The organism is Sphingomonas sp. 22176, from assembly GCF_052045505.1.
Lineage (GTDB): Bacteria > Pseudomonadota > Alphaproteobacteria > Sphingomonadales > Sphingomonadaceae > Sphingomonas.
Genome location: NZ_JBQEPL010000003.1, coordinates 341,849 through 453,613 on the forward strand (window position 1 = coordinate 341,849; position 111,765 = coordinate 453,613).

Consider the following 111,765-nt stretch of genomic DNA (forward strand, 5'->3'; position numbering starts at 1 on the left):
TGAGCGCGCAGCGGCCCGACAGCCAGCTGGAACCCCGCTCGGTCGAGCTGGTCCGCCAGGCGCGCAGTGCGCAGGCGGCGGGCAACCTTGGCGGGGCCAATGATCTGCTCGAAAGCGCGGTGGCGGTCGATCCGCGCAACCGCGAAGCCTTTGTGCTGCTGGCCGATATCGCCCGCGTGCAGAACCTTCCCGGCAAGGCGATCCGCTTCTATGGCGAGGCGCTCAAGCTCGATCCCAACGACGTGACCGCGCTGCGCGGTCAGGGTGAGGCGATGGTCGGCAAGGGTGCGATGACCCGCGCCAAGGACAATCTCGCCAAGATCAAGACGATCTGCAAGACGGGCTGCGCCGATGCGACCACGCTCGCCGCGACGATCGCCAAGGGCCCGCCGCCGACGCCGACCCCGGTCGCGGCCAATGACAATACGCCCAAGGAAGCGGCCAAGCCCTAAGCGGCTCAGCTGGAGGCGATCGCCGCCTCCAGCGCCCGCGCACGGCTTTCCTGCGCGGCGACGATTGCGGCGGCGCGGTCCATGGCGGCCTGGAGCGCCGGATAGTCCGGCTGGCCACCCTGGGCACGCTCGATTCGCAGCTGGTCCATGTCGGCGAGCGTAACCGCGGTGCGCGAACGGATGCCGTCGAGCACGCTGAGCGCAGTCTGCGCATCGAGCCACGGGCTCGTCCCCGCTGCCTGGCCGCGGGCGCGGGCGACCTTCGCCTCAGCATCCTTCGCCGCCGTCTGAAACTCGCCATCCGCCGAATCGATCTTCGCGGTGAGCGCAGCGATCCGTGCATCCAGCGCCGCATCGGGCGTGGCCTGCGGCACGGGACGCTCCGGCTCGGTGAAGTTCAGCCCTTCATTCGCCCGCGGTAGCAGCGAGGGATAGCGCGTGGCGGACTGGGCGCAGCCGGCGAGCAGTGCGGCGCCAGCGGCGAGAAGGGAGAGCGATCGCATGGGCTCGCCATATGCTTGTGGAAAACTTGGCGCAACGGGGTTGCGCTCTCCGATTTCCGCCGATAAACGCTCGCCTCCACCAAGCGCCCGTAGCTCAGCTGGATAGAGCATCAGACTACGAATCTGAGGGTCGGACGTTCGAATCGTTCCGGGCGCACCATATCCCCCGCCAGAGCAGCTGCTCGGCGGGGGTTTGTGTTTCTGGGGTCAGGCGCGCGCTTCGAGGCTGTCGAGGATCTTGCCGCCGGCCATGAACACCGCGATCGGGCACACCGCGAACAGCAGCTTGCCGCCCACGCCCGGATACAGGCTCATATAATGGAAGCCGCGCTCGACCGCGCCATTGGCGAGCCCGAAGATCACCAGGAACGCTTCGAACTTCGACTTGATCACGAAGAGGCGGCCGATGCGGTAGAGCATGGCCGGCACGCAGCAAGCCGCGTGCCAGTCCCGGAAAAGCGTCGGTTCTCAATCGGCGGTCATGGTAAACTGTCAATTAACCCGACAAGATCGAGCGCCTCCAGCAGCGCCGCGCGCGCGGCTTCGATGCGGGCTATCAGCGCCGGATCGGCGATGGCGTTGGGGTCAATGGCCTCGGGCCAATGCGCCTCGATGACCGTAGCGATGCGGTCGAGCTTGGCAGTATCGACCAGGAAGCGTGGGTCGATGCTCCTCGGATCGGCGACAACGCGCAGGCGGAGGCAGGCGGGGCCGCCGCCATTAGCCATCGATTCGCGCACATCGACCACCTCGACCCGGCGGATCGGTCCGTTGCCGGCGACATGTGCTTCCAGCCAGTTCCACACCGCTGGGGTGTCGCGCGCCTCGCTCGGCACGATCAGCACGGTGTCGCCACCCGGTACGGTGACCAGCTGCGCGTTGAACAGATAGGAGGCGATGGCGTCGGCGAGGCTCACTTGGTCGGCAGGCACTTCGACGATCTCGACCTCGGGCATTGCGGTGCGGAGGCGATCGTAGAAGCGGTCCTTGTCGGCAAAGGCCTGTTCGTGTGCGAACAGCACCCGGCCGTTGGCCACGGCGACGACATCGTTGTGGAAGGCACCGGCGGCGATCGCCTCTTCGGACTGCTGGACGAACAGGGTGCGCTCGGGATCGAGCAGGTGCCGCCGCGCGACCGCAGCGCTGGCATCCGGGTGCTGGCGGGCCGGGAAGGGGCCGCCTGCGATGCCGTAGACGAATATCTCCACGCCCGGCGCATCGTGGCCGGGCGCCAGTCGCATATGATTGGCCGCGCCTTCGTCGCCGAAGGGCGCGGGCACCGGGCCGTGGACCGCGAAGGCGGGATCGGCAAAGGCGAGGCGGAGCTGCGCCAGCGTCTCCGGCCACTCATGGCTGCGATGGGGCATCGTTACCAGGTTGGCGACGCTCAAATGGCAGCGGCCGTCGGCGGTGTCGGGTGCGGGCGAGACGGTGGCGGCGTTGGCAGCCCACATCGGCGAGGCGGAGAGCGCCTGCGCCTGGCTGTGCGGCGGCGCCTGCTCGTAGCGCAGCCCAAGCTGGGCTAGCCATGCATGGTCGGGCCGAATGTGCGGCAGCAGGATGCCCTGGTGCAGCCCGAGCGCGAGATTGGCGCGCATCTTGGCGATGCCTTGCAGTGCAGCAGCGCGGGGGTGCGACGAGGCCCCGCGGTTGCGCGTGGCGGCAAGGTTACCCGGGCTCAGACCCGCATAATTGTGGCTGGGTCCGACGATCCCGTCAAAATTTATCTCCACCAGCATCAGCGCGCCACCCACAGCACGCTGTCGCCCACCGACAGGCCCAGCGCCTCGGCCGAGACCGGGTCGAGGGTGATGCCGCCCTCGGACGGGGTAATCTGGGCGAGCGCCGACTGGAATTCGGACAGAGCGCCCGAGGCGACCAGCGCCGGCTCGCCGCCGCCGGCGATCGCCGCTATGGTCGCGCGCTGGGCCTCACGAACGGTCTTCACCTGATCGGTGCGGGCGGTCATAGTTGGGCCGCCATCGAAGATGTCGATATAACTTTCGAACGCAAAGCCTTCATTTTCCAGCATCCGCATCGCCGCGCGGCCGGAAGGGTGGGGCAGGCCTATGACGCCCCGCGCGCTTTCGGAGAGCATCGCGGTATAGACCGGATGCTTGGGCATCAGGTCGGCGATGAACTGGTTGCCATGGGTGGCGTTGAACTCGTCCGCCTGCTGGAAATTCATGCCGAAGAAGCGCCCGGCGACACCGTCCCAAAAAGGCGAGCCGCCTGCTTCGTCGATCACCCCGCGCAGTTCGGCCAGGATGCGGTCAGCGAAGCGCGCGCGATGCTGGGCGATGAACAGGTAGCGCGCGCGGGCGAGCAGCAGGCCGAGGCCGCCGGCGCGTTCGCCCGGGTGGAGGAACAATCCACCGACCTCGCTGCAGCCTTCGAGATCGTTTACCAGACTTAAGATTTCTGCGCGGAAAGTGCGCTTAAGTTCCTGACTGTGCTTGGTAACCGTGCCGATACGGTAGCTGTAGAAAGGCCATTTGTCGCCGACGCGGGTAAAGATCTGGCAGGTGCCGCGCACGTCGCCGGTCTCGACATTTTCGAGAATCAGCACGAACAGGTCGTCCGCCACCTCCGCATCTTCGCCACGCGCAAAGGCCGCATGGCTGCGATCGAGCTTGGCGCGCAGGGCGGGCTTGTCCGGCGGCAAATTGGTGAAGCCACCGCCGGTTAGCTTCGCCATTTCATACAAATGCTGAAGATCCTCGTCGCGCGCGGCGCGGATGCGGAAGCTGCTCATGGCCGGCCCCGCTCGGCAAGGCGGAGAAGGGTGAGGACCGAGAGCGCGGCGCGCTCGGGCAGGCTTTCGGGGATCAGAAATTCCTCCATGGAATGGATGGCGCCGCCGCGGGCGCCCATGGTGTCGACCACCGGCACCCCGCAGGCGGCAATGTTATTGCCGTCGCACACGCCGCCGGTCGCCTTCCAGGCGATGGATATGCCGAGATCGGCGCCGGCATCGCGGACGAGATCGAACAGGCGGCCGGCGGGCGGGTCGATCGGCTTGGGCGGTCGGTTGAAGCTGCCGTGCAGTTCGATCCGCACCTCGTGCGCGGCGGAGACCTGCGCGGTCGCGGTGTCGAGCGCGGCCTGAGCCCGGGCGGTGGCGGCAGCGTCGCCGGGGCGGAAGTTCACCCGCAAAATGGCGAGATCCGGCACGACATTGTTCGGGCCGCCGCCATCGATTCGCGCGGGGTTCACCGACAGGCCTGGCGCTTTCGCGTCCGCCAGCATCACCGCCAGCGCTGCTGCGGCGACGAGTGCGTTGCGGCCTTCTTCGGGGTTGCGGCCCGCATGGGCGCTGCGGCCGTGGACCACGAGCGAGAAATTGCCCGTACCGCCCCGTGCGCCGGCGAGCGTCCCGTCGGGTAGCGCAGGCTCATAGGTGAGCGCGGCCGCCTTGCCCTGCGCGACGCGGGCGATCAGCCCCCGCGACGAAAGCGACCCCGTCTCCTCGTCCGAGTTGATCAGCACCGTATAGCCCAGGCGCTCGGCCATCGGGCTCGCTTCGGCCGCTTCCAGTGCGGCGAGCATCAGGGACAGGCCGCCCTTCATGTCGGCCGCACCGGGGGCGTTGAGGCGGCCGTCCGCCAGCCACTGCGCCTGCTGAAACGGGTGATCGGCGGCGAACACCGTGTCCATATGCCCCGTCAGCAGCAGCTGTACCGGCGCGTTGGGCCGCACCGTCAGCAGCAGGTGGCGGCCATGGGCAAGCGGCTCGACGACACCGCCCGGCGTCACCGTTTCCACCGGCTCGGGCTCGACGAGTTCCAGCGCGCCGGGCAGGACCGAGAAAGCGTCGGCCAGCGTCGCCGCCATGGCGGACAGCCCCGCTAGGTTGCGGGTGCCGCTGTTGATTGCCGACCACTCCAGGGTCCTCTCCAGCATCGGCGCGGCTTGCGCGCGCTCGATCGCCGTCCGTTCGATCGCGGATAGCATGGTCATAGGCAGGTGGTAGCGCGGAACCAGTGCGGTTGAACACCCCCGGCCAGGCTGCGGGATCAGAAATCGACGACGAGCGCGGCGCGGCTGGTGGTGTCGGTGGTCAGGCGGCCCAGCGGCGGGGCGCTTTCATATTGGACGGTATAGCTGAACTGCGCAGAAAGCGGGCCGATCAGCCTGGCCAGCAGCGCCGACTTGGTCGCAACGGTGCTGTTGTCCCTCTCGACATAGGCCGAGGCCTGCTGGGTGATCGACATGCCGCGCGACAACTTCCAGGCGAAATCGAGCGAGCCGCGCGCCGCGATGTTGTTCTCGGTCGGCGCGCCGATGAAGCGCGTGTAGCGATAGGCAGGCCCGAGTTCGACATCGAGCTTGACCGCCGAACTCTTGATCGCGCTGTAGCCGGCACCGACCGACATCGAGACACGGTCGCCGAAGCCGGAGAAGCGATCGCTTTCATATTGTGCGGCGCCGTACATATAGGCGCGGCTATCGAACTTCCAGTTGGGCTCGTACGCGGCGAGATAGCGTTCGCGCGTGGTGATGCCCAGGCTCTCCTGATAGTCTGCCTGCACGCGAACCTTGTGGCGCCACTCGATGCCTTCGCGCTTTACCTCGGCAGCGGCGGTGACGCCGATATTTTCCGAATTGCCGGTCTGCACATAGCCGCCGAGCTCGATATGACCCTTTACCAGCTGGAGGAAATGGGCCTCGCGCAACGCCTGTTGCGTCACCTCGCGGCGGCTCGACCGCCAATCGCCGGCGATCTTCGCGACCAGCGGGGCGCTCGCCGGATCGGCGGTCTTGGCATATTTGACGATGACCGCGACATCGGCCTCGTTACCCGAACTCATTGCCGCGTCGAGCATCGCCTTGATCGTCGGCGGGATCGGCGGATCCTCGGCGTTGGCGAGCAGAAGCGGAAAGGCAAGGAGGAGGGCACGCATCACATATTCGTCCTAGCCATGATTTCGCGGCGCAAAAAGGGCAGACGGTCCCATCTGTACCACGCATGGGCTTAGCGGCGGCCGCGCGGACAGGTTGCGGGGCGGCGGCGGGGCGCAGACGGTAGTACGCATGGAAAAGCAGGCAGTGGTGTTCGGAGCGTCGGGCGGGATCGGCGGCGCACTCGTGGCGCAGCTCGCCGCCGACCCTTTGATCGCGCGGATCTACGCGGGTAGCCGTCGCCCTGGCGCATCGGCGGACGCCAAGCTGGTGCCGTTCGCCTTCGATCTGACAGACGAGGCGAGCATCGCCGCCGCGGCCGCCGGGTTGGAGGGGTCGGTGGACCTGGTGTTCGTGGCGACGGGCATGTTGCACCGCGCCGGCGGTCCTTCGCCGGAAAAGGCACTGCGGGCGCTGGACGGCGCGGCGATGGCCGAGTTGTTCGCGGTCAACGCGATCGGACCCGCGCTGATCGCCAAGCACTTCGCGCCCATGCTGCCGCGCGATCGCCGCGGGGTGTTTGCGGCATTGTCGGCACGGGTTGGGTCGATCGCCGACAACCGGCTCGGCGGCTGGCACAGTTACCGCGCGTCCAAGGCGGCGCTCAACATGCTGATGGTGAACCTCGCCATCGAGCTGCGGCGAACTCACCCGCAAGCGGTTGTCGCAGCACTGCATCCGGGTACCGTCGATACGGGTCTCTCCGCGCCGTTCCAGCGGGCGGTGGCGCCGAAAAAGCTATTCGATGCAGATAGAAGTGCAGGTTATCTGCTAGGCGTTCTCAACCATTTGAGTCCCAAGGATTCGGGCGGCCTGTTCGCGTGGGACGGCTCCCGCATCCCCTACTGAGGGAGGCGCTTCTCGACGAGCTCACGCAGCCCCACATGTGCCTTCAGCCTGGCGGCGAGCAGCGCCATGCCGCTGATCTTGCGCTGGACGAACAGCGTGTCGGCGGGCGGTACGTGCCATACCGCACGATCCTCGACCATCTGCATGCCTTCGCCGCGCACCGCCTGGAGGAAGCTGCGGTCGCCGAAATCGAAATCGTCGGCACGGTCGGTCTGTTCGAGGATCAGCGCGATCATCCGGTCGATCACCGCCGGATGGCGCTCCAGCGCGGCTGCACTGAAAAAGCCGAGCTCCAATGCGGCATTGCGTACGGCAGCACGATCGCTGTTCAGTCCGGCCTTCAGGAGGTTACGGTATCCATTTGTGATCGCGTCCGAAACGGGCATGGCCGCGCCGAAATCGAGCAGCACTAGCCGCCCCGTTTCGGGCTCGTAGCGATAGTTGGCGAAATTGGGATCGGTCTGGATGAAGGCGAAGGCGAACAGCTCCTGGAGCACCAGATCAATCAGCGCGGTGGTCACGCGGTTGCGCTCGCCCTGATCCGCCGCCTCCAGCGTCTCGATCGGCTTGGCGGCGATATAGTCCATTGCCAGCACGTTGACGGTCGACAGTTCGGGCACCGGGCGCGGCACCAGATAGCGGTCATCGCCGGCGAGGTGATCGGCATAGCGCGTCATCATTGCGGCTTCGCGGACATAATCCGCTTCGTCATGGAGCTGGCGCTTGGCCTCGCCGAGCAGCGGCGCGATGTCGAGGCCCTTGGGCAGCAGCCCGGAGAGGCGGAGCAAGGTCGCGACATTGTCGACATCGGCGTCGATGCTTTCGCGCACACCGGGATATTGCACCTTGATCGCGAGCATCCGTCCGTCGGGCAGCCGGGCGCGGTGGACCTGGCCGATCGAAGCCGCCGCCATCGGATGCGCCTCGAACAAGGCGAAGCGGCGGCGCCAGTCGGCACCCCATTCCTTGGCCAGCACCTGCTGCAGCTGGGCAGGGGGCATGTGATGCGCGCGGTCGCGGAGGCGGGCGAGGATCTGGGTAAGTTCGTCGGGCAGCACGTCGCCGGCGTCGAGCGAGATCATCTGCCCCAGCTTCATCGCCGCGCCGCGCAGCTGGGCCAGCTGCTCGGTGGCGCGGGCGACGTTGCCGGGGGTGAGGACGAGGTCGCGCAGCTGCGGGCGCTCGCCGGCGACCAGTCGCTTGGCGCCCTCCGCCAGCACGTTGCCGGCCACGCCGCCGGCCAGCCGCCCCATCACGCCGAAGCGGGCGAGCCGCCCCTTGGGCACCGCACGCGAGCGGCCGTCATATCCCGTGTCATCCGCCATGCCGTTCCCTTTCGCGCATCCAGCGCTGGAGTCTGGGTCGAACGCGCAGGAAGGCGCGATAGAGCCGTTCGAGTGCCCAGGTGGCCCCGGGCAGCAGCGCCAGCAAGCCCAAGGGCCGCAGCAGCGGGACCGCGCGCCACATCGCCGCAAACGCCGCCGCGCCGCTATAGAAGCGACCCTGCGCGTCGCTGACATGGAAGCGCGCGAGCAGATCGCCGCGGTCGAGCGGACAGCTGCTGGTGTCGTCGCTGACGTCGACGAAGCGGAGCCGCCCGCGGTGATCGAGCCGTCGCATTAGCGCGATCTCGCGGATGCATAGAGGACAGCCGCCATCATACCAGACGGTCAGCGGTTCAGCCATTCCAGCGGCTCCCAGCGGGCACCAGCGCGTCGAGGAAGCGCGCGGCATCGTCGGCAATCTCGGCCTTGCGCTCCTCCGTCATGCGGTCGAGGTTGCGGACGATCGGTCCCATCCGCTGATTGCGCGCGAAGCGGTCGCGGTGGCGGGCGATGAAGTCCCAGTAGAGATAGTTGAACGGGCAGGCGTCCGGCCCGGCCTTCAGCTTTACCTTGTAGCGGCAGCCGGCGCAGTAATCGGACATGCGATCGATATAGGCGCCGCTCGCCGCATAGGGCTTGGAGCCCATGATCCCGCCATCAGCGAACAGCGCCATGCCGATCGTGTTGGGCATCTCCACCCATTCATAGGCATCGGCATAGACCGCCATGTACCAGACATGGACCAGGTATGGGTCGATGCCGGCGAGCAGTGCGAAATTGCCAGTGACCATCAGCCGCTGGATATGATGGGCATAGGCATGCGCGCGGGTCTGCTCCACCGCGTCGCGGATGCAGGCCATGTCCGTCTCGGCGGTCCAGTAGAAGTCGGGGAGCGGACGGTGGGCTTCCAGCGCGTTGGCCTCGGCATAGCGGGGCATATGCAGCCAGTAGATGCCCCGCACATATTCGCGCCAGCCGAGGATCTGACGGATGAAGCCCTCAGCCGAGTTGATCGGCACCCGCCCAGCGCGCCATTCGGCCTCGGCGCGGCGGCAGAGGTCGAGCGGTTCGAGCAGGCCGATGTTCAGATAAAGTGCGAGGTGCGCGTGGAACAGCACGGGCTCGCCGCGGCGCATCGCGTCCTGATAGTCGCCGAAGCGGGGCAGGGCGTGGGCGAGGAAATGGTCGCGGGCCTTCTCGGCGTCGGCGCGGGTGACGGCGAGCGCGAAGGGTTGCAGGTCGCCGAAATTGTTTGGGAAGCGGCGCTCGACCAGGTCGAGCACGTCGCGGGTGATCGCATCGGGCTCAAACGCCGGGAGCGCCGGCGGCTCGGTGCCGGGGGGCGGCGTGCCGCGATTGTCGTGATCGTAGTTCCATTCGCCGCCGGCAGGTTGATCGCCGTCCATCAGCAGCCGGGTGCGGCGGCGCATGTCGCGGTAGAAATACTCCATCCGGAGCTGGCGGCGGCCCTGTGCCCAGGCGCGGAAGCCTGCCGGGTCGATCAGGAAGCGGGCATCGGGCAGCAGGGTGAGGTCGGGCACCGCTGCGAGTGCCTGGCGGAGGCGCCATTCGCCCGGCTCGGTGCAGAGAATTTCCTCGATGTCGAGGTCCTCGCGGGCACGCTCGATCTCGCCCGTCAGGCTGCCGAGGTTCTCCGGATCGTCGAGCCGGGTGTAGCGGACCTGCCAGCCCTCGGTGCGCAGTTCCTCGGCGAAATGGCGCATCGCCGAAAAGACGAAGGCGAGCTTCTTCTTGTGGTGCGGAACGTAGCGCGCCTCTTCCGCGACCTCCGCCATCAGCACCACATCCTCGGCCGGATCGGCTTCGGCGAGCGAGGACAGTCCAGCGGTGAGCTGGTCGCCGAGGATGAGGATCAGCCGGGCCATGACCAGCCATGTGGGGTAGGGGGCGCCCGCGAGCGCGATGTCTTTTCGGACAGGTTGAGCGCTGGCGGCGCGCAGGCGATCCCGATGGAATGGAAAACCACGCCTCGCTCGCCCCTGCCGCGCGGATGCTCGGCTATGCCGGCCTCTTGCCGCTGATCGGCTGCGTCGCCGGTCTGGTGCTGCTGCCGATGCACCGCGCGCTGCTGCTCGACGCCGGGTTCGGCTATGCCGCGCTGATCTTCAGCTTTCTCGGCGGTCTCTGGTGGGGGCAGGGCGTGGCACGCGGCAAGGCGTCCCCTGCGCTGTTCACCGTCGCGGTGGTACCGTCGCTGATCGCCTGGGGGCTGATGCTGCTAAGGCTGCTTGGCTGGACCACACAAGAGGCACTGCTGGGGCTCGGCGCGGCAATCCTGCTCTCGCCGATCGTCGACCTCGCGCTGGAGCGAAAGCAGGCGAGCGTGCAGGGCTGGATCGCGCTGCGCCTCCAGCTTTCCACCGGGCTCGGCGCGCTGACGCTGGCGCTCGCCGTCCTCTGATCAGGCGGCGGCTGCCGCGCTTCCGATCATCGTGCCGAGCCGATGGCCGGAGAGCCAGGCCAGCTCGACCCGCGGCCCCTGCAGCCAGTCCCCGCAGGCGCCCAGCCGCAGCGCACCGTTCCACAGCGCACCCTTGTCGATGCCCGGCGTCATCGCGAAGCGCCAGCGATGCGCGGCGAGGTAGCGGACCGCCGGCACTGCGCCCTCGGCATGCGCGAGCAGCGCGTCGAGCAGCGCCTGCGCCACAGTGTCGGCCGCGTCTTCGAGATGCTGGGTCGACCAGGAACCATGGCCCTGCACCACCCAGGTTTCCCCGTCATGGCGTCCGGGCTTGGCGCCGTCGCGCGCGGCCCAGCCGATGATGCCGTGCTGGCGGATGCTGTCGGTCGCGATCGGCACGCGGTCCTCGAACGCGATCATCGCTGTCCAGCAGGGCTGCGAGCGCGCGGCCATCGCGTCGGCGGCCATCATCAGGTCGTGCGTGCCGAGGATCGCCGCGGCCTGCTCGGCCGGCAGCGCGATGATCGCCGCGTCGAAAGGACCGTGCTGCTGCGCCTGCAGCCGGACGTGCCAGCCCTGCGCGTTGCGGGTAAGACCGACGACATGGTGGCCGAAATGGACCTGGTGCGACGACGCCATGTGGCGCACCGGCGCATTCATCGTCGGCGTGCCGACCCAGGCATCCGGCCCGGCTTCGTCCCACGGGCTGGCCACGCCCTGCGCCTGCCAATCCTGCACCAGGCGCCGGAAGCGATCGTCGCGCGCGGTGAAGTACTGCGCGCCGTGATCGAACTGGAGCGTTTTGCCGTCGACCTCGACCCGCCGGGTCGACATCCGCCCACCGGGGCCGCGGCCCTTGTCGAACAGGGTCACCCGGTGCCCGGCGGCACGCAGCTGATCGGCACAGGCCAGGCCGGCAATGCCGGCGCCGAGGATCACGACGTCCATCTGCGCGGTCCCGCTCAATAGCCCATCAGCGACATCAGCTCGGCCCGGCTGCTGCGATCCTCGAGGAAGCAGCCCAGCATCCGGCTGGTCACCATGCCGACGCCGTGGGTCTTCACCCCGCGCCCGGTCATGCAGCCATGCTGCGCCTCGATCACCACCGCGACGCCGGCGGGCTTGAGATGGGTCCAGATCGCCTGCGCGATCTCGGCGGTCAGCCGCTCCTGGATCTGCAGGCGGCGGGCATAGCCGTGGAGCACGCGGGCGAGCTTGGAGATGCCGACCACCCGGTCCTTCGGCAGATAGGCGATCGACGCCTTGCCGATGATCGGCGCGAGGTGGTGCTCGCAGTGCGATTGAAAGGGAATGTCCTTCAGCAGCACGATCTCGTCATATCCCGCCACCTCCTCGAAGGTGCGGGAAAGGTGCATGCCGGGATCTTCGTCATAGCCGGCGCAATATTCGCGCCATGCCTTGGCGTGGCGGAGGGGCGTGTCGCGCAGCCCTTCGCGCTCCGGATCTTCGCCGACCCAGCGGAGCAGCGTACGGACCGCTTCCTGCACCTCCTCCGGGACCATTTCCTGCGGAGCTTCGTTGTCGGCCCGTTCTATATCGTTGCAGAAGAAGTTCATCGGGCCTACCTTTCGTTTCACCGGCAGCGTTTGCGTGGCACGCCGGCATCGAGTGTCCTCCACATGAGGAACCCGGGTAAAACCGGGAACATGGACAAAAGGGTATGCAGATTTGCGGCCCCAAAAGGATGCGGAAAGCCGACCAATGCCACTAGCCGACATGATCGCCGGAAGCGCCGTTGCCGCGGTGCTCAGCAACCCCCGACTACCCGACAATCCGATCGTCGATTGCAACGACGCCTTCGTGGCGCTGACCGGCTATCGACGCGACGAGATCCTCGGCCGCAATTGCCGGTTCCTCGCCGGCGACAAGACCGAGCCATGGCTGAGCGAAGCGCTGAGCGCCGGGGTACGCGAGAAGCGCCCGGTGATGGTGGAGATCCTCAACTACAAGAAGGACGGCACGCCGTTCCGCAACGCGCTGCTGGTGGCGCCGATCTTCGGCGAGGACGGCGAGCTCGAATATTTCCTCGGCTCGCAGATGGAAGTCGAGGGGCCGAAGGACGGCACTGCGCACCGCGCCACGATCGCGCGCGACAAGATCGGCGCGCTGTCGCCGCGCCAGCGATCGGTGTTGATCGCGATGGCGGCGGGCAAGCTCAACAAGCAGATCGCTTACGACCTCGGGCTGACCGAGCGGACGATCAAGATGCACCGCGCGGCGATGTTCCGCGCCCTTGGCGTGCGCACCGCGGCGGACGCTGTGCGAATGGCGATCGAAGCGGGCTATTGAGTCACGAAAAAGGGGCGCCCCTGGAGGGACGCCCCTGATCGGTTCGGCCGGTACGGCTTATTGCGCGTTGGCGGCCGGCATGTCGGCGCCGTTGTCGGGCGCGGCGTTCCCGATCATCGCCTCGGCTTCGGCATTGGCGCGGTCCTCGGCGTCGTTCTGGTAGATCATCGCATTGGCCTCGGGCGCGACGTTCGCGCCGTCGGACAGATTGCCTTCGCCGCCGCCGCATGCCGCAAGCGGCGTCAGCAGGGCTGCCGCAGCCATCAGGCGAAGCTTGGTCATCCGGTTGCTCCTACGTTCAATTTCGTTGCGCAGCCGAAAGAGGCCGCGCGTCAGCCCGCTGCATGGGCCACGGCGCGCAACGCGTCAAACGCAAATATGTCGCGCCGCCGTGACTTTGCCATGTTTCCGCCCGAATTCGGGACGTGCCCTCACTCCTCCTTGTCGGCAGGGACGGCGGCGATATCCTCGGGTGCATTAGCCGCGATCGCCAGCATCGACGCCCAGGCGGCGACGTTCTGGCGCAGCTGCGCGGGATCGATCTTGTCGAGCGTGTCGTCGGGCGTGTGGTGCAGGTCGAAATAGCGCAGCCCGTCCTGGTTCAGTCCGATCGTGCCGACGCCGAGCGCCAGAATACCTTCGACGTCGGTACCGCCATGCGCGGTGCCGCGGCCGCGCTCGATGCCGAGCGGGTAGAGCGCGGTTTCCAGCCGGTCGCCGATTGCCGTGGCGCCTTGCGGCAGGTTGGTCTCGAACTTCCAGACGCGATCGGCGCCGAAATCGGATTCCATCGCGAGAACATGGCGTTCCTTGGCATGGGCCTTGGCATAGGCAGCCCCGCCGAAGCCGCCGACTTCCTCGGCGCCGAACCAGACGACGCGGATCGTGCGGCGCGGCTGGCCGAGTTTGGCGGCCTGGAGCGCGGCAGCGGTGGTGATCGCCACGCCTGAGGCGTCGTCGATCGCGCCGGTGCCGAGATCCCAGCTGTCGAGATGCCCGCCGACGACGATGATGCCGGCGCTGGGGTCGCTGCCCGGGATGTCGGCGATGACGTTGCCGGACTGGGCCTCGCCCTTGAACTGTGGGGTGACGCTCAGCCGCAGCTTGACCGGGCCGCGCTTGACGAGGCGCACCAGCTGCTCGGCATCGGGCACCGAAAGCGCGGCGGCGGCGATCGGCGAGACGCCCTTGGCCCAGGTGGTGACGCCGGTGTGCGGATTGCGGTGATGGTCGGTGCCGATCGAGCGGATCAGCACCGCGGCCGCACCCTTGGTCGCGGCGATGCTGGGGCCGGTGCGTCGGACGGCGCCGTAATAGCCATATTGCGAGCCGTCCTGCGTCGGCACCATCGCATGGTCGATAAAGGCGATCTTGCCCTTCAAGCTGCCCGCAGGCGCGGCCTGGAGATCGGCGAGCGAGGCGAAATAGACGACCTCGGCTTCGAGCGGCTGCGCGCCGGTCGAGCCCGAATAGCCGAGCGCGGCAATGGTCAGCTTCTGCGCCGATCCGCCGAGCACCTCGGCCGTTTCCACGCCGCGGATCCAGACGGGCATGCGGTAGGTCTCGACATGGACGTTCTGAAAGCCGAGCGCGGTCAGTTTCTTGACGCCCCAGGCGCGGGCGCGAGCCTCGGCCTCGGTGGCGGCAAGGCGCTGGCCGATCTCGGTGGTGAGGCCTTCCACCACGTCCCAGGCGACAGTGTCCTGCAACGCGGCATCGCGGACCTTGGCGACCTGGTCGGCAGTCTGCGCGAGCGCGGGGAAGGGCAGGGCGAGCGCGGCAACGGCCGCGAGCAGGAGGCGCTTGGTCATGCTGCGGATGCTAACCAGCGACGGAACGATTGCAATGGGGGATGAGGCGTTTGGGGATGCACTGAAAGGGTTAGGCGTAAAAGCTGTGCCGACCGGGAGCATTGCCCCGCGTTGCCAATTCGCGCCCGCATCGCTACATGCCACGCGTCTTTCCAGCATCCAGAATTCTCGCAACGGAGATCCGCCACCGTGGCTGCGCAGTACGCCTTCGTCATGAAGGACATGACCAAATCCTTCCCCGGCGCCCCCAAGCCGGTGCTCAACAACATCAACCTGCAATTCTACCAGGGCGCCAAGATCGGCATCGTCGGTCCCAACGGCGCGGGTAAGTCGACGCTCATGAAGATCATGGCCGGCATCGACAAGGATTTCTCCGGCGAGGCATGGCCTGGCGAGAACATCACCGTCGGCTATCTGCCGCAGGAGCCGCAGCTCGACCCGACCAAGAACGTGCTCGAGAACGTCAAGGACGGCGCGCGCGAAGTGGCGGACATGGTCGATCGCTTCAACGCCATTTCGGCCGAGATGGGCGATCCCAAGGACGACACCGATTTCGACGCGCTTATGGAGGAGATGGGCGATCTCCAGGCCAAGATCGACGCGGTCGACGGCTGGAGCCTCGACAACCAGCTCGAGATCGCGATGGAAGCGCTGCGCTGCCCGCCGTCCGACTGGCCGGTCGAGAACCTCTCGGGCGGTGAAAAGCGCCGCATCGCGCTCACCCGCCTGCTGATCCAGAAGCCGTCGATCCTGCTGCTCGACGAGCCGACCAACCACCTCGACGCTGAAAGCGTCAACTGGCTGGAAAACCACCTCAAGGAATATGCCGGCGCGGTGCTGATGATCACCCACGACCGCTACTTCCTGGACAATGTGGTCGAGTGGATCCTCGAAATCGATCGTGGCAAGTATTTCCCGTACGAGGGCAACTACTCGACCTACCTGGAAAAGAAGGGCAAGCGCCTGGAGCAGGAGGACCGCGAGGCTTCCGGTCGCCAGAAGGCGATCCAGGACGAGCTCGCCTGGATCCGGCAGGGCGCCAAGGCCCGCCAGACCAAGTCCAAGGCGCGTATCGCCAAGTTCGAGCAGCTGGTCGCCAGCCAGGAGAACCGCACGCCGGGCAAGGCCCAGATCGTCATCCAGGTGCCCGAGCGCCTGGGCGGCAAGGTGATCGAGGCCAAGAACATCTCCAAGGCGTATGGCGACAAGCTGCTGTTCGAGAACCTCTCGTTCATGCTGCCGCCGGGCGGCATCGTCGGCGTGATCGGGCCGAACGGCGCGGGTAAGTCGACGCTGTTCAAGCTGATCACCGGCCAGGAAACGCCGGACACGGGCGAGATCGACATCGGCTCGACCGTGCGCCTCGGCTATGTCGACCAGAGCCGCGATCACCTCGACGACAGCAAGAACGTCTGGCAGGAAATCTCCGACGGTCTCGATTACATGAAGATCAACGGCCACGACCAGTCGACGCGCGCCTATGTCGGTGCGTTCAACTTCAAGGGCGCGGACCAGCAGAAGATCGTCGGCAAGCTGTCGGGTGGTGAGCGCAACCGCGTCAACATCGCCAAGATGCTGAAGCGCGGCGGCAACGTGCTGCTGCTCGACGAACCGACCAACGACCTCGACGTGGAAACGCTGGGCGCGCTGGAAGAGGCGATCGAGAATTTCGCGGGCTGCGCCGTGGTGATCAGCCACGATCGCTTCTTCCTCGATCGTCTCGCCACGCACATCCTCGCCTTCGAAGGCAACAGCCATGTCGAATGGTTCGAGGGTAACTTCGAAGCCTATGAGGAAGACAAGCGCCGCCGCCTGGGCGATGCCGCCGATCGTCCGACCGCGCTGGCCTACAAGAAGCTGACGCGCTGAGCCTGAACGCGCCGGGTCGAGCCCCACAGGCTCGATCCGGCGCTTGCCTTTCCGTGGTGTATTGTTGCTATAGTACGGCTCTCGACCAGAGGGGAGCCGTAGGATGCTTGCACTGATGCTGATCGTCGCCATGCCGTTGCCGGAGGCGGCGGTGCCCGACGGCGCCAGGCTCCAGGAGGGCGGCGCCTGTTACGCGCTCACCCGCGAGGGCAAGCCGATCGGCCAGACCTGGCAGCGCGTGCGCGCCGCGACAGAAGGCGGCACCCCCGTCTGGGACATCATCGTCCACCAGCGCGTCGGCGACGGAAAATTCGACATGCGCGACCATTTCGTGCTGCGTCGTGGCGACCTGCGGCCGCTGCGCATGGATAGCCGCCGCAACGGGGTGGAGCATGTCCGCGTCCGCTATGATGGCGCGACGATCCAGGTGACGCGGCCGGAACAGGCCGATACGCAGGTCTCGGCCCCCGGCGCGGTGTGGGACGGCAATCTCTGGGGCCTGACCTTCGCCGCATTGCCGCTGGCCGAGGGACAGACCTATGCGCTGCCCTTCTTCCAGTACGACAAGGGGCTGGGACGTTTCACCCTAAAGGTGGTCGGCAGTGCGAAGGTCGATGGCCAGGATGCCTGGCTGGTGGATGCCGATGCGGGCGACGGCCGCATCGTCCGCTACAAGATCGGCAAGAACCCGGCGGCGGAACTGGGCACCGAAACCCCGATGTTCGGCCAGCATCTCGGCGGCGAATGCAGCGCGCTGGCTGAACCCTGATCCGCTCGGATCAGGCGGTGAACCGCTTGGTGAAGCCCTTGTGCACCTTGTCCTCGGGTACCGCTTCGCTGTCGACATGCTCGACCCGCGCCATGGACGGGCCTTCGCGACACGCTTCGACGAACAGGCCGAGCGCCGTGTCTTCTCCGGCGGCGAGGATCTCCACCCGGCCGTCCCGCAGATTGCGGACCCAGCCCGTCAGCCCGCCGCGCTGCGCCGTGCGGACGACCCAGTCGCGATAGCCGACCCCCTGTACCCGTCCCGAAACCAGGATTCGCTGCTGCGCCATATGCTCCCTTTGTACACGCCCATGCTGTCGGGCCGCACAACCCTGTAGCAGTCTGGGACAGATGGGAAGCCGGGCAGGGGAACGGCCCGCCGCAAACCCGGCAGACCCCGGCGCGTCAGGGGTAGGTGATCGCCATCACTTCATATTCGCGCTCGCCTGCGGGCAGCGTCACGCGGCGAAGGTCGCCGATGCGGGCGCCACGCAGCGCGCGGGCGAGCGGGGCGTTCCAGCCGACCAGCCCCTTGGCGGCGTCCGCCTCGTCGTCGCCGACCAGGGTGAGGGTGCGGTGGTTGTCGTCCTCGTCGGCGATGGTCACGCAGGCGCCGAAGAACACGCCGCTGCGATCCTCCTGTCGGCTGGGCTCGACAACCTTGGCCGCCTTCATCCGCCGAGCCAGGAAGCCCAGCCGCCGATCGATCTCCCGCAGCCGCTTGCGGCCATAGATGTAATCGCCGTTTTCCGATCGATCGCCATTGCCCGCCGCCCAGGAGATCGTCTCGACGAGCTTGGGGCGTTCCTGCCCGAATAGCTGGTCATATTCGGCCTTGAGCGCGGCATAGCCGGCGGGGGTGATATAGTTGGGGCGATCGTTCATGATCGGCCGCGCTATCAGCCCGGCCGGCTCTTGCCCAGATACCAGCTGAGGTTGGCCGTCCCCTTGCTGCGCGCATAGGAGGGGTTCATCAGATCATAGACCACGGCATTTTCCAGCACGCGCTGGACATAGTTCTTGGTCTCGAAGATCGGGATCTGCTCGATCCAGCGGACCATGTCGCCGCCGGGCAGGCGCGGGTCGCCATAGGCGTTGAGCCACTTGTTCACGTTGCCGGGGCCGGCATTGTAGGCGGCGACCGCCAGCGGATAGCAGCCGCCATAGTAGTTCAGCATCCGCTGGAAATAGCTCGAGCCCAGCTCGATATTGTAGTCGGTGTCGGCGTTGAGCGCGCTTGGATCATAGCTTCTGCCGATCTTGAGCGAGGTCTCGCGCGCGGTGCCCGGCATCAGCTGCATCAGGCCGCGTGCGCCAGCGCGGCTGACCGCGTCGCGGTTGAACTGACTTTCCTGGCGGGCGATCGCGTGGATGATCGTCCAGTAATCGCGCTGCCCCTCCGGCACCTTCACCGAAGGATAGCCCGCGGCGCTATAATCCGACAGGCCGTTCTGCAGCGCGCTCCGTCCGACCATCACGCCCAGGTCCGGGCGGCCGAGCGTGCGGCTGAGATCGGCGGCAAGGAGATGGTCGTCCTCGGTCGTCGCGTCCTCGGCGATCTTGCGGAGGAACAGGCTCTGGTCGCTGCGGTTGCCCATCTGGCCGAGCAGCTGCGCCGCGCGGACGAGTTCGCTGCGGTAGAAAGCGTCGCGCGCGCCGGGGGACGCCGTCTTGCCGGTGAGGTCGCGCGGGCCCCGGAGTGGCTGGCCGAGACGCTCCACGGCGAGCTGGCCGTAGAACAGGTCCGGAAACCCGCCGGCGCTGGCATAATAGGTGCGCGCGCTGGTTGCATTGCCCGCCGCTTCGGCAGCGCGACCGGCCCAGTACAGCCCCTTGGACTGCGTGCCCGGCGTCTTCGAGCCGTGACCATAGCGCGCGAACATGGCGACCGCGTCGCTGGGGCGCCCCAGATTGTACATTGCCACCGTGCCGGCGAGCCAGGTGAGGCTGGTATAATCGTCGCGCACCCCGAGCGAGAGCTCGCTGACGTCGGTGCCGGACGGGAAAGCGTCATCCACCTGCGAGGCGATGCGATAGGCGAGGTCGTATTGCCCGTCCGCCAGCGCACCGCGCGCGGCCGAGAGCAGCACCTCGTACCATTTCTCCGGATCGCCCGGGAAGCCGGCCATGCGGCGCGGCTGGGCGAGGTACGACCGCATCAGCTGCGTCTGGCCGGTCTGCCCCAGCCAGCGCGCGCGATCGGCAATATAGCCATGGTCAGAGCCGCCGCGCGCCTCGGCGAGGCCGGCCTTGGTCACCGCATCATAGGCGTTGGTGCGATAGGCGATCCGCGCATCGAACACCGGGCGGAGTTCGGGCGAGGTATAGACCAGCTGCCGCGTCGCGATGCTGGTCGCGCCCTGCCAGAGCAGCATGTCCTCGCGGGCGTCGTGATCGGCGGAGCGCAGCGCGGTGCCGAAGGTCGTGAGCAGCTTGCTCTCGTCGACGGTGCGCAGGATGCCCGCGCGCCAGGCGCGGCGTGCCTGGTCCTCCGCCTCGGCGCGGCGGCCGGTGGCGGCCAGCGCCTCGGCATAGCGCAGGCGTCCGGCAGGCGTGATCGGCGGGAAGCGGGTGAAGAAGCGGACGGCGAGGTCCGGCATGGTCGCGCCGCTGTCGAGGATCGTCTCGGCGGCCGCGCGCCGGCTCTTCTCGCCGGGCCAGCCGGGATGGGCGAGCAGGAAATTGGCATAATCGGAAAAAGCGTAATTGTCCGATTGCTGCAGGCGCTTCCATTCGACCAGCGCCGTGCTCACCGGATCATATTGTGCCTGTGCCTGGGGCACGAAGCCGCCTGCCAAGGCCGCCAGCATCGCAGGGGTCACCTGCGAGGAGGCCGCCAGTCCCGAAACACCGGCGAACAACAACGCGCCTTTGAGTACCGTACCGACCATCTGGACATGATAGGAGATCCGCCCGTATCTGCCACCCCGTTTCTACCGAAAAAAGAGGATGATTCCGCGCGATGTTTTCTGGATCGATCCCTGCGCTCGTCACGCCGTTCCGTAGCGGCGCGTTCGCGGAGGAGGATTTCCGCGCGCTCGTCGAATGGCAGATTACCGAAGGCTCCGCCGCGCTGGTTCCCTGCGGCACCACCGGCGAGGCCGCGACCATGCCGAAGGACGAGCATTTCCACATCGTGCGGGTGTGTGCCGATCAGGCGAAAGGCCGGGTGAAGATCCTCGCCGGCGCGGGCTCGAACGACACCAAGGTGGCGATCGACAACGTCCATGCCGCGAAGGATGCGGGCGCGGACGCCGCGCTGATGGTGCCGCCCTATTACAACCGCCCCAGCCAGGAAGGCATCTTCCGCCACTTTGCCGCGGTGGCCGAGGCGACCGACCTGCCGATCGTGCTGTACAACGTCCCCGGCCGTACCGTGACCGATATCCAGCCCGCGACCATGGCGCGGATCGTGAAAGCGTTCCCGGAGACCTTCGTCGGCGTGAAGGATGCGACCGGCAATCTCGGCCGCGTGTCCGAGCAGCGCGCGGGCTGCGGCACCGGCTTCGTCCAGCTCTCGGGCAATGACGAGACGGCGCTCGCGTTCAACGCAATGGGCGGGGTGGGCTGTATCTCGGTGACGGCCAACGTCGCGCCGAAGCTGTGCGCCGACTTCCAGGCCGCCTGGGCGGCGGGGGACACCGCGCGCGCTCTGGAACTTCACGACAAGCTCTATTCGCTCCACATCGCGATGTTCACCGACGCATCGCCGGGCCCCGTGAAGTATGCGATGGGCCGGGTGCGTCCCGGCTTCCCGCAGGAGCTCCGTCTGCCGATGACCGAAGCGGGCGAGGCGAGCCGCAAGGCGGTCGATGCAGCACTCGCCTTCGCCGGGCTGGTCTGAGCTTCCGACCGGAGCGCCAACAAACGGCTGGCGCTCCGGGCATAGCATCCCTACATCCCGCGGTCTTATGGCCCGTCCACGTCCCCAGGAATTCGACAAGGTAAAGACCGTCGCCGAGAACCGGCGCGCGCGTTTCGACTATTTCATCGAGCAGGTCTATGAGGCCGGCCTCGTGCTCACCGGCACGGAAGTAAAGTCGCTGCGCTTTGGCGAGGGCTCGATCGCCGAGGCCTATGCCGAGATCAAGAGCGACGCGGTATGGCTGGTCAACGCCAACATCCCCGAGTTCAGCCACGGCAATCGCTTCAACCACGAGCCCAAGCGCCCGCGTAAACTGCTCCTCAACGAGCGCCAGATAAACAAGCTGCACGGCGCTGTTGCCCGCGAAGGCATGACGCTGGTCCCCCTGTCGGTCTATTTCAACGGCAAGGGGCGTGCGAAGGTCGAGCTGGCGCTGGCGAAGGGCAAGAAGACGCATGACAAGCGCGAGACCATCAAGGAACGCGACTGGAAGCGCGAACAGTCGCGCATCCTCCGCGACCGCGGCTGAGGCGGCTGAGATGGTAGCGCCCGGCCGCCTGCGCCGCCTGGCGGACAAGGCGATCCCCAGCCGGGAGTCGATCGAGACTAATCGCTGGCTGAAGCCGGTCGCGCGCCGGGTGATGCATTCGTCCTCGTGGCGCTTCACCCGCCGCTCGGTGCCGCGCGGGGTGGCGCTGGGAATGCTCACCGGCATCCTCGTGCCCATGGGGCAGATCCCCGCCTCTGCAGTCCTCGCGCTGCCGCTCCGCGCCAACATTCCCGCGGCAGCCGCCACGACCTTCCTCACCAACCCCTTCACGACACCGCCGCTCTGGATCGCCGCCTATGGGCTGGGCAGCTGGATGCTGGGGCTCGAAGTCGGGCGAGACGTGTTCGCGGGCGATGCGTCGGCCTGGGTCGGTTGGCTGCTGCACCATGGCGGCCCGGCGTTGCTAACCGGACTGGTCACGCTGGCGGTGGGGCTTGCCGTGCTTGGCTATTTCGGCAGCGGCCTGTTGTGGCGCTGGTGGATCGTCCGCAAGCGTCGCCTGCGGCTGGAGTTTCGCCGCGCACGCGCTTGATGTAGCGCTGGCGCATCCGAACTGAGGCGATCGGCGCTTGACGCTGAGGCGGGGACGGAACATCGGTGGACCATGGCTAGTCTGCCCGACGCCGAACTGCCCAAGCCGCCGCTGCTGCTGCCGATCGTGGCGGTGGTTTTCACCGGCGTTGCGGCTGCCGGCGTCATCCTCGCGAGCCTGAACGATCGCGCGATCGCGATGGGGTTCTTCGCCGCGGCGCTGCTCGCGGCGGGGGTGATGCTCGCGATGGGGCGGCTGTTCCGATCGCCGACCACCAGCATCGAACGCTATACCGACTGGGCAATCGCCCATGCGCTTGCCTCTGCCAGCGACGATGCGCTGGCGGTGACCGATCGCAGCGGCCGCATGGTCTGTGCCAATCCCCGATATGAGGCCTTGTTCGGAGGCTGGCCGACGCCGCCCAATCTGCCGATAGGCGACGAAGGCGAGCGGGCGCTGGGCGCCTGCGCGCGCGCCGCCTGGCGCGACGGCGAGAGCCGGTGCAACGATGTGCAGGTGTTCGGCGCGCAGGTCGCGGTGCGGGTCGCGCGGGTGGGCGACGAGTCGCTCGTCTGGCGGTTCATCGGTATCCACGCACTGGATCTGGCCGTGCAGGTACAGGGGCTGCTAGCGGGCCCGACCGGCGATCGGCTGGGCGGCGCGGGGGTAATGGTGGTGCTGGTGGCTCCCGATGGCCGCATCCGCTCGGCCAATCGCGTGTTCCGCCATCGCGCGCTCGGCAGTGCCGATGCGATGGCCGACGGGCGCGATTTCGCTGGGCTGCTGATCACCGACTCGATCGGCCAGGTGCGGTTCGAGCGTGAGGGGATGGAAGGCACGCCGCTTCGGGTGTTGCAGATCCCGTTCCTCGAAGGAGACGAGGCGCCGCTCCTGGTCGCGCTGCTGGACGAGGAGCCGGCGGTGATTGCCAATCCCGCCATCGCCGGCAGTGCTTCCGCCCATGTCCATTCGCTGATCGCGCTGTTGCCGACCGGCCTGGCGCTGATCGATCGCGACGGCCGCTTCCTGACGATGAACGACGCGTTCGTTCGCACCGCGCGGGTGAACCCCTCCGCGCCGCCGCTCTATCCGGGCGACTTGGTGGTGCGCGAGGACAAGGCGACGCTGGCCGATGCCGTCCGCCGCTTCGCCGGCGGCGCGCCCCAGTCGCTCGAGATCACCGTCCGGCTGAAGGATGTCTCGGAAGAGCCGGTGGCGATCACCATCGCCGGCGCCCGCGGGCTCGGCGACGCGGCAGTGCTGCTCAGTCTTCGGGACTCAGGCGAGGAGGGCAAACTCAAGCGCCAGATCGCCCAGGCGACCAAGATGCAGGCGGTGGGCCAGCTCGCCGGCGGCGTCGCGCACGACTTCAACAACATCCTCACCGCGATCATCGGGCATTGCGACCTGATGCTGATGCGCCATTCGCCCGGCGACAGCGACTATGACGACATCCAGCAGATCCGTGCCAACTCGAACCGCGCGGCGAGCCTGACGCGCCAGCTGCTCGCCTTCTCGCGCCAGCAGACCCTGCGCCCGCAGGTGCTGCAGCTGCCGGACATCATCTCCGAGGTTTCCAACCTGCTCAAGCGGCTGCTTGGCGAGACGGTGTCGCTCGACGTCAAGCATGGCCGCAATCTGGGGCCGGTGCGCGCCGACCCCGGGCAGCTGGAACAGGTGGTGGTCAACCTCGCGGTCAACGCCCGCGACTCGATGCTCAGCAAGAACCCGAGCGGCGGCGGCTCGCTGACGATCGAGACGCTGGCGGTCTCCTCGGCCGATGTCCGTCGGATGGACGACGACGTGCTGCCGGTCGGCGACTATACCGCGCTGCGCATATCGGACACCGGCACCGGTATCCCGCCCGAGATCCTGCCCAAGATCTGGGAGCCCTTCTTCACCACCAAGGAAGTGGGCAAGGGCACCGGGCTCGGCCTGTCGACCGTCTACGGCATCATCAAGCAGTCGGGCGGCTATATCTTCGCCGAGAACAATCCAGGCGGCGGCGCGGCCTTCACCATCTATCTGCCGGTGCATACCGCGCCCGAGGCCGCTGTGGCCAAGCTGCCGGTGGTCAAGGAAAAGCCAGCCGATCTGTGGGGCACCGGCACCATTCTCGTCGTCGAGGACGAGGACATGGTCCGCGCGATCGCCGAGCGCGCGCTGACCCGGCAGGGCTATTCGGTGGTCACCGCCGAAAATGGCGAGGTCGCGCTAGAAACGATCGAGACGATGGACAAGCCGGACCTGCTCGTCTCCGACGTGGTGATGCCGGTGATGGATGGGCCCAGCATGGCACGCAAGGTCCGCGAGCGTTGGCCCGATCTGCCGATCTTGTTCATGTCCGGCTATGCCGAGGAACAATTGCGCCGTTCGATCGATCTCGATAATGTCGCCTTTCTGCCTAAACCCTTTTCCGTGCAACAACTTGCAGAAGCGGTTCAGGAGATCCTGGTGGCCAAATAAGTGCTTGGCATGAAACAATTTTTCCTGCAAAGGGGGCAGCATGCAGGGTCCGCGTAACATTCTCATCGTCGAAGACGAGCCGTTGATCGCCATGATGCTCGAGGATTTCCTCGATGCGCTGGATCGTGTGCCGGCAGGCACCGCCGATAATGTCGCCGAGGCGCTCGACCGGATCGGGGCGGGCGGCATCGATGCGGCGATCCTCGACGTCAATTTGCGCGGCGGCGAGCAGAGCTGGCCGATCGCCGACAAGCTCGCCGAACTGGGCATTCCCTTCGTGCTCGCGACCGGCGGCGCCGACGACAGCATTGCGCCGCTGCACCGGGACCGGCCGGTCCTGTCCAAACCGTTCACGCTGGATCGCGTCGACAAGGTGCTCAGCACGCTCAGCTGAGGCATGGGCGAAGGGTGCGTTGGCAAGGGTTGTGCGCAGGGCAGGGGCGACGCTAAAGCCCCTGTCATCATGACCGAACTCCCCAAGACCTTCGACCCCGCCGAAATCGAATCCCGCTGGTACGCCCATTGGGAAGACGAAGGCCTGTTCCGCCCCGAGCGCACCGGCGCCGAGCCCTGGACGATCGTCAACCCGCCGCCCAACGTGACGGGCAGCCTGCACATCGGCCACGCGCTCGACAACACGCTGCAGGACATCCTCGTCCGCCACGCGCGGCTGAAGGGCAAGGACGCGCGCTGGGTGGTCGGCACCGACCATGCCGGCATCGCGACGCAGATGGTGGTCGAGCGCCAGCTCAACGAGCGCCAGGACAAGCGCACCAACTATACGCGCGAAGCGTTCGTCGACAAGGTGTGGGAGTGGAAGGCCGAGAGCGGTGGGCAGATCACCCGCCAGCTGCGCCGGCTCGGCTGCTCGATGGACTGGGCGAACGAGCGATTCACCATGGACGAGGGCTTTTCCAAGGCCGTCCTCAAGGTGTTCGTCGAGCTTCACCGCCAAGGCCTGCTCTACCGCGACAAGCGCCTGGTGAACTGGGATCCGGGCCTCGGCACCGCAATCTCCGACCTTGAGGTCGAGACCAAGGAAGTTCGCGGCAATTTCTGGCACCTGCGCTATCCGATTGCGGACGGATCGGGCTTCATCCAGGTCGCGACGACGCGGCCCGAGACGATGCTCGCCGACATGGCCGTCGCCGTGCATCCCGAGGACGAACGCTACCAGGCGCTGATCGGCAAGCAGATCAAGCTGCCGATCACGGGCCGTCTGATCCCGATCGTCGGCGATGAGCATGCCGATCCGGCGCTCGGCTCGGGCGCGGTGAAGATCACACCTGGTCATGATTTCAACGACTTCGAGGTCGGTGTTCGCGCCGGCATCAAGGCCGGCGAGATGCTCAACATGCTCGATGCCAAGGCCGCGATCTGCCAGACGCAGGACGGGCTGGTGCCGGCCGAGCTGATCGGGCTCGATCGCTTCGAGGCGCGCAAGGCAATCGTCGCGCGGCTCAAGGACGAGGGTTTCCTCGTGCCCTTCGTCGACAAGGAAGGCGCCGAACACGACGCCGAGCCGCGCACCATCCAGGCGCCCTATGGCGACCGTTCGGGCCAGGTGATCGAGCCGTGGCTGACCGACCAATGGTATGTCGACGCCGCGACGCTCGCCAAGCCGGCGATCGAGGCGGTCCGCTCGGGCGCAACCAAGATCGTGCCGAAGAGCTGGGAGAAGACCTACTTCAACTGGATGGAGAACATCCAGCCTTGGTGCGTCAGCCGCCAGCTCTGGTGGGGCCACCGCATCCCGGCCTGGTTCGACGCCGACGGCAAGGCCTATGTCGCCGAAACCGAGGAAGAGGCGCAGGCGCAGGCGGGCGAGGGCGTTGCGCTCACCCGCGATCCAGACGTGCTCGACACCTGGTTCTCCTCGGCGCTGTGGCCGTTCGCGACCCTCGGCTGGCCGGAGAATACCGACCCGACGCTCGGCGGGCGCTACTCGAACGACGTGCTGATTTCCGGCTTCGACATCCTGTTCTTCTGGGATGCGCGGATGATGATGCAGGGTTTGCACTTCATGAAGGAAGTGCCGTTCAAGACCTTGTATTTGCACGGTCTTGTTCGCGCGGCGGACGGCCAGAAGATGTCCAAGTCCAAGGGCAACACGGTCGATCCGTTGGGCATGATCGACAAGTACGGGGCCGATGCGCTGCGCTTCTTCATGGCGGCGATGGAGAGCCAGGGTCGCGACATCAAGATGGATGAGAAGCGGCTCGAGGGCTATCGCAACTTCGCGACCAAGCTGTGGAACGCCGCGCGCTTCTGCCAGTCCAACGGCATCGCCGCGAGCAAGAATCTTGAGGCGCCGACTGCAGAGCTGGCGGTAAACCGCTGGATTATCGCAGAAACCATCGCAACGGTGCAGGCGCTGGATCTGGCGCTGGCCGATCTGCGCTTCGACGAAGCGGCGAACAGCATCTACCAGTTCGTCTGGAGCCGCTTCTGCGACTGGTATCTCGAGCTGATCAAGCCGGTGCTGCAGGGCGAAGGCGTTGCTGCCGCCGATGCGGAAGAGACGCGCGCGGTTGCCGGCTGGGCGCTCGACCAGATTCTCGTCATGCTCCACCCGTTCATGCCCTTCATCACCGAAGAGCTGTGGTCGAAAATGGGCCCGCGCGACCATGACCTGATCGTGGCGAAGTGGCCGATGGCCGATGCGCGGGCGCTCGATCCGTCGGCGGCGCAGGAGATCGACTGGCTGATCCGGCTGGTGAGCGAGATCCGCGCGGCGCGGACCGAACTCAATGTGCCGCCGGGTGCACGTCTGGCGCTGCACGTCCGCGATGCGTCGGAAGAGACGGTCGCGCGTCTGACGCGGCAAGAAGCGGCGCTGGCGCGGCTTGGCCGGGTCGATCAGGCGCAGGGGGATGCGCCTTCGGGCGGCGCGCTACAGCTGGTCGTGGACGAAGCGACCTTCGTGATGCCGCTGGGCGACGTGGTCGATCTGGAGGCCGAGCGTGCCCGTCTCACGAAGGCGATCGCCGCGGCCGAGAAGGAGCGCGACGGTCTTGCTGGGCGGCTCGGCAATCCGAGCTTCGTCGAGCGGGCTAAGCCCGAGGCGGTCGAGAAGGCGCGGGCGGATCATGCCGAGAAGGCGGCCGAGGCCGAGCGGCTGGCGGCGGCGCTGGCGCGGCTGGGGTAATTTCTAGCCCGACTTACCCTCACCCTTCCGCCGCTTCGCGGCTCCCTCCCTCTCCCGCAGGCGGGAGAGGGACCTTAAGCCCTCTCCCGCCTGCGGGAGAGGGACGGGCCCATCGCGTAGCGATGGAGGGTGAGGGTGACTGGCTATTCCGACACCGGCACCATCACATCGATCACCGCCGGCGCCACCTTCGCGGTCACTGGCGTCTTGGCCAGCACCTCGCCGTCGATCGAGATCGGCAGCGACGGCTCGGTTGCCACGCGCAGCGATTGCCCGCGAAACGTCACCGTATCCTCCTTGCGCGCCTCGAGCCGCAGCACCGAGGCCGCCCAGTTGCGCACCAGCCGCGACTTGGTCGGGCCCTTCACCACCTGGACGACGATCTCGCCCGAGGCGACGCCGGCCTCGTCGACCAGCTCGGTGCCGCCATGGAAGGGGCCGTTCGAAATCCGCACTTCCACCGCACGCAGCCTTTTGGCGTCCTTGCCCTCGCCGACGATCACGGTGAACGGCTTGAACTTGACGAACTGCAGCGCGGCCCAGCTGAGATAGCCCATCCGCCCGAACCAGCGCTTGGCGTTGTGCGGCACAGTCTCGGCGATCTGTGGCGAAAGGCCGATCGCCGCGGTACTGGCGTAATAATCGTCGTCGATCATGCCGAGGTCGATCCGCTTCGGCTTGCCCTGCAGGATCGCATCGATCGCGCCGTCGACGTCGAGCGGGATGCCGAGCGAGCGTGCGAAGCTGTTCGCAGTGCCGAGCGGCAGCACGCCCAGCGTCACGCCCTTGCCGACGAGCTTGTCGACCAGGCCGCTGATCGTGCCGTCGCCGCCGCCGAGGATCACCAACTCGGGCTTCTTTGCCAGAATCTCGGCCAGCACCGCCTCCAGCCGATCGGGATCGTGCACGGCATGGGCGTCGACGGGCATGTCCTGCTCGCCGAAGCGGGCGCAGGCGCGGTCGAACCAGTCCTGGCCGTGGCGGGACTTGGTGTTGACGACCATCGCCGCCGATGTGAATGCCATGGGACCCCCTGAATTGATGACGGCAGCGTAACGCCCGCACGCGCCGATCGGGTCCATGCCCCCTGTTCCAGCGGACAGGTCGCCTTCGCCCGGACTTGCGCGTTTCTGCGCCTATGCCTGCACCCGTCCTGCTCTGGTTCCGCCGCGACCTCCGCCTTGCCGATCAACCCGCGCTCGTCGCCGCGGTGGAGGAAGGGGCGGTGATCCCGGTCTATGTGCTCGATGACGAGACGGCCAAGCACCGCGCGATGGGCGGCGCCTCGCGCTGGTGGCTGCACCACAGCCTGGCTGCCCTCGACGCGGCGCTGCGCGAGAAGGGATCGCGGCTGATCCTGCGCCGGGGCAAGAGCGACGTGGAACTGGCGCGGCTCGCCGAGGAGACCGGCGCGACCACAGCCCATTGCATCCGCCATTACGAACCCTGGTGGCGCAATGCCGAGCGGGCGGTGGCGCAGCGGCTGACGCTCTGCTGCCACGACGGCAATTACCTGTTGCCGCCGGGGGCGGTCACGACGGGCGCTGGCCAGCCCTACAAGATCTTCACGCCCTTCTGGCGGGCGCTGCGCGAGCGCTTGCCCCCGGCGCCGCCGCTGCGGGTGCCGCAGAGGATCGACGCACCGTTGCAATGGCCGGAGAGCGACAGTCTGGAAGACTGGAATCTGCTCCCGACCGCGCCGGACTGGGCAGGCGGCTTCCGCGAGGAGTGGACGCCAGGCGAGGCCGGGGCGCACAAGCGGCTACAACGCTTCCAGGACCATGCCGCCCGCTATGACGACACCCGCAACCTGCCCTCGATCGAAGGCAGCTCGCGCCTTTCGCCCCACCTCCATTTCGGCGAGGTCTCTCCGGCCCAGGTCTGGCACGCGGTGGAGGATGCGGGCGGGGAGGTGGAGGAATATCTGCGCGAGCTGGGCTGGCGGGACTTCACCCAGAACCTGATCTGCCAGTTTCCCGATTACGCCGCGAAGAACGGCCGTCCCGCCTTCGACAAGATGGAGTGGCGGGGCGGCAGCGACGCCAAGGCCGATCTTCGCGCCTGGCAACGTGGGCAGACCGGCTATCCGATCGTCGATGCGGGCATGCGCCAGCTCTGGGCGACCGGCTGGATGCACAACCGCGTGCGGATGATCGCGGCCAGCTTCCTGATCAAGCATCTGCTGATCGACTGGCGCGAGGGCGAGCGCTGGTTCTGGGACACGCTGGTCGATGCCGATTACGGCAACAACGCGGTGAACTGGCAATGGGTCTCGGGCTCGGGCGTCGACTCGAGCCAGTGGAGCCGGGTAATGGCGCCGCTCAGCCAGTCCGAGAAGTTCGATGCGGCGGGCTATATCCGGCAATGGGTGCCGGAACTCGCCAAGCTGCCGGATAGCGTGATCCACGATCCCGAGGCGGCAGGATGCCGCCCCGCCGCCTATCCACCCAAGCGCATCGACCACCGCGAGGCGCGGGAGCGCGCGCTCGCGGCGGGCAGGGCGGTCCGCTGAGCGGGCTCAGCCGCAGCGGGCGTCGGTGATGGTGCCGGCTGCGTCGACATGGAGGTTCAGCCGCTCGACGCGGAAGTCCATCGTCACCGCCGAGCCCGGCTCGACCCAGCGGATGCGCTTGGCCCCCGAGCGGGCGAGGGCGTCGGCCTCGATCGCGGGCGAGCGCTGCTTGCCCTTGAGGTCCTGCACGCGATTGGCATCGCATTGCACCACCGCCGGCAGCGGCTCGGCCTTTTTCTGCGGCGCGCAACCGGCAGCCGTGCCGGCCAGCGCGAGCAGGGTGAGGGCGCGGATCATGCCGGATCCTCGGTGCGGCTCATCTTGAGCTTGCCGTTGCGCACCGCGAAGCCGAGCTGGCCCTCGACCAGCGCCAGCGCGTCGCGGCCGAACTGCTCGTAGCGCCAACCCTCCAGGATCGGCAGGTCCTTGCGCACCCCGGAAGCCAGCGCTTCGAGATCCTCCGAACGCGCCAGCAAGCGCGGCGCGACGTTGACTTCCTTGGCGCGGATCTTGAGCAGCAGCTTCAGCAGATCGGCAACCAGCGCGCCGTCCTTGCCGAGCGATGGCTTGCGCTCCTCGCGGCCGGGCATCTCGTCGGCCGGCATCGGCTTCGACTCGGCGATCGCCGCCATCATCCGGCCGCCGATGTCGTTGCCCGCCCAGGCGGCGGAGAGACCACGCACCTTGGCGAGGTCGCTCTGCTTGCGCGGCGGGTTGGCGGCGATGTCGGCCAGCGTCTCGTCCTTGACGATGCGGCCGCGCGGCAGATCCTTGCCCTGCGCCTCCAGCTCGCGCCAGCGGGCCAGCGCCTTGAGGCGGCCCAGCACCTCCGGCTTGCGGCTGTTGATGCGGACGCGCTGCCACACCTGATCGGGATCGTTGCGGTAGTTCTCGGGGTTGGAGATCCGCTCCATCTCCTGGTCCAGCCACACGCCGCGGCCGGACTTGCGCAGCTTTTCCAGCATCTTGGGGAAGATGGCGGAGAGGTGCGTCACGTCGGCGATAGCATAGTCGATCTGGCGCTTGTCGAGCGGGCGGCGCGCCCAATCGGTGAAGCGGGCGCCCTTGTCGACGACGATGCCGAGATAGGTGTCGACCAGGTTCGAATAGCCGATCTGCTCGCCCTGGCCGAGGGCCATCGCGGCGACCTGGGTATCGAACATCGGGTGCGGGGTCTTGCCGGTAAGGTTGTAGACGATCTCGATGTCCTGGCCGCCGGCGTGGAAGACCTTGAGCACGTCCTCGTTGTTGACCATCAGTTCGAGCAGGGGGCCCATGTCGAGGTTCGGGGCCATCGGATCGATCGCCGCGGCCTCCTTGTCGTTGGCCACCTGAATGAGGCAGAGCTCGGGCCAGTAGCTGTTTTCGCGCATGAACTCGGTGTCGACCGTGATGAAGTCGGACTTCGCGAGGCGTTTGCAGAGTTCGGCGAGGGTGACGCTGTCTTCGATCAGACCATGAATGTGCATCAGACGCCCATATACCGGTCTTCGGGTTGACAAAAGTGGGGTGTGACCGGAATGCGCGCGGTCATAGTGTTTCAATATCGTCGCGCCGGCCCGGACCGGCACCGCCTACCCTGGCGGGGATGACGACAAGGTGAGAAGAACCGCAACATGCACGCCTATCGCACCCATACCTGCGCCCAGCTCCGCTCCGCGGACGTCGGGCAAACCGTCCGCCTGTCGGGCTGGGTGCACCGCAAGCGCGACCATGGGGGGCTCCTGTTTGTCGATTTGCGCGACCACTACGGCGTCACCCAGCTTGTGGTCGACGACACCGACGCAGTGGTTGAAAAAATCAAAGAGTACCACGATCCCTTCCAAGTTCTCGAGTCTGCTCGCTCCGAGTCGGTCATAACGATTACGGGCGAGGTTGCGGCGCGGGCTGAGGGTACTGTGAACTCGAACTTGCCGACTGGCGAAATCGAGATTCGTGTGCGCGAGGTGACCGTCCAGTCGGCCGCCGCCGACCTGCCGATGCCGGTGTTCGGCGACCAGGAATATCCGGAAGAGATCCGCCTGCGGAACCGCTACCTCGATCTCCGCCGCGAGAAGGTCCACAAGAACATCCTGCTGCGCTCGAACGTCATCGCGTCGCTGCGTAGGCGTATGATCGACCAGGGCTTCACCGAGTTCCAGACCCCGATCCTCACCGCGTCGAGCCCCGAGGGCGCGCGCGACTATCTCGTCCCCAGCCGCGTCCATCCGGGCAAGTTCTACGCACTCCCGCAGGCGCCGCAGATGTTCAAGCAGCTGCTGATGGTCGCCGGCTTCGACCGCTATTTCCAGATCGCCCCCTGCTTCCGCGACGAGGACGCGCGCGCCGATCGTTCGCCGGGGGAGTTCTACCAGCTCGACTTCGAGATGAGCTTCGTCACCCAGGACGACGTGTTCGCCGCAATCGAGCCGGTGCTGCACGGCGTGTTCGAGGAATTCGCCGACTGGGAAGGCATGGGCCGCAGCGTCAGCGCGCTGCCGTTCAAGCGCATCCCCTACCGCGAATCGATGCTGAAGTACGGCAACGACAAGCCGGACCTGCGCAACCCGCTGGTGATCACCGACGTGTCGGACTTCTTCAAGGGCTCGGGCTTCGGCCGCTTCGCCTCGATCGTCGAGGGCGGCGACGTCGTCCGCGCGATCCCGGCGCCGGGCACCCACGAGAAAAGCCGCAAGTTCTTCGACGACATGAACAGCTGGGCGCAGAGCGAAGGCTTCCCGGGCCTCGGCTATGCGACGCAGAAGGACGGCGTGTTCGGCGGCCCGATCGCCAACAACCATGGCCAGGACGGCATGAAGGCGATGGCGGAAGCCATGGGCCTGGGCCCGAACGACGGCATCTTCTTCGCCGCGGGCAAGGAAGCGCAGGCCGCCAAGCTGGCCGGCCTGGCGCGCACCCGCGTCGCCGACCAGCTCGAGCTGATCGACAAGAAGCGCTTCGAGTTCTGCTGGATCGTCGACTTCCCGATGTTCGAGTATGACGAGGATGCCAAGAAGGTCGATTTCAGCCACAACCCCTTCTCGATGCCGCAGGGCGAGCTGGAGGCGCTGGAGACCAAGAACCCGCTCGACATCCTCGCCTATCAGTACGACATCGTCTGCAACGGCATCGAGCTGTCCTCGGGCGCGATCCGGAACCACAAGCCGGAGATCATGTACAAGGCGTTCGAGATCGCCGGCTATACGCAGGCCGATGTCGACACCAACTTCGCGGGCATGATCAACGCCTTCAAGTTCGGCGCGCCGCCGCACGGCGGTTCGGCACCGGGTGTCGACCGCATCGTGATGCTGCTCGCCGACGAACCGAACATCCGCGAAGTGATTGCCTTCCCGATGACGCAGAAGGCCGAGGATCTGATGATGCACGCGCCGTCGGCGGTGAGCGACAAGCAGCTCAAGGAACTGCACATCCGCCTGGCGCCGGGCATCGACGGCCCCAAGGCCGGCTGAGCGGAGGCCGGCGGTCATGCGCGTCGCGGTATTCAATACCAAGGCCTATGACCGCCGCTTCCTTGCCGAGGCGAACGCCCGCTTCGGCCATGACCTGACCTTTCTCGAACCCCGCCTGGATGCGCTGACCGCCCCGCTGGCGGCGGGGCATGCGGCGGTGTGCGTCTTCGTCAACGACGGCGTGGACGCGAGCGTGCTGGAGGCGCTGGCGAAGGTCGGCGTGCGGCTGGTGGCGCTGCGCTGCGCCGGCTTCAACAATGTCGATCTTGCTGCGGCCGAGCGGCTAGGCATCGCGGTGGTTCGAGTGCCCGCCTATTCGCCTCACGCCGTGGCGGAGTTCACCGTCGGGCTGCTGCTGGCGGTCGACCGGCAGATCCCCCGGGCCTGGGCCCGGGTGCGGGAAAACAACTTCGCGCTCGACGGGCTGATCGGCCGCAACCTCTATGGCCGCACCGTCGGCGTGATCGGCACCGGCAAGATCGGTGCCCTGGTCGCTAGGGCGCTGCGAGCCGGCTTCGGCTGCACCGTGCTGGCGAGCGATCTCCACGCCGATCCCGAGCTCGAGGCGATCGGCGTCCGCTACGTGCCGCGGGACGAGTTGCTGCGCACCGCCGAGATCATCACGCTGCATTGTCCGCTCACGCCGGAGACGCATCGGCTGATCGATGCGCAGGTGATCGCCGAGGCGCGGGACGGGCTGGTGATCGTCAACACCAGCCGCGGCGCGCTGATCGACACGGGCGCACTGATCGAGGGCCTCAAGGCGCGGAAGGTCCGCGCCGTCGCGCTCGATGTGTACGAGCAGGAGGCCGATCTGTTCTTCGAGGATCTGTCGAACGAGATCATCGCCGACGACCAGTTCCAGCGGCTGCTCACCTTCCCTAACGTGCTGATCACTGGCCATCAGGCCTTTCTTACCGAAGAAGCGCTGTCGGCGATCGCCGAGACGACGCTGGCCAGCATTGCCGATTTTGAGGCGGGGCGACCGCTTGCGAACCGGGTCGATGCAGCCTTGATCGCGCCTGCACGTTAGGGGCTCCCATGACGATCGATCTTTCCGACTACGAGGCCGGCGACCATTTCGACGGCGACTATGACGCCGAGCTGGCCAAGCTGCAGAAGCGGTTGAGCCACATCCAGACCGCGCACATCATCCATAAGCGCCGCGCGATCATCGCACTGGAAGGCTGGGACGCGGCGGGGAAGGGCGGGGTGATCAAGCGCCTCACCGCCGAATGGGACCCGCGCTATTATGAGGTCTGGCCGATCTCCGCGCCGACCCAGGAAGAGCAATCCCATCACTTCCTGTGGCGTTTCTGGCAGCGGCTGCCCGCCCAGCACAACATCGCGGTGTTCGATCGCACTTGGTACGGCCGGGTGCTGGTCGAGCGGGTCGAGGGCTATGCCAGCGAGAGCGACTGGCGGCGCGGCTATGCCGAGATCAACGATTTCGAGGCGCAGCAGGTCAACAACGGCGCGACGCTGATCAAGCTCTTCCTCCACGTGACGCAGAAGACCCAGGACAAGCGCCTGCGCGACCGGCTGACCCATCCGTGGAAGCGGTGGAAGACCGGCATGGACGATTTCCGCAACCGCGCGCGGCGGGCCGATTATCTCGATGCGATGCACGAGATGTTCCACGAGACCGACACGCCGCATGCGCGCTGGACGGTGATCGACGGCAACAACAAGAAGGCCGCGCGGATCGCGGCACTGACCGCCATCGCCGAGCAGCTGGAAAAGCACGTGCCGATGGTGCCGCCGGAGCTCGACCCGGAAGTGGTGAAGGTGGCGACCGAAGCGCTGGGGAAGTTCTGACCCTGCGGACTTGCGCTCCCCTTCCGCGTGCGGGAGGGGAGCGCAAGTTCAGGAGGCAGGCTTAGGCCGCCGCGAAGGTGCCGTCGTCGCGCATCACGTGCAGAACGCCGTCGGCGATCGCGAAATACGCCCCGTGAATTTTCAACGTGCCCGCCGCCTCGCGGTCGGCGACGAAGGGGAAGCTGCGCAGGTTGCGGATCGAGACGCGGACGGTCTCCTGCTCCATCGCGCGCACCGCCGCCGGACCCTCGCCATGCTCGGCAACGATCCGCTCGCGCGCGCCCTCCAGCATGTCGACCCAGTGCGCAATGAACCCGCCTTCGCCATTTTCGGCATCGGCGAAACGCTGCGTGAGCGCCGCATGCGCGCCGCCGCAGGCGCCGTGGCCCATCACCACGATCTCGGGCACTTCGAGCTGCGTCACCGCGAATTCCAGCGCTGCCGACACGCCGTGACGGCCGCCGCCCATCTCGAACGGCGGGACCAAGTTGGCGACGTTGCGCACCACGAAGATTTCGCCCGGCGAGGTGTCGAAGATCTGGGCCGGATCGACTCGGCTGTCGGAGCAGGCAATCACCATCACCTTAGGGCTCTGGCCCTCGGACAGCTCGGCCCAGCGCGCGCGCTGCTGGCTCCAGCCTTCGGTGCGGAAGCGGTGATAGCCGCCGATGAGTTCTCGAAATCCTGCCATGTGCGTCGCCTAGTCGTCCTCGTTGGGCTTGTCGACGGGGCGAACGCGCGCACGCCGCTTACGCTCCTTGCAACGCCATGCGCAATTTCCGGGACTGGCGAAACGCGTTCGGGCGCTCTATCTGCCCCCCATGAACGAGCAGACTCCGCTGCCGCGCCCCGAGCGCGTCCGCAAGCCCGACTGGATCCGCGTCAAGGCCCCCACCTCGGAAGGGTTCGCCAAGACCCGTGCGTTGATGCGCTCCAAGAACCTCACCACGGTGTGTGAAGAGGCCGCCTGTCCGAATATCGGCGAGTGCTGGACCAAGAAACACGCGACGGTGATGATCCTGGGCGACGTCTGCACGCGCGCCTGCCGCTTCTGCAACGTCAAGACCGGCATGCCGCGCAAGGTCGATCCGCTAGAGCCCCAGCATGTCGCCGAGGCGGCGGTGCAGATGGGCCTGGAGCATATCGTCATCACCTCGGTGGACCGGGACGACCTGCCCGACGGCGGTTCCCAGCAGTTTGTCAAGGTGATCGAGGCGATCCGCAAGGCAAGCCCGACCACCACGATCGAGATCCTGACCCCGGATTTCCGCAACAAGCACGAGGCCGCTATCGAGGCGATCGTCGCCGCGCGGCCGGATGTGTACAATCACAATCTCGAAACCGTCCCCAGGCTCTATCCGATGATCCGCCCGGGCGCGCGCTACTACGCCTCGCTGCGGCTGCTGGAGACGGTGAAGCGGCTCGATCCGTCGATCTTCACCAAGTCGGGTATCATGCTGGGTCTGGGCGAGCAGCGCCTGGAGGTCCACCAGGTGATGGACGACATGCGCTCGGCCGACATCGATTTCCTGACCATGGGGCAGTATCTCCAGCCGACGCCGAAGCATGCGAAGGTCGAGGAGTTCGTGACCCCGCAGAATTTCCAGGCCTATGGCGCGATCGCGCGGGCCAAGGGCTTCCTGCAGGTCGCCTCGACCCCGCTCACGCGCTCCAGCTACCATGCCGGCGAGGATTTCGCCGAGATGCGCGCGGCCCGCGAAGCCAAGCTGGCGAAGGCGAGCGCCAAGGCCTGATGCCCAAGCACAGCGAAACCCGGCATCTCCCCTACACGCCGGAACAGATGTTCGATCTGGTGGCCGATGTCGCGCGCTACCCCGAGTTCCTGCCCTGGGTAAGCGCGATGCGCGTCCGCTCGTCGAGCGACACCCAGGTCGTCGCGGACATGATCGTCGGCTTCAAGGGGCTGCGCGAGACCTTCACCTCGCGCGTCACCAAGGCGCGGCCTGAGACCGTGCATGTCGAATATGTCGATGGACCGCTCAAGCACCTGTCGAACGACTGGAAGTTCCGGCCGGACGGGCAGGGCGGCTGTTACGTCGATTTCTGCGTCGACTTCGCGTTCAAGAACCGGGTGTTCGAGATGCTGGCGGGCCAGGTGTTCGACCGCGCGCTCCGCAAGATGATCGGTGCGTTCGAGGAGCGCGCGGCGAAGCTTTACGCCGCTTCGGGTTCCTCGACCGGCACTTCGGGCGACGGCATCAACAGGTCGAGCGCGCACAACGCCGCCTGAAGGCGGATGCCGCCGCGGCCGTTATTCTCGAAATGGCGCGCGTCGGCGACGACGTGCTTGGGATCGGCGCCGCGGATCGCCTGGGCGAAGACGACGGTGCCGACCGGCTTGTTCTCGGTCGCCCCGCCCGGACCGGCGATGCCGGTGATCGCCACCGCGACGTCGGCCTTGGTGCGCTCCAGCACGCCCTGTGCCATGCTCCAGGCGACCGCGATCGAGACGGCGCCGAAGGTCTCGAGCACATCGAGGCTCACCTTCAGCACGTCCATCTTGGCGTCGTTGGAATAGGTGACGAAGCCGGCGTCGAAGACGTCGGACGAACCCGGCAATTCGGTCAGCGCGGCGGAGACCAGGCCGCCGGTGCAGCTCTCTGCGACGGCGACGCGGCGGCCGGCGGCGCGGTTTGCGTCGATGACCTTACGCGCAGCTTCTACGAGCTCGGTGGGAAGAATCGTGTCCATAACGGCGCCCCCTTGCCATTGGATGAAGGGTGTTACGAGTCAGTTCCTTGCAGGTGCGCGTACGGTTGCGACAGCCTGCGCGGCCATGCCCTCGCCGCGGCCGGTGAAACCCAGGCGCTCGGTGGTGGTGGCCTTCACGCTGACCTGTCCCGGATCGAGACCGAGGATCGCCGCGATCGAGGCGCGGATTGCCTCGCGGTGCGGGCCGATCTTGGGCGCCTCGCAGATCAGCGTCACGTCGATGAAGTCGAGCACGCCGCCCTCGGCCGCTACCAGCGACGCGGCATGTTCGAGGAAGCGGGCTGAGGCCGCGCCGCGCCATTGTGGGTCGCTGGGCGGGAAGTGCATGCCGATATCGCCCGCGCCGATCGTCCCGAGCAGCGCATCGGTTATAGCGTGGAGCGCCACGTCGGCGTCGCTATGGCCCGACAGGCCCTTGCTGTGGGGCACGCGCACGCCGCCGAGCCACAGCGCCTCGCCCTCGGCGAAGCGGTGGACGTCATAGCCGGTGGCGGTGCGAACGCGCATGGAAGAAGCCAGCCGCGTCTCGGCGGCGGCGAAATCGGCGGGATGGGTGATCTTTTCGAGCATCGGGTCTCCGGAGACGAGCGCGACCTGGCCGCCGATCGCGCGCAGCATCTGGGCGTCGTCGGTCGCCTCCTTCTCAGCGGGCCAGCGGCGATGCGCGTCGAGAATGGCATCGAAGGCGAAGGCCTGCGGGGTCTGGACGCGGTAGAGGGTGTCGCGCGGGACGGTGTCGCCGATCAGGTCCCCTTCGCCGCGGACGAGCGTGTCGGCGACGGGGAGCGCGGGGATCGCCCCGCCAGCCGTGCCGAGGCTGGTCAGCAGGTCGTCGACGACCCGCGCCGGAAGAAAGGGCCTGGCCGCGTCGTGGATCAGAACATGGGTGAAGCCGCCGGCAAGCAGCGCCTCCAGCCCGTTCCGCACCGATTCGCGCCGGGTGGCGCCGCCGGTGACGAAGGTCGTGGTGCCGAGCGCCGCTTCGAGCAGCGCTTCCTGGCCTTCGCCGATCACGGTCAGCACCGCATGGATCTTGGGATGGCTGCTTAGCGCCTGATGGGCATAGGCGAGCAGCGGCTTGCCGCCAAGCAGGACATATTGCTTGGGCACACTGCCCCCGGCGCGGGTGCCGCTGCCGGCGGCGACGAGGATGGCGGCGGTCCTGAACGCGGTCATGGCGGAGCGCCTAGCGAAGTTTGCGGGGCAGCGGTAGGCCTGCACCGGCCGGGCAATGCTATGTCACGGCCCGCTCGGATTTCTGCGACCTTGCCCTTCCGGCCCCGGATCGCTACATGCGCTGCCTGATTTTCAGGCAGAATTGATGCGCGAACTCGCCCCCATCCAGATCGGCCCCGTCACGGTCGAAGCCCCGGTGCTGCTTGCGCCGATGACCGGTGTTACCGACCTGCCGTTCCGGCGGGCGGTGCGGCGCTTCGGCTCGGGCCTCAACGTCACCGAGATGATCGCCAGCGCCGCCGCGATCCGTGAGACGCGGCAATCGGTGCAGAAGGCGGCCTGGGACCCGATCGAGGAGCCCGTCTCGATGCAGCTGGTCGGCTGCACCCCGCACGAGATGGCCGAAGCCGCCAAGCTCAACGAGGATCGCGGCGCGTCGATCATCGACATCAACATGGGCTGCCCGGTCCGCAAGGTGACCAATGGCGATGCCGGCTCGGCGCTGATGCGCGACCTCGACCATGCCGGCGCGATCATTCGCGCCTGCGTCGACGCGGTGAAGGCGCCCGTGACCGTCAAGATGCGGATGGGCTGGGATCTCGACAGCCTCAACGCCCCCGAGCTCGCCAAGATCGCCCAGGATCTCGGCGCCAAGCTGGTGACGGTCCATGGTCGCACCCGCAACCAGATGTATCGCGGTTCGGCCGACTGGAGCTTCGTGCGCCGGGTGAAGGATGCCGTGTCGATCCCGGTGATCGTCAATGGCGATATCTGCTCGGTGGCCGATGCCCGCGAGGCCCTGGCCCAGTCGGGCGCGGACGGCGTGATGATCGGCCGCGGCGCCTATGGCAAGCCGTGGATCCTCCGCCAGGTGATGGACGCGCTGACCGGCAAGGGCGACAAGCCCGAACCCTCCATCGAAGAACAATATCGCGTGATCACCGAGCATTATGTCGAGACGCTCGGCCATTATGGCAACGAGGTGGGCGTTAACATGATGCGCAAGCATCTCGGCTGGTACACCAAGGGGCTGCACGGCTCGGCCGAGTTCCGAAACAAGGTCAACCAGGTCGTCGATCCGGTCAAGGTGCTCGACATGCTGGCGGAGTTCTACGAGCCGTGGCTTTCCCGCGCGGCGGCCTGAAGCGGTTCCGCCCGCAAACCGTAGAAGGACCCAGCTTCGCCGAATTGTTCGGCGCGCTGCCGGTAGCGGTGCTCGTGCTCGATCCGGACGGGCGCATCGCCCATGCCAACCCCGCCTGCGAGGTGCTGCTCAACCATAGCGAGACCAGCATGGTGGGCCAGCCATACGATGCGGTGCTGCTGCCTCCCGAGGATTATACCGAGCGCCGGGAAGGGCGCGGCTTCGCGGCGTTCGATGCCGAGATCGAGGCGGTGCGCGGCTCGCGGCTGCGCGTCGACTTCCTAGAAAGCCAGGTGCCCGACCATCCCGGCTGGCGGATCGTGACGCTGCATCACGCCCCGCAGGCGCGCAAGATGAACCATGGCCTCGACCGCACCGCCGGTGCGCGGGCCGCGATCGGTGCGGCGGCGATGCTGGGGCACGAGATCAAGAACCCCCTTTCCGGCATCCGCGGTGCGGCGCAATTGCTCCAGAGCGGCGGCGACCCCGAGACCAACGGCGAGCTCACCCGGCTGATCACCACCGAAGTCGATCGCATCGCCGCGCTGATCGACCGGATGCAGGATTTCACCGACACCCGGCCGCTCGATCTGGCCCCGACCAACATCTACCCGCTGCTCGATCATGGCCGCCGCGTGGCGCTGGCCGGGTTCGCTCGCGGGATCGTCATCGAGGAATGGTTCGATCCCTCGCTGCCGCCGGTGCTGGTCGATCGCGACGCCTTCCTGCAGGTGCTGATCAACCTGCTCAAGAACGCCGCCGAGGCACTGAAAGGCCTCGCCCAGCCGCGGATCATCCTGTCGACCGCCTTCCGCCACGGCATGTCGGTCAATGCAGGTCCCGGCCAGCCGCGGCGGCCGCTGCCGATCGAGATCTGCGTGATGGACAATGGCCCCGGCGCCCCCGCCGACATCGCCGAGCATCTGTTCGAGCCGTTCGTCTCGGGCAAGCCGGAGGGCAAGGGGCTGGGGCTGCCGCTCGTCGAGAAACTGGTGCGGGACATGGGCGGGATCGTCCAATATGCCCGCGAACGCGAACCGGAGGTTACGGTGTTCCGCATCCTGTTGCCGCGAGCCACGGCATGACGCCGGGCTCGGTTCTGGTCGTCGACGACGACGCCGCGATCCGCACCGTGGTCGCCGCCGCACTCAAGCGCGAGGGGCACCGCGTCGCCACCGCCGCGAGCGTCGCCGAGCTGCGCCGTGCGCTGACCACCGGCGTGCCCGATGTGCTGGTCACCGACGTGGTGCTGCCCGATGGCAATGGGCTCGATGTCGTCTCCGGGCTGATGGCCGAGCATCCGGCGCTGCCGGTGATCGTCTTCTCGGCGCAGAACACGCTGGCCACGGCCGTCCGCGCCACCGAAGTCGGCGCGTTCGACTATCTTCCCAAGCCGTTCGATCTCGACGTGCTGACCCATGCGGTGCAGAGCGCGATGGCGCGCGGCCGCCGTCGCCCCACCGACCAGCCCGATGCCGAGCAGGGCGGGGGCCCCTCGCTGATCGGCCGCTCGCCGGCGATGCAAGAGGTCTATCGGGTGATCGCCCGCGTCGTCTCCAACGATCTCACCGTGCTGATCAGCGGTGAGTCGGGGACCGGCAAGGAACTGGTCGCCAAGGCGATCCACGACCTGGGGCCCCGCCGCCGCGCGCCCTTCGTCGCGCTCAACATGGCAGCGATCCCGCGCGAACTGATCGAGGCCGAGCTGTTCGGTCATGAACGCGGCGCCTTCACCGGCGCCCAGGCGCGCGTAGCCGGCAAGTTCGAGCAGGCGGCCGGCGGGACTTTGTTCCTCGACGAGATCGGCGACATGCCGATGGATGCGCAGACGCGGCTGCTGCGCGTGCTCCAGTCGGGCGAGTTCACCACCGTCGGCGGCGCGCGGACGATCCGCGCCGATGTCCGCATCGTCGCGGCGACCAACAAGGATCTCGCCCAGCTGGTGCAGGTCGGCCAGTTCCGCGAGGACCTGTTCTACCGCCTCAACGTGGTGCCGATCAGCCTCCCGGCGCTGCGGGAGCGCCGCCAGGACATCCCGCTGCTCGCCCGTCATTTCCTCGACCGTGCCGCCGAGGACGGGCTGCCGCGCAAGCAGCTCGACAAGGACGCGGTGGCGCTGCTCGAGACGCTCGACTGGCCGGGCAATGTCCGCGAGCTCGAGAACTTGATGCGCCGCATCGCCGCACTGTCGCGCGACGAGTGGATCGACGCGGCCGCGCTCCGCCGTGCGCTGGGCGATGGCGGCGGCGTGATGCCGGTCGCCCGCGACGCCGGTATCGAGGCGGCGATCCGCGCCCGCCTGGAGCGGATCGCGCTGGAGGAGCCGCGCGCGCTCGACGACGGCACGCTCTACGACCGGATCATCAGCGAAGTCGAGCGCCCGCTGATCGAGATGATGCTTGCGCGCCACCAGCAGAACCAGCTGCGCGCCGCGCGGGCACTGGGGATCAATCGGAACACGCTTCGCAAGCGCCTGGATACGCTGGGAATTGCGACGCGAGGGGACGATCCGGCAAGCTAAAGACACGTGATCTGCGGCGGGCCGATGCGTACGGGTGACAAATCCGCAATATTATGTGTTCTTTTGGCCACAATCCCTGTGTACACAGAGTGCAATGGTCGCCGTAGCTCCAACGAGTCTCGATAGCCCTGAAGATTGGTCGCGCCCCGGACGGGCGTTTCGGCTGGTCGAGATGCTGGTGGTCGCGCTGGCCGTCGCTACGCCGATCATCACCTACTGGTTCGTTCGCCAGCATTCCAACCAGCAGCTGTTCAGCCCGGGCGTCGCCGCGGCGCTGCTGCTCGTCAACTTGCTCCCCTATGTCGCGCTGATCGTGCTGATCGGGCGGCGGATCGCGCTCAAGCGAACCGCGCGATCTGCCCTCGCAGGCGGCGGGCGGCTGCATGTGCGGCTGGTCGCGGTGTTCTCGCTGATGGCCAGCGTGCCGATCGTGCTGGCGGTGATCGCCGCCTCGATCATGTTCCAGTCGGGCATCCAGCTCTGGGGATCGGAGCGCGCGCGTGCGGCACTCACGTCGACCCAGGCGCTCGCCAATGAGGGCAAGGGGCTGGTGATCCAGCGCTGGAAGGGCGAGGCGCGGCAGATGGTCAGCGACATGCTCGAAACCTCGCCCAAGGTGCCCGAGCGTTCGGCCGTCTTCGAGGACTGGTTCCTCCGCCAGACCTATTTCCGCCAGTTCTTCCAGTCAGTGCTGTTCCGCGTGATCGACGGCAAGCGCGTCGAGGCGCTCTATGCCTATGAGGCGCCGTCCGGGCCCACCTTCAAGCGTCGCGTCTCGGGCAAGGTGCTCAATGTGCTGCGCAACGAGGACAGCTACATCAATTACGATTCCGAGATGGTGTGGGTGGTGACGCCGGTCGACCGTTCGGCGAACCTGTTCCTCTATGTCGCCACGCCGAACAACGTCGACTTCCTCAACCGCCAGAACCTCGCCTCGGATCGGATCGGGCATGAATATTCGGCGCTGATCGCCCGGTCGCGCTCGCTCCAGCTGCAGTTCAACGCGGTGCTGTTCGGCGTCGCGCTGCTGATCGTCGGCATCGCCACCTGGATCGCGCTTGCCGTGGCGGACCGGCTGGTGCGCCCGGTCGACCAGCTCGTTCAGGCGGCGGGGCAGGTGGCGGACGGCGACCTCAGCGCGCGGGTACCGACGCCGGAGCGGATCGACGAGATCGCCACGCTCGGCATCGCCTTCAACAGCATGACCGAGCGGTTGCAGGACCAGACCAACGCGCTGGTCACCGCCAACGCCCAGCTCGACAGCCGCCGTGCGCTGATCGAAGCGGTCATGTCGGGCGTGTCGGCGGGCGTGATCGCGATCGGTGGCGATCACCGGGTTCGGCTGATCAATGCCTCGGCGATCGCGCTGCTGCGCAACGCGGCCGAGCAACCGGTCGGCCAGCCGCTGGAGGCCCTCGCCCCCGAGCTCGAGACGATGCTGGCCAGCGGCGAGCGCGAGGGAATCGTGCAGATCGCCAGCGGCGGCGAGGCGCGGACGCTGGCGGTGAAGGTCACCACCGACGAGGGCGGCCAGGTGCTGACCTTCGACGACATCACCCAGCAGCTCAACGACCAGCGCCGCGCCGCCTGGGCGGACGTCGCGCGCCGCATCGCGCACGAGATCAAGAACCCGCTCACCCCGATCCAGCTCGCCGCGGAACGGCTCCAGCGCCGCTATGGCAAGCAGGTCGACCAGAGCGACGGCGTGTTCGCGCGGCTGACCGAGACGATCGTCCGCCAGGTCGGCGATCTGCGGCGGATGGTCGATGAATTCTCGTCCTTCGCGCGGATGCCCAAGCCGATGTTCCGGCGCGAGTCGCTGCTCGATATCGCCCGGCAGGCGATGTTCCTGCACGAAGTCGCGCACCCGACGCTGCGCTTCACCCTCGACGCACCCGATCCGGCGCCCTCGCTGGTGTGCGATCGCCGCCAGATCGGCCAGGCGCTGACCAACGTCGTCAAGAATGCCGTCGAGGCGATCGAGGCGCGCAACGAGGCGGCGGGGCAGGGGGCGGACCTGCTGCAGGGCGAGGTGCACCTCACCATCCAGCCCGAAGGCGATGACAAGCTGATGCTCACGCTTGCCGACAACGGCGTCGGCCTGCCGGTCGAGCGGGACCGGATCGTCGAACCCTATATGACGACGCGCAGCCGGGGCACCGGCCTGGGCCTCGCCATCGTCAAGAAGATCGTCGAAGAACATTGCGGCACGATCGGCTTTGCCGACCGCCCCGGCGGCGGTACGCTCGTGACGCTGTGCTTCGATACCGCGATGCTTGCCAGCGTTGCACTCACGGAGACGCCGGACGACGCGAAGGACGCGCGCCCGGCCATGCTCACCCGGATCGGAAGCAGAACATGAGCCTGGACATTCTCGTCGTCGACGACGAGCGCGACATCCGCGAACTGGTAGCCGGCGTGCTGGAGGACGAGGGGTACGCCACCCGCAACGCCGCCGACAGCGACTCGGCGCTGGAGGCCATCGCCGAGCGGCGGCCCAGCCTGGTGCTGCTCGATGTCTGGCTGCAGGGCTCGCGGCTCGACGGGCTCGAACTGCTCGACGAGATCAAGCGGCGCGATCCCTCGATCCCGGTGCTGGTGATCTCGGGCCACGGCAATCTGGATACCGCGGTGGCGGCGATTCGCCGCGGCGCCTCGGACTTTATCGAGAAACCCTTCGAGGCCGAGCGGCTGCTGCTGATGGTCGCGCGTGCGACCGAGACCGAACGCCTCCGCCGCGAAGTCGCCTCGCTGCGCGCGGTGACGGGGCGGGGGAACGACCTGCAGGGCACCTCCACCGCGATCAACACGGTGCGCGCCACCCTCAAGCGCGTCGCCTCGACCGGCAGCCGGGTGCTGATCACCGGCGGCGCCGGCGTCGGCAAGGAAGTCGCGGCGCGGCTGCTCCATGGCTGGAGCCAGCGCGCCGATGCGCCCTTCGTGATCGTCAGCGCGGCGCGGATGACGCCCGACCGGGTCGACGACGAGCTGTTCGGCGTTGAGGAGAGCGGTGACCTCGTCCGCCCCGGCTTGCTCGAACAGGCGCATGGCGGCACGCTGTTCCTCGACGAGATCGCCGACATGCCGGTCGCCACCCAGGCGCGGATCCTCCGCGTGCTGACCGACCAGAGCTTCAGCCGCGTCGGCGGCACCCGCGTGGTGAAGGTGGACGTCCGCGTAGTCTCGGCGACAGCGCGCGACCTGATGGCGGAGATCGCCGGCGGCCGCTTCCGCGAGGATCTCTATTACCGGCTCAACGTGGTGCCGGTGCCGATTCCGGCGCTGACCGATCGCCGCGAAGACATCCCCGCGCTGGTCGAGCATTATGTTGCCCACTATGCCTCCGAACGCCGCGTACCGACGCCCGAGATCGCCGCCGACGCGATGGTGGCGCTGCAGAGCTATGACTGGCCGGGCAATGTCCGCCAGCTGCGCAACGTCGTCGAGCGTACCGTAATCCTGGCGCCGGGCGACCGGATCGGCCGGATCGACGTCGACCTGCTGCCCCCCGAAGTGTTGGGCCGCCAGAACGACAGCGGCACCGGCATGGCCTCGAACGCGATCATGGGCGCCCCGCTCAAGGAAGCGCGCGAGAGCTTCGAGCGCGAATATCTGCGCGTCCAGATCCGCCGCTTCTCGGGCAACATCTCGCGCACCGCGAGCTTCATCGGGATGGAGCGCTCGGCGCTGCACCGCAAGCTCAAGCTGCTCGGCATCACCGACGCACGCGAGGATTGAGCCGCTATGGACGGAAGCGCACGAAGCTCCTAGATTGGATCCCGGCGCCGGGGTGGCGCCGACCCTGACGCCGGGAACGGCGCACCGCGGGACAAATCCCGCCAAGAATAAATGGAGCCACCATATGGCAGAGAAGCAGACTTCGCTTCAGGACCTGTTCCTCAACTCACTGCGCCGGTCGAAGACGCCGGTGACGATGTTCCTCGTCAAGGGCGTCAAGCTCCAGGGGATCGTCACCTGGTTCGATAATTTTTCGGTGCTGCTCCGCCGCGACGGCCAGTCGCAGCTGATCTACAAGCATGCCATTTCCACCATCATGCCCTCGGGCCCGATGGACCTTGCCGCGCTGCTCACGGCGGCGGGCGAATATCAGCACAAGAACCCGGTGCTGCAGGAAATCTTCCTGAATGCGGTCCGCAAGCAGCAGGAAAACGTCACCATGTTCCTCGTGAACGGCGTGATGCTGCAAGGCCAGATCGCGGCATTCGACCTGTTCTGCATGCTGCTCCAGCGCGAGGGCATGGCCCAGCTGGTCTACAAGCATGCGGTCTCCACCGTGCAACCCGCGCACCCGCTGAACCTCGCCGAGGAAACCAACGGCGGCGACGAGGATTGATCCTCGCATGAGCACTGGTTTCGAGCGCGACCCCGACGAATTCGCGCGGGGCGCACGCGCGCTCGTCGTTTATCCGGACATGGGCGGAAGCTCGCGCGACGCCGAGGCGCGGCTGGAGGAAACGGCCGGCCTCGCCGCGGCGATCGGCGTCGACGTGGTCGAGCGGGTCGCCGTTCGGCTGCGCCAGCCCAAGCCTGGCACGCTGATCGGCTCGGGCCAGGTGGAAGCCCTGGCCGAGACGGTCCGCGACGGCGAGCTGCAGCTCGCGGTATTCGATGCGGGCCTGACGCCGGTGCAGCAGCGCAACCTCGAGACGGCGCTGGGCTGCAAGGTGATCGACCGTACCGGCCTGATCCTCGAAATCTTCGGCGAACGCGCGCGTACCGCCGAAGGGCGGTTGCAGGTCGAACTCGCGCACCTTGACTATCAGGCGGGCCGGCTGGTCCGAAGCTGGACCCACCTCGAGCGGCAGCGCGGCGGCTTCGGCTTCCTCGGCGGCCCGGGCGAAACCCAGATCGAAGCCGACCGCCGCTTGATCCGCGACCGCATGGCGCGGCTCCGGCGCGAGCTCGACCAGGTCAGCCGCACCCGCACGCTCCACCGCGACCGGCGGCAGCGTGCGCCCTGGCCGGTGGTGGCGCTGGTCGGCTATACCAATGCCGGCAAGTCGACCTTGTTCAACCGGCTGACCGGTGCCGGGGTGATGGCGGAGAATCTGCTGTTCGCCACGCTCGACCCGACGTTGCGCCAGATTTCGCTGCCGGGCATCGACAAGGCGATCGTGTCGGACACGGTGGGCTTCGTCTCCGAACTGCCGACCCAGCTGGTCGCCGCCTTCAAGGCGACGCTGGAGGAGGTGGTCTCGGCCGACCTGCTGATCCATGTGCGCGACATCGCGCATCCCGATACCGAAGCGCAGCGCGTGGACGTAGAGAAGGTGCTCCAGGAAATCGGCGTGTCCGAGCAGACGCCGCGCTTCGAGGCGTGGAACAAGCTCGACCTGCTCGACGATGAGCAGCGCGAAGATGCGCTGGCGATGGCTGCGCGCCGCACCGACGAGGTGCGGGTGATCTCTGCGCTGACCGGGGAGGGCGTCGACTCGCTGGTGGAAGCTGTCGCCGCGCGGCTCACCGAGGGGCATCGCCGCTATACCCTGCGGCTGGATCCTGCCGACGGCGCGGCTGCGGCGTGGCTGCACCAGCATGGCGACGTGATCGAGCAGCATATCGAGGACGAGCAGGCGGTCTACGAAGTCCGCATGGCGCCGCGCGACTACGAGCGGTTCGTCACGCGGGGGTAAGCGGAGCGCAAGTGCTCTTGACGCCGTTTCTACGCTTACTCCGTCATCCCGGCGAAAGCCGGAATCCATCGGCGCTACGTTGCGGCTCTTGCTGCAAGCGAGAGGCGAATGGATCCCGGCTCGCCGGGATGACGTCTGGAAGATGGCGAAGGGCTTAGCGCCCTCAGCCGCGCTTCACCGCCTGCCAGAGCGCTTCCTTGCCCTCCAGATCCAGCCCCACGAACGACTCGCCGGCGCGATCTTCCATCGCCTTGAAGCGTCGCTCGAACTTGCCGTTCGCCGCGCGCAGCGCCGCCTCGGGCTCGATGCCCAGCTTGCGGGCAAAGTTGACCACCGCGAAGAGCAGGTCGCCCACCTCTTCGGCGCGATGCGCCTCGTTCTCGGCGGTCTCCACCTCTTCGAGTTCCTCCAGGATCTTCTCCCGCGCGCCGCTGGCATCGGGCCAGTCAAAGCCGGTGCGCGCCGCCCGCTTCTGGAGCTTCTCGGCGCGGAGCAGCGCGGGCAGGCCGATCGCCACGCCGTCGAGCGCGCTCGACGCGCCCTTGGCACCACGCTCCTCGGCCTTGATGACTTCCCAGAGATGATGGCCGCCTTCGGCCTTGTCGCCGAAGATATGCGGGTGGCGCCGCTCCATCTTGTCGCTGATCGAGGTGACCACGTCGGCCAGCGCGAACTGGCCGGCTTCCTCGGCGATACGGGCATGGAACACCACCTGGAGCAGCAGGTCGCCCAACTCGTCCTTCAGCTCGCTGATGTCGCCACGCTCGATGGCGTCGGCCACTTCATAGGCTTCCTCGATCGTAAAGGGCGCGATCGTCTCGAAGGTCTGCGCCACATCCCATTCGCAGCCGCGCTCGGGATCGCGCAGGCGCTCCATGATGGCGACCAGGCGATCTATACCGGTGGGGGACGTCATGCAAAAGGCCTCCTGAACGCGGGTGCGGACAGGAGGCCTTTGCAGGTCGCATGCGGCTTAGGCAAGCCGCTCGGGGGTCAGTCGAGCCGGCGCCCGAGTTCCTTGTTGAAGTAGAGTGCGATCAGCGTGCCCGCAGCGCCCGAGAGCAGATACAGGCCCGAAGCGATCACGCCCCAGTTGGCGGCGAGCAGCAGCGCAGCGAGCGGGGCGAAGCCGGCGCCGAACAGCCAGGCCAGGTCCGACGTCAGCGCCGCGCCGGTGTAGCGGGCGCGCTTCGGGAAGTTGCTGGCAACCGCACCCGAGGACTGGCCGAAGGCAAGGCCGAGCAGGATGAAGCCGATCACCATGAACACCGTCTCGCCGGCATTGCCCTTTTCGAGCAACTGCGGCGCGAAGCCCGAATAGGCGGCGATGGCAAGCGCGGTGTAGGCGAGCAGCGAGCGGCGACCGATCCGGTCGGCAAGGATGCCCGAGATCACGATCGCGACCAGACCGCAGGCGGCAGCGCCGACTTCGATCCACAGGAAACGGGTCAGGTTTTCGTTGGTGAACAGTGCGATCCACGACAGCGGGAACACGGTGACCATGTGGAACAGCGCGAAGCTCGCCAGTGGTGCGAAGGCACCGATGATGATGTTGCGCCATTGCGCCTTGATCGTCGCGGTGACGCGCGAGGGCGTCAGTTCGCGGCTCTCGAACAGCTTCACATATTCGGGGGCCACGACCATGCGCAGGCGGGCGAACAGCGCCACCACGTTGAGCGCGAAGGCGACGAAGAACGGATAGCGCCAGCCCCAGCTCATGAAGTCGGCCGAGTCGAGCGCGCTCAGGAAATAGGCGAACAGCCCGCTCGCCACGATCAGGCCGAGCGGCGCGCCGAGCTGCGGCACCATCGCATACCAGCCACGACGCGCTGGCGGCGCATTCAGCGCCAGCAGCGAGGCGAGGCCGTCCCAGGCGCCGCCCAGCGCCAGGCCCTGTAGCAGGCGCAGTGCCGCCAGCAGGATCGCCGACCAGATGCCGACCTGCTCATAGCCGGGCAGGAACGCCATGGTCACCGTCGCCGTGCCGAGCAGGAACAGCGCCAGCGTGAGCTTCGCGCCGCGTCCATGACGGCGATCAATGCGCATGAAGAGCTGGGTGCCGATAGGACGGGCGATGAAAGCAAGCGGGAAGAGGGCGAACGACCAGAGCGTGCCGGTCACGCGATCCATGTAGGGAAACACCAGCGCCGGGAAGACCAGCACCGAAGCGATCGCGTAGACGAAGAAGTCGAAGAACTCGGATGTTCGTCCGATGATCACCCCGATGGCGATATCGCCGGGGCGAAGGTGATCGTCACCGTGCGAGGTGTTGATCAGGCGGGCGTCATGTTCGATCTGCGTCGAACCAAGCTGAGCATTGGCCATGGGGATATGTCTACCGCAAAGCTTTGGGGAAAGCACCTAGGGAAACTCTCGGGTTGCAGCCATGGGACAAATTGTCCTATTTCGCACCCGCACAACCCCTCCTAACTCGCGGCCGCTATGTTTCGATCCATGACCCCGTTCCGTCGTGCCCTCCGGCCGATCGCCCTGATCGCACCCCTTGCTGCACCGCTGCTCCTCGGCGGGTGCGACCTCGTCGTGATGAATCCATCCGGCGATGTTGCACGGCAGCAGGCCGACCTGATCCTCTGGTCGGTATTTTTGATGCTGCTCATCATCGTACCGGTGATGATCCTGACGGTGGTTTTCGCGATCAAGTATCGCGCGAGCAACACCGAGTCGGAATATGCTCCGGACTGGGATCACTCGACCCGGATCGAGCTGGTGATCTGGTCGGCCCCGCTGCTGATCATCATCGCGCTCGGCGCGCTGACCTGGCTCACGACGCACCAGCTGGACCCGTACCGGCCGCTGGACCGCATCGCACCGGGCAAGCCAATTCCGGCCGGCCAGCAGCCGCTGGAGATCCAGGTCGTCTCGCTCGACTGGAAGTGGCTGTTCATCTATCCCGAGCAGGGCGTCGCCACGGTGAACGAGCTGGTGCTGCCGGCCGATCGCCAGGTGCGCTTCCGCCTGACCTCGTCGAGCGTGATGAACACCTTCTACGTGCCGGCGCTGGCGGGCATGATCTACACGATGCCGGGCATGGAAACGAAGCTCCACGCGGTGATGAACCGCGTCGGCACCTTCGAGGGCCAGAGCGCCAATTATAGCGGCGCGGGCTTCTCCTACATGCACTTCCCGACCCAGTCGGTGGATGCGGCTGGCTTCGACGAGTGGGTCGCCAAGACCAAAGCTTCCGCCCAGGCGCTCGACACCACCGAGTATCTGACGCTCGAAAAGCCGAGCGAGAAGGTGCCGGCGATGCACTTCGGCACCGTCGAGGGCGGTTTGTTCGATCGCATCGTCCAGATGTGCGTGAAGCCCGGCACCGCCTGCGGCCACGGCATGATGCACCATAGTGCGGGTGCCCAGGAAGTCGCGCCTGCGGTAAACGACCGTCCGGGCGAAGGCGCCGATGGTGCGCTGATGAAGTCGCCGGACGAGATGAAGACCAGTCCGCACCTGACCCATCCGCACGGCGCTCCCGCCGGCCACACCGAACCCGGCGCGGATTCGAACCGTAACATGACCCGCATGGACGCGTCGGCCTATCCCGGCCGCGCGGCGGCGGGCGAGGCTTGAGCACTGCCATGTCTGACACTTTGAAGATGATCTTTGGCCGGCTCTCCATCGAGAGCCTGCCGATCCACGAGCCGATCGTCGTCGCCACCTTCTGTGGCGTCGCGCTCGGCGGCATCGCGCTCCTTGGCGCGCTGACCTATTTCCGCCTGTGGGGCTATCTCTGGAAGGAGTGGTTCACCACCGTCGATCACAAGCGCATCGGCATCATGTACATGGTGCTGGGCCTGGTGATGCTGCTGCGCGGCTTTGCCGATGCGATCATGATGCGCGGCCAGCAGGCGATGGCATTCGGCGCCAACGAGGGGTACCTCAACGCGCATCATTATGATCAGGTGTTCACCGCCCACGGCGTGATCATGATCTTCTTCGTGGCGATGCCCTTCGTCACCGGCCTGATGAACTTCGTGGTGCCGCTGCAGATCGGCGCGCGCGACGTCAGCTTCCCGTTCCTGAACAATTTCAGCTTCTGGATGACGGCGGCGGGTGCGGCGCTGGTGATGGCCAGCCTGTTCATCGGCGAGTTCGCGCGGACCGGCTGGCTGGCAATGGCTCCGCTGTCGGGGCTCGACTATTCGCCGGACGTGGGCGTCGACTATTATGTCTGGGCGCTGCAGATTGCCGGTGTCGGCACGCTGCTTTCGGGCGTCAACCTGGTCGCCACCATCGTCAAGATGCGTGCACCGGGCATGGGCCTGATGAAGATGCCGGTTTTCACTTGGACCGCGCTTGCCACCAACATCCTGATCGTCGCCGCCTTCCCGGTGCTGACCGCCGTGCTCGCGCTGCTCAGTCTTGACCGCTATGTCGGCACGCACTTCTTCACGAACACCGGCGGCGGCAACCCGATGATGTACGTGAACATGATCTGGATCTGGGGTCACCCGGAGGTGTACATCCTGATCCTGCCGGCCTTCGGCATCTTCTCGGAAGTCACCTCGACCTTCTCGAGCAAGCGCCTGTTCGGCTACACCTCGATGGTCTACGCCATCCTCGTCATCACCATCCTGTCGTACCTCGTCTGGCTCCATCACTTCTTCACGATGGGCTCGGGCGCGAGCGTGAACAGCTTCTTCGGCATCACCACGATGATCATCTCGATCCCGACGGGTGCGAAGATCTTCAACTGGCTGTTCACCATGTACAAGGGCCGCATCCGCTTCGAACTGCCGATGATGTGGACCATCGCGTTCATGCTGACCTTCGTCATCGGCGGCATGACCGGCGTGATGCTGGCGGTGCCCCCGGCCGACTTCGTGCTGCACAACTCGCTGTTCCTGGTCGCGCACTTCCATAACGTGATCATCGGCGGCGTGCTGTTCGGCCTGTTCGCCGGCATCAACTACTGGTGGCCCAAGGCCTTCGGCTTCAAGCTCGACAAGAAGTGGGGCCTGGTCTCCTTCTGGTGCTGGGTGGTGGGCTTCTGGGTGGCGTTCACGCCGCTCTACGTCCTCGGCCTGATGGGCGTAACCCGTCGTCTCCGCCACTTCGACGATCCGAGCCTGCAGATCTGGTTCGTAATCGCCGCGATCGGCGCCGCGATCATCGCCGTCGGCATCGCTGCCTTCCTGCTCCAGATCTTCGTCAGCATCCGCAACCGCGAGGCGCTGCGCGACGACAGCGGCGATCCGTGGCAGGCGCGTACGCTGGAATGGGCGACCTCGTCGCCGCCGCCGGCCTACAACTTCGCGTTCTCGCCGGTCATCCATGACCTGGATGCCTGGTACGACATGAAGTCGCGCGGCGCGGTGCGTCCGGTCTCGGGCTATCTGCCGATCCACATGCCGAAGAACACCGGCACCGGTGTCATCCTGGCGGGCTTCTCGCTGGTCTTCGGCTTCGCCATGATCTGGTACATCTGGTGGCTCGCGGCTGCGGCGTTCCTGGGCCTGATCGTCACCGCGATCGCCCATACCTTCAACTATGATCGCGACTTCTACATCACGGCAGAAGAAGTGACCGAAACCGAGAATGCGCGCACCACGGTGCTCGCGCGCCATGGAGCCTGACGCGATGAGCGCCACGACCGTATCGACGGGCAAGACCCCCGTCTTCTACCAGCTCGAGGAGGAGCATCACGAACCCGGCGGCAGCACGCTGCTCGGCTTCTGGATGTACCTGATGAGCGACTGCCTCATCTTCGCGATGCTGTTCGCGGCATGGGGCGTCTATGGCACCAGCTATGCGGGAGGTCCCACCTCCCACGAGCTGTTCGAGCTGCCGCTGGTGGCGGTGAACACGGCGATGCTGCTGTTCTCGTCGATCACCTACGGCTTCGCGATGATCGCCATGCAGGAACAGCGCAAGGGTGCCGTCCAGGCCTGGCTGCTGCTGACCGCGCTGTTCGGTGCTGCCTTCCTCGGCATCGAGCTCTACGAGTTCTCGAACCTCATCCATGAAGGTGCGGGTCCCTGGCGCTCGGCGTTCCTCTCGTCCTTCTTCACCCTGGTGGGCACCCACGGCCTGCACGTCACCTTCGGCCTGATCTGGCTGTTCACGCTGATGGTGCAGATCGGTCGCAAGGGCCTGATCCCGGCAAACGTCCGTCGCCTGCAGTGCCTGTCGCTGTTCTGGCACTTCCTGGACGTGATCTGGATCGGCGTGTTCACCTTCGTCTATCTGTTTGGAGCCATGCGATGAGCGCGCACCCCCACAGCCACGCCGGCCATGACCATGGTCACGGCCACGATCATGGCCATGACGCGCCGCACTCGACCCGCGGTGGCTACATCACCGGCTTCCTGCTCTCGGTCGTCCTCACCGCGATCCCCTTCGGGATCGTGATGGGCGGCTGGATCGCCGACACCCGCGTGGCGGTGGCGATCTGCGCGGCGCTGGCGATGGTGCAGATCGTCGTTCACATGATCTACTTCCTCCACATGAACAGCAAGTCGGAGCAGGGCTGGACCCTGATGGCGCTGGTGTTCACGATCATTATCATCGTCATCGCGCTCGCGGGCTCGCTGTGGGTGATGTTCAACATGAACCTCAACATGATGCCCGGGATGGCTTCCGGCGCCGGCATGTGAGCCGGCCGGCTTCCCGCAACTGGATGGCGATCGCGCTGCTGCCGCTGATCGCCATCCTCCTCGGCCTCGGCATCTGGCAGGTCGAGCGACGCGCCTGGAAGCTGGCATTGATCGACCGGGTAGAGCGGGGACTGGCCACGGCGCCGGTTCCCGCCCCCGGGCCCGCCGAATGGTCCGGCGTGAATAGCGAAGCGACCTATCGGCGCGTCAGCGTGACCGGCACCTTCCTTCCCTGCCGCACCAAACTGGCCCAAGCCGTTACCGAAATCGGTCCCGGCAAATGGGTGATGACCCCGCTGGTCACCGCGCGCGGCTTCACCGTCTTCGTCAATCGGGGCTTCCTGCCCGAAGGCCAGGCACTGCCCGACTGCATCACCACCAGCGTGAAGCCGGTCAGCATCTCCGGCCTGCTCCGCCTGAGCGAGCCCAAGGGCGGGTTCCTGCGCGCCAACGATCCCGCCGCCAATCGCTGGTACTCGCGCGACGTGGCTGCCATGGGCCAGGGTCTTCCGCAACTCGCGCCCTATTTCATCGATGCCGATCGCAGCGGCGATGGCTGGCCACGTGGCGGCATGACCGTCGTCCGCTTCCCCAACAACCATCTCGTCTATGCGCTCACCTGGTTCGGCCTGGCGCTGCTGACCGCCTGGTTCGCCTGGCGGGCGTGGCGCGGGCGCGGAGACGCATGACCACAGCGACGCCGGAGGACGCCGCCCGCCGCAACCTGTTGCTGCTGGTCCAGCTGCGCTGGCTGGCAGTGCTGGGGCAGCTGACCACGATCCTCGGCGTCCATCTCGTCTTCGACGTGCGGCTGCCGCTGGTGCCGATGCTCGTCACGGTGGGCGTGCTGGTGGCGCTCAACCTGGCGATGTACCCGGCCCGCGCGCTCCGCCCCGCGACTAATGCGCAGGTGATGGCCGGGCTGCTGGTCGACGTGACGTGCCTCACCGTGCTGCTCTATCTGAGCGGCGGCGCGACCAACCCCTTCGTTTCGCTCTATCTGCTGCAGGTAGTGCTGGGTGCCGTGCTGCTCGAGACCGCTTCCAGCTGGGCGCTCGTCTTTCTCACCAGCGCGGCCTTCGCCTTTCTTGCGGTGGTGCATCGGCCTCTGTCCTTGCCGCCGATGCTCGCGACGTCGCTATCGGGCGCCTTCCTGTTCGCTTTGTGGTTCAACTACACGCTGACCGCGACGCTGATCGTCCAGTTCGTCACCCGTATCGCGCGCAACCTGCGCGATCGCGACGGGCGCCTTGCCGAGCTGCGCCAGCGTGCCGCCGAGGAAGAGCATATCGTCCGCATGGGGCTGCTCGCCAGCGGTGCCGCGCATGAGCTCGGCACGCCGCTCGCCTCCATCTCGGTGGCGCTGGGCGACTGGCGCGCGGACCGGAAGATCGCCAAGGACCCGCAACTCAGCGCCGAAGTTGCGGACATGCAGGCCGAGGTCGCGCGCTGCAAGGCGATCGTCGCCGGCATCCTGTTCGCGGCGGGCGAGATCAGCGGCGAGGCGCCCGAACGCACCACGCTGCGGCGCTTCGTCACGGGGCTGGTGGAGGCCTGGCCGCGCAACGACAGCGTGATCCTCGACTATCGCTTGGGCAGCGACCTGCCCATCGTCGCCGATCGCGCGCTCGGCCAGTCGATCGTCAACCTGCTCGACAATGCCGTGGAAGCCGGCGCGACTCGCATCCGCTTGTCGGTCGGCCAGCAGGAGGGGGTGCTGGTGCTGTCGGTCCGCGACGATGGCCGCGGCTTTCCCGAGGAAATCCTGCCGCGGATTGGCGACCCCTATAACAGCAGCAAGGGCCGGCAGGGCGCCGGACTGGGGCTGTTCCTGACGCACAATGTGCTACGGACGCTTGGCGGCACGCTTACCGCGCGCAATTGCGAAGCGGGCGGTGCCGAGGTGCTGCTCCGCGTGCCGCAGGCCGCGCTCGCACTTGAGGATGAAGGCGAATGACCGCGCATAAGTTACTGATTGTCGAGGATGATGCGGTGTTCGCGCGGACGCTGGGGCGTTCCTTCGAGCGGCGCGGCTATACGGTCGAGGTGCGCAACGGTCCCGAGGATCTAGAACCACTCGCACGCGCGTTCGGGCCGGATCGAGCCGTCGTCGACCTGCGCCTCGGCGGCAGTTCCGGACTGGTCTGCGTCAAGCAGCTGCACGAGATCGATCCGACCATGCGGATCGTCGTGCTCACCGGGTTCGCCAGCATCAGCACCGCGGTCGAGGCGGTGAAGCTGGGCGCCACCAACTATCTGATGAAGCCAGCCAATACCGACGATATCGAGGCCGCGTTCGACCGCGTCGACGGCGATGTCGATACCGAGCTCAAGGCGCGGCCGACCTCTATCCGGACGCTGGAATGGGAGCATATCCACCAGACGCTGGCGGATACCAACTACAACCTCTCCGAAGCGGCGCGGCGGCTGGGGCTCCATCGCCGAACGCTGGCCCGCAAGCTGGACAAGAAGCACCTTTAGGGCGTGGGGCGAGCCCCTTAGCCCTCCAGGACGCGATCGTCGAACAGGCCATAGGCTAGGGTGGAGGCATAGAAGGCCACCGCCCGCTCGCGCGGCATCGTGCCAGCCCATTTGCGCATGTCGAATGCGGCATTCTGCAGCGCCATCAGCGCCTGGCTGGCGACCAGCGGGTCGATCGGGCGAATTGTCCCCTCCGCAATCCCGTCGGACAACATGCCCGCGAAGCGCCGGGCGATCCGGTTCGAGCGATCGAGCATCGTATTCCGAACATGCGGCGGCAGGCCGGAAAGGGCGGTGGTGCGCAGCAGCGGCCCGCGCTCGGAGAACTGATAGTCGAGCAAAGTCGCCAGCGTGCTCTCGATCCGCTGCCACTGGCTGCCGGCATGGCCCTCGGCCAGCCGCTGTGCATCGGCGAGGATGTCGAAGCTGCGCTTGTAGCAGGCGATCACCAGATCGTCCTTGGCATCGAGATGGTGGTAGAAGCTCCCCTTGGTGACGTTGAGCTCGGAGGCGATGCGCTGCACCGAGGCGCCGCGATAGCCGAGCTCGTTGATCAGCCGCGTGGCGGCGAGCAGGAACGCTTCGCGGCCCGGCTCGGGCTCGTCATGAACAAGCTCGAACAATTCCGGCGCCCAGCGCTGGCCGGGTGCGGCGATGCCGTGGCGGAACACGTCCATCAGCCGGGCCTCGACGCGCGGATATTCGTCGATCTCGTAGCGCGTGATCCAGGCGTTCAGCCAGAAGCTGTTTTCGAGCAGCACGTGCGCACGGGCGCCGCGCAGGTCGGTCTCGGCGCGGTTGCCGTCGCTGCCCCAAAGGCTGCGCGTCTTGCGGAACACGTTGCGCCAGCCGGTGAGCAGCTTGCCCTTGAGCGGCTCCTCCATCGCGCGCAGGTCGGACAGCATTGCCACGGCCTGTTCCTCGCCGCGCCCGATCCGCGCCAGCCGCTCCATGTTGATGGCGAGGAAGCGGGCGACGCGCGCCTCGGGCGTCGGCTCGGCCAGCGCCTGGTCGAGGATGTCGTGTAGCCACGCGAGCGTCTGCTCGAACGCAGCGGCGGCCAGGTCTTCCTTGCGCTTGAAATAATAGGTGACCGAGGTGGTGTTGAGCCCGACGCGCCGTGCGACGTCGGCGAAGGTCATGCCTTTCGCGCTCTGCTCGTTGATCGCGGCGGCGGCGGCGGCCAGGATGGCGTCGCGCTTGGCCTGGAACCGCTTGGTGTTGGTGGTCTCGGTCTTGGGCGGCGATTGCATCCCCTCAGCTTAGCCGTTTCCGCTGCGCGCCCAAATGGTTTTTTGCTCTCGGTATGCGGTAATTTGATCGGGCAACGCCCTTTACCGAATATCGGGTACGGGCTAGGCTCGGTCCAAAGAACGACAGGAGAGCGATGCCATGGACTTCACGCTGAACGCGCGCGAAACCCATTTCCGCGACCGGGTGAAGGCCTTCATAGACGCCGAGATCCGGCCGCGCGAGGCCGACTATCGCGCCGCCGCCGCCGCGGGCGAGCGCTGGTCGGTCAATCCCGTACTGGAAGACGTCAAGGCGCGCGCCAAGGCGGCGGGGCTGTGGAATTTCTTCATGCCGCCCCAGTCCGGCCGGGCGCATGTCGATGACAGCTTCGTGTTCGAGGGCGAGCAGCTCACCAACCTGGAATATGCACTCTGCGCCGAGGAGATGGGCCGGATTGGCTGGGCGTCGGAGGTGTTCAACTGCTCGGCACCCGATACCGGCAACATGGAAGTGCTCCATCGCTACGGCACGCGGGCGCAGAAGGATGCGTGGCTGGCGCCGTTGATGCGCGGCGAAATCCGCTCGGCCTTCCTGATGACCGAGCCCGCGGTCGCTTCGTCCGATGCGACCAATATCGAGACGCGGATCGAGCGGGACGGCGACCACTATGTGATCAACGGGCGGAAATGGTGGTCCTCGGGCGCGGGTGATCCGCGCTGCAAAATTTCCATTCTCATGGGCAAGACCGATTTCGGCGCCGCCAAGCACGCCCAGCAGAGCATGATCCTGGTGCCGCTAGACACGCCGGGCGTTACCATCGAGCGGATGCTTTCGGTTTTCGGGTATGATCACGCGCCCCACGGCCATGCCGAGATCGTGCTGCGCGACGTGCGCGTGCCCGCGGAGAATCTGCTGCTCGGCGAAGGCCGCGGGTTCGAGATCGCGCAGGGCCGGCTCGGGCCCGGCCGCATCCATCACTGCATGCGCACGATCGGGGTGGCGGAGGAGGCGATCGGCGCGATGGCCAAGCGGCTCGTCAGCCGCGTCGCGTTCGGCAAGCGCATTTCGGACCATTCGATCTGGGAGCAGCGTATCGCCCGCGCGCGGATCGACATCGAAATGACGCGGCTGCTCTGCCTCAAGGCCGCCGACATGATGGATAAGGCCGGCAACAAGGCCGCCCAGCTCGAGATCGCGATGATCAAGGTACAGGCGCCCGCCATGGCGCTGCAGATCCTCGATGACGCGATCCAGGCGCATGGTGGGGCGGGCGTGAGCGACGATTTCGACCTGGCACATAATTGGGGTAGCGTCCGCACGCTGCGGCTCGCCGACGGGCCGGACGAAGTCCATGCCCGCGCGATCGCGCGCGCCGAGTTCGGCAAATATGCCGAGTTCAAGGCGGACCGTGCCTCTTCCGGCGATCTCGGCGTCAGCCGGTAGGAGGGCGGCATGAAGGCAGCCGTGATGTTCGAGGCCAAGACCCCGCTCGCGATCGAGGAGGTGCAGGTCTCCAAGCCCGGCCCGCGCGAAGTGCTGATCCGCACGGCGGCGGTGGGGGTGTGTCGTTCCGACCTGCACTTCGTCGACGGCGCCTTTCCGCATCCGGTGCCGACGGTGCCGGGGCATGAGGCGGCGGGGGTGGTGGAGGCGGTTGGCTCGGATGTCGCCCATCTGCGTCCCGGCGACCATGTCATCACCTTCCTCACTGCCTTTTGCGGGTCGTGCGAGTTCTGCGTGACCGGCCGGCCGTCCCTCTGCGTCGACCCCTCGACGCGGCGGGCTCCCGATGCGGAGCCACGGCTGAAGCTGGGCGATGGCAGGCCGCTCGCGCCGTTTCTCAACCTCTCCGCCTTTGCCGAGATGATGCTGGTGCATGAAAATGCCTGCGTCGCGATTTCCAAGGACATGCCGCTGGATCGCGCCGCGCTGCTCGGCTGCGCGGTGATCACCGGCGCGGGCTCCATCTTCAACGACAGCCGCTTGCGCCCCGGCGAGAGCGTCGCGGTGATCGGGGCGGGCGGGATCGGCCTCGCCGCGATCAACGCCGCCAAGATTGCGGGGGCAGGCCAGATCCTCGCGCTCGATCCGGTGCCCGAGAAGCGGACGCTCGCGGAGAAGATGGGGGCAACCCACACGCTGGATCCCACGAGCGAGGGCGTTGCCAAGCAGGTGCTCGCGCTGACCGGCGGTGGGGTGCACTATGCGGTCGAAGCCGTCGGGCGACCCGCAACGGCGGAACTTGCCTGGCAGATCCTGCGCCGCGGCGGCACCGCGACGATCCTCGGGATGATCGCACCCGGCCAGAGCGTCAGCCTGCCGGGCCATACCTTCCTCACCGGCAAGAAGATCCAGGGCTCGCTGCTCGGCAGCACCCGCTTTCCGATCGATATGCCGCGGCTGGTCCAGCTCTATCTCGACGGCAAGCTGGACCTCGATACGATGGTCGCCGAACGTATCCAGCTGCCGCAGGTCAACGAAGCGCTCGAAAAGCTGCGGCAGGGCACGAGCGTCCGCTCGGTGATCACCTTCGCATGAGCGACCTCGACGAAACCCGCCTCGCGGCCTGGGCCTCGGCGCAGATCCCCGGATTCGCCGGCCCGGTCACCATCACCAAGTTCCCAGGAGGGCAAAGCAACCCGACCTATCGTGTTGAAAGCGCTAGCGGCGCATACGTGCTCCGCCGCAAGCCGTTCGGCACGATCCTGCCGTCCGCGCACGCGGTCGAGCGCGAATATCGGCTGATCGCCGCACTGCATCCCGCAGGCTTCCCAGTCGCGCGGCCCTATGCGCTGTGCGAGGACCGGCAGGTGATCGGCGCGCCCTTCTACCTGATGGAAATGGTCGAGGGGCGGACCTTCTGGGACGGATCGCTGCCCGGCATGGCGCCGGCGCAGCGCACCGCGATCTACGAGGCGATCGTCGACACGCTCGCCGCGCTCCATCGGATCGACCCGGAGACGGTCGGCCTCGGCGACTATGGCAGGCCGGGCAATTACTTCGCCCGCCAGGTCGAGCGCTGGACGCGCCAGTATCGCGCCAGCCAGACGGAGGACTTGCCCGAGGTCGAAGCGCTGATCGACTTCCTGTCGCGCACCGTGCCGCCGCAGACCCAGACCAGCATCGTCCATGGTGACTACCGCATCGACAACATGATCTTCGCCGCGGATCGGCCGGAGGTGCTGGCGGTGCTCGACTGGGAATTGTCGACGCTCGGCGATCCGCTCGCCGATTTCTCCTATTTCCTGATGAACTGGGTGACCGAGCCGGAAGGTCGCTCGGGCGTGAAGGGGTTGGCGGGGCCGGAGACGGGCATCCCGACGATCGAGGCGATGGTGGCGCGCTACTGCGCCGCCACGGGGCGCGACGGCGTGCCCGACCTCGACTGGTATTTCGCCTACAATCTCTTCCGCCTGACCGGCATCGTGCAGGGGATCAAGAAGCGGATGCTCGACGGGAATGCCTCGAGCACCCTGGCCGCCAAGACGGTCGAACGGTTACCCTGGCTGGCGTCGGCGGCATGGCATTTCGCGCAAAGGGCAGGGGCATGAGCGGCGGTTTCGATTTCACCGGCAAGGTCGCGGTGGTGACGGGTGCGGCCTCCGGTATTGGTAGGGCGACGGTGCGGGCATTTGCCGCGCACGGGGCGAAGGTGGTTGCGGCAGACCGGGATGGTGGCGTGCACGACACGATAGCCGGGCTCGAAGGCGCCCTGGCGATCGAGATCGATGCAGGCGACGAGCGTGATGTGCAGCGACTTGTTGAGACTGCATGCGAACAGTTTGGCGGGCTCGACATTTTCTACGCCAATGCCGGTATTTCCGGCGGGACCGCAGGCATTTTCGACGCGGACGTAGCGCTTTGGACGGAAGTGCTACGGATCAATCTCATCGGTCCCGCTCTTGCCATCAAACATGCGGCGCCTCGGATTGTCGCGCGTGGGGGTGGGGCGATCCTGTGCACTGCCAGCGTCGCCGGGCTGCGTTCGGGGGCAGGCGGCACACCCTATTCGGCGTCCAAGGCGGGCGTGATCAACCTGGTGCAGACCGCCGCACAGCAGCTCGCTACCTCGGGCGTGCGCGTCAACGCGATCTGCCCCGGCCTGATCGAGACCGGCATGACCCAGCGCGCCTTCGACTATGCCCGCGAGCAGGGCAAGGAAGAGAAACTGGGTCAGCTCAATCCGCTGCGCCGCGCGGGGCGGCCGGAGGAAATCGCACAGGTTGCGCTGTTCCTTGCCTCGGACGCCGCAAGCTATGTCAACGGACAGGCAATCGCCGTCGATGGCGGCCTCAGCAGCAGCCATCCGGTAACCCGGCAGGTCTTCGGCAAGCCCGCCTTTTGAGGCGTTTCATGGGGTTCGCGGTTTCGCGATCAGCACTTTTTGGGTAGCCCTATCGCAGGGCGGCGTTGAGGAATGCTTAGGCCCGGCGACCTAGGGTGTGCACCGGAGGTCTGGCCAATCCCTTGACATGGTCGCGCGAATTGGTCAGGCCAGCGGCAACAAACAGCCTATAGAGGTAGCTCGATGAAGATCGTCTCGGCCAAGGTTATCGTGACCTGCCCCGGCCGCAATTTCGTGACGCTGAAGATCCACACCGATCAGGGCGTCTACGGCATCGGTGATGGCACGCTCAACGGCCGCGAACTGGCGGTGGTCTCGTATCTCGAGGATCACGTCATTCCCTGCCTGATCGGCATGGACCCGCGCCGGATCGAGGATATCTGGCAGTATCTTTATCGCGGTGCCTATTGGCGCCGTGGCCCGGTGACGATGCGGGCGATCGCCGCGGTCGACATGGCGCTGTGGGACATCAAGGGCAAGATGGCCGGCATGCCGGTCTACCAGCTGCTCGGCGGGCGCAGCCGCGACGGCGTGATGGTCTATGGCCATGCCAATGGCGCCGACATCGAGCAGACCGTCGACGCCGTCGGCAAATATATCGACTTGGGCTACAAGGCGATCCGCGCGCAGACCGGCGTGCCGGGCATCAAGGATGCGTACGGCGTCGGCCGCGGCACCATGTATTACGAGCCGGCCGATGCGGCGCTGCCCTCGGTCACCGGCTGGGATACGCGCAAGGCGCTCAACTATGTGCCCAAGCTGTTCGAGAAGCTGCGCGCGACCTATGGCTTCGACCATCACCTGCTGCATGACGGCCACCACCGCTACACCCCGCAGGAAGCCGCGAACCTCGGCAAGATGCTCGAGCCCTACCAGCTGTTCTGGCTGGAGGACGTGACCCCGGCCGAGAACCAGGAAGCGTTCAAGCTGATCCGCCAGCACACCGTCACCCCGCTGGCGGTGGGCGAGATTTTCAACACGATCTGGGACGCCAAGGACCTGATCCAGAACCAGCTGATCGACTATCTGCGCGCAACCGTGGTCGGCGCCGGCGGCCTGACGCATCTGCGTCGCCTGGCCGATCTCGCCAGCCTCTACCAGGTCCGTACCGGCTGCCATGGCGCGACCGACCTGTCGCCGGTGACGATGGGCTGCGCGCTGCACTTCGACACCTGGGTCCCGAACTTCGGCATCCAGGAATATATGCGCCATTCCGACGAGACCGATGCGGTGTTCCCGCACGACTATCACTTCGAGAAGGGCTATCTGTTCTGCGGCGAGGCGCCGGGCCACGGCGTCGACATCGACGAGGAACTGGCGGCGAAATATCCGTACAAGCCGGCCTATCTGCCAGTCGCCCGCCTCGAAGACGGGACGATGTGGAACTGGTGAGCCGGGTCGGGGCGGCGCTGCCGTCGCCCCGCCGCTTCGATCAAAAAAAGGCGGCCGTGGAACCCCATGGCCGCCTTTTTTGATTGTGTGTGGGAACGCTCAGTCCTTCCAGGCCCACCAGAGCTGGGCGGGCGGGATGTTCCACCATTCCATCTCATGCTCGATATTGTCCCAGTGCGGCGTGAGGAAGTTCCGCACATTGGGGTTGTACTGGTAGACCAGGAACGCGCCGCCCGGCCGCAGGATCTCGCGCGTCGACTTGGCGATCGCATCGCCGATGCCGTCGGGCAGGGTCGAGAAGGGCAGGCCCGAGGCGATATAGTCGGCTTGCTCGAAGCCGTTGTCGCGCACGATCTTCTGCACATCGGCGGCCGAACCGAGTACCGCGATGAAGCGGGGATCGTCGATCGACTGGCGCAGGTAGCGGATGAAATCGGGGTTTGTGTCGATCACGATAAGCTTGCCGTCGGGGCCGAGGCGCTCCAGGATCGGGCGGCTGAAGGTGCCGACGCCCGGGCCATATTCAACGAACAGCTTGGTGTTCGCCCAATCGACCTTGCTCAGCATCCGGCGAATCAGTCGGCCCGACGACTGGGCGACCGCGCCGACCATGACGGGGCGCTTGAGGAACTGCTGCAGGAAGAACATCGTCGGCGAGGGCACACCGGCCGGACGGCTGCGACGGGCGCTCCGGCGTTTTGCGGTGGCGGTCGAAGGGGGCATGGGCTTCCTTACGAAAATATGACGCGTCGGGGACATCGGTTGCGCAAATTCCGGCGGATATGCAAGCGACCGTCGTCGAAAAGGATCCCGATCCTGGTCACGGCAAAAACGCCGGAGAGCGGCTTTGTTGCCCTGGATGTTTCCGGACCACCGGAGTGGCTAGGAAATCTGCGGCGGGGCGGTTACACCTGCGCGCATGACATCGCTCGATAAGCCCCCTTTAGGCACCTCGACGGTGAAGTGGCGTTTTCCCGATATCCACCCCGAGGGCCGCAAATATGTGCTGATCGCCGCTGCGATCGCCGTTGCCAGCCTGTGGGTTTGGGACGTCCTCACCTGGCCGCTTCTGTTCCTGACGCTTGGCGTCGCCGCTTTCTTCCGGGACCCCGTGCGGGTGACGCCGGTGGAGGAGGGCGTCCTCGTCGCGCCTGCCGACGGCCTCGTCACCATGATCCAGCGTGTGCCGCTGCCGCCCGAGCTCGCCGGCCCGCACGCGCTCGGCACCGAGCCGATGGTGCGCGTGTCGATCTTCATGAGCGTGTTCGACGTGCACGTGAACCGCACGCCGATCACCGGCACGATCCGCCACGTCATCTATATCTCGGGCAAGTTTCTCAACGCCGATCTCGACAAGGCGAGCGACGAGAATGAGCGCCAGCACATGGTAGTCGAGGATCGCGACGGATTGCGGATCGGCTTCACCCAGATCGCCGGACTGGTCGCCCGCCGCATCGTTGCCTTCGTCAAGCCTGGTGACATGGTGGTCGCCGGGCAGCGCATTGGCCTCATCCGCTTCGGCAGCCGCGTCGACGTGTTCCTGCCCGAGGAATATGGCGCGCAGGTGATTCTCGGCCAGCGCACCATTGCCGGCGAGACGATCATCGCCCGCCGCAATATCCAGAACGCCACCGGGGTGGCGCAATGAGCAACGAACGCCCGCGCTTCCGGCGCGGGCTCGAGCGGCGCAGGCTGGGACGCAAGCCGGGATTGCCGCGCGGCATCCCGCTTCGCGCGGTACTGCCCAACGCCGTCACCGCGCTCGCGCTGTGTTCCGGTCTTACCGGCATTCGTTTCGCCATCCTCGGCAATTGGGAAGTGGCGGTGCTGATGGTGCTCGCCGCCGCAGTGCTCGACGGCATCGACGGACGCATCGCCCGACTAGTGCGTGCTGAGAGCCGATTCGGCGCGGAGCTCGACAGCCTGTCGGACGCGATCTCGTTCGGCGTCGCGCCGGCGCTGATCCTCTACCTATGGTCGCTGCAGACGCTTGGGCGGTTCGGCTGGCTGGTTGCGCTGCTGCATGCGCTGTTCTGCGCGCTGCGCCTTGCCCGCTTCAACGCGCAGATCGATCTCGCCGAGCAACCGCACAAGTCGGCGGGCTTTCTCACCGGCGTTCCGGCACCCGCCGGCGCGGCGCTCGCGCTGACCCCCGTGTATCTCTGGCTGTGGACGGGGGCGGCAATCACGCGCGAGCCGCTCGTCATCGCCGGCTGGACCGTGCTGATCGCGATCCTGATGGTTTCCAGCGTCGCCACCTTCGGCCCGAAGATCCGGCTGCGCCAGAATGTTCGCTTCGAGGCGATCGCGGTGCTCGTGGCCCTCGCCGCGGCGCTGGTCTCGGCGCCGTGGACGACGCTGGCGATCGTGGCGATCGCCTATCTCGTCAGCATCCCGTTCAGCATTCGTTCCTACCGCAAGATCAGGCGACTGCGCGTTGCGGGCGGGGACGGGGCATCCGCGCCGGAACCGACCGCACCCTGACGCGCGACAGGCGCGGTGATGGGGCGGGAAGCGCTACCGGCTGCGCCATGCCGAACAATTCGGCGAAGCGATGCAGTTGCGGATGAATGCTTGTGTAGAGCGTCCAGACGGCGGCCGTGAAAGCCAGTCCGAACAGAAAAAAGACAGCGAATCCAGTCATTACCCGGCTCCTGATCTTCAACGCCGATCCCCGCGGAACCCACGAACCTCGAACCGCCGAGAGTCCTGTCTGTTCCATCAATCGCGTTCTGATCGCTGTATGTTCTGTTCCTGTTCCGCCGTCAAGCGATGTTCTGATAATGTTCCAGCTTGTGCCGGGCGGCGCAATCGACTAAGCGGCCCGCCTCAACCCCGCATGGGAAGCATCATAACCCGGTGTTCGGAGCGATTCCGAATTCCCGCTTCCCAGAGGACCAACCGGAAGGAGTTATCCCTATGGCGGCACCTGTCGTCACCATGCAGCAGCTGCTCGAATCGGGCGCGCACTTCGGTCACCAGACCCATCGCTGGAACCCGAAGATGAAGCCTTACATCTTCGGTGATCGCAACGGCGTTCACATCATCGACCTGTCGCAGACCGTTCCGCTGTTCGCGCGCGCACTCGAGTTCGTCAGCTCCACCGTTGCCGCCGGCGGCAAGGTGCTGTTCGTCGGCACCAAGCGCCAGGCGCAGGAGCCGATCGCCGAGGCAGCGCGTCGCGCGGGCCAGCACTTCGTCAACCATCGCTGGCTGGGCGGCATGCTCACCAACTGGAAGACCATCAGCAACTCGATCAAGCGCCTCAAGACGCTCGAAGAGCAGCTGTCGGGGGACACGCACGGCCTCACCAAGAAGGAAGTGCTGCAGCTCACCCGTGAGCGCGACAAGCTCGAGCTCTCGCTCGGCGGCATCCGCGACATGGGCGGCATTCCCGACATCATGTTCGTGATCGACGCGAACAAGGAAGAGCTGGCGATCAAGGAAGCCAACACGCTGGGCATCCCCGTCGTCGCCGTGCTCGACTCGAACGTTTCGCCGGACGGCATCGCGTTCCCGGTTCCGGGCAACGACGACGCCAGCCGCGCCATCCGCCTCTATTGCGAAGCCATCGCCATCGCCGCTACCCGTGGCGGCCGCGAAGCGCTGATGCAGCAGGGCTATGACTTCGGTGCTGCCGAGCAGCCGCCGGTCGAGGAAGCCGTCGAAGGCTGATCGCCCGCGTCATCGAACCGTAATCGGGGCGGGGCAGGGCGCACGCACTGCTCCGCCCGACTTTTAACTGAGGAATAGAGACATGGCCGAGATCACTGCAGCCGCCGTCAAGGAACTCCGCGAAAAGAGCGGCGCCGGCATGATGGATTGCAAGAAGGCGCTCTCCGAAACCAACGGCGACATGGAAGCCGCTGCCGATTGGCTGCGCGCCAAGGGCCTCGCCGCTGCCGCCAAGAAGTCGAGCCGCACCGCCGCTGAAGGCCTGGTCGGCCTCGCCGTCGCGGGCACCAAGGGTGTCGCGATCGAGGTGAACTCGCAGACCGACTTCGTCGCCAAGAACGAAATCTTCCAGAACTTCGTCCGTGAAGCCACGTCGATCGCGCTCGAGACCGGTGACGATGTCGCCGCGCTCAAGGGTGCCAAGATGGCGTCGGGCCAGACCGTCGACGAGGCGCTGACCGCCAACATCGCGACGATCGGCGAGAACCAGGTGCTGCGTCGCGCCAAGAAGGTCGAAGTCGCCAAGGGCGCGGTGATCCCGTACGTCCACAATGCGGCCGCTCCGGGCCTCGGCAAGATCGGCGTGCTCGTCGCGCTCGAATCGGAAGCCGGTGTCGACGTGCTCGAGCCGCTCGGCAAGCAGCTGGCGATGCACATTGCCGCCGCCTTCCCGCTGGCGCTGGACGAGAGCGGCCTGGACCAGGACGTGCTCGCCCGTGAGCGTGCGATCGCTGCCGAAAAGGCTTCCGAGAGCGGCAAGCCGGCCGAGATCATCGAGAAGATGGTGGACGGCGCGGTGAAGAAGTTCGCCAAGGAAAACGCGCTGCTCAGCCAGCTGTTCGTGATGGACGGCAAGACCCCGGTTTCGGACGTCATCGCCAAGGCGGCGAAGGACTCGGGCTCTGCGATCGTGCTGAAGGACTATGTCCGCTTCCAGCTCGGCGAAGGCATCGAGAAGGAAGAGAGCGACTTCGCCGCCGAAGTGGCCGCGACTGCCGGTCTCACCAAGTAATCAGGCGCGCCGGGAGGGGCCGTTTCGACGGCTTTTCCCCGGCATCCACGCTTGTTCGCGCGGCGCGGCTCCTCTAGGGTCCGCGCCGCTTCGCTGTCCGCTTCTCAAGATTTCAGGAAACCCATGACCGCACCGACCGTCCGCCGCATCCTTCTCAAGCTGTCGGGGGAGGTCCTGATGGGCCAGGGTCAGTTCGGCATCGATCCCGAGACCTGCGAGCGTGTCGCGCTCGAGGTGAAGGAGGCCAAGGAAAGCGGCCTCGAAATCTGCATGACCGTCGGCGGCGGCAACATCTTCCGCGGCATCGCCGGGGCGGCGCAAGGCTTCGACCGCGCCAGCGCCGATTACATGGGCATGCTCGCCACCGTGATGAACGCGCTCGCGATGCAGAACGCGCTCGAGAAGGTCGGTGTCGAGACCCGCGTCCAGTCCGCCATCCCGATGGCCAGCGTGTGCGAGCCCTATATCCGTCGCCGCGCCGAGCGGCACATGGAGAAGGGCCGCGTCGTGCTGTTCGCCGCGGGCACCGGCCTGCCGTTCTTCACCACCGACACCACCGCCGCGCTGCGCGCCGCCGAGATGAAGTGCGACGCGCTGTTCAAGGGCACCTCGGTCGATGGCGTGTACGACGCCGATCCCAAGAAGGTGCCGACCGCCAAGCGCTACGAGACGCTCAGCTACGACCGCGTCCTTGCCGACAATCTGAAGGTTATGGACGCCTCGGCCGTCGCGCTGTGCCGCGACAACCATATTCCGATCGTGGTGTTCAACATCCGCGGCGAGGGCAATCTCGCCTCGGTGCTCCGGGGCGAGGGGACTTCCACCATCGTCCAGGATGCGGACGCCGCGTAACTCCCTGTACCCAAGCTTCAAGGAACGCCGAACATGGCCGCATATGACAAGGCAGACCTCGAGCGCCGCATGGCCGGCGCCGTGGAATCGCTCAAGCACGATCTGACCGGTCTCCGCACCGGCCGCGCCTCGACCACGCTGCTCGATCCGGTGACCGTCGAGGTCTATGGCTCGCACATGCCGATCACCCAGGTGGCGACCGTCTCGGCGCCCGAACCGCGCATGCTCTCGGTGCAGGTGTGGGACAAGTCGAACGTCGGCCCCGTCGACAAGGCGATCCGCTCGGCCGGCCTCGGCCTCAACCCGATCGTCGACGGCCAGACGCTGCGCCTGCCGATCCCGGATCTGACCGAAGAGCGCCGCAAAGAGCTCGCCAAGCTTGCCAACCAGTACGCCGAAAAGGCCCGCATCGCCGCGCGCAACGTGCGCCGCGACGGCATGGACAGCCTGAAGACCGACGAGAAGAAGGGCGTGTTCGGCGAGGACGAGCGCAAGCGCCACGAGACCGAGGTCCAGAAGATCACCGACGCGACGATCGCCGAGATCGACGCGGCGGCGTCTGCCAAGGAAAAGGAAATCCTGGGCAAGTGATCCGCCCGGGGGGTTCTGGTGCGGCCGAAAGGGCAGGGCGCGGTGGCCGTTAAGCTGGCTTCCGCTTCGGGCGGCGGAAGCCCGCCGCCCCGCCATGTCGCGATCATCATGGACGGCAACGGGCGCTGGGCGAAGAAGCGCCTGCTGCCGCGCGTCGCCGGCCATCGCCAGGGCGTGGAGGCGGTGCGCCGCGTCGCGCGGGCCGCCCGGTCCCTCGGCATCGAGGTGCTGACGCTCTACGCCTTCTCCTCCGAGAACTGGCGCCGCCCGGAAGAGGAAGTCGGCGCGCTGATGGGGCTGCTGCGGCAGTTCCTCGAGCGCGAGCTGGACGAGATCGTCTCCGACGGCGTCAAGCTGCGCGTGATCGGCGGCTGGCGCGAACTCTCGCCCGACCTGGTGGCGATGATCGACGCCGCCATCGCCCGCACCTCGGTCAATACCGGGCCCACGCTCGTGCTGGCGCTCAACTATGGCGCGCAGGCGGAACTGCTCGCGGCCGCGCGGCGGCTGGCCGAGCAGGCGCGCGACGGCACGCTCGATCCGGCCGCGATCGATGAGGCGCGGTTCGAGAGCGAGCTGGAGACGGCAGGCCTGCCGCCGCTCGATCTGATGATCCGCACCTCGGGCGAGCAGCGCCTTTCCAATTTCCTGCTGTGGCAGGCGGCTTATGCCGAACTGCTGTTCGTAGACACGCTGTGGCCCGATTTCGACGAGCGCGCGCTGGCCGATGCGCTGGCGCAGTTCGGGCGGCGCCAGCGGCGCTTCGGGGGCCTGTGAGCAAGAATTCCGATCTTCCGAAACGTGCCGTCGTCGGAGCCGCACTGGTCGGGCTTGCGCTCGCCGCGCTGTGGGCGGGTGGCTGGGGCTTCTGGCTGGTCATCACCGTGGCGGCGGTGCTGATGATCGGCGAATGGGCGCTGCTGGCCCAGGATGAGAGCAAGCGCCGCCTCACCCAATATGTGATGACGGTGCCGCTGGCGATCCTGAGTCCGGCCGCGGCGGGGCCAGGGTTCCTGGCGTTTGGCCTGATCTTCGGCGCTTTCTTCTTCGTCGCGATCGTGACGCGGAACGGCAAGCTGGCGGCGGGGCAGGTCTATGTCGGGCTGCCGGTGCTCGCGCTGCTGCTGCTCCGCGACCATCCGCAGGGGTTCGCTGCAACGCTTTGGGCGATGGCGATCGTCTGGGTGTGCGACAGCGGTGCCTATTTTGCCGGGCGCGCGATTGGCGGGCCCAAGCTTGCGCCCTCGATCAGCCCGAACAAGACCTGGGCCGGGCTGATCGGCGGGCTTATCGCCGCGATCCTGTTCTCCGCCGCCTTCGTCGCAGCGGCACCCGGCGCGGCGATCGGCTGGTGGCTGGTGGCGGTATCGCCGCTCGTCGCCTTCGCCTCGCAGATCGGCGATCTCTACGAGAGCCATCTCAAGCGCGTCGCCGGCGTGAAGGATTCGAGCAATTTGCTGCCGGGCCATGGCGGCATTCTCGATCGGCTCGACGGGCTGGTGTTCGCCGCCCCGGTTGCAGCTTTGTTTTTTGCGATCCATCATCAGGTGGTTGTGGGAGGATACTGGTGGTGAAGCGCGTTACGGTGTTGGGGGCGACCGGTTCGGTCGGCACCTCGACGCTGGATCTGATCGAACGACATCCACACGCCTTCGAAGTCGTGGCGCTGACCGCAAATTGCGATGTCGAGAAGCTCGCCGCGGCAGCGATCCGCACCCGCGCGCGCTGCGCCGTGGTCGCCGACGAGACGTGCCTGCCGGCGCTGCAGGAGCGGTTGGCCGGTAGCGGCGTCGAGGCGATGGGCGGCGCGCATTCGATATGCGACGTGGCGCGGATGGGCGCCGACTGGACGATGGCCGCGATCGTAGGCAGCGCCGGGTTGAAGCCCGTGATGGCCGCGCTGGAAGCCGGCGGCACCGTCGCACTCGCCAACAAGGAATCTCTGGTCTCGGCGGGCGAAGTGATGATGGCGGCGGCCCGTGCGCATGGCGCGACGCTGCTGCCGGTAGATTCTGAGCACAATGCGGTGTTTCAGTGCCTTGATCGCACCGCGCCCAAGGGGGTCCGCCGGATCATCCTCACTGCCAGCGGCGGTCCGTTCCGATCGATGCCCAAGGCGGCGATGCGGGAGATCACTCCAGCACAGGCGGTTGCGCATCCCAACTGGTCGATGGGCGCCAAGATCTCGGTCGATTCGGCAACGATGATGAACAAGGGGCTCGAACTGATCGAGGCCTTCCACCTGTTCCCGGTCGCCGCCGAGCAGCTGGCGGTGCTGGTCCACGCCCAATCGGTCGTCCACTCGATGGTGGAATATGTCGATGGGTCGGTACTGGCCCAGCTCGGCACGCCCGACATGCGCACCCCGATCGCCTATGCGCTGGCCTGGCCGGAGCGGATGGAGACGCCGTGCCCGCCGCTCGACCTCGCTGCCGTCGGCAAGCTCGAGTTCGAAAATCCCGATCTCGATCGCTTCCCGGCGCTCGCGCTGGCGATCGACGTGCTGAAGGCGGGCGGGGCGCGTCCTGCGATCCTCAACGCCGCCAACGAAGTGGCTGTCGCAGCCTTTCTTGCCGGGCGGATCGGATTTCTTGAAATTGCCGCAATCTCTGCCGATACGCTGTCTCGCTATGACCCGGTCGCGCCGGAAACGCTCGACGCCGTGCTGGCGATCGATGCGGAGGCGCGGCTTTATGCGGCTGAGCGAGTGAAGGACTGCGTCGCTTGATCCAATCCCCCGGCATCCTGCTCACCATTCTGGCGTTCGCGCTGGTGATCGGGCCGCTCGTGTTTCTGCACGAGTTGGGACATTATCTGGCAGGCCGCCTCTTCGGGGTGAAGGCCGAGGAATTCTCGATCGGCTTCGGTCGCGAGATTGCCGGCATCACGGATCGTCGTGGCACCCGCTGGAAGTTCAGCCTGTTGCCGCTGGGCGGCTATGTCCGCTTCGCCGGCGACATGAACCCGGCGAGCCAGCCTTCGCCCGAATGGCTGCAGCTGCCGGCGAGCGAGCGCGCCAAGACCTTCCAGGCCAAGCCGCTGTGGCAGCGCGCGATCATCGTCGCCGCCGGGCCGATCATGAACTTCCTGGTCGCGATCGTCATCCTGTCGGCCTTCGCCTTCATGTTCGGCGAGAATCGCACGCCATCGGTGATCGGTACGGTGATCCAGGGCAGCGCCGCCGCAAAGGCAGGCCTGCAGCCCGGCGACCGCATCACCGGCCTGGGCGGCCGCACGGTCGAGACCTATGCCGACATGGTGCAGTTCACCCAGCTCCGGCCGAACGAACCCGTACGCGTTGATTTCGTCCGCGGCGGTGCCGAACGCAGCGTCGACGCCGTGATCGGCACGCGTCTGGAGCGCGATCGCTTCGGCAACGAATTCAAGATCGGCCAGCTCGGCATCGGTGCGGCGGGTTCGACCCAGGTGCCGGTGGGACTGCTCGAAGCGCCGCTGGTCGGCCTGCGGACCACTGCCGACATCGTCCGCATGACGGTGGACGGCCTCGCGCAGATCATCACCGGCCGCCGCTCGGTGGCCGAACTGGGCGGGCCGCTCAAGATTGCCCAGGTTTCGGGCGAACGACTCTCCATGGGACCGATCGAGTTCGCGTTTCTGATCGCGCTCGTTTCCATTAATCTGGGATTCATCAACCTGTTGCCAGTTCCGGTACTGGATGGTGGTCATCTCCTGTTCTACGCCGTCGAGGCGGTCCGCCGGCGCCCGGTGGAGCCGCAGGTGATGGAATGGGCGTTTCGGGGCGGCATGCTCGCGATCCTCGCGCTGATGCTGTTCGTGACGCTCAACGATCTGGGCGCTTTCGGTGTGTGGAGACATCTGGCCGGCTTGATCGGTTGAGGGGGTTCGTGCAGGGCGGCAATGTGCCGCGCGCGTTCCGGCAATATTTGGATTCCGACTGGGGTGGGATGGTGACTGCGATCAAGGCAAGCAATTTGGGCGCGCGGGCGACGGCTACGCTATTGGCAGGGACGATCCTGTCGGGCGTGGTAGCGCCGGCAGCGGCGCAGACCGCGGCAAAGCCCGCGGCGGCCCCGGCCGCCCAAGCCCAGGCGACGCCCGCCCCGGTAGCCCCGGCGGTGGTGCGCACGATCAAGTCGCTGCGGGTGGAAGGCTCGCAGCGCATCGAGCCGGAGACGGTGCTCAGCTACACGCGTCTGCGCGTGGGGGACAGCTATACGGCGGAGACCGTCGACCAGGCGATCAAGGACTTGCTCGCCTCCGAACTGCTCGCAAATGTCGAGATCAGTGGCCTGGACGATGGCAATCTGATCATCCGCATCCGCGAGAACCCGGTGATCAATCGCGTCGTCTTCGAAGGCAACAAGCGGCTGAAGCAGGACAAGATCGACAAGGAGATCAAGCTCAAGCCGCGCCAGATCTTCACGCGCACCGCGGTGCGTGCGGACATCGCCCGCATCGTCGAGCTGTATCGCCGCCAGGGCCGCTTCGCCGCGCGCATCGAGCCGAAGATGGTCAGCCTCGACCAGAACCGCGTCGACGTGATCTTCGAGATCCACGAGGGCGCGAAGTCCAAGGTCCGCCAGATCAACATCATCGGCAACGAGGTGTTTTCGGACAAGAAGCTGCGCGCGCAGATGGCGACCAAGGTCGCCAGCTTCTCGCACTTCCTCAGCTCGAACACGTCGTACGATCAGGATCGCCTGGCCTATGACCAGCAGAAGCTGCGCCAATATTATCTGACCGAAGGCTATGCCGACTTCCGCGTGATCTCGGCGGTGGCCGAGCTGACCCCGGACAAGAAGGACTTCATCATCACCTACGTGGTGGAGGAAGGCCCTCGCTACAAGTTCGGTCCGGTCACGGTCGATAGCGCGATCCGCGACTTCGACGACAAGAAGCTCGCCGCGGCGCTGCCGATCAAGGAAGGCCAATGGTATAACGCCAAGGCCGTCGAGGACACGGTCGAGCAGCTGAGCGAGACCGCCGGCCTGTTCGGCTATGCCTTTGCGGATGTTCGCCCCGACTTCCAGCGCAACAAGGATGCGCTGACGATGTCGATGAACTTCCACATCGGCGAGGCGAACCGCACCTATATCGAGCGCGTCGAGATCACCGGCAACCGCCAGACCCAGGATAAGGTGATCCGCCGCGAAATGCGCGTGGCCGAGGGCGATGCCTTCAACACCTTCCTGGTCAAGCGCTCGCAGGATCGCATCAACAGCCTGGGCTATTTCCAGGACAAGTTCGAGATCGAGCGCAAGGAAGGCTCCGCGCCCGATCGCATCGTGCTCGGCGCGAACGTGGAAGAGAAGCCGAACGGCGAACTGACGCTGTCGGCCGGCTATTCCAGCCTCGAGCGGTTCATCATCCAGGCCTCGATCCGCCAGCGCAACTTCCGCGGCATGGGCCAGACGGCGAGCATCTCGGCCGATTATTCGGCCTATTCGAAGTCGGTGGAACTCGGTTTCACCGAGCCCTATCTGTTCGACAGCAACGTCGCGCTGGGCGCGACGGTCTTCCGTCGCGACTACAACTCGTTCAACTATCTCGGCACTAGCCGCAACACCACCTATCGCCAGGTGTCGACCGGCTTCCAGCTGGTCGCCGGGTTGCCGCTCACCGAATATTGGACGCTGTCCGGCCGCTACTACCTGGCGAAGGACAACGTGACGCTGGACCAGGCGACCTTCTACACCAACGGCCAGTGCGATCCGTTCAAGGCCGGCCGTTATTATTGCGAAGCGGTGGGCAACCGCCTGACCTCGCTGGTCGGCGCATCGTTGATTTATGACAGCCTCAACAGTCGCCTGCGGCCGACGCGCGGCCAGCGCGTCTCGCTGGGCGTCGACGTCGCGGGCCTGGGCGGTGACGTCCATTATGTCCGCGGCAAGATCGATGGCGCGAAATATTGGGGCCTCGGCAGCGGCTTCGTCTTCTCGCTCACCGGCGAAGGCGGCGTGATCAAGAGCCTCGACGGTACCGAGGTGCGCATCACCGATCGCTTCTATCTGGGCGAACCGCAGTTCCGCGGCTTCGACATTCGCGGCGTCGGCCCGCGCGTGCAGCGCTATCAGTATAGCGGCACGCCGACCAACGATCCGACTACGAACACGCAGGCGCTGGTCACCGCCAGCGACCAGGTCGTCGACGACGCGCTGGGCGGCAAGGCCTATTACATGACCAAGGCCGAGCTCGAACTGCCGCTCGGTTCGGGTGCTGCAGAGCTGGGGCTGCGGCCGTCGATCTATGTGATGGCGGGCTCGCTCTTCTCGATCCGCCGGCCGTCGACCAACAGCTATTTCACCCAGGCGACGGATTCGACCGGCAAGCTGCTGTACAACAAGGACGGCTCGCCGACCTACTTCCCGCTCGAGACCCCGCTGTTCGATTCCGGCGGGAACGCGCTCTACACGGTCAACAGCGGTGCCAACCTCGGACTGACCACGACTTGCACCGTCGGCTATGCGGCGGCGGCTGGCAGCCCGTGCGTGGGGACCTCGGTCAACACGCGCACGGTCAACTCCACGGCGCCGTTCTACGAAGTCTATCGCGGCAGCACCGCGTCGCCGCGCATTTCGGTGGGCGTCGGCGTCAACTGGAATTCGCCCTTCGGCCCGCTGCGTATTGACCTTGCCAAGGCGATCGTCAGCCAGCCCGGCGACGACAAGAAACTCATCACTTTCAACGTAGGGACTCAGTTCTAATGACGAAGAACCGTGTATTCGCGGCGGCGCTCGCCGCCTCCGCGGCGATGGCCGTCGCCGCGCCGGCCTCGGCGCAGGTCAACGGCATCGCCACCGTCAACACAGTCGAGGCGATCACCCGCGCCAAGGCGTTCACCACTGCGGAAACCCAGCTGGACACCACCTACAAGCCGGTGCGTGACCAGATTCAGGCCCGCCAGGCCAAGTTCCAGGCCGATGCCCGCACGCTGATCAGCACGATCGACACCAACAAGGACGGTCAGGTTTCGGAAGCCGAAGAGCAGGCCGCGGCCGCGCGCAAGGATCCGAACTACACCCAGCTCATGACCCTGCAGAACCAGGCGAACGAGGAAATCCAGAAGCTGCAGATGCCGTCGATCCTGGCGGAGCTGTTCGCGTTCGAGAAGGTGCTGGCGCTGTACGACGCGGCGCAGATGTCGGTCGTCAACGCCCGCAAGGTCAGCGTGATCCTGCAGCCGGAAGCGATCGTCTACGCACCCGACGCCGCCGACATCACCGACGCCGTCGTCGCCGAGCTGGACAAGACGCCGACGGTCTCGATCACGCCGCCGGCCAACTGGCAGCCGCAGCAGCGCACCGTGCAGTTCCAGCAGCAGGTCAACGAGCTGAAGCGTCGCGCCTATCAGCTCGCCGCTGCCCGCGCACAGCAGCAGCAGCAGCAGGGTGCAGCCGCGGCACCGGGTGCAGCCCGTCCGGCCGCCGCGCCCGCGACCAAGCCGGCCAAGCCCGAACCGCGGTGAGTGGGGAAGAGCAGGGGGGCAGCAACATCGGTCCGCTCGATATCGGGCGGGTGATGGCAGCGCTGCCCCACCGCTTTCCGATGCTGCTGGTCGACCGGGTGGAGGAGTTGATCCTCCACAAGTCGATCGTGGCGGTGAAGGCGGTGACGATCAACGAGTCGTTCTTCCAGGGCCATTTCCCCGGTCGGCCGATCATGCCGGGCGTGCTCACCGTCGAGGCGCTCGCCCAGGCGGCAGGCGTGCTGGCAGTGGAGTCGCTCGAGCTCGCCGGTTCCGGCAAGCTCGTCTACTTCATGGCGATCGACAACGTGAAGTTCCGCAAGCCGGTGGAGCCGGGCGTGCTGCTCAAGCTCCATGTCGAGTTCGTGCAGAAGCGCTCGCGAGTCTGCAAGTTCGCGGGCAAGGCGCTGATCGACGGCGAACTGGCGGCCGAATGCGAATTCACCGCGATGATCGCCGATCCGCCCAGCGCGTGATCGGGACCAGGGCCGGACCATGGACGCACTGACCTGGTTCGGCCTGTTTGCGGTGACGGCGATGCTGGTCACCTATGCGCTGGAGGCGCGCTCGACCTGGTGGGTGCTCGGCTTTGCCGGCGCCTGTCTGCTCGGATCGGCCTATGGCTTCCTGCAGGGAGCCTGGCCGTTCGGGTTGGTCGAGGCGATCTGGTCGCTCGTCGCGCTCCGCCGCTGGTGGGGCATGCGGCAATGAGGTTGCGTTGGCGCCTGGGCTCTGCTAGGCGCGCGCGTCCGCTGCCGGTCGGAAACCGGCGGCTTTTTCCAAGGAATTCGATGTGAAGCAGAACACCCACCCCGATTACCACATGATCAAGGTGCAGATGACCGACGGCACCGTGTACGAGACGCGCTCCACCTGGGGCAAGGAAGGCGATCTCATGCAGCTTGAGATCGATCCGCTCGCGCACCCGGCCTGGACCGGCGGTCGCGGTCAGCTGCTCGACCAGGGTGGCCAGGTCGCGCGCTTCAACAAGCGCTTCGGCGGCCTCACGCTCGGCAAGAAGTAAGGCGCTCGCGCCGGGCGGTGATCGTTCGGTAAGACGCAAAAGGCTCCCACGCACACGGTGCGTCGGGAGCCTTTTTATTTGGTCTCGCCTTGAAGCGCTCCCGCTGCCCTTATTGAATGAGACGAACCATAGGAGGATTGAGGCCGCGGAGGACTGCCGGCATGACGATGGTCAACGCCACGAAAAGGATCAGCAGGAATATCCCGATATATGCCAAGGCAGCAAACAACGGGATCTGCAAGACGCAGATGCCAATACCGGTTGGAACACTAGTTCTGCGGATGTGGCGAAATACGATCCAGGACAACAGTGCGGCGCCAAAAACCATCAATACGATGCCGTTTAGTGGGTCGCCACCTCGTGTATGGGTCGATAGAAGCCACGAATAGCCAATTGACAGCAGAAAATAGCTGCCCACGAAAGCGCTGAATGCAAATAAGGTAAAAGGGCGATACTCGAATCGTTCAACTACCTTATTTTGAACGTACGCAACAAAAAAGAACAGACCCACGACTAACCCGATGATCGCGGCAATGGTCAAAACGAACATAACGTCCCCCGTTTTAGGCGAGGTCCATATGATCTGGGTAAAACCAACGTCGACTGAACGGCTTTGGTTAACGTTCATGGGTTAGGAAGCGCTATCCCTTGAGAACGCTCCCTAGACGAGTCGCCTGTGGGGGGCGGTGTTATCATCGCGCGCTTGGATCGAACGCCGCCGTACGGAAATTGACGCGTGACCTCTTGCGCGGCGCGCTCTCGCACCACGTTCTGCTCTGGCGGAGAGAGTGGGATTCGAACCCACGGTGAGCTTGCACCCACGGCGGTTTTCAAGACCGCTGCCTTAAACCACTCGGCCATCTCTCCGCGCGGCGACAGCGCCTAGTCGTAGTTCGCCCGCGGATCAATCCATCCCGCGCAACCTGGCTTTCGCAAGCCTGTCAAAATCGAGTCGGCCGGGCTCAAGCGATAAAGATCGTAAACAGGAAGGTCGTCTCTGTTCCGCCGCGGGACACGGTCCCCCTTCGGGACCAACGGCTTGTTGAAGCAACCGCGGCGATGGCTAGTTCAGAAGGGGCTTACAGCAATCGTTTCGACACCAGCGGAAACAGAGGGTTCATGATCAACAAGCTTCTCCCGGCACTCGGCGCCATCGCCGCCGTCGTCTCCTTCTCGGGCGCCGCGCAGGCCGCCCCGGTGATCACCACCACCACCCACTACACCGGCGCGAACATGAACATCGCCCCGGCCAGCGACGGCACCTACTCGGCCGACTTCGGCAAGTCGGGCATCAAGGCGGGCAACTTCGAGCACATCTACAGCTTCACCCTGCCGGCCTATCTGACGGGCAGCGCCTCGATCAACACCAGCGCGGTGAAGCTCAAGGCAGCCAACGACCTCGACCTGCTCTCGGTCACGTTCAACGGCGTCGCGCTCACCGGCACCTATGGCGGCCTGAACGAAGCGGTGTTCGCCAACGACGTGCCGATCATCGCCGGCAAGGAAAACACCATCGTGATCAAGGGCCTGTCGCGCGGCAACGGCTCGTACGGCGCCCAGGCGACCTTCGCCCCGGTTCCCGAGCCCGCCAGCTGGGCGATGATGATCGGCGGCTTCGCGTTCGTCGGCGGTGCGCTGCGTCGTCGCAACACCACGCGCGTCGCGTTCGCCTGAACCACGCCTGCCGCACCCCTAGGGTGCGCTGGATCCAAGAGCACCGGTCGCGCCCTGCGCGGCCGGTGTTTTTCTTTTGGTCGCCGCCGGACGCGGTTTTCGTCGTATCGGAAGGGCGCGCGGGCTTTCTGTGCGCGCGCGGCTGTGCAACAGCCGGGCCATGTCGCGTATCCGCTCGTATCTTGCCGGGATTGCCGGTTTCGCCATTGCCCTTGCCATGCCGATCCGCCCAGCGATGGCGCAGGATGAGGCGGGCTTTCAAAGCTACCTTCAGACGCTCGCTGCGCAAGCCGCCGCCGCCGGGGTAAGCCGCCGCGCGATCGATGCGGTGATCCCGACGCTCACCTACAATGCCCGCGTGGTCGAACTCGATCGCCAGCAGCCGGAGAGCAGCCCGAACGCGCCGGTGCCCGCCTTCGCGCCCTATCGCGCCCGCCATGTCGATGCCGATCGCATCACCCGCGGCCGCGCCGCCTATCTGCGCGCCCGCGGCCGGCTCTCCGCGATCGAGCGCGAGACCGGCGTCCCCGAATCGATCATGGTCGCGATCTGGGGGCACGAAACTAATTACGGCCGCGTGATGGGCGGGTTCGATCTGCCGCGCGCGCTGGCCAGCCTTGCCTATGAGGGTCGCCGTCGCGCGCTGTTCGCCGACGAGTTCATCGCCACCCTCAAGATGATCGATCGCGGCGTGCCCCGCGACAAGCTGGTCGGCAGCTGGGCGGGCGCGTTCGGCGGTCCGCAATTCCTGCCCAGCGTCTATCTGCGCCTCGCCCGAGACGGCGATGGCGACGGGGCGGCGGATATCTGGAACAGCGATGCCGACACGCTCGCCTCGATCGGCAATTACTTCGTCAATGCCGGATGGCGCGCGGGCGTGCCCTGGGGCTTCGCCGTCTCGGTGCCGACATCGCTCGATCGCCGCCTGATCGCCAACCGGACCACCAGCCCGCGCTGTCCGCGCGTCCATGGCCGCCAGAGCCAGTGGAAGACGATGTCCGAATGGCGGGCACTGGGCGTGGTCCCGCAGGACCGCGCCTGGCCGGGCGACGATGTGCTGGCGACGCTGCTCGAACCCGACGGGAAGGGCGCTACCGCCTATCTGCTCACCGGCAATTACCGGGTGATCCTGGATTACAATTGCTCGAATTTTTACGCTTTGTCGGTAGGCCTGCTGGCCGATGCAGTGGAACGCTAGACCGATCACGCTTGCCCTTGCGCTGTTTGCAGCGACGAGCGCCCATGCCCAGGATGCAGACCCGACCGTTTCCGCGAACGGGCCGCACGGCACGTCGCAGCTCGCGCCCGACGATCGGCGGTACGACGCGGTCGGCTATGCCGCCGTTCGGCCGCTCGGCGCCGTTGCCCTGGCGGTGAGCCCGGCGCTGCCGGTCGAAAGCTATGCCGAAGTGACGGCGCTCGATAGCGGTCGGACAATCCTCGTCCGCATCACGGAAGCGTCCGAGGTTCCAGGTGCGATCGCAGCGCTCTCCGAAGGTGCGGCCGGCCAGCTCGGCGTTCCCGCCGATCGGCTGGTGGCGGTGCGCATCCGAGCCGTGCGCCCCTCTACCGAGGACCAGGCAGCGCTGCGGAGCGCCGGTGCCGCGCAGCCGCGCATCGATTCGCCGCCCGCGCTGCTGCGTGCTCTGCGACTGCAACTCCCGCCGCAGCCCGATACGAGCGCGCCGCTTCCGCCGCCACCTCCCGCGCAGCCGGACCCGATCGCCGACGTCATCCCGCATCCCGTCGAGAACGTCGCAATCCCGGCGAAACCCCGTCCGGCCCCGAAGGGCGCTGTCCCCAAGCCGGCCCAGGGCCGCTATCTGGTGCAAGTGGCCGCACTTTCTTCGCTCCAGCGCGCGCAGGCGCTTGCCCAAAAGCTACAGGGCTTCGTAAAGGCAGGGGGCGGGCTCTATCGTGTCCAGCTCGGCCCCTTCGCGACGGAGGCGGCGGCGGAGCGGGCGCGGGCAGAGGCCGTTCGGGCCGGGTTCGGAGATGCGCGCCGCACCACGGTCCGATAGGGGTAACCTTTACGCGTTCTGGACCGATCATCATGAAGAAGCTCGCCGCCGCCTCGTTCCTGGCGCTCGCCATCGCCGCTCCGCTGCAGGCCGCCGGCCCGGATTTCCCGACGCCCGCGCCGATCGCGTACATGGAGGACATGTCCTCCGGCGCGATCCTGTTCGCCAAGGATGCCGATCGCCGCATGCCGCCGGCCTCGATGGCGAAGATGATGACGGTCTATGTCGCGTTCGACCTGATCAAGAAGGGCGAGCTCAAGCTCGACCAGAAGATCGAGGTCCGCCCCGAGACCTGGAAGAAGTGGCACTCGCAGGGCTCGACCATGTTCCTCGGCGTCGGCGAGCAGCCGACCGTCGCGGACCTGCTCAAGGGCATCGTGACGCTCTCGGGGAACGACGCCTGCGTCGTGCTGGCGGAAGGCATCGCCGGCACCGAGGAGGGCTTCGTCAACCTGATGAACGATCGGGCCAAGAAGATCGGCCTGACGAACAGCCATTTCGGTACGTCGAACGGCTGGCCCGATGAAGGCCGCACCTATGTGACCGCGCGCGACCTGGCGCATCTCGCCGCTGCGACGATCCGCGACTTCCCCGATCTCTACAAGTCCTTCTACTCGCTGCCGAGCTTCACCTGGGGCAAGACTCTCGGTGCGGGCGCCGCGATCGAGCAGGGCAACCGCGATCCCCTGCTCGGCAAGGTCCCGGGTGCCGACGGCCTCAAGACCGGCCACACCGAAGAGGCGGGCTACGGCTTCACCGGCTCGGCCGAGCAGAATGGCCGCCGTCTCGTGATGGTGCTCGCCGGGGTCAACAGCTACAGCGCCCGCGCCGACGAATCCGTTCGCTTCATGCGCTGGGGCTTCGCCGCCTGGAGCACCAAACCGGTGGTCAAGAAGGACCGCACCGTCGGCACCGTCGACGTGCAGGGCGGCACCGCCAACAAGGTGGCGGTCGTGGCACCCCGCGACCTCAACATCACGCTGCCTTCGGGGCTTAGCCCGAAACTTGCCGGCAAGATCGTCTATCAGGGGCCGGTGAAGGCCGGCTTCAAGAAGGGCGACCATATCGCCGACCTGATCATCGAAGGCGAAGGCATGCCCCAGCAGGTGCTGCCGCTGGTCGCCGCCGAGGATGTCGGCCAGGCCGGGTTCTTCGGCCGCGCCTGGGCGGGGCTGATGTCGCTGCTCCACCTGGCCTGATCGCCTTGGCCGACGCCCTGATCGGCAACAGCCACGCCCGCGACGCGCTCGCCGCCGCCATGGCGAGCGGCGCGTTGCACCATGCCTGGCTGATCGCCGGGCCGGAAGGCGTGGGGAAGGGGGGCTTCGCCCGCATCGCGGCTGCGCGTATGCTGGCCGAGGCCGCCGAGCCCGACCGGCTTATGCCGGGCTGGGACGTGCCGGCGACGACCCGCACCGCCAGCCTGATGGCCGCGGGCAGCCATCCGGACCTCAAGATCCTCGCCCGGCTGCCCAAGGACGCGGACAAGCCCGACGAGGCGCTCGCCCGTTCGATCACGATCGCGCAGGTGCGCAGCCTCCAGCCGCTGTTCGCGACCAAACCCTCGCTCAGCCCGCGCCGGGTGGTGATCATCGACGCGATCGACGATCTCGAGCGCGGCGGCGCCAACGCGCTGCTCAAGAACCTCGAGGAGCCGCCGGCGGGGACGATCTTCCTGCTGGTGAGCCACGCGCCGGGCCGGCTGCTGCCGACGATCCGCTCGCGCTGCCGGCTGCTCCGCTTCGAGCCGCTGTCTGACGCCGAGACGACGACGGTGCTTCGCCGCCAGATCCCCGAGGCGAGCGAGATCGAGATCGCCGCGCTGGTCGAGGCCGTCGAAGGCTCGCCGGGCCGCGCGCTGCGCTTCGCCGGGCTCGACCTGTCGGCACTGGAAGCGGACATGGCGCAGCTCGCCGGCTATGGCGACCCGGACAACGCCCTGCGCACGCGGCTCGGCCGCCAGCTCGGCGCCAAGGCCGCGCAGCCGCGCTATGAAGCCTTTCTGGAGCGCACGCCCAGCTTCATTGCCGCACGCGCCAAGCGGCTGGAGGGCGAGGCGCTGCGCACGGCGCTGGATGCCTATGGTGCCGCCCGCGAGCTTGCCGGCGCGGCACTCGGCCTGTCGCTCGACGCTACCGCCACCGTGTTCGAGATGAGCGGGATCCTGGCCCGGCTCGCCCGGCGCTAAGGGTACAGGTTGCCCGTTGCTGCGCCGCATCCTAAAGCGGCGGGCATGGCTGACCCCTTCTACATCACCACCGCGATCCACTATCCCAACGGCAAGCCGCATATCGGCCATGCCTATGAGATGATCGCCGCCGACGCGATCGCGCGCTTCCAGCGCCAGCAGGGTCGCGACGTGTTCTTTCAGACCGGCACCGACGAGCATGGCCTCAAGATGGTGCAGACGGCCCGCGCGCGCGACATGACTGCGCGCGAGCTCGCCGACGAAATGTCGAACCATTTCCGCGTGATGGCGGAGAAGCTCGATATTTCGTGCGATCGTTTCATCCGCACTTCCGAGGCTGATCACTACCGCGCCAGCCAGGCGATCTGGGAGAAGATGGCGGCCAAGGGCGACCTGTATCTCGATCGCTACGAGGGCTGGTATTCGGTCCGCGACGAGGCTTTCTACGAGGAGAAGGAGCTGGTCGACGGGGAAGGGGGCCAGAAGCTCTCGCCCCAGGGCACCCCGGTGGAATGGACCAAGGAGGAGACCTGGTTCTTCCGCCTTTCCAAGTACCAGCAGCCGCTGCTCGACTTCTATGCCGCCAACCCCGACTTCATCCGCCCGGAATCGCGTCGCAACGAAGTGCTGCGCTTCGTCGAGGGTGGGCTGGTCGACCTCTCGGTCAGCCGCACCAGCTTCGACTGGGGCGTGCCGGTGCCGGGTTCGCCCGGGCACGTCATGTACGTCTGGGTCGACGCACTGACCAACTATCTGACCGGCGCCGGTTTCCCCGAAGATGCCGAGCGGCTGGCGCGCTACTGGCCGGCCGATCTGCACCTGATCGGCAAGGATATCGTCCGCTTCCACACCGTCTATTGGCCGGCCTTCCTGATGTCCGCCGACATTGCGCTGCCCAAGCAGGTGTTCGGCCACGGCTTCCTGCTCAACCGCGGCGAGAAGATGTCGAAGTCGGTCGGCAATGTCGTCGATCCGATGGAACTGGCCGAAACCTACGGCGTCGATGCGCTGCGCTACTTCCTGCTGCGTGACGTCAGCTTCGGCCAGGACGGCACGTTCAGCGACGAGGCGATCGTCACCCGCGCCAACGCCGATCTCTCGAACAGCTTCGGCAATCTGGCGCAGCGCACGCTGAGCTTCATCGCCAAGAATTGCGAGGGCACGGTGCAGGCCGGCCGGGCCGAGGATGTCGATGCGGTGTTGCTCACCGAGGTCGACACCGCCTGCGCCGCCTTCACCCGCGCGTTCCAGGATCTGGCGCTCAGCCAAGGCGTCGAGGCGTGGATGACCGGCGTGTTCGCCTGCAACCAGTATATCGACGCGCAGGCCCCCTGGACGCTCCGCAAGACCGATCCCGAGCGGATGCATGCGGTGCTCGGCACGCTGCTCAAGGCGATCCGTCGCCTCGGCGTGACGATCGAGCCCGTGGTGCCGACCTCGGCGGCCAAGCTGCTCAGCCAGCTCGGGCCCGAGGGTGATGCGGACTTCAAGATCGCGGCCCCGACCCCCATCTTCCCGCGACTTGAACTGCAAAGCTCCGAGGACGCATGAAGCTCGCCGACAGCCATTGCCACTTGATCTACAAGGGTCTCGGCGAGCAGCAGCCGGAGGTGCTGGCCCGCGCCCGCGACGCCGGCGTGGTGGCGATGCTCAACATCTCGACGCGCGAAAATGAATGGGACCAGGTGATCGCCGTCGCCGAGCGCGAGGCGGATGTCTGGGCGAGCGTCGGCATCCACCCGCACGAGGCGGACACGCACCCCCATGTCGACACCGCCAAGTTGGTCGAGCGCGCGCAGCACCCGCGCGTGGTCGGCATCGGCGAGAGCGGGCTGGATTACTTCTACGACCATAGCGACCGCGATCGCCAGCGCGCGAGCTTCCGCGCGCACGTGGCGGCGTCGCGCGAAACCCAGCTGCCGATCATCGTCCATACCCGCGACGCCGAGGAGGACACCGCCGAGATCCTGCGCGAGGAAATGGGGAAGGGGGCCTTCCCCGGCGTGATCCATTGTTTCACCGCCAGCCGCGCCTTTGGCGAGATCGCATTGGAACTCGGCTTCTACATATCGATTTCGGGTATCGTGACGTTCAAGAACGCCAAGGACCTGCAGGAAACCGCCGCCGCGCTGCCGCTGGACCGGCTGCTGATCGAAACCGACGCGCCCTTCCTCGCGCCGGTGCCGCATCGGGGCAAGACCGGCGAACCGGCCTTCGTGGCGGACACGTGCAGGTTCCTGGCGCAGCTTCGCGGCGAAGATCCCGAGATGCTGGCCCAGGCGACCCGCGCCAACTTCCACACGCTCTTCGCCAAGACGCTGGCGTGACCGGGCAGGGGACCTGCCCTTCGTGCTGAGCATCCGCATCCTCGGCTCGGGTACGTCCTCGGGCGTGCCCCGCATCGGTCCCGACTGGGGCGCCTGCGATCCGAACGAGCCGCGCAACCGGCGGACGCGCTCCTCGATGCTGGTCCGTAGCGCGACGACGACGCTGCTGATCGACACCAGCCCGGACATGCGCGAGCAGCTGATTGCGGCGCGGGTCTCAGATGTCGACGCGGTCCTGTGGACCCACGACCACGCCGATCACTGCCACGGCATGGACGATCTGCGCCAGGTGATGCACGCCCGCGGCGGCACGCCAGTGCGCGGGCTGGCGCGGTCGTTCGCCTTCGAACAATTACAAAGCAAGTTCCACTATATATTTGAAGGGCGTGGGAAATTTTACCCGCCGGTCGTCGCTCTGGAGGCGATGCCGGACAGTTTCACGATCGGCGATATCGCGGTCCGTGTCGTCGACCAGCCCCATGGCGGGATCACTTCGGCGGGCATGCGTTTCGAAAGCGGTGGCAAGATCATCGGCCATGCCACGGATTTCCATGAGCTTACCGCGGAGATGCGGGCGCTCTACACCGGCCTTGACGTGTGGGTGGTCGACGCCCTGCGCCGCGCGCCGCACCCGACGCATCCGCATCTGAGCGAAGTGCTCGGCTGGATCGAGGAACTGCGCCCGATGCGTTCAGCGCTGGTCCACATGGACCATAGCATGGATTATGCGACGCTCGCCGCCGAGCTGCCCGCCGGCGTCGAGCCGGGGTATGACGGGCTGGAGTTGCACGCGTGAACGGGTCGGACGGCGTCAACATGGTCTGGCTGATCGGCGCGCTGGTGCTGGTGGTCAGCGCGTTGTCGGCGCGGCGGATCGGTTTTGGGCTGCTGCTGCGGACGCTGCTCGGCTGGGCGGCGATCGTGCTGCTGGTGCTGTTCGCGGTCGGCCATCGCTACGAACTGGCTGCGGCGTGGACATCGCTGAGCGCGAAGCTCGGCCTCGAGGATCAGCGCGTCGAAGGCGATACCGTCCGCATCCGGATGAGCCCCGACGGCCATTTCTGGGCGCGCGTGGCGCTCAACGGCGTCGAGCGGCGCATGCTGATCGACAGTGGCGCCACGGTCACGGCGATTTCCGAGCGGACCGCCAAGGAAGCCCACATCCATACGTCCGAAGGTCTGCCGGCGATCATCGAAACCGCAAACGGCAGCGTGGCGGCGCGTCGGGCACGGATTGCGGCGCTGTCACTCGGACCGCTGAAGATGCGCGACCTCGGCGTGGTGGTCTCGCAGAATTTCGGCGAGCTCGACGTGCTCGGCATGAACTTCCTGTCGCGACTGCACAGCTGGCGCGTGGAGGGCAATGTGCTTGTGCTGGAGCCCAAAGCGCCCAAGGGAACGGAGTAGCGGCAGGCTACGCCGATCCTGCGAACAGCAACGTGAGTTTACATAATATATATTATCGACCTCAACCTAGGCAATCGGCTGTAAGCGCAACGTACAAATGTCACTCTTCCGCCAGATAGAGATGTCACAATCTTTGGTCGGCACCTTCCGAGTGGCATGCCGCCCGAGCAATTTGGGGGCACGCTGATGACGGTGGTCGCGATGAGCCGGAGCGAGTTGTCACGGTACGAAACGCTGCAGCGGGTCGAGCGCGGCGAGATTACCGCAAGCGAGGCCGGCGATCTGCTCAGGCTATGCCGGCGCCAGGTCTATCGGCTGCTCGACCGGTTCCGCGCTGACGGCGCCGCTGGCCTGATATCCCGGAAGCGCGGTCGGCCGAGCAACCGCCGGTTGAGCGAAACCTACCGGGAGCAGATTCTCGGCATCGTCCGCGAGCGCTATGCCGATTTCGGCCCGACGCTGGCGGCCGAGTATCTGGCCGAGCGCCACGGCATCACGATTTCGCATGAGACGCTGCGGCAACTGATGATGGGCGCGGGCCTCTGGAAGGCCAAGGCAGCCAAGCGCTCCAGGCTCCACCAGACCCGCAACCGGCGCGAGCGCCGCGGCGAGCTCGTCCAGGTCGACGGCTCGGACCATGACTGGTTCGAGGGCCGCGGCCCGCGCTGCAGCCTGCTGGTCTACATCGACGACGCCACCAGCGAGCTGATGCATCTCGAGATGGCGGAGTCCGAGACCGCCCTCTCCTACATGCAGGCCACCCGGACGTATCTGGAGCGGCACGGCAAGCCGATCGTCTTCTATTCGGACAAGCACTGTGTGTTCCGCAACAACCGCGCCTCGGCGGACGGCGACGGGATGACGCATCTCGGCCGCGCCCTCGACGTGCTCGATATCGAGATCATCTGCGCCAACTCGCCGCAGGCCAAGGGCCGGGTCGAGCGCGCCAACAGCACGCTGCAGGACAGGCTGGTCAAGGCGATGCGGCTCGAGGGCATCTCCAGCATCGCGGAAGCCAATCGCTTCCTCCCCTCCTACCTCGCCCAGCACAATGCCCGCTTTGCCTGTGTGCCGGCGGATCCGCAGGACGCGCATCGCCCGCTGGCTGCGCACGAGAATGTCGAGGCGGAGCTGGTCTGGCGCGTCGAGCGCTCGGTCACCGGCGCCCTGGCGCTGCACTACAACAAGGCGATGTTCATCCTGGAGCCGACGCCACTCGCGCGGACGCTGGCCCGCAAGCGCGTCCATGTCTGCGAGTTTCCCGACGGCCGCATCGAGGTGCGGCACGGCGAGGTCGTCTTGCCCTACCGGGTTTACGACAAGATGCAGCGGGTCAACCAGGCCGAGATCGTCGAGAACAAGCGTCTCGGCGCAGCGCTGGCCATGGCGCAGGCGCTGCAGGCGGCGAGGCCGCACCACCGCAAACGGAACAACAGCGAGCCGGTGCGCAGTTCGCAATCGGTGGGCGTGTTCGCGGCCCCTACCCCTGCGGAACCGAAGATCGACCGCAGGACGCTATGCACGCCGAAGCTCAAGCGCATTCCGCCTGACGCCACTCCAGCCGCGTCAAACAATGTCGCCCCGGCAGCTGATGAGAGGCTGATTTTCAACTCGGGTCTTGGCACGAACGTAGCTCAGCTTCCCTTTGTATGGCCAGATGCGGAGGCATATTGTCGCATCTCGTCGAGCAACGCGCGGCACGCTGCATCTTCTGTCAAGAATCTAGTGAGGCCAGTCTCCAGTCCACGCTCAGCATAGAATGTTTCCCAAACTCCTTGTCTCTCTCGGATTACGAAGCATTCCGATGGCACAGATGATGTGTGAGACAGCATGTCTAGTGGCATGCCTTCCGCCTTCATTTGTTCGAATAGTTCGTCTTTCGTCATAATTTCGCGCCTATCAGCGAAAGCGCCAGCTTTCCAGGTCATGACGCTAAGCCGGCTTGGCTGCCAAGCCAATCAAGGATTCGCCTGAAGGGCTCGAGAACATTAACTGTTGCGCGGAGCCGGTGTGACCGGGCCCGCTGCCTGCGCAGCGGGTCCGGGGGCAGGAGCCGGGAGTGTGGGGCATCAGCGGGGGCAGCGCTGCGCTATGAGGAGGGCTCCACGCAGCCCGGGGATGCCACAACGCAGAGACAACGATTTCAGGCGTCGTTACAGGAAGTTCAAAAGCGCTGAGCTCTGCCAGGGCAGGATCCGCGACCCGAAAGCAGGAACTGGGCACGAGCGCCACCAGGTCCGACCGCCGAGCGACCGTGAGGGCATCGGAGAAGCCCGGCACGACCACCATGGTTTCACGACCAAGGCCGATTGCCGCGAGCGCTGCATCTACCGGCCCTGTGAAGGTGCCCCGACGAGAGGCCACCACGTGGCGGCAAGCTGCGTAGCGCTCCGCGCTGATCGCGTCCGCTAGCAGAGGGTGCCCGGTTCGCGCCGCCCCTACGAAACGATCGCGAAAAAGAAGGCGCATGCGTAGCTCGGGCCCTGAGGGTTCAGCGACGCCGATCTCCATATCGACCTCGCCGTCGCGGAGCGGCCCTGCGTCCTTGGCGGGCTTGGGCGCAAAACGCAGGCGGACCCGCGGTGCCCTCGATGCAATGGCGTTCACCACGGGAGCGGCAAACGCTTCGACGAAACCCTCGCCGGCACGAATGGTGAAGGTGCGGTCTATCACCATCGCATCGATTTCGCCGGGGACGGGTTCAAGCACTGCACGTACGTCGCGCACCAGGTCGTGAACCCGGTCGCGGATCGCCATTGCACGCGGTGTCGGCACGAGCCCGCGCCCGGCCCGCACCAACAGTGGGTCGCCGGTGGCGGCGCGCAGCCGCGTCAGTGTCCGGCTCATGGCGGACGGGCTGAGCCCGAGCTTCCGGGCAGCGCCGGTGACGCTGCTCTGCGTCAACAACACGTCCAGCGCCGCGAGCAGATTCATATCAAGGTCGGCCATCGCCTAACCCATGCTCCGTCGCGAGGATCCAGAGCAAGCGTTCCATGCAATTATAATGTGCGTCTTATGCGTCTGGCGCATCTCCTCGGCGCCCAACATATCGCGGTCACACCTGATCGGAGCCGCGTTGATGACCCAAACCACACCTGTTTCCAATGGCACCATTCTTCTGATCGGCGCTTCGCGCGGTCTCGGGCTCGGCATGGCCAGCGAGTTTGCAAAACGTGGGTGGCGGGTCGTCGCCACGGTGCGCGGAAGCGCACGGACCGAACTGCACGACCTGGCGGACGCGCATCCCGAGCGGATCGAGATCGAAGCCGTTGATATCGCGCTGCCGGAACAGATCGCCGCAATGCGTGACCGGCTCGCGGGACGCGTATTCGATATGCTTTTCGTTAATGCGGGTACCGCGAACATGAAGGACGAAATAGCCGGCGAGATCGCCTCAGACGAATACGCGCGCGTGCTGGCGACCAACGCACTTGGTCCCTTGCGCGTGATCGAAGCCTGCCGACACCTCGTGCGCGCCGATGGCCTGATCGGCGTGATGTCCTCAGGTCAAGGCAGCATCACCAACAACACCAACGGCCTGCACGAGGTTTATCGCAGCAGCAAGGCGGCTCTCAACCAGCTCGTCCGCAGTTACTCGGCACGCCATGCCGACGATCCGCGTGGGGTCGTGCTGATGGCACCCGGCTGGATCCGAACGCGTCTCGGTGGCCCGAACGCGCCGTTCGGGGTCGAGGATAGCGTACCGCTCATCGTCGATGTGCTGCTCGGCCGGCTCGGCAAGCCCGGCCTCGCCTTCCTGGATCGCAATGGCAACACGGTGCCGTGGTGAGCAGGGATCGTCCGATGCTGATCGGCATCGAAGAGCACTTCCTGACGCCGGAGGTGGCGGCTGCTTGGCACGCAATCGGCTTGGAGGCGACGGATCCGAGCGTCGCCTACCATGGCGGGGCGATCGGTCACCGTCTGGCCGACCTCGCCGACGAACGGCTCGCGCTGATGGACGAGACCGGGCTCGACATGCAGGTGCTGTCGCTCACTACCCCCATGCTGCACGACCTGGGGCATGCGAGCGTCGACCTAGCCCGGCGTACCAACGACGCCGTGGCCGAAGCAGTCGCGCGTCATCCCACCCGCTTTCAGGCGCTGGCTACGCTGCCCGTCGCGATACCGGACAAGGCCGCAGCGGAGCTGGAACGCTGCGTCACCATGCTGGGCTTCACGGGAACAATGTTGTGCGGTCGGGTGGGCGAACGCCATCTGGATGATCCCGCGTTCACGCCCGTCCTGGAGTGCGCGGCCCGGCTCGGCGTTCCCGTGCTGCTGCATCCTCGCACACCCCCGCTGCCCGTGCGGGAAGCCTATTATAGCGGGCTGTCGCCCGTGCTGGATGCGGTGTTTGCGACGGCGGGGCTCGGCTGGCATTACGATGCCGGCATCCAGTTCCTGCGACTTGTCCTGTCGGGCACGTTCGACCGCCTTCCTGGCCTTCAGGTGATCCTTGGCCATTGGGGCGAGTTAATATTGTTTTACGCCGAGCGTTTCGCGGTGATGGACCGCTTCGCAGGGCTGAAGCACCCGATCACGCATTACCTGCGCCACAACCTGTATGTGACCGCCAGTGGCATGTTTCTGCCGCATTATCTGGCGCGAGCTGCGGCAATTGTCGGGACGGATCGGCTGCTGTTCTCGACGGACTATCCCTACCAATACCGCCCGGGCTGCGATGCCAGGCGCTTCCTGGCCGATTGCGAATTAGACGATGGCGCGAGGGCTGGGTTCGCGAGCGGCAATTGGCTTCGGCTGACGTTGGCGAGGCCCTAGTGGACTCCGGCCGTCCCGCGACTGACTAGAGGACAGGGCCTGGTTCGATGGGCAGGGGCGATCAACCGGGTGCATCGGCCCGGGATGGTTCGCCGGACATCGAAAACGGCAATGGTATCGGCAGATCGAACGGCCGGTTTCAGAACTGCGCTAGGCCTTCCCTATCGCGTATACGACAAGATGCAGCGGGTCAACCAGGCCAAGATTGTCGAGAACAAGCGGCTCGGTGCGGCCGTCGTCATGGCTCAGACGATACAGGCGGCGAGACCGCACCACCTCAAGCGGAACGATAGCTAACCGGTGCGCAGTTCGAAGGCGGTAGGGGCATTCGCGGCCCCTACCCGTGCGGAACTGAAGATCGACTGCAGGACGCTACGCACGCCCAGGCTCAAGCGCGTTCGCCTGCTGAGATTCCGCGCGCTCTTGGAGGCATCGGAGTTGGTAGCTAGCGGAAGCATATCAATCACACGAAAAAAAGATTTCAATAGAAATTCCGCGCGGTCAATCGGCGTAAAGATCCATCGCACATCTGGAATTTCAGCTTCGTTCCCGGCGCAGATATACCCCAAGAAGTATTCGTCTCTTGTGGTATCGTTTTGTTTCCCTCTACGTGACTCACAGCACAAATCCGCTCACCAGATTTCCACCCTGCTTTGGCCGCAGGGCTGTTGGCCATGACATGGATTATACGCCATGCTCCATCTTCTCGCTCTGATTGAATGCCTATGGTTGCGCGATCTGGCGCTGGGCTAACTTCCGTCGACGGGAGGTAGAAAAACGTACTCGCTGGGAAGTCTAGCACTGCATGCAGTTGACGCAGCAGGCCTATGCCAATCAGGCCATCCATTTTCCATTGGGTAGGCAGCCCACCGTCGGCTTCGATCTCGGTCGGGATATTGATAGCTCGGACGCGCCGAATTTCATTTTGGTCGGAACGGTCAGCGTGCTGATCGCCATCCCACCCAAACCTACAGATGCAACGGTCGTCGTCGGGTTTCGATCGAAGAGGCCGGTGATCATGGCGGCGTTCTTCGTCAGCATCAAACCGCCATCGTAACCGGTGTCCACACCCAATCGCAGGACATGACCCTCGATATCGATCACGATGTAGCTGTGATAGCGATCGGGCGTGTAGAGTAACCGCGCCGTCGCCGCTTGCGGCCATCGAATGCCTGTCGGCGCAAACCGCCAGTGGGCGGCTCCAAGATCCAGTTCCAACGAGCCCACGCCGATAACATTCATACCGAGCGCCATGTCGACAGGTCGCGAGAGCGCGCTCTTGAATCCCGAAAAGTCCGCTGCGAGCGTCTGCAAGCGGTGCACGTCGTAGCTTGGCAGCGACAGGTCTACGACTGGTCCAAGCGCCGCGCTTGCCGTTCCCCCGGTCGCAGCAACGCGCAACGTCGGCTGGGCTTCGGCGCCGTTGGAGAATTGCTTGATCCACCCAAGATCGAGCGTCGTAAACGTAACCCCGGTATCGACCATGACGGCAGCACGACGCCCTTCGATCGTCGCTTCGGCGAACAACGGCCCTGCCTTGGTGCGATCATAGCTCGACCAGGACGCGGCCGGATCGGCGGGAGGGCGATAGGAGATCGTCGTCTCGGGCTGCGGCGCATTTTGTGCCAGCACACCGCTTGCCAATAGCAAGAACGGCAAAACGGGCATGGCTTTCCTGATCCTCATGTCGCTCCCGAAGCAAATCTCGCCACTTCGTGTGATCCGATTGGCGACAAGTTGGCAAGGCCTGCCGAGATAGCACGCGCACGGGCGCGAGAGGGGGCTTGGCGGAGCCTGCTGCTTGCGCAGCCGGTCCTGGGTCGGCAACAGAGGGGCGCGTGGGGCAGATTCCAAATTGAAGTGCGAAAACTTAGGTAATTCCCTGAAGCGAAAGCGGCACTTGGCCGTTCCGTGCCTAGCCGGGCATTATCGCCCCTCACCCAACCTCGCCAGGCGGCCGCCAGCGTCGCTATGAAGGCGGCGCCGCGGAGCTGCGAACCGCCAGGACCAACGCGCGCCGCAACCGCACATCGTATTCCTGCGCCATCTGTACGCGGAACGCCGAAAGCCTGTCCTCATCCCCTCACTCCGGGTCGTCGAGGCTGAAGCGGTCATTTTCCTCGTCGAAGGCGAAGAGTTCCGCATATCGCCCCCATTCGGTGACGGTCCGCAAGGTTTCGTCGGCGAACTCCTCGGACATGAAGTCCTCAAGCTCGTCGCGGAAGCGCCGGGCCGGTGCTTGGTGGCCGGGGCGCTCGTCGAGCACCTGCCGGATGTGCTTTGCCAGGCGGACATGCGCGGTCAGCGTTGCACGGAAATTGGTCTTGCGCTGATCGACCTCCTCTACGGCGAAGGCGAGCCCGCGCTTGGACAGGACGAGCTCGCGGTCCACGACGTCCGCGAACTGGAGCAGCTGCAGCGCCTCGACGATCGGAAAGAGTTCGTCGATTTCCAGCTGGAGCGAGTCCGCGAGCGTGGATAGCGGTGCGCGCCCTTCGAACGGTGCCGCCTCCACCTCCTCGATCAGGCCCGCAATGCTGTTGACCGGCACGTTCGGCAGCACGCGGTCGAGCGGCTGTTCGGCTTGCTTGGTCGCATTCGGATCCGCCGGCACCGGCCGCTGCGTCATCCGCGCGTAGATTTGCTCGACGAGCAGCCGGAATTTCGGATCCAGCCGGTCGCGCGGCTGCGGCAGGTCCACCTTGATCTCCGCGGCCACCCGGCCCGGATTGGACGAGAAGACGAGGATGCGGTCGCACATCAGCACCGCCTCCTCGATATTGTGGGTGACGATCAGGATCGACTGAATCGGCATCTTCCCCTCGGACCAAAGGTCGAGAAGATCCGTGCGCAACGTTTCGGCGGTAAGGACATCGAGTGCCGAGAACGGTTCGTCCATAAGCAACAGCGACGGGTTGACCACGATCGCCCGCGCCAGCCCGACCCGCTGGCGCATGCCGCCCGACAGCTCCTTGGGATAGGCATTCTCGAAGCCGTCGAGGCCGATCAGGTCGATCGCGGCAAGCGCCCGCGCGCGCCGTTCGTCCGCGGGTACGCGCTGCGCCTCCAGGCCCAGCTCCACATTCTGGAGCACGGTGAGCCAAGGGAAAAGCGCGAAGGTCTGGAAGACCATCGAGACGCTGGGTACCCTACCCGCTTCGTCCGGGACGAGGCGGACCTCGCCCTCGCTGGGATGGATCAATCCGGCAATCGATCGGAGCAAGGTTGATTTCCCCGACCCCGACCGACCGAGCAGGCCGACGACCTCCTTTTCGCGGAGCGTCAGGTCGACATTGTCGAGCACCTGACCGGCGGCACCGGTGCGGCCGTACCGGTGGCTGACGGCGCGGACTTCGACAAGGGCGCGCGCAAGGTGGGATGCTTTGGTAGCCATGACTCTACTGCCCTTCGGGTTCAGGCGAAACGGAGACGGCGGTCTGCGAAAGCGTACATCGGACGCCAGACGAGCCGGTTGAAGGCGAGGACGAAGATCGACATCACGGCGACGCCGCACGCCACACGGGGATAGTCTCCCGCTGCGGTCGCGTTTGCGATGTATGAGCCCAGGCCAGCCGCCTCGAGATGGCGATCGCCCCAGGACACGGCCTCGGCGACGATGCTGGCATTCCAGGAGCCGCCCGATGCGGTCAGCGCGCCTGTGACGTAATAGGGGAAGATCGCCGGGAGCACGACGCGCCGCCACCATTGGATGCCGCGCACGCCGAACATCGACGCCGCCTCGCGCATGTCCGTCGGGATCACGCTCGCGCCGGCGATGACGTTGAACAGGATGTACCACTGGGTGCCCAGGATGATCAGCGGAGACAGCCAGATATCCGGGCTCAGATGCCAGCGCACAATCGCGAGCACGACGAAGGGAAAGAGGACGTTGGCGGGAAACGCAGCGAGGAACTGGGCGAGCGGCTGGATCCGTTCGGCCCAGCGCCGATGCAGGCCGATCCAGACGCCGATCGGCACCCAGATCAGGCTCGCGATTGCGATCAGCAGGATCACCCGGATCAGCGTGTAGCCGGCGAACAGCACCGCCTGCCCCATGTCGGCCAGGGTCAGCTCTCGGGTGACATAGTCGAGGATCAGCCACCCTGCCCCCACTACGAGGCCGAGCAGGAAGACCCGCCAGACGAACTCGCCGATCCTGCTCGGCGCCCGTTCCCGCCCCGCCCGGCGAACCGATGGCAGCGTGTCGAGCAGCAGGAGCAGGCGACCGAGCGCCAGGAACGGACTCAGCACGACGGGCAGCAGGCGCGTGCGCTTGAGGAGGTCGAAGGCCCAGGAGCTCGGCGTGTCGGCGCTGGCGATCTGCTCGAAGCGATAGCGATCCGCCCAGGCGACCACGGGACGGAAAAAGAGCTGGTCATAGAGCAGGATCAGCACCGCCATCGCACCCACCGCCCAGGCGACCGCCCCGGCATCCTGGCGCTGGATCGCAAGCGCCAGCCAGGAGCCGATGCCCGGGAGTGCGACCGTGGTATTCCCCACCGTGATCGCCTCCGATGCCACGACGAAGAACCACCCGCCCGACATCGACATCATCGCATTCCAGACCAGGCCGGGAATGGCGAAAGGCAGCTCGAGCCGCAGGAACCGCCGCATCGGCGAAAGCTGGAAATTGTGGCAGACCTCTTCCAGATCCGACGGCACCGAGCGCAGCGACTGATAGAAGCTGAACGCCATGTTCCAGGCCTGGCTGGTGAAGATCGCGAACACCGCCGCACATTCCGCGCCGAGCTGTTGCCCGGGGAACAGTCGGAGGAAGAAGGTGACCGTGAAGGTCAGGAAGCCCAGGATCGGCACCGATTGCAGGATGTCGAGCGCAGGAATGATGATCTGCTCGGCCCGCCGGCTGCGCGCCGCGAGCGTCGCCACGACCAAGGTGAACAGAAGCGACGCGCCCAGCGCCGCGAACATGCGGAGCGTCGTCCGAAGCGCGTAGCCGGGTAGATTTGCGAGATCGAGCGAGACGGGTGCGACGGTCAGGGTCGAGAGCGGCTGGGCCACCCCGGAAAGACCCTTCGCCACCAGCAGGACGAGCCCGAACAGGAGCAGGAAGGCAACGGCATCCGCCATATTTGGCGGGCTCGCACGCAGGATTCTCGAGAACGGCCGCATGGTGAGCGCGGTTTTGATTGGATCGGTCATCATGTACCTCGACAAACGCCGCCGCCGGCGCCGAGGAGAGACCGGATCAGTCTCGTTCGGCTGCCGTCGACGGCCGGGGCTGTCGACTATCGTCGCTGGGCATGGGGGGCTGGATTCTCAGTCTGACGCGGAGCGTCTGGGCGAGGCGCGGAGGGACGTCGCTGTGTTCATGGGCTCTTCCTGTTCCCGGACCTGTCCTTGGGTGGCGTGCGCCGACGCTGCCGCCGCCTACTCGATGGATGACGCAGCGCGTACGCGAGAGGCGCGCCGATTGCCAGCAGTGCGATCGACATCCAGAGTGCGGACATCGGCGATCCTCCGGGCCGGAAGATGGACACATGAATCAGTCACGCGCCCGGCCCGGACGCCTGCCGATCCATGGTCTCGCTGAGCCGGTAGGCCGCACATGCCATGGCCGAAGCCAAGTTTGTTGACATGCGCTCCGCTGCAAGTGCGGATAGCTACTCCCCAAGGAATGGCGGCCCCATGATCGTCGTGCTGCGCTGCGTCAACCCATTTCGTAGGCGTTCCTGTGGGCCGCGCAACGGCTGCACGGCGAGTGCACACGAGCGTCTGGCACACGGCAATCTTGCTGATTGCGCCGGGGAACCTATGCTGACGCCATGGCGCATGTGCTGGTAGTGGAAGACGATCAGGCGACAGCAGAGGCAATTGCGGTCGAGCTGAGCGCGCATGGCCATTCCGTAGACATCGCCGCCACCGGCGGCGCGGCGCTGGCCCTCGCGCAAGCCTTCATGCCCGATGCCCTCACCCTGGACCGGCTGCTGCCGGACACCACTGGTTTGACCTTGCTTGCCGATCTGCGCAAGGCCGGGATCCACGCGCCGGTTCTGATGGTCAGCGCACTGGGCGACGTCGACGAGCGGATCGCCGGATTGCGTGCCGGCGGCGACGACTATCTGATTAAACCCTTTTCGCCGACCGAACTTGCGGTTCGGGTGGAGGTACTCCTCCGCCGCGCCAAACCCGAGGTGGACACGGTGCTGCAGGTCGGCCGGGTTCGGCTGGACCTGCTCCGGCGCGAGGTGGCGGTGGCGGGGCAGCCGGTGCGGCTGCTCCAGATGGAGTTCAAGCTGCTGGAATTCCTCATGCGGCACGCGGGCACCACGGTCAGCCGTCGGATGCTGTTCGAGCAGGTGTGGAACTATCACTTCGATCCGGGGGCCAACCTGATCAACGTGCATGTCGCGCGCCTGCGCCGCAAGCTGGACGTGCCCGGCGCCGCGTCGGCGATCGCGACCGTTAAGGGCGAAGGCTATCGGTTCGATGCCGTCTGAACGGCTGCGCTTGCGGGAGGTGCGCGCCACGACGCCCTTCCGGCTGACCTTGCTGCTGGGATCGGTATTCCTCGCCGCGCTCTGGGCGACGCTCGCGACCAGCTATTTTTTCACTGCGCAAGAGCTGATGGCGCGAAGCGACCAAATCCTGTCCGCACGCGCGAAAAGCCTGCTCGCATCGTCGCCGACGGCGCTGCCGGATCGCGTGCGCGCCGAGATCGTCAACGCCACGCCCGGCCTCAACTACTTCGCGCTGCTTGGCCAGGACGGCGAGCCGGTGGTCGGCGATATCGACTTGCCCGCCCCGCCCCGCATCGGCGCGCCCTACTCCGTTCCGGCCGCCCCGGGCATCCACGGGCCGCTGCGCATCCTCGCGGTCCACACGGCGGCGGGTGAGACGATCGTGATGGGGCGCGACATCTCGCCGATCCAGGACTTGCGTATCCGGCTGCTCCAGATCCTGTTGGTCAGCGGGCTTGGCGGCACGGCGCTGGTCGTCGCAGCGGCGATGCTGCTCAGCCTCGGCCCGTTGCGGCGCGTTCGCGATCTCGAACGCGCCAGTCGGATCATCGCCGCAGGCGGTCTCCACCATCGCATGCCGGTCGCCGGCCGCCGCGACGAACTCGATCAGTTCGCCGCGACGGTGAACCTGATGCTCGACGAAGTCGCGCACGTCGTCGCACAGGTGAAGAGCGCGACCGACGCCATCGCGCACGACCTGCGCACGCCGCTCACTCGCGTGCGCGCGACGCTGTACCGGATGCGCCAGGACACCCCGCTGTCCGAGGCGGCGCGCGACGTGACCGAGCGGGCGATCGAGGACCTGGACGCCGTGGTCGATCGCTTTGCCGCGCTGCTGCGTATCGCCGAGCTCGAGGCGAGCGGCCGCCGCGCGGGCATGGCGTCGGTCGACCTGCAGACGCTGCTGGCCGAACTGGCCGAATTGTATGATCCCTTGGCCGAAGAGCGCGGCGTTGTGCTGACCACCGAGCTGGAAGCCCGGCCCCATGTCACCGCAGACCCGGAACTGCTGTTCGAAGCGGTGGGCAACGTGCTCGACAACGCGATCAAGTTCACCCGGTCCCACGTGACGCTGCGGCTCGTCGAAGGCGAGGATGGCCCCATTATCGAGGTAGTTGACGACGGCCCCGGCATTCCCCCGGAAGAGCGGGAGGCGGTTTTGCGCCGCTTCCACCGTGCAAGCGGTGCCGCCGGCATCGAAGGGACCGGCCTCGGCCTCGCCGTGGTCAACGCCATCCTGCACCTGCACGGCTTCACGCTGACGTTCGAGGATGCGATGCCGGGTCTGATCGCCCGCATTGAGCTGCCAACATACCCAGGGTGAAATTCATTTAATTCGCCATTGTTGCGGCGCGGGAGCAAATGGCTCGGCGCCGGTGCTGTGGCGTCCCCACTCCCCCCCTAGCGCCCAGCGCCGGCACCCTGGTTCCCGTTGCGCAGGCTGCCCATGCTCCATCTTATTCGCATCGCGCTCAGCAAGCCGCTCACCTTCGTCGTCCTCGCGATCCTGATCGTGCTGGGCGGCGGCGTGGCGGCGCTGACGACTCCGACCGATATTTTCCCCGACATCAAGATCCCGGTGATTGCCGCGGTATGGACCTATCGCGGCCTGCCGCCCGAGGAGATGTCCGGCCGCGTCGTCTATTATTACGAGCGGCAGCTGACCTCGACGGTGAACGACATCGATCACATCGAGAGCCAGAGCCTTTCCGGCATCGGCATCGTCAAGATCTTCTTCCGCCCGAACGTCGACATCCGCACCGCCACCGCGCAGGTGACGAGCATGAGCCAGACCGTGCTCAAGCAGATGCCGCCGGGCATCACCCCGCCGCTGATCCTCAACTACAACGCGTCGACGGTGCCGATCCTGCAACTGGCGCTGTCGTCCAAGACGCTGTCTGAAGCCAAGATCTTCGACCTCGGCCAGAACGCGATCCGCCCGGCGCTCGCCTCGGTGGGCGGCGCCGCCGTTCCCTCGCCCTATGGCGGCAAGGAGCGGCAGATCCAGATCGACATCGATCCGGCCGCGCTCCAGGCGCACCATCTCTCCGCTACCGATGTCGGCAACGCGCTGGCGCAGCAGAACCAGATCGTGCCCGCCGGCACCACCAAGATCGGCAGCTACGAATACAACATCCGGCTGAACAACGCGCCGCAGGTGATCGACCAGCTCAACGACCTGCCGATCAAGACCGTCGACGGCGCCACCGTGCTGATGCGCGACGTCGCCCATGTCCATGACGGCTCGCCGCCCCAGCGCAACATCGTCCGCGTCGACGGCCACCGCGCCGTGCTGATGACGATCCTGAAGAGCGGCGCGGCCTCCACCATCGCCATCGTCGACGGGGTCAAGGCGCTGCTCCCCAAGCTCGCCGAGACGCTGCCGCCCGACCTGAAGGTGCTGCCGCTCTCCGACCAGTCGCTGTTCGTGAAGGCGGCGGTCAACGGCGTGGTCCGCGAAGGCGCGATCGCGGCGGCGCTGACCAGCCTGATGATCCTGCTGTTCCTCGGCTCCTGGCGCTCGACCGTGATCATCGCCGCCTCGATCCCGCTGGCGGTGCTGGCGGCGGTTGCCGGCCTCGCCGCCGCCGGGCAGACGCTCAACATCATGACGCTGGGCGGCCTCGCCCTCGCCGTCGGCATCCTGGTCGACGACGCGACCGTCACCATCGAGAACATCAACTGGCACCTCGAACAGGGCAAGACGGTGCGCGACGCCATCCTGGATGGCGCGCGGCAGATCGTGCAGCCGGCGTTCGTCTCGCTGCTCTGCATCTGCATCGCCTTCCTGCCGATGTTCTTCCTCCCCGGCGTCGCAGGCTTCCTGTTCGCGCCGATGGCCGAGGCGGTGGTGTTCGCGATGATCGCCAGCTTCGTCCTCAGCCGCACGCTGGTACCGACCATGGGCAACTTCCTGCTCCGCCAGCATGCCGGCGCACACACCGCCGAGCATATGGCCAGCCATGACGCGATGGCCGGTGCGCCGAAGAGCCGCAATCCGTTCCGCCGCTTCCAGCACGGCTTCGAAAAGCGCTTCGAGACGATTCGCCGCTATTATCTGTCGCTGCTCGGCTTCGCACTTGCCCGCCGCAAGGCCTTCGTGCCGGCCTTCCTGCTGGTGGTGCTCGCCTCCTTCGCGCTGATCCCGATGCTGGGGCAGACCTTCTTCCCCACCGTCGACGCCGGGCAGATCAACCTGCACGTCCGCGCGCCGGTCGGCACCCGCATCGAAGAGACAGCCGCGCTGTTCGACCAGATCGAGGATCGCATCCGCGGCGTGGTCCCGCCCGACCAGCTGGTGTCGATCGTCGACAATATCGGCCTGCCGGTCAGCGGCATCAACCGCGCCTATTCCAACACTGGCGGCATCGGCCCGCAGGACGGCGACATCCTGATCACGCTCTCCAAGGAGCACAAGCCGACCGACGGCTATGTGAAGGCGCTGCGCAAGGCGCTGCCGGATGCCTTCCCGGGCTCGACCTTCTCGTTCCTGCCGGCGGACATCATCAGCCAGATCCTGAACTTCGGCGCCCCCGCCCCGATCGACGTGCAGGTCGCCGGCCCGGACAAGAAGGCCAACGAAGCCTATGCCCATCTCCTCGCCGAGAAGATGAACCATGTCGCCGGCATCGCCGACGTCCGCGTGCAGCAGGCCAACGACTATCCGGAACTCGCCGTCGACGTAGACCGCGCCCAGGCCGATCGCGATGGCATCACCGAGAACGACGTGACCAAGAGCCTGTCGGTCAACCTTGCCGGCAGCTTCCAGGTGGCCCCCGCCTTCTGGCTCAACCCGAAGAACGGCGTGTCCTACCCGATCGTCGTCCAGGCGCCGCAATACCGGGTGGATACCATGTCCGACCTGCAGAACCTGCCGGTCACCGGTGCGCAGGGCAACGCCCAGCTGCTCGGCGGCATCGGCACGCTCCACCGGGAGCCGAGCGCGGCGGTCGTCTCGCACTATGCGGTGCAGCCGGTGTTCGACGTCTATGCGACCACCCAGGGCCGTGATCTCGGCGCAGTGGCGGCCGGCATCCAGAAGGTGATCAAGGAGACCGAAGGCCAGCGGCCCAAGGGTGCCACCGTCGCGCTGCGCGGTCAGGTCGAGACGATGAACACTGCCTTTTCGGGCCTGTTGTTCGGCCTCGCCGGTGCCGTGGTGCTGATCTACCTGCTGATCGTCGTGAACTTCCAGTCGTGGATCGACCCGGCGGTGATCGTCTCGGCGCTGCCGGCGGCGCTAGCGGGCATCGTCTGGATGCTGTTCGCCACCCATACGCCGCTGTCGGTGCCAGCCCTCACCGGTGCGATCATGTGCATGGGCGTCGCCACCGCCAACTCGGTGCTCGTCGTCAGCTTCGCCCGCGAGCGGCTCGCCGAGACCGGCGACGCGCTGAAGGCCGCGATGGAGGCGGGCGCCACCCGCTTCCGCCCGGTGCTGATGACCGCGCTCGCGATGATCATCGGCATGGCGCCGATGGCGCTGGGCCTGGGCGAAGGCGGCGAGCAGAACGCGCCGCTCGGCCGCGCCGTGATCGGCGGCCTGATCTGCGCGACGCTCGCCACCCTGATCTTCGTCCCCGTCGTGTTCAGCATCGCGCACCGTCGCGACAAGCTCCGTTCCACCCCCGACCTCGCAGCCGAGGACCTTGTTTATGCAGAGTGAAGCCCCCCTCCCCGCCCAGACCCGGGCCCCGCGCGGATTGAAGACGGCCGGGATCGCCGCCGTGGTGATCGCCGGTGCCGTCATCGCGCTCGGCACGATGAGCCGCGCCCATGATGCCGGCGAGGCCCAGCATTGGTCCGATGCCCGTTCGATCCCGGTGGTGCACCTGGTGCCCGTCCAAGCTGCGGCGGCGACCGGCTCGCTGAGCCTGCCGGGCACGCTGGAAGCGTGGAACGCCGCCAAGCTCTATGCCCGCGTCGGCGGCTATGTCCGCGGCTGGGACAAGGATATCGGCGCGGCCGTCGCGGCCGGCACCCCCCTCGCCCAGATCGACACGCCCGAGCTCGACCAGCAGATCGGCCAGGCCCGTGCCGACCTTGCCAGCGCCGTCGCCAATGCGGGGCTCGCCAAGAGCACGGCGGCGCGCTGGAACGACCTGCTCACCACCCATTCGGTCTCCCAGCAGGAAGCCGACGAGAAGAATGGCGAGCTGGCCGTGCGCAATGCGGCAGTGAACGGCGCCCGGGCCAATCTGGGTCGCCTGCTTGCAATGAAGGGATTCGCCACGGTACGCGCGCCCTTTGCCGGCGTGGTGACGCAGCGCGCCGCGGACATCGGCGATCTCGTCGGCCCGAGCAGCGGCAACCAGCAGCCGCTCTTCTCGGTCGCCGATGTTCGCAAGATCCGCATCTATGTCAGCGTGCCGCAGGTCTATTCCTCGGCGATCCATCCGGGCCTGCCTGCGACGCTGACCGTCCCCGACTATCCGGGCCGGACGTTCACCGCGCAGGTGGTCGGCGAATCCGGCGCGATCAGCCAGCAGAGCGGCGCCTTCCAGGTGCAGCTCGTCACCGACAATCCCGGCGCGCTGCTCGAGCCCGGCGGCTATGCCAAGGTCGGCTTCAACGTCGCGGGCCAAGCAGGCACGGTACAGGTCCCGGCGAGCGCGCTGGTGTTCCGCGCCCAGGGCGCCCGCGTCGCGCTGGTCAGCCCGGACGGGCATGTCCATCTGCAGGCGATCACCATCGGCCGCGATCTCGGACCGACGGTGGAAGTGCTGGGCGGCCTCAAGCCCGGCGACCGCGTCGTCGACAATCCGCCGGACTCGGTAAGCGAGGGCGAACTGGTGCGGGTGCAGCAGAGCCATGCGTAAGCGCCTGACCCTGGCCTGCCTCGCCGTCGCCACTGCCCTGTCGGGCTGCGGTACGGCGCCGACCTATCGCCCACCGGTCGTCCCCGCCCCGCCCGCGTTCAAGGAAGCCGGTCCCTGGACCACCGCGGCCCCGGCACTGCCCGCCGATGGCAGCTGGTGGACGATCTTCGCCGATCCCGTGCTGGACGGCCTCGAACGCAAGGTCGCCAGCGACAATCCCACGCTGCAGGGCGCGTTGGGCCGCTACGAGGCGGCGCAGGCCTATGTCCGCCAGGCCGGCGCGGGGCTGCTGCCCAGCATCGGCGCACGCGCGGACGTGACGCAGAATCGCCAGTCCGACAATCGCCCCTTACGCGGCAACAACCAGCCCGATGTGTATGCCGCCGACACGCTGTCCGCCGGCGTCGGCTGGGAGCCCGATCTGTGGGGCGGGCTCCACGCCCGCGTCGCCGCCAGCCGTGCCGAAGCGCAGGCTAGCGGGGACGATCTGGCGGCGATCCGGCTCGCGCTCGAAAGCGAGCTGGCCCAGCGCTACGTCGAGCTGCGCGGGCTGGATGCCCAGGCGCAGATGCTCGGCGACACGGTGAACGCCTATGGCCAGGCCGATGCGCTGATCCGGCGGCGCTTTGCCGGGGGCATTGCCTCGGGCATCGACGTCGCCCGCGCAGGTGCGCTGCTCGCCGATGCGCGCGCCCAACTTGCCGACATCGCCGCGTCGCGCGCGCTGGTCGAGCATGCCATCGCCAGCCTGGTCGGGCAGCCGGCGAGCAGCTTCTCGCTGGCCCCCGCCGCCGGCCAGCCGGCAATTCCGGCGCTGCCGTCCGCACTCCCTTCGACGCTGCTCCAGCGCCGGCCGGACGTCGCGGCCGCCGAGCGCCGGATGTTCTCGGCCAATGAAGGCATCGGCGTTGCCCGCGCGGCCTTCTTCCCGTCGATCACGCTCGGCGGCAGCGGCGGCGTTCAGAACACTGCGCTGGCCGGGTTGGTCGCGGCACCCAACACGCTGTGGTCGATCGGTCCGAGTGCGATCCTGTCGATCTTCGACGGCGGCAGGCGGCGGGCGGCGCTCGCCGAAGCCCGCGCCCGCTGGACCGAGACGACCGCCGACTATCGCGGCCGGGTGCTGACCGCGTTCCAGCAGGTGGAGGACGGACTCGCACAGCTACACCACTTCGGCGACGAGGCTGCTGCCCAAGCCGACGCCGTGCGTCTTTCCGGCGACGCCGAACAGCTGGCACTCAATCGCTATGAGAAGGGCGTGGTCACCTATCTCGACGTCGCAACCGCGCAGGCATCCGCTCTGCAGGCACGGCGCAAGGCGCTCGATCTGCAGACCCGGCGCCTGGACGCCTGTATTCGCCTGATCGGTGCCGTCGGCGGTGGATGGCAGGATCGCTGATCGTCGCCATCTGTCCTGTGGATCCGTCCAAGGCGTCAGCTCTCCACGACCTGACCCGCCGGCGGCACGCGGACGATGAAATGGCCCTTCACACCCTGCGGCCACTGCGCAAACGGCACCTTGCCATGCTCGCTGGCCGCATAGGCGGCGGCATAATCGAGGATTGCCCGCGCGGCCTCGGCATCGGGCGTGAACCTGCCCAGCACATAGCCGATCTTGTCGGGCGCGCGCAGGTGCACCGTGCAATGCTCGTTGCAGGCGAACAGGCACGGCATCTGCTGGATGGCGATGCCGGCATAGCGCGGATCGCCGTCGCGGGTTTCCGTCAGGACGTCGGCGAGCACGGCGCCGCCGCGGCGGCCCTGGTCGTCCTCCCGCGCCTCGGCGCTGACGCGGCAGGTGTTGCACACGACGATCGCGGTACCGTCTTCAACCGGGGTAAGCATTGGAATCTCCTGATGGGTCAGCGTTCGAACAGCCGGTCGGCGAGCGGCTCGCGCGCTTGCCAGCCACGGCGTTCGAGTTCGGGGGTTTCAGCGGGCGTCTCCGGGTAGCCGAGGCACAGCAAGGCGATCAGCGTCCAGTCGCGCGGCACGTCGAGCAGCGCGGTTACGGCACCGGCATCGAGGATCGATACCCATCCCAGGCCGATGCCGCGCGCGCGGGCGGCGAGCCACAACGTATGGATCGCGGTGACGCAGGAATAGCGCAGCATCTCGGGCATGGTGGCGATGCCGAGGCCGTGTCCGGCCGCCGGGCGCTCGTCGCAGAAGACCGCGAGCAGTTCGGGTGCCTCGCGCAGACCGTGGAGCTTGAGCGCGCGATAGGCGTCGCGCCTCCCCTCCGCATAGCCGGCAGCGGCACGGGCGTTCTCTGCGTCGACATGGGTCGCCAGCGCCTCGCGCAGCGCCGGGGTGCGGAGCCGCACGAAGCGCCAGGGCTGCGCATTGCCGACCGAGGGTGCGAGCGCGGCGGCTTCCAGCAGTGCCGTCATGTCCGCCGGTGCGATCGGCCGCGCGGCGAAGTGCCGCACATCGCGGCGCCAGCGCAGCAGCGTGTCGAACTGGCCGAGGAAGGCCGCATCGAAGGCAGGGGCGCTGCTCAGAACTCGATCCCCTTCTGCGCCTTCACGCCCGAACGGAACGGGTGCTTCACCTGCGTCATCTCGGTGACCAGATCGGCGGCTTCGATCAGCGCATCGGGGGCGTTGCGGCCGGTGACGATGACGTGCGTCATAGGCGGACGCGCTTCGAGCACCGCCAGCACCTCGTCGAGCGGCAGATAGTCATAGCGCAGCGCGATGTTGAGCTCGTCCGCCAGCACCATGTCGTAGGACGGATCGGCGATCATCCGCCGCACCTCTTCCCACGCTGTCCGCGTGACGGCGATGTCGCGGGCGCGGTCCTGGGTGTCCCAGGTGAAGCCCTCCCCCATCGGCTTGAACTCGACCTGCTCGGGGAAGGCATCGAATACGGCCTTCTCGCCGGTCATCATCGCACCCTTGATGAACTGGACCACGCCGACCTTCATGCCGTGCCCGATTGCGCGGACGACCATGCCCATGGCGGCGCTGCTCTTGCCCTTGCCCTTGCCGGTATGGACGATCAGGAGGCCCTTTTCCTCGGTCTTGGTCTCCATCATCGTGGCGCGGGCGGCCTGGATCTTGCGCATCTTTTCGGCGTGCGCGGCATCGTCGCGGGTCATTGGGGGGCCTTTCGCAGGAGGTACACGTCCATGATCCAGCCATGGCGGGTGCGGAGGTCGGCGCGGATGGCGGCGATGCGCGGCCCGGCCTCGCCAAGCGGGCCGTGGTCGAGCGCCTGTTGCGGCATGCCGAGATAGGCGCCCCACCAGATGGTGATGTCGGCCGGATCGAGCGTCTCGAACGCGCAGCCGCCGTCCAGCATCACGACCAGCGTCTCTGCCCCGGCCGGCCAGCCATGGCTGCGCAGCAGGCGGCCGGTGGTGATCGTCACCGCGCCGGCGAGCGGGTTGAGCGGGATGGCGTGGGCGGCGGTGAGTGCGTGGATGCTGGTGATGCCGGGCACCACGCGCACCGTCATCTCGGGCAGCCGCGCCGCGATCCGCAGCGTGCTGTCGTAGAGCGACGGGTCGCCCCAGACTAGCAGCGCCACGCTGCCCCCGCCGGGTAGATGCGCGGCGATGGTCGTGCGCCATGCGTCCGCGATGGCGTCGTGCCAGGCATGGACCGCCTGCAGATAGTCCTCGCCCGTCCGCACCGGCATGTCGAACGCGGCGATCGGCATCGGTCGCGTCAGTACCGCGGCGCAGATCGTCTCGCGCAGATCGGCGAGATCGGGGGCATTTTCCTTGCGCGGCACAAGGATCAGGTCGGCGGCATTGAGCGCAGCGATCGCCTCGCCGGTCAGATGCGCCGGGCTGCCCGTGCCGATGCCGATCAGCTGGAGCGCGATCATGCCGCCGCCGCGATCAAGTGGAAGAAGCTGCCGGTGACGTGGCCCCGCACGGACCCGGTTTCCGGGACGGCATTGCCCTCGGCATCGGCAACATCGGCGAGCGGTGCGTCGCTCTGGGAGACGATCGTCGAATAGTGGAATTCATGTCCGGTCAGCCGCGCACCTGCGGGCAAGCCTGCGAGGGGCGCCCGGAGCGTCGCCTGCCGGTAGCCGAGGTGCATCCGCCGCTGGGCATGGCTGGTGACCAGCCCGAGCAGGCCCGCCATGCGATGCGTCTCCCCGGTCTTGTCGACCAGCGCCTCGCCCAGGACCATATAGCCGCCGCACTCGCCATGGACCGGACGATGCTCGGCATGGGCGCGCAGACCGGCAAGAAACGTTCCTGCTGTGGCGATCTTGCCCGCGTGCAACTCGGGATAGCCGCCGGGGAGCCAGACGAGGTCGGCACCGGCATCGGGCGCCTCGTCGGCGAGCGGCGAAAAGGGCAGGATCTCCGCCCCTGCCCGCCGCCATCCTTCGAGCAGATGCGGGTAGAGGAAGGAAAAGGCCGCATCCTGCGCGATTGCGATGCGCTGTGCGGGCGGCGTCGGCAGCGCGATAACCCCACCCGCGCGAGGCTGCGACGTCGATGCCGCAGCCGCCTGCAAGCCGGCGAGGTCGACATGCTCGCGAAGGAACGCCGCATAGTCCGCAATGGTGCGGTCGAGATCCGGATGCTCGACGGCCTGCACCAGCCCCAGATGCCGCTCCGGCAGGACCAGATCGGCACGGCGCGGGAGCGCGCCCAGCACCGGGATACCCGCCGCTTCCATGCCGACCCGAACCAGCCTTTCATGGCGTGGGCTGGCGACGCGGTTGAGGATCACCCCGGCGAACGGCACGGTCGGGTCGAGCCGGGCAAAGCCCAGCGCCGTCGCCGCCGCCGATTGTGCTTGGCCGGACACATCGACCACCAGAACCACCGGCCAGCCATAACGGCGCGCCAGGTCGGCGGTGGCGCCGGTGCCGCTCGCGCCTGCCCGCGCGACACCGTCGAACAGCCCCATCGAGCCTTCGGCCAGCACGAGGTCGCTTTCTCCCGTTTCGCCCGCGAGCGCATCAAGCAGCCCCGCGTCCATCGCCCAGCTGTCGAGATTGTAGGAGGGCCTGCCGCTCGCCACGCGGTGGAACGCCGGGTCGATATAGTCGGGTCCGTTTTTGAACGGCGTGACGGCAACGCCCGCCTCGCGCAGCGCGCGGAGCAGGCCTAGCATCACCGTCGTCTTGCCGGTCCCCGAGGCGGGCGCGGCGATGATCAGGCCGGGTACGCTCATTCGGCGCTGTCCGCGAAGCGCGAGGATGCGTCCTGCGGCCGGAAACGGCGGTCATAGCCGGCGGCGTAGAGGCTGCTTTCGGCAAAGTCCTCAGCTGCCAGCACCGGGCCGACCAGGATCAGCGCCGTGCGCTCCATGCTGCCGGCGATCGCCGCTTCGATCGTCGCCAGCGTGGTGCGGACGATCCGCTCGTCGGGCCAGCTCGCCCGCCACACCACCGCGACGGGGCAGTCCGCGCCATAGGCGGGCAGCAGATCGGCGACGAGCGTCGCAAGATTGTGGATCGACAAATGGATCGCCAGCGTCGCGCCGGTCGCGGCGAAGTTGGTCAGGCTCTCGCGCTGGGGCATCCGGCTCGCGCGACCGGGTGTGCGGGTAAGGACGAGCGACTGGCCGAGCCCGGGCAAGGTCAGCTCCGCCTCCAGCGCGGCGGCGGCGGCGGCGAAGGCAGGCACGCCGGGCGTGACGGTGAA

General features: G+C 66.7%; 105 protein-coding genes, 2 tRNA genes, 1 pseudogene and 1 riboswitch (2 of these 109 only partly in view). Of the genes and pseudogenes, 70 read left to right on the forward strand and 38 right to left on the reverse strand.

Features of this window, described 5'->3' with window-relative positions; all coding sequences use genetic code 11:
* Positions 1 to 452, forward strand: the 3' portion of a protein-coding gene (locus ACTJKY_RS13525; protein ID WP_440846850.1) for a tetratricopeptide repeat protein. 61 nt of this gene lie to the left of the window's left edge; only the last 452 of its 513 coding nucleotides appear in the window; its start codon lies beyond the left edge, outside the window; it ends in the stop codon at positions 450 to 452.
* A gap of 5 nt (positions 453 to 457) precedes the next feature.
* On the opposite strand, the gene ACTJKY_RS13530 is transcribed toward ACTJKY_RS13525, so the two are convergent.
* Positions 458 to 955, reverse strand: a complete 498-nt coding sequence (locus ACTJKY_RS13530) for a hypothetical protein (protein WP_440846661.1) — start codon at positions 953 to 955, stop codon at positions 458 to 460.
* 83 nt (positions 956 to 1,038) lie between these two features.
* Here ACTJKY_RS13530 and ACTJKY_RS13535 point away from each other — a divergent pair.
* Positions 1,039 to 1,115 (forward strand) — tRNA-Arg (locus ACTJKY_RS13535).
* 47 nt (positions 1,116 to 1,162) lie between these two features.
* Here the strand turns inward: ACTJKY_RS13535 and ACTJKY_RS13540 are convergent.
* From ACTJKY_RS13540 to ACTJKY_RS13560, 5 genes are read right to left on the reverse strand one after another with little or no spacing between them, the layout of a single operon-like run.
* Positions 1,163 to 1,375 carry a hypothetical protein gene (locus tag ACTJKY_RS13540; RefSeq protein WP_121076869.1) on the reverse strand — a complete coding sequence of 71 codons (213 nt, stop codon included), beginning with the start codon at positions 1,373 to 1,375 and terminating at the stop codon, positions 1,163 to 1,165.
* Between the two features lie 59 nt (positions 1,376 to 1,434).
* Positions 1,435 to 2,694: an N-succinylarginine dihydrolase gene (locus tag ACTJKY_RS13545; protein WP_440846662.1), complete on the reverse strand. Its 1,260-nt coding sequence runs from the start codon at positions 2,692 to 2,694 to the stop codon at positions 1,435 to 1,437.
* Positions 2,694 to 3,710, reverse strand: a complete 1,017-nt coding sequence (locus tag ACTJKY_RS13550) for an arginine N-succinyltransferase (protein ID WP_440846663.1) — start codon at positions 3,708 to 3,710, stop codon at positions 2,694 to 2,696. The genes ACTJKY_RS13545 and ACTJKY_RS13550 overlap by 1 nt, the downstream gene beginning before the upstream one ends.
* Complete coding sequence (locus tag ACTJKY_RS13555) at positions 3,707 to 4,915, reverse strand: hydrolase (RefSeq protein WP_440846664.1); 1,209 nt, start codon at positions 4,913 to 4,915, stop codon at positions 3,707 to 3,709. The genes ACTJKY_RS13550 and ACTJKY_RS13555 overlap by 4 nt, the downstream gene beginning before the upstream one ends.
* Positions 4,916 to 4,971: 56 nt before the next feature.
* Positions 4,972 to 5,859 carry a DUF481 domain-containing protein gene (locus ACTJKY_RS13560; protein ID WP_440846665.1) on the reverse strand — a complete coding sequence of 296 codons (888 nt, stop codon included), beginning with the start codon at positions 5,857 to 5,859 and terminating at the stop codon, positions 4,972 to 4,974.
* A gap of 130 nt (positions 5,860 to 5,989) precedes the next feature.
* On the opposite strand from ACTJKY_RS13560, the gene ACTJKY_RS13565 reads away from it, so the two are divergent.
* Positions 5,990 to 6,706 (forward strand): SDR family NAD(P)-dependent oxidoreductase, encoded by a 717-nt coding sequence (locus tag ACTJKY_RS13565; protein ID WP_440846666.1) that lies wholly within the window; start codon positions 5,990 to 5,992, stop codon positions 6,704 to 6,706.
* Here the strand turns inward: ACTJKY_RS13565 and ACTJKY_RS13570 are convergent.
* The 3 genes from ACTJKY_RS13570 to ACTJKY_RS13580 are packed head-to-tail and all read right to left on the reverse strand — an operon-like array spanning position 6,700 to position 9,917.
* Positions 6,700 to 8,031 (reverse strand): ABC1 kinase family protein, encoded by a 1,332-nt coding sequence (locus tag ACTJKY_RS13570; RefSeq protein ID WP_440846667.1) that lies wholly within the window; start codon positions 8,029 to 8,031, stop codon positions 6,700 to 6,702. The two genes, ACTJKY_RS13565 and ACTJKY_RS13570, sit on opposite strands and share 7 nt — an antisense overlap.
* Complete coding sequence (locus ACTJKY_RS13575) at positions 8,021 to 8,392, reverse strand: thiol-disulfide oxidoreductase DCC family protein (RefSeq protein WP_121076881.1); 372 nt, start codon at positions 8,390 to 8,392, stop codon at positions 8,021 to 8,023. The genes ACTJKY_RS13570 and ACTJKY_RS13575 overlap by 11 nt, the downstream gene beginning before the upstream one ends.
* Positions 8,385 to 9,917 carry a cryptochrome/photolyase family protein gene (locus tag ACTJKY_RS13580; protein WP_440846668.1) on the reverse strand — a complete coding sequence of 511 codons (1,533 nt, stop codon included), beginning with the start codon at positions 9,915 to 9,917 and terminating at the stop codon, positions 8,385 to 8,387. Before ACTJKY_RS13580 ends, ACTJKY_RS13575 begins: the two co-directional genes overlap by 8 nt.
* An 89-nt stretch (positions 9,918 to 10,006) precedes the next feature.
* On the opposite strand from ACTJKY_RS13580, the gene ACTJKY_RS13585 reads away from it, so the two are divergent.
* Positions 10,007 to 10,453: a DUF3429 domain-containing protein gene (locus tag ACTJKY_RS13585; protein ID WP_440846669.1), complete on the forward strand. Its 447-nt coding sequence runs from the start codon at positions 10,007 to 10,009 to the stop codon at positions 10,451 to 10,453.
* Here ACTJKY_RS13585 and ACTJKY_RS13590 read toward each other — a convergent pair whose 3' ends face one another.
* On the reverse strand, positions 10,454 to 11,401 hold the full coding sequence (locus ACTJKY_RS13590; protein ID WP_440846670.1) for an NAD(P)/FAD-dependent oxidoreductase: 948 nt from the start codon (positions 11,399 to 11,401) through the stop codon (positions 10,454 to 10,456). It abuts the gene before it with no gap.
* Positions 11,402 to 11,415: 14 nt separating this feature from the next.
* Positions 11,416 to 12,030 carry a GTP cyclohydrolase I FolE gene (folE, locus tag ACTJKY_RS13595; protein ID WP_440846671.1) on the reverse strand — a complete coding sequence of 205 codons (615 nt, stop codon included), beginning with the start codon at positions 12,028 to 12,030 and terminating at the stop codon, positions 11,416 to 11,418.
* A gap of 145 nt (positions 12,031 to 12,175) precedes the next feature.
* Here folE and ACTJKY_RS13600 point away from each other — a divergent pair, with 145 nt between their 5' ends.
* On the forward strand, positions 12,176 to 12,763 hold the full coding sequence (locus ACTJKY_RS13600) for a PAS domain-containing protein (RefSeq protein WP_440846672.1): 588 nt from the start codon (positions 12,176 to 12,178) through the stop codon (positions 12,761 to 12,763).
* Positions 12,764 to 12,820: 57 nt separating this feature from the next.
* On the opposite strand, the gene ACTJKY_RS13605 is transcribed toward ACTJKY_RS13600, so the two are convergent.
* Together ACTJKY_RS13605 and ACTJKY_RS13610 are read right to left on the reverse strand one after the other, a co-directional pair.
* Positions 12,821 to 13,045 (reverse strand): hypothetical protein, encoded by a 225-nt coding sequence (locus ACTJKY_RS13605; protein WP_141985581.1) that lies wholly within the window; start codon positions 13,043 to 13,045, stop codon positions 12,821 to 12,823.
* Positions 13,046 to 13,194: 149 nt separating this feature from the next.
* Positions 13,195 to 14,574, reverse strand: a complete 1,380-nt coding sequence (locus ACTJKY_RS13610; RefSeq protein WP_440846673.1) for a M20/M25/M40 family metallo-hydrolase — start codon at positions 14,572 to 14,574, stop codon at positions 13,195 to 13,197.
* Positions 14,575 to 14,763: 189 nt separating this feature from the next.
* Here ACTJKY_RS13610 and ettA point away from each other — a divergent pair, with 189 nt between their 5' ends.
* Together ettA and ACTJKY_RS13620 are read left to right on the forward strand one after the other, a co-directional pair.
* A complete protein-coding gene (gene ettA / locus ACTJKY_RS13615; RefSeq protein WP_440846674.1) occupies positions 14,764 to 16,443 on the forward strand; it encodes an energy-dependent translational throttle protein EttA in 1,680 nt (559 codons plus the stop codon).
* Between the two features lie 103 nt (positions 16,444 to 16,546).
* Positions 16,547 to 17,212, forward strand: a complete 666-nt coding sequence (locus tag ACTJKY_RS13620) for a DUF3108 domain-containing protein (protein WP_440846675.1) — start codon at positions 16,547 to 16,549, stop codon at positions 17,210 to 17,212.
* 10 nt (positions 17,213 to 17,222) lie between these two features.
* On the opposite strand, the gene ACTJKY_RS13625 is transcribed toward ACTJKY_RS13620, so the two are convergent.
* From ACTJKY_RS13625 to ACTJKY_RS13635, 3 genes are all read right to left on the reverse strand, one after another.
* Positions 17,223 to 17,501 (reverse strand): acylphosphatase, encoded by a 279-nt coding sequence (locus ACTJKY_RS13625; RefSeq protein WP_440846676.1) that lies wholly within the window; start codon positions 17,499 to 17,501, stop codon positions 17,223 to 17,225.
* 115 nt (positions 17,502 to 17,616) lie between these two features.
* On the reverse strand, positions 17,617 to 18,096 hold the full coding sequence (gene greB / locus ACTJKY_RS13630; RefSeq protein ID WP_440846677.1) for a transcription elongation factor GreB: 480 nt from the start codon (positions 18,094 to 18,096) through the stop codon (positions 17,617 to 17,619).
* Between the two features lie 14 nt (positions 18,097 to 18,110).
* Positions 18,111 to 20,102 carry a transglycosylase SLT domain-containing protein gene (locus tag ACTJKY_RS13635; RefSeq protein ID WP_440846678.1) on the reverse strand — a complete coding sequence of 664 codons (1,992 nt, stop codon included), beginning with the start codon at positions 20,100 to 20,102 and terminating at the stop codon, positions 18,111 to 18,113.
* A 71-nt stretch (positions 20,103 to 20,173) separates the two neighbouring features.
* Between ACTJKY_RS13635 and dapA the strand changes: the two genes are divergently transcribed.
* The 6 genes from dapA (at position 20,174) to ACTJKY_RS13665 (ending at position 27,772) form a co-directional block, all read left to right on the forward strand.
* A complete protein-coding gene (gene dapA / locus ACTJKY_RS13640) occupies positions 20,174 to 21,055 on the forward strand; it encodes a 4-hydroxy-tetrahydrodipicolinate synthase (protein ID WP_440846679.1) in 882 nt (293 codons plus the stop codon).
* 67 nt (positions 21,056 to 21,122) lie between these two features.
* Positions 21,123 to 21,605 (forward strand): SsrA-binding protein SmpB, encoded by a 483-nt coding sequence (smpB, locus tag ACTJKY_RS13645; protein WP_141985574.1) that lies wholly within the window; start codon positions 21,123 to 21,125, stop codon positions 21,603 to 21,605.
* Between the two features lie 10 nt (positions 21,606 to 21,615).
* Positions 21,616 to 22,158 carry a DUF2062 domain-containing protein gene (locus ACTJKY_RS13650; protein ID WP_440846680.1) on the forward strand — a complete coding sequence of 181 codons (543 nt, stop codon included), beginning with the start codon at positions 21,616 to 21,618 and terminating at the stop codon, positions 22,156 to 22,158.
* A 72-nt stretch (positions 22,159 to 22,230) separates the two neighbouring features.
* Positions 22,231 to 24,624 carry a response regulator gene (locus ACTJKY_RS13655; RefSeq protein WP_440846681.1) on the forward strand — a complete coding sequence of 798 codons (2,394 nt, stop codon included), beginning with the start codon at positions 22,231 to 22,233 and terminating at the stop codon, positions 24,622 to 24,624.
* 40 nt (positions 24,625 to 24,664) lie between these two features.
* Complete coding sequence (locus tag ACTJKY_RS13660) at positions 24,665 to 25,018, forward strand: response regulator (protein WP_294250784.1); 354 nt, start codon at positions 24,665 to 24,667, stop codon at positions 25,016 to 25,018.
* Between the two features lie 69 nt (positions 25,019 to 25,087).
* Positions 25,088 to 27,772, forward strand: a complete 2,685-nt coding sequence (locus ACTJKY_RS13665; RefSeq protein WP_440846682.1) for a valine--tRNA ligase — start codon at positions 25,088 to 25,090, stop codon at positions 27,770 to 27,772.
* Positions 27,773 to 27,915: 143 nt separating this feature from the next.
* Here the strand turns inward: ACTJKY_RS13665 and ACTJKY_RS13670 are convergent, their stop codons facing one another.
* The gene (locus tag ACTJKY_RS13670) at positions 27,916 to 28,797 is read right to left on the reverse strand and encodes a diacylglycerol/lipid kinase family protein (protein ID WP_440846683.1); all 882 of its coding nucleotides are present in this window, start codon (positions 28,795 to 28,797) and stop codon (positions 27,916 to 27,918) included.
* A 113-nt stretch (positions 28,798 to 28,910) separates the two neighbouring features.
* Between ACTJKY_RS13670 and ACTJKY_RS13675 the strand changes: the two genes are divergently transcribed.
* On the forward strand, positions 28,911 to 30,284 hold the full coding sequence (locus ACTJKY_RS13675; RefSeq protein WP_440846684.1) for a cryptochrome/photolyase family protein: 1,374 nt from the start codon (positions 28,911 to 28,913) through the stop codon (positions 30,282 to 30,284).
* A gap of 6 nt (positions 30,285 to 30,290) precedes the next feature.
* On the opposite strand, the gene ACTJKY_RS13680 is transcribed toward ACTJKY_RS13675, so the two are convergent.
* Complete coding sequence (locus tag ACTJKY_RS13680; RefSeq protein WP_440846685.1) at positions 30,291 to 30,581, reverse strand: I78 family peptidase inhibitor; 291 nt, start codon at positions 30,579 to 30,581, stop codon at positions 30,291 to 30,293.
* The gene (gene rnd / locus ACTJKY_RS13685; RefSeq protein WP_440846686.1) at positions 30,578 to 31,753 is read right to left on the reverse strand and encodes a ribonuclease D; all 1,176 of its coding nucleotides are present in this window, start codon (positions 31,751 to 31,753) and stop codon (positions 30,578 to 30,580) included. Before rnd ends, ACTJKY_RS13680 begins: the two co-directional genes overlap by 4 nt.
* A gap of 147 nt (positions 31,754 to 31,900) precedes the next feature.
* Between rnd and aspS the strand changes: the two genes are divergently transcribed.
* The 3 genes from aspS to ACTJKY_RS13700 are packed head-to-tail and all read left to right on the forward strand — an operon-like array spanning position 31,901 to position 35,551.
* Complete coding sequence (gene aspS, locus ACTJKY_RS13690) at positions 31,901 to 33,733, forward strand: aspartate--tRNA ligase (RefSeq protein ID WP_440846687.1); 1,833 nt, start codon at positions 31,901 to 31,903, stop codon at positions 33,731 to 33,733.
* 16 nt (positions 33,734 to 33,749) lie between these two features.
* Positions 33,750 to 34,766, forward strand: a complete 1,017-nt coding sequence (locus tag ACTJKY_RS13695; protein ID WP_440846688.1) for a 2-hydroxyacid dehydrogenase — start codon at positions 33,750 to 33,752, stop codon at positions 34,764 to 34,766.
* A gap of 8 nt (positions 34,767 to 34,774) precedes the next feature.
* Positions 34,775 to 35,551, forward strand: a complete 777-nt coding sequence (locus ACTJKY_RS13700) for a polyphosphate kinase 2 family protein (RefSeq protein WP_440846689.1) — start codon at positions 34,775 to 34,777, stop codon at positions 35,549 to 35,551.
* 61 nt (positions 35,552 to 35,612) lie between these two features.
* Here ACTJKY_RS13700 and ACTJKY_RS13705 read toward each other — a convergent pair whose 3' ends face one another.
* Entirely contained in the window at positions 35,613 to 36,242 is a 630-nt protein-coding gene (locus ACTJKY_RS13705) for a carbonic anhydrase (protein WP_440846690.1), read from the reverse strand.
* A gap of 130 nt (positions 36,243 to 36,372) precedes the next feature.
* Here ACTJKY_RS13705 and lipA point away from each other — a divergent pair, with 130 nt between their 5' ends.
* Together lipA and ACTJKY_RS13715 are read left to right on the forward strand one after the other, a co-directional pair.
* Positions 36,373 to 37,305, forward strand: coding sequence for a lipoyl synthase (gene lipA / locus ACTJKY_RS13710; protein WP_440846691.1), 933 nt, complete (start codon positions 36,373 to 36,375; stop codon positions 37,303 to 37,305).
* Positions 37,305 to 37,802: a type II toxin-antitoxin system RatA family toxin gene (locus ACTJKY_RS13715; RefSeq protein WP_121076933.1), complete on the forward strand. Its 498-nt coding sequence runs from the start codon at positions 37,305 to 37,307 to the stop codon at positions 37,800 to 37,802. The genes lipA and ACTJKY_RS13715 overlap by 1 nt, the downstream gene beginning before the upstream one ends.
* Here ACTJKY_RS13715 and ACTJKY_RS13720 read toward each other — a convergent pair.
* Both ACTJKY_RS13720 and ACTJKY_RS13725 read right to left on the reverse strand, forming a co-directional pair.
* Positions 37,727 to 38,263 carry a CinA family protein gene (locus tag ACTJKY_RS13720; RefSeq protein WP_121076935.1) on the reverse strand — a complete coding sequence of 179 codons (537 nt, stop codon included), beginning with the start codon at positions 38,261 to 38,263 and terminating at the stop codon, positions 37,727 to 37,729. The two genes, ACTJKY_RS13715 and ACTJKY_RS13720, sit on opposite strands and share 76 nt — an antisense overlap.
* 39 nt (positions 38,264 to 38,302) lie before the next feature.
* Positions 38,303 to 39,460 (reverse strand): bifunctional 2-C-methyl-D-erythritol 4-phosphate cytidylyltransferase/2-C-methyl-D-erythritol 2,4-cyclodiphosphate synthase, encoded by a 1,158-nt coding sequence (locus ACTJKY_RS13725; RefSeq protein WP_440846692.1) that lies wholly within the window; start codon positions 39,458 to 39,460, stop codon positions 38,303 to 38,305.
* A 145-nt stretch (positions 39,461 to 39,605) separates the two neighbouring features.
* Between ACTJKY_RS13725 and dusB the strand changes: the two genes are divergently transcribed.
* The 7 genes from dusB (at position 39,606) to hflX (ending at position 48,779) form a co-directional block, all read left to right on the forward strand.
* Complete coding sequence (gene dusB, locus ACTJKY_RS13730) at positions 39,606 to 40,604, forward strand: tRNA dihydrouridine synthase DusB (RefSeq protein ID WP_440846693.1); 999 nt, start codon at positions 39,606 to 39,608, stop codon at positions 40,602 to 40,604.
* On the forward strand, positions 40,580 to 41,689 hold the full coding sequence (locus ACTJKY_RS13735) for a two-component system sensor histidine kinase NtrB (RefSeq protein ID WP_440846694.1): 1,110 nt from the start codon (positions 40,580 to 40,582) through the stop codon (positions 41,687 to 41,689). Before dusB ends, ACTJKY_RS13735 begins: the two co-directional genes overlap by 25 nt.
* Positions 41,686 to 43,125: a nitrogen regulation protein NR(I) gene (gene ntrC / locus ACTJKY_RS13740; RefSeq protein ID WP_440846695.1), complete on the forward strand. Its 1,440-nt coding sequence runs from the start codon at positions 41,686 to 41,688 to the stop codon at positions 43,123 to 43,125. The genes ACTJKY_RS13735 and ntrC overlap by 4 nt, the downstream gene beginning before the upstream one ends.
* 94 nt (positions 43,126 to 43,219) lie before the next feature.
* The gene (locus ACTJKY_RS13745; RefSeq protein ID WP_440846696.1) at positions 43,220 to 45,487 is read left to right on the forward strand and encodes an ATP-binding protein; all 2,268 of its coding nucleotides are present in this window, start codon (positions 43,220 to 43,222) and stop codon (positions 45,485 to 45,487) included.
* Positions 45,484 to 46,863 (forward strand): nitrogen assimilation response regulator NtrX, encoded by a 1,380-nt coding sequence (gene ntrX / locus ACTJKY_RS13750; RefSeq protein WP_440846697.1) that lies wholly within the window; start codon positions 45,484 to 45,486, stop codon positions 46,861 to 46,863. Before ACTJKY_RS13745 ends, ntrX begins: the two co-directional genes overlap by 4 nt.
* Before the next feature lie 64 nt (positions 46,864 to 46,927).
* Positions 46,928 to 47,479, forward strand: coding sequence for an RNA chaperone Hfq (gene hfq, locus ACTJKY_RS13755; RefSeq protein ID WP_277600097.1), 552 nt, complete (start codon positions 46,928 to 46,930; stop codon positions 47,477 to 47,479).
* A gap of 7 nt (positions 47,480 to 47,486) precedes the next feature.
* Positions 47,487 to 48,779, forward strand: a complete 1,293-nt coding sequence (gene hflX, locus ACTJKY_RS13760) for a GTPase HflX (protein WP_440846698.1) — start codon at positions 47,487 to 47,489, stop codon at positions 48,777 to 48,779.
* Between the two features lie 163 nt (positions 48,780 to 48,942).
* On the opposite strand, the gene mazG is transcribed toward hflX, so the two are convergent.
* The gene (gene mazG, locus ACTJKY_RS13765; protein WP_440846699.1) at positions 48,943 to 49,695 is read right to left on the reverse strand and encodes a nucleoside triphosphate pyrophosphohydrolase; all 753 of its coding nucleotides are present in this window, start codon (positions 49,693 to 49,695) and stop codon (positions 48,943 to 48,945) included.
* A 77-nt stretch (positions 49,696 to 49,772) separates the two neighbouring features.
* Positions 49,773 to 51,104 (reverse strand): MFS transporter, encoded by a 1,332-nt coding sequence (locus tag ACTJKY_RS13770; RefSeq protein ID WP_440846700.1) that lies wholly within the window; start codon positions 51,102 to 51,104, stop codon positions 49,773 to 49,775.
* 117 nt (positions 51,105 to 51,221) lie between these two features.
* On the opposite strand from ACTJKY_RS13770, the gene cyoA reads away from it, so the two are divergent.
* From cyoA to ACTJKY_RS13805, 7 genes are read left to right on the forward strand one after another with little or no spacing between them, the layout of a single operon-like run.
* Complete coding sequence (cyoA, locus tag ACTJKY_RS13775; protein ID WP_440846701.1) at positions 51,222 to 52,367, forward strand: ubiquinol oxidase subunit II; 1,146 nt, start codon at positions 51,222 to 51,224, stop codon at positions 52,365 to 52,367.
* Between the two features lie 8 nt (positions 52,368 to 52,375).
* The gene (gene cyoB / locus ACTJKY_RS13780; protein ID WP_440846702.1) at positions 52,376 to 54,373 is read left to right on the forward strand and encodes a cytochrome o ubiquinol oxidase subunit I; all 1,998 of its coding nucleotides are present in this window, start codon (positions 52,376 to 52,378) and stop codon (positions 54,371 to 54,373) included.
* 4 nt (positions 54,374 to 54,377) lie between these two features.
* Positions 54,378 to 55,004, forward strand: coding sequence for a cytochrome o ubiquinol oxidase subunit III (gene cyoC / locus ACTJKY_RS13785; protein WP_440846703.1), 627 nt, complete (start codon positions 54,378 to 54,380; stop codon positions 55,002 to 55,004).
* Positions 55,001 to 55,393, forward strand: a complete 393-nt coding sequence (gene cyoD / locus ACTJKY_RS13790; protein WP_121076960.1) for a cytochrome o ubiquinol oxidase subunit IV — start codon at positions 55,001 to 55,003, stop codon at positions 55,391 to 55,393. Before cyoC ends, cyoD begins: the two co-directional genes overlap by 4 nt.
* A gap of 23 nt (positions 55,394 to 55,416) precedes the next feature.
* On the forward strand, positions 55,417 to 56,082 hold the full coding sequence (locus tag ACTJKY_RS13795; protein WP_440846851.1) for an SURF1 family protein: 666 nt from the start codon (positions 55,417 to 55,419) through the stop codon (positions 56,080 to 56,082).
* The gene (locus ACTJKY_RS13800; protein WP_440846704.1) at positions 56,079 to 57,350 is read left to right on the forward strand and encodes an ATP-binding protein; all 1,272 of its coding nucleotides are present in this window, start codon (positions 56,079 to 56,081) and stop codon (positions 57,348 to 57,350) included. Before ACTJKY_RS13795 ends, ACTJKY_RS13800 begins: the two co-directional genes overlap by 4 nt.
* Positions 57,347 to 57,874, forward strand: a complete 528-nt coding sequence (locus tag ACTJKY_RS13805) for a response regulator transcription factor (protein WP_440846705.1) — start codon at positions 57,347 to 57,349, stop codon at positions 57,872 to 57,874. Before ACTJKY_RS13800 ends, ACTJKY_RS13805 begins: the two co-directional genes overlap by 4 nt.
* Before the next feature lie 17 nt (positions 57,875 to 57,891).
* Here the strand turns inward: ACTJKY_RS13805 and ACTJKY_RS13810 are convergent, their stop codons facing one another.
* The gene (locus ACTJKY_RS13810; protein ID WP_440846706.1) at positions 57,892 to 59,127 is read right to left on the reverse strand and encodes a TetR/AcrR family transcriptional regulator; all 1,236 of its coding nucleotides are present in this window, start codon (positions 59,125 to 59,127) and stop codon (positions 57,892 to 57,894) included.
* Positions 59,128 to 59,266: 139 nt separating this feature from the next.
* Here ACTJKY_RS13810 and ACTJKY_RS13815 point away from each other — a divergent pair, with 139 nt between their 5' ends.
* From ACTJKY_RS13815 to manD, 5 genes are all read left to right on the forward strand, one after another.
* Positions 59,267 to 60,550 carry an acyl-CoA dehydrogenase family protein gene (locus ACTJKY_RS13815; protein WP_440846707.1) on the forward strand — a complete coding sequence of 428 codons (1,284 nt, stop codon included), beginning with the start codon at positions 59,267 to 59,269 and terminating at the stop codon, positions 60,548 to 60,550.
* Positions 60,551 to 60,559: 9 nt separating this feature from the next.
* Positions 60,560 to 61,645, forward strand: a complete 1,086-nt coding sequence (locus ACTJKY_RS13820; protein ID WP_440846708.1) for a Zn-dependent alcohol dehydrogenase — start codon at positions 60,560 to 60,562, stop codon at positions 61,643 to 61,645.
* A complete protein-coding gene (locus tag ACTJKY_RS13825; protein WP_440846709.1) occupies positions 61,642 to 62,658 on the forward strand; it encodes a phosphotransferase family protein in 1,017 nt (338 codons plus the stop codon). Before ACTJKY_RS13820 ends, ACTJKY_RS13825 begins: the two co-directional genes overlap by 4 nt.
* Positions 62,655 to 63,452, forward strand: coding sequence for an SDR family NAD(P)-dependent oxidoreductase (locus ACTJKY_RS13830; protein WP_440846710.1), 798 nt, complete (start codon positions 62,655 to 62,657; stop codon positions 63,450 to 63,452). Before ACTJKY_RS13825 ends, ACTJKY_RS13830 begins: the two co-directional genes overlap by 4 nt.
* 183 nt (positions 63,453 to 63,635) lie before the next feature.
* On the forward strand, positions 63,636 to 64,844 hold the full coding sequence (manD, locus tag ACTJKY_RS13835) for a D-mannonate dehydratase ManD (RefSeq protein WP_440846711.1): 1,209 nt from the start codon (positions 63,636 to 63,638) through the stop codon (positions 64,842 to 64,844).
* Positions 64,845 to 64,943: 99 nt separating this feature from the next.
* Here manD and ACTJKY_RS13840 read toward each other — a convergent pair whose 3' ends face one another.
* Complete coding sequence (locus tag ACTJKY_RS13840) at positions 64,944 to 65,567, reverse strand: class I SAM-dependent methyltransferase (protein WP_440846712.1); 624 nt, start codon at positions 65,565 to 65,567, stop codon at positions 64,944 to 64,946.
* Between the two features lie 196 nt (positions 65,568 to 65,763).
* Between ACTJKY_RS13840 and ACTJKY_RS13845 the strand changes: the two genes are divergently transcribed.
* The 15 genes from ACTJKY_RS13845 (at position 65,764) to rpmE (ending at position 79,445) form a co-directional block, all read left to right on the forward strand.
* Positions 65,764 to 66,492 carry a phosphatidylserine decarboxylase gene (locus ACTJKY_RS13845; RefSeq protein WP_440846713.1) on the forward strand — a complete coding sequence of 243 codons (729 nt, stop codon included), beginning with the start codon at positions 65,764 to 65,766 and terminating at the stop codon, positions 66,490 to 66,492.
* On the forward strand, positions 66,489 to 67,328 hold the full coding sequence (gene pssA / locus ACTJKY_RS13850) for a CDP-diacylglycerol--serine O-phosphatidyltransferase (protein WP_440846714.1): 840 nt from the start codon (positions 66,489 to 66,491) through the stop codon (positions 67,326 to 67,328). Before ACTJKY_RS13845 ends, pssA begins: the two co-directional genes overlap by 4 nt.
* 435 nt (positions 67,329 to 67,763) lie before the next feature.
* The gene (gene rpsB, locus ACTJKY_RS13855) at positions 67,764 to 68,519 is read left to right on the forward strand and encodes a 30S ribosomal protein S2 (RefSeq protein WP_019369395.1); all 756 of its coding nucleotides are present in this window, start codon (positions 67,764 to 67,766) and stop codon (positions 68,517 to 68,519) included.
* An 82-nt stretch (positions 68,520 to 68,601) separates the two neighbouring features.
* Positions 68,602 to 69,531: a translation elongation factor Ts gene (gene tsf / locus ACTJKY_RS13860; RefSeq protein ID WP_440846715.1), complete on the forward strand. Its 930-nt coding sequence runs from the start codon at positions 68,602 to 68,604 to the stop codon at positions 69,529 to 69,531.
* Positions 69,532 to 69,654: 123 nt separating this feature from the next.
* Entirely contained in the window at positions 69,655 to 70,383 is a 729-nt protein-coding gene (pyrH, locus tag ACTJKY_RS13865; protein WP_125974367.1) for a UMP kinase, read from the forward strand.
* 33 nt (positions 70,384 to 70,416) lie between these two features.
* Positions 70,417 to 70,974 (forward strand): ribosome recycling factor, encoded by a 558-nt coding sequence (gene frr / locus ACTJKY_RS13870; protein ID WP_440846716.1) that lies wholly within the window; start codon positions 70,417 to 70,419, stop codon positions 70,972 to 70,974.
* Between the two features lie 108 nt (positions 70,975 to 71,082).
* The gene (gene uppS, locus ACTJKY_RS13875) at positions 71,083 to 71,751 is read left to right on the forward strand and encodes a polyprenyl diphosphate synthase (protein ID WP_440846852.1); all 669 of its coding nucleotides are present in this window, start codon (positions 71,083 to 71,085) and stop codon (positions 71,749 to 71,751) included.
* Entirely contained in the window at positions 71,748 to 72,548 is an 801-nt protein-coding gene (locus tag ACTJKY_RS13880) for a phosphatidate cytidylyltransferase (protein WP_440846717.1), read from the forward strand. The genes uppS and ACTJKY_RS13880 overlap by 4 nt, the downstream gene beginning before the upstream one ends.
* Entirely contained in the window at positions 72,545 to 73,702 is a 1,158-nt protein-coding gene (locus ACTJKY_RS13885) for a 1-deoxy-D-xylulose-5-phosphate reductoisomerase (protein WP_440846718.1), read from the forward strand. The genes ACTJKY_RS13880 and ACTJKY_RS13885 overlap by 4 nt, the downstream gene beginning before the upstream one ends.
* A complete protein-coding gene (locus tag ACTJKY_RS13890; RefSeq protein WP_440846719.1) occupies positions 73,699 to 74,832 on the forward strand; it encodes a M50 family metallopeptidase in 1,134 nt (377 codons plus the stop codon). Before ACTJKY_RS13885 ends, ACTJKY_RS13890 begins: the two co-directional genes overlap by 4 nt.
* Positions 74,833 to 74,900: 68 nt before the next feature.
* Entirely contained in the window at positions 74,901 to 77,660 is a 2,760-nt protein-coding gene (gene bamA, locus ACTJKY_RS13895; RefSeq protein WP_440846853.1) for an outer membrane protein assembly factor BamA, read from the forward strand.
* Entirely contained in the window at positions 77,660 to 78,421 is a 762-nt protein-coding gene (locus ACTJKY_RS13900) for an OmpH family outer membrane protein (RefSeq protein WP_440846720.1), read from the forward strand. The genes bamA and ACTJKY_RS13900 overlap by 1 nt, the downstream gene beginning before the upstream one ends.
* A complete protein-coding gene (gene fabZ, locus ACTJKY_RS13905) occupies positions 78,418 to 78,897 on the forward strand; it encodes a 3-hydroxyacyl-ACP dehydratase FabZ (protein WP_440846721.1) in 480 nt (159 codons plus the stop codon). Before ACTJKY_RS13900 ends, fabZ begins: the two co-directional genes overlap by 4 nt.
* Positions 78,898 to 78,916: 19 nt before the next feature.
* On the forward strand, positions 78,917 to 79,132 hold the full coding sequence (locus tag ACTJKY_RS13910; RefSeq protein ID WP_084580963.1) for a hypothetical protein: 216 nt from the start codon (positions 78,917 to 78,919) through the stop codon (positions 79,130 to 79,132).
* An 82-nt stretch (positions 79,133 to 79,214) separates the two neighbouring features.
* Positions 79,215 to 79,445: a 50S ribosomal protein L31 gene (gene rpmE / locus ACTJKY_RS13915; protein WP_064313046.1), complete on the forward strand. Its 231-nt coding sequence runs from the start codon at positions 79,215 to 79,217 to the stop codon at positions 79,443 to 79,445.
* Between the two features lie 109 nt (positions 79,446 to 79,554).
* Here the strand turns inward: rpmE and ACTJKY_RS13920 are convergent, their stop codons facing one another.
* Both ACTJKY_RS13920 and ACTJKY_RS13925 read right to left on the reverse strand, forming a co-directional pair.
* A complete protein-coding gene (locus tag ACTJKY_RS13920) occupies positions 79,555 to 79,995 on the reverse strand; it encodes a hypothetical protein (RefSeq protein WP_440846722.1) in 441 nt (146 codons plus the stop codon).
* 227 nt (positions 79,996 to 80,222) lie between these two features.
* Positions 80,223 to 80,312: transfer RNA gene (locus ACTJKY_RS13925), tRNA-Ser, on the reverse strand.
* 252 nt (positions 80,313 to 80,564) lie between these two features.
* On the opposite strand from ACTJKY_RS13925, the gene ACTJKY_RS13930 reads away from it, so the two are divergent.
* The 10 genes and pseudogenes from ACTJKY_RS13930 to ACTJKY_RS13975 all read left to right on the forward strand — a co-directional run.
* Positions 80,565 to 81,119 carry an FxDxF family PEP-CTERM protein gene (locus tag ACTJKY_RS13930; protein ID WP_440846723.1) on the forward strand — a complete coding sequence of 185 codons (555 nt, stop codon included), beginning with the start codon at positions 80,565 to 80,567 and terminating at the stop codon, positions 81,117 to 81,119.
* Between the two features lie 160 nt (positions 81,120 to 81,279).
* Positions 81,280 to 82,317, forward strand: coding sequence for a lytic murein transglycosylase (locus tag ACTJKY_RS13935; RefSeq protein WP_440846724.1), 1,038 nt, complete (start codon positions 81,280 to 81,282; stop codon positions 82,315 to 82,317).
* A complete protein-coding gene (locus tag ACTJKY_RS13940; RefSeq protein ID WP_440846725.1) occupies positions 82,301 to 83,140 on the forward strand; it encodes an SPOR domain-containing protein in 840 nt (279 codons plus the stop codon). Before ACTJKY_RS13935 ends, ACTJKY_RS13940 begins: the two co-directional genes overlap by 17 nt.
* Before the next feature lie 32 nt (positions 83,141 to 83,172).
* The gene (locus ACTJKY_RS13945; RefSeq protein WP_141985396.1) at positions 83,173 to 84,339 is read left to right on the forward strand and encodes a D-alanyl-D-alanine carboxypeptidase family protein; all 1,167 of its coding nucleotides are present in this window, start codon (positions 83,173 to 83,175) and stop codon (positions 84,337 to 84,339) included.
* 5 nt (positions 84,340 to 84,344) lie between these two features.
* Positions 84,345 to 85,328, forward strand: coding sequence for a DNA polymerase III subunit delta' (locus ACTJKY_RS13950; protein ID WP_440846726.1), 984 nt, complete (start codon positions 84,345 to 84,347; stop codon positions 85,326 to 85,328).
* A gap of 45 nt (positions 85,329 to 85,373) precedes the next feature.
* A complete protein-coding gene (metG, locus tag ACTJKY_RS13955) occupies positions 85,374 to 86,879 on the forward strand; it encodes a methionine--tRNA ligase (protein ID WP_440846727.1) in 1,506 nt (501 codons plus the stop codon).
* Positions 86,876 to 87,655, forward strand: a complete 780-nt coding sequence (locus tag ACTJKY_RS13960; protein WP_440846728.1) for a TatD family hydrolase — start codon at positions 86,876 to 86,878, stop codon at positions 87,653 to 87,655. The genes metG and ACTJKY_RS13960 overlap by 4 nt, the downstream gene beginning before the upstream one ends.
* 25 nt (positions 87,656 to 87,680) lie before the next feature.
* The gene (locus tag ACTJKY_RS13965; RefSeq protein WP_440846854.1) at positions 87,681 to 88,451 is read left to right on the forward strand and encodes an MBL fold metallo-hydrolase; all 771 of its coding nucleotides are present in this window, start codon (positions 87,681 to 87,683) and stop codon (positions 88,449 to 88,451) included.
* Positions 88,448 to 89,062, forward strand: coding sequence for a retropepsin-like aspartic protease family protein (locus ACTJKY_RS13970; protein ID WP_440846729.1), 615 nt, complete (start codon positions 88,448 to 88,450; stop codon positions 89,060 to 89,062). The genes ACTJKY_RS13965 and ACTJKY_RS13970 overlap by 4 nt, the downstream gene beginning before the upstream one ends.
* A 186-nt stretch (positions 89,063 to 89,248) precedes the next feature.
* A pseudogene (locus ACTJKY_RS13975) lies at positions 89,249 to 90,490 on the forward strand (ISNCY family transposase); the annotation flags it as partial.
* A gap of 504 nt (positions 90,491 to 90,994) precedes the next feature.
* Here ACTJKY_RS13975 and ACTJKY_RS13980 read toward each other — a convergent pair.
* Entirely contained in the window at positions 90,995 to 92,011 is a 1,017-nt protein-coding gene (locus tag ACTJKY_RS13980; RefSeq protein ID WP_440846730.1) for a LysR family transcriptional regulator, read from the reverse strand.
* A gap of 130 nt (positions 92,012 to 92,141) precedes the next feature.
* Here ACTJKY_RS13980 and ACTJKY_RS13985 point away from each other — a divergent pair, with 130 nt between their 5' ends.
* The gene (locus ACTJKY_RS13985; protein WP_440846731.1) at positions 92,142 to 92,852 is read left to right on the forward strand and encodes an SDR family oxidoreductase; all 711 of its coding nucleotides are present in this window, start codon (positions 92,142 to 92,144) and stop codon (positions 92,850 to 92,852) included.
* A 14-nt stretch (positions 92,853 to 92,866) separates the two neighbouring features.
* Positions 92,867 to 93,844: an amidohydrolase family protein gene (locus ACTJKY_RS13990; protein ID WP_440846732.1), complete on the forward strand. Its 978-nt coding sequence runs from the start codon at positions 92,867 to 92,869 to the stop codon at positions 93,842 to 93,844.
* A gap of 834 nt (positions 93,845 to 94,678) precedes the next feature.
* Here ACTJKY_RS13990 and ACTJKY_RS13995 read toward each other — a convergent pair.
* From ACTJKY_RS13995 to ACTJKY_RS14005, 3 genes are all read right to left on the reverse strand, one after another.
* Positions 94,679 to 95,512 (reverse strand): aspartyl protease family protein, encoded by an 834-nt coding sequence (locus ACTJKY_RS13995; protein ID WP_440846733.1) that lies wholly within the window; start codon positions 95,510 to 95,512, stop codon positions 94,679 to 94,681.
* Between the two features lie 415 nt (positions 95,513 to 95,927).
* Positions 95,928 to 97,238, reverse strand: a complete 1,311-nt coding sequence (locus ACTJKY_RS14000; protein ID WP_440846734.1) for an ABC transporter ATP-binding protein — start codon at positions 97,236 to 97,238, stop codon at positions 95,928 to 95,930.
* A gap of 20 nt (positions 97,239 to 97,258) precedes the next feature.
* Positions 97,259 to 98,932, reverse strand: coding sequence for an ABC transporter permease (locus ACTJKY_RS14005; protein WP_440846735.1), 1,674 nt, complete (start codon positions 98,930 to 98,932; stop codon positions 97,259 to 97,261).
* 384 nt (positions 98,933 to 99,316) lie between these two features.
* Positions 99,317 to 99,486, reverse strand: a riboswitch (yybP-ykoY riboswitch).
* Positions 99,487 to 99,627: 141 nt separating this feature from the next.
* On the opposite strand from ACTJKY_RS14005, the gene ACTJKY_RS14010 reads away from it, so the two are divergent.
* The 5 genes from ACTJKY_RS14010 (at position 99,628) to ACTJKY_RS14030 (ending at position 107,541) form a co-directional block, all read left to right on the forward strand.
* The gene (locus tag ACTJKY_RS14010) at positions 99,628 to 100,302 is read left to right on the forward strand and encodes a response regulator transcription factor (RefSeq protein ID WP_440846736.1); all 675 of its coding nucleotides are present in this window, start codon (positions 99,628 to 99,630) and stop codon (positions 100,300 to 100,302) included.
* A complete protein-coding gene (locus tag ACTJKY_RS14015; protein ID WP_440846737.1) occupies positions 100,292 to 101,647 on the forward strand; it encodes an ATP-binding protein in 1,356 nt (451 codons plus the stop codon). The genes ACTJKY_RS14010 and ACTJKY_RS14015 overlap by 11 nt, the downstream gene beginning before the upstream one ends.
* A gap of 123 nt (positions 101,648 to 101,770) precedes the next feature.
* Positions 101,771 to 104,989: an efflux RND transporter permease subunit gene (locus ACTJKY_RS14020; RefSeq protein ID WP_440846738.1), complete on the forward strand. Its 3,219-nt coding sequence runs from the start codon at positions 101,771 to 101,773 to the stop codon at positions 104,987 to 104,989.
* On the forward strand, positions 104,979 to 106,142 hold the full coding sequence (locus ACTJKY_RS14025; RefSeq protein WP_440846739.1) for an efflux RND transporter periplasmic adaptor subunit: 1,164 nt from the start codon (positions 104,979 to 104,981) through the stop codon (positions 106,140 to 106,142). The genes ACTJKY_RS14020 and ACTJKY_RS14025 overlap by 11 nt, the downstream gene beginning before the upstream one ends.
* On the forward strand, positions 106,135 to 107,541 hold the full coding sequence (locus ACTJKY_RS14030) for an efflux transporter outer membrane subunit (protein WP_440846740.1): 1,407 nt from the start codon (positions 106,135 to 106,137) through the stop codon (positions 107,539 to 107,541). Before ACTJKY_RS14025 ends, ACTJKY_RS14030 begins: the two co-directional genes overlap by 8 nt.
* Before the next feature lie 35 nt (positions 107,542 to 107,576).
* Here ACTJKY_RS14030 and ACTJKY_RS14035 read toward each other — a convergent pair whose 3' ends face one another.
* The 6 genes in view from ACTJKY_RS14035 to cobM are tightly spaced (at most 17 nt apart) and all read right to left on the reverse strand, a layout consistent with a single transcriptional unit that may run on beyond the window.
* The gene (locus ACTJKY_RS14035) at positions 107,577 to 107,987 is read right to left on the reverse strand and encodes a DUF1636 domain-containing protein (protein ID WP_440846741.1); all 411 of its coding nucleotides are present in this window, start codon (positions 107,985 to 107,987) and stop codon (positions 107,577 to 107,579) included.
* Positions 107,988 to 108,004: 17 nt separating this feature from the next.
* Complete coding sequence (gene bluB, locus ACTJKY_RS14040; RefSeq protein ID WP_440846855.1) at positions 108,005 to 108,646, reverse strand: 5,6-dimethylbenzimidazole synthase; 642 nt, start codon at positions 108,644 to 108,646, stop codon at positions 108,005 to 108,007.
* Positions 108,643 to 109,245, reverse strand: a complete 603-nt coding sequence (cobO, locus tag ACTJKY_RS14045) for a cob(I)yrinic acid a,c-diamide adenosyltransferase (protein WP_440846742.1) — start codon at positions 109,243 to 109,245, stop codon at positions 108,643 to 108,645. The genes bluB and cobO overlap by 4 nt, the downstream gene beginning before the upstream one ends.
* On the reverse strand, positions 109,242 to 109,979 hold the full coding sequence (gene cobF, locus ACTJKY_RS14050; RefSeq protein WP_440846743.1) for a precorrin-6A synthase (deacetylating): 738 nt from the start codon (positions 109,977 to 109,979) through the stop codon (positions 109,242 to 109,244). Before cobF ends, cobO begins: the two co-directional genes overlap by 4 nt.
* Positions 109,976 to 111,292, reverse strand: coding sequence for a cobyrinate a,c-diamide synthase (locus tag ACTJKY_RS14055; protein WP_440846744.1), 1,317 nt, complete (start codon positions 111,290 to 111,292; stop codon positions 109,976 to 109,978). Before ACTJKY_RS14055 ends, cobF begins: the two co-directional genes overlap by 4 nt.
* Positions 111,289 to 111,765 carry the 3' portion of a precorrin-4 C(11)-methyltransferase gene (gene cobM, locus ACTJKY_RS14060; protein WP_440846745.1) on the reverse strand. Its footprint extends 309 nt past the window's final position, so the window shows 477 of its 786 coding nt (coding positions 310-786); its start codon lies beyond the right edge, outside the window; its stop codon occupies positions 111,289 to 111,291. Before cobM ends, ACTJKY_RS14055 begins: the two co-directional genes overlap by 4 nt.

Coding starts and splice junctions, on each gene's coding strand:
- ACTJKY_RS13530 (WP_440846661.1), bottom strand. CDS start 955: ATGCGATCGCTCTCCCTTCTCGCCGCTGGCGCCGCACTGCTCGCCGGC.
- ACTJKY_RS13540 (WP_121076869.1), bottom strand. CDS start 1,375: ATGCTCTACCGCATCGGCCGCCTCTTCGTGATCAAGTCGAAGTTCGAA.
- ACTJKY_RS13545 (WP_440846662.1), bottom strand. CDS start 2,694: ATGCTGGTGGAGATAAATTTTGACGGGATCGTCGGACCCAGCCACAAT.
- ACTJKY_RS13550 (WP_440846663.1), bottom strand. CDS start 3,710: ATGAGCAGCTTCCGCATCCGCGCCGCGCGCGACGAGGATCTTCAGCAT.
- ACTJKY_RS13555 (WP_440846664.1), bottom strand. CDS start 4,915: ATGACCATGCTATCCGCGATCGAACGGACGGCGATCGAGCGCGCGCAA.
- ACTJKY_RS13560 (WP_440846665.1), bottom strand. CDS start 5,859: ATGCGTGCCCTCCTCCTTGCCTTTCCGCTTCTGCTCGCCAACGCCGAG.
- ACTJKY_RS13565 (WP_440846666.1), top strand. CDS start 5,990: ATGGAAAAGCAGGCAGTGGTGTTCGGAGCGTCGGGCGGGATCGGCGGC.
- ACTJKY_RS13570 (WP_440846667.1), bottom strand. CDS start 8,031: ATGGCGGATGACACGGGATATGACGGCCGCTCGCGTGCGGTGCCCAAG.
- ACTJKY_RS13575 (WP_121076881.1), bottom strand. CDS start 8,392: ATGGCTGAACCGCTGACCGTCTGGTATGATGGCGGCTGTCCTCTATGC.
- ACTJKY_RS13580 (WP_440846668.1), bottom strand. CDS start 9,917: ATGGCCCGGCTGATCCTCATCCTCGGCGACCAGCTCACCGCTGGACTG.
- ACTJKY_RS13585 (WP_440846669.1), top strand. CDS start 10,007: ATGGAAAACCACGCCTCGCTCGCCCCTGCCGCGCGGATGCTCGGCTAT.
- ACTJKY_RS13590 (WP_440846670.1), bottom strand. CDS start 11,401: ATGGACGTCGTGATCCTCGGCGCCGGCATTGCCGGCCTGGCCTGTGCC.
- folE (WP_440846671.1), bottom strand. CDS start 12,030: ATGAACTTCTTCTGCAACGATATAGAACGGGCCGACAACGAAGCTCCG.
- ACTJKY_RS13600 (WP_440846672.1), top strand. CDS start 12,176: ATGCCACTAGCCGACATGATCGCCGGAAGCGCCGTTGCCGCGGTGCTC.
- ACTJKY_RS13605 (WP_141985581.1), bottom strand. CDS start 13,045: ATGACCAAGCTTCGCCTGATGGCTGCGGCAGCCCTGCTGACGCCGCTT.
- ACTJKY_RS13610 (WP_440846673.1), bottom strand. CDS start 14,574: ATGACCAAGCGCCTCCTGCTCGCGGCCGTTGCCGCGCTCGCCCTGCCC.
- ACTJKY_RS13620 (WP_440846675.1), top strand. CDS start 16,547: ATGCTTGCACTGATGCTGATCGTCGCCATGCCGTTGCCGGAGGCGGCG.
- ACTJKY_RS13625 (WP_440846676.1), bottom strand. CDS start 17,501: ATGGCGCAGCAGCGAATCCTGGTTTCGGGACGGGTACAGGGGGTCGGC.
- greB (WP_440846677.1), bottom strand. CDS start 18,096: ATGAACGATCGCCCCAACTATATCACCCCCGCCGGCTATGCCGCGCTC.
- ACTJKY_RS13635 (WP_440846678.1), bottom strand. CDS start 20,102: ATGGTCGGTACGGTACTCAAAGGCGCGTTGTTGTTCGCCGGTGTTTCG.
- dapA (WP_440846679.1), top strand. CDS start 20,174: ATGTTTTCTGGATCGATCCCTGCGCTCGTCACGCCGTTCCGTAGCGGC.
- smpB (WP_141985574.1), top strand. CDS start 21,123: ATGGCCCGTCCACGTCCCCAGGAATTCGACAAGGTAAAGACCGTCGCC.
- ACTJKY_RS13650 (WP_440846680.1), top strand. CDS start 21,616: ATGGTAGCGCCCGGCCGCCTGCGCCGCCTGGCGGACAAGGCGATCCCC.
- ACTJKY_RS13655 (WP_440846681.1), top strand. CDS start 22,231: ATGGCTAGTCTGCCCGACGCCGAACTGCCCAAGCCGCCGCTGCTGCTG.
- ACTJKY_RS13660 (WP_294250784.1), top strand. CDS start 24,665: ATGCAGGGTCCGCGTAACATTCTCATCGTCGAAGACGAGCCGTTGATC.
- ACTJKY_RS13665 (WP_440846682.1), top strand. CDS start 25,088: ATGACCGAACTCCCCAAGACCTTCGACCCCGCCGAAATCGAATCCCGC.
- ACTJKY_RS13670 (WP_440846683.1), bottom strand. CDS start 28,797: ATGGCATTCACATCGGCGGCGATGGTCGTCAACACCAAGTCCCGCCAC.
- ACTJKY_RS13675 (WP_440846684.1), top strand. CDS start 28,911: ATGCCTGCACCCGTCCTGCTCTGGTTCCGCCGCGACCTCCGCCTTGCC.
- ACTJKY_RS13680 (WP_440846685.1), bottom strand. CDS start 30,581: ATGATCCGCGCCCTCACCCTGCTCGCGCTGGCCGGCACGGCTGCCGGT.
- rnd (WP_440846686.1), bottom strand. CDS start 31,753: ATGCACATTCATGGTCTGATCGAAGACAGCGTCACCCTCGCCGAACTC.
- aspS (WP_440846687.1), top strand. CDS start 31,901: ATGCACGCCTATCGCACCCATACCTGCGCCCAGCTCCGCTCCGCGGAC.
- ACTJKY_RS13695 (WP_440846688.1), top strand. CDS start 33,750: ATGCGCGTCGCGGTATTCAATACCAAGGCCTATGACCGCCGCTTCCTT.
- ACTJKY_RS13700 (WP_440846689.1), top strand. CDS start 34,775: ATGACGATCGATCTTTCCGACTACGAGGCCGGCGACCATTTCGACGGC.
- ACTJKY_RS13705 (WP_440846690.1), bottom strand. CDS start 36,242: ATGGCAGGATTTCGAGAACTCATCGGCGGCTATCACCGCTTCCGCACC.
- lipA (WP_440846691.1), top strand. CDS start 36,373: ATGAACGAGCAGACTCCGCTGCCGCGCCCCGAGCGCGTCCGCAAGCCC.
- ACTJKY_RS13715 (WP_121076933.1), top strand. CDS start 37,305: ATGCCCAAGCACAGCGAAACCCGGCATCTCCCCTACACGCCGGAACAG.
- ACTJKY_RS13720 (WP_121076935.1), bottom strand. CDS start 38,263: ATGGACACGATTCTTCCCACCGAGCTCGTAGAAGCTGCGCGTAAGGTC.
- ACTJKY_RS13725 (WP_440846692.1), bottom strand. CDS start 39,460: ATGACCGCGTTCAGGACCGCCGCCATCCTCGTCGCCGCCGGCAGCGGC.
- dusB (WP_440846693.1), top strand. CDS start 39,606: ATGCGCGAACTCGCCCCCATCCAGATCGGCCCCGTCACGGTCGAAGCC.
- ntrC (WP_440846695.1), top strand. CDS start 41,686: ATGACGCCGGGCTCGGTTCTGGTCGTCGACGACGACGCCGCGATCCGC.
- ACTJKY_RS13745 (WP_440846696.1), top strand. CDS start 43,220: ATGGTCGCCGTAGCTCCAACGAGTCTCGATAGCCCTGAAGATTGGTCG.
- ntrX (WP_440846697.1), top strand. CDS start 45,484: ATGAGCCTGGACATTCTCGTCGTCGACGACGAGCGCGACATCCGCGAA.
- hflX (WP_440846698.1), top strand. CDS start 47,487: ATGAGCACTGGTTTCGAGCGCGACCCCGACGAATTCGCGCGGGGCGCA.
- mazG (WP_440846699.1), bottom strand. CDS start 49,695: ATGACGTCCCCCACCGGTATAGATCGCCTGGTCGCCATCATGGAGCGC.
- ACTJKY_RS13770 (WP_440846700.1), bottom strand. CDS start 51,104: ATGGCCAATGCTCAGCTTGGTTCGACGCAGATCGAACATGACGCCCGC.
- cyoA (WP_440846701.1), top strand. CDS start 51,222: ATGTTTCGATCCATGACCCCGTTCCGTCGTGCCCTCCGGCCGATCGCC.
- cyoB (WP_440846702.1), top strand. CDS start 52,376: ATGTCTGACACTTTGAAGATGATCTTTGGCCGGCTCTCCATCGAGAGC.
- cyoC (WP_440846703.1), top strand. CDS start 54,378: ATGAGCGCCACGACCGTATCGACGGGCAAGACCCCCGTCTTCTACCAG.
- cyoD (WP_121076960.1), top strand. CDS start 55,001: ATGAGCGCGCACCCCCACAGCCACGCCGGCCATGACCATGGTCACGGC.
- ACTJKY_RS13795 (WP_440846851.1), top strand. CDS start 55,417: ATGGCGATCGCGCTGCTGCCGCTGATCGCCATCCTCCTCGGCCTCGGC.
- ACTJKY_RS13800 (WP_440846704.1), top strand. CDS start 56,079: ATGACCACAGCGACGCCGGAGGACGCCGCCCGCCGCAACCTGTTGCTG.
- ACTJKY_RS13805 (WP_440846705.1), top strand. CDS start 57,347: ATGACCGCGCATAAGTTACTGATTGTCGAGGATGATGCGGTGTTCGCG.
- ACTJKY_RS13810 (WP_440846706.1), bottom strand. CDS start 59,127: ATGCAATCGCCGCCCAAGACCGAGACCACCAACACCAAGCGGTTCCAG.
- ACTJKY_RS13815 (WP_440846707.1), top strand. CDS start 59,267: ATGGACTTCACGCTGAACGCGCGCGAAACCCATTTCCGCGACCGGGTG.
- ACTJKY_RS13820 (WP_440846708.1), top strand. CDS start 60,560: ATGAAGGCAGCCGTGATGTTCGAGGCCAAGACCCCGCTCGCGATCGAG.
- ACTJKY_RS13825 (WP_440846709.1), top strand. CDS start 61,642: ATGAGCGACCTCGACGAAACCCGCCTCGCGGCCTGGGCCTCGGCGCAG.
- ACTJKY_RS13830 (WP_440846710.1), top strand. CDS start 62,655: ATGAGCGGCGGTTTCGATTTCACCGGCAAGGTCGCGGTGGTGACGGGT.
- manD (WP_440846711.1), top strand. CDS start 63,636: ATGAAGATCGTCTCGGCCAAGGTTATCGTGACCTGCCCCGGCCGCAAT.
- ACTJKY_RS13840 (WP_440846712.1), bottom strand. CDS start 65,567: ATGCCCCCTTCGACCGCCACCGCAAAACGCCGGAGCGCCCGTCGCAGC.
- ACTJKY_RS13845 (WP_440846713.1), top strand. CDS start 65,764: ATGACATCGCTCGATAAGCCCCCTTTAGGCACCTCGACGGTGAAGTGG.
- pssA (WP_440846714.1), top strand. CDS start 66,489: ATGAGCAACGAACGCCCGCGCTTCCGGCGCGGGCTCGAGCGGCGCAGG.
- rpsB (WP_019369395.1), top strand. CDS start 67,764: ATGGCGGCACCTGTCGTCACCATGCAGCAGCTGCTCGAATCGGGCGCG.
- tsf (WP_440846715.1), top strand. CDS start 68,602: ATGGCCGAGATCACTGCAGCCGCCGTCAAGGAACTCCGCGAAAAGAGC.
- pyrH (WP_125974367.1), top strand. CDS start 69,655: ATGACCGCACCGACCGTCCGCCGCATCCTTCTCAAGCTGTCGGGGGAG.
- frr (WP_440846716.1), top strand. CDS start 70,417: ATGGCCGCATATGACAAGGCAGACCTCGAGCGCCGCATGGCCGGCGCC.
- uppS (WP_440846852.1), top strand. CDS start 71,083: ATGGACGGCAACGGGCGCTGGGCGAAGAAGCGCCTGCTGCCGCGCGTC.
- bamA (WP_440846853.1), top strand. CDS start 74,901: ATGGTGACTGCGATCAAGGCAAGCAATTTGGGCGCGCGGGCGACGGCT.
- ACTJKY_RS13900 (WP_440846720.1), top strand. CDS start 77,660: ATGACGAAGAACCGTGTATTCGCGGCGGCGCTCGCCGCCTCCGCGGCG.
- ACTJKY_RS13910 (WP_084580963.1), top strand. CDS start 78,917: ATGGACGCACTGACCTGGTTCGGCCTGTTTGCGGTGACGGCGATGCTG.
- ACTJKY_RS13920 (WP_440846722.1), bottom strand. CDS start 79,995: ATGTTCGTTTTGACCATTGCCGCGATCATCGGGTTAGTCGTGGGTCTG.
- ACTJKY_RS13930 (WP_440846723.1), top strand. CDS start 80,565: ATGATCAACAAGCTTCTCCCGGCACTCGGCGCCATCGCCGCCGTCGTC.
- ACTJKY_RS13935 (WP_440846724.1), top strand. CDS start 81,280: ATGTCGCGTATCCGCTCGTATCTTGCCGGGATTGCCGGTTTCGCCATT.
- ACTJKY_RS13940 (WP_440846725.1), top strand. CDS start 82,301: ATGCAGTGGAACGCTAGACCGATCACGCTTGCCCTTGCGCTGTTTGCA.
- ACTJKY_RS13945 (WP_141985396.1), top strand. CDS start 83,173: ATGAAGAAGCTCGCCGCCGCCTCGTTCCTGGCGCTCGCCATCGCCGCT.
- metG (WP_440846727.1), top strand. CDS start 85,374: ATGGCTGACCCCTTCTACATCACCACCGCGATCCACTATCCCAACGGC.
- ACTJKY_RS13960 (WP_440846728.1), top strand. CDS start 86,876: ATGAAGCTCGCCGACAGCCATTGCCACTTGATCTACAAGGGTCTCGGC.
- ACTJKY_RS13980 (WP_440846730.1), bottom strand. CDS start 92,011: ATGGCCGACCTTGATATGAATCTGCTCGCGGCGCTGGACGTGTTGTTG.
- ACTJKY_RS13985 (WP_440846731.1), top strand. CDS start 92,142: ATGACCCAAACCACACCTGTTTCCAATGGCACCATTCTTCTGATCGGC.
- ACTJKY_RS13990 (WP_440846732.1), top strand. CDS start 92,867: ATGCTGATCGGCATCGAAGAGCACTTCCTGACGCCGGAGGTGGCGGCT.
- ACTJKY_RS13995 (WP_440846733.1), bottom strand. CDS start 95,512: ATGCCCGTTTTGCCGTTCTTGCTATTGGCAAGCGGTGTGCTGGCACAA.
- ACTJKY_RS14000 (WP_440846734.1), bottom strand. CDS start 97,238: ATGGCTACCAAAGCATCCCACCTTGCGCGCGCCCTTGTCGAAGTCCGC.
- ACTJKY_RS14005 (WP_440846735.1), bottom strand. CDS start 98,932: ATGGCGGATGCCGTTGCCTTCCTGCTCCTGTTCGGGCTCGTCCTGCTG.
- ACTJKY_RS14010 (WP_440846736.1), top strand. CDS start 99,628: ATGGCGCATGTGCTGGTAGTGGAAGACGATCAGGCGACAGCAGAGGCA.
- ACTJKY_RS14015 (WP_440846737.1), top strand. CDS start 100,292: ATGCCGTCTGAACGGCTGCGCTTGCGGGAGGTGCGCGCCACGACGCCC.
- ACTJKY_RS14020 (WP_440846738.1), top strand. CDS start 101,771: ATGCTCCATCTTATTCGCATCGCGCTCAGCAAGCCGCTCACCTTCGTC.
- ACTJKY_RS14025 (WP_440846739.1), top strand. CDS start 104,979: ATGCAGAGTGAAGCCCCCCTCCCCGCCCAGACCCGGGCCCCGCGCGGA.
- ACTJKY_RS14030 (WP_440846740.1), top strand. CDS start 106,135: ATGCGTAAGCGCCTGACCCTGGCCTGCCTCGCCGTCGCCACTGCCCTG.
- ACTJKY_RS14035 (WP_440846741.1), bottom strand. CDS start 107,987: ATGCTTACCCCGGTTGAAGACGGTACCGCGATCGTCGTGTGCAACACC.
- cobO (WP_440846742.1), bottom strand. CDS start 109,245: ATGACCCGCGACGATGCCGCGCACGCCGAAAAGATGCGCAAGATCCAG.
- cobF (WP_440846743.1), bottom strand. CDS start 109,979: ATGATCGCGCTCCAGCTGATCGGCATCGGCACGGGCAGCCCGGCGCAT.
- ACTJKY_RS14055 (WP_440846744.1), bottom strand. CDS start 111,292: ATGAGCGTACCCGGCCTGATCATCGCCGCGCCCGCCTCGGGGACCGGC.